The sequence below is a fragment of the Massilia rubra genome (genome assembly GCF_011682065.1).
GTDB classification, from domain to species: Bacteria; Pseudomonadota; Gammaproteobacteria; order Burkholderiales; family Burkholderiaceae_D; genus Telluria_A; species Telluria_A rubra.
On sequence record NZ_VUYU01000003.1, the window covers coordinates 229,655 to 341,986 of the forward strand.

Genomic DNA, 112,332 nt, shown 5'->3' on the forward strand with positions numbered 1-112,332 from the left:
ACGACAGGGCGCCCGATGCGCAATCGACGATCCAGGCAACATCGCCGCGCAACTCGGCGATGGCACGAAACTGTTCCACGAGCATGTTGTCACTGGACCGCACCAAGCCTTGGCTTGCCTCGCTGACATTACCGTTCATGGAATGCTTTCTTTAACTGTTCAACATCACACTCCGCTAGTATATCGCCAACATTGTAGTAAGTATATGAACACAAATGTGAGACCGCTATTCGTCCAGCGGGGCAAAAATGGCTTGCAGGTCTTCTTGCGTCAGGCTCATTTTGTGCGACTCGCCTTCGGCCAGGATCGACTGCGCCAGGTCGGATTTCTTTTGTTGCAGCAACTGGATTTTTTCCTCCAGGGTGCCCTTGGCGATCAGCTTGTACACGAAGACCGGCTTGTCCTGCCCGATGCGCCAGGCGCGGTCGGTGGCCTGGTTTTCGGCGGCCGGATTCCACCACGGATCGTAGTGGATCACGGTATCGGCCGCGGTCAGGTTCAGGCCGACGCCGCCCGCTTTCAGGCTGATCAAGAAGATCGGCACCGCCCCCTGCTGGAAGGCGGCGACCTGGGCCGCGCGGTCCTTGGTGTCGCCGGTCAGCAAGGCGTACGGGATGCGGCGCGCGTTGAGTTCTTCCTCGATCAGTGCCAGCATGCTGGTAAATTGCGAGAACACCAGGATCTTGCGGCCTTCTTCGAGCAAATCGTCGACCATCTGCATCAGGTCGATCAGCTTGGCGGAACCGCTGTCCTTCTTCTTGGCCGGCAATGCCTTCACCAGGCGCGGATCGCAACAGACCTGGCGCAGCTTGAGCAAGGCTTCCAGGATGACGATCTGGCTGCGCGCCACGCCTTTTTTGTCGATCTCGTCGCGCACTTTCTTGTCCATCGCCAGGCGCACGGTTTCGTACAGGTCGCGCTGGGCGCCCGACAATTCCACCTTGCGCACCATTTCTGTCTTCGGCGGCAATTCTTTGGCGACATTGTCCTTGGTACGGCGCAGCAGGAAAGGCCGGATGCGGCGGTTCAGCAGCGCGCGCCGCAGCGGGTCGTCCTGGCGCTCGATCGGGTGGCGGAACTGGCTGTTGAAGGTTTTTTCATCGCCCAGCAAGCCCGGCAGCAGGAAGTGGAATTGCGACCACAGCTCGCCCAGGTGGTTTTCGAGCGGCGTGCCGGTCAGGCACAGGCGGTGGCGCGACTTGAGCAGGCCGGCGCTCTGGGCCGCCTTGGAGCGGTTGTTCTTGATGTAGTGCGACTCGTCGAGGATGACGAGGTGGAACTCGTGCTCGCGCAGCTTTTCTTCATCGCGCGGCAACAGGGCGTAAGTGGTCAGGACCAGGTCGACTTCTTCGATCTTGTCGAACTGTTCCAGGCGTTCCTTGCCTTGCAGCAGCAGCACGCGCAGGTCGGGCGCGAAGCGGGCCGCCTCGTCCTGCCAGTTGGTCATCAGGCTGGTGGGCGCGATGACCAGCGCCGGATGGGTCAGGCGGCCGGCTTCTTTTTCGATCAGGATGTGGGCCAGGGTTTGCACCGTCTTGCCCAGGCCCATGTCATCAGCCAGGATGCCGGCCAGGTCGTACTCGCGCAAAAATTGCATCCACGCCAGGCCATCGGCCTGGTAGTCGCGCAAGGTGGCCTGCAACCCTGCCGGGGGCGCCACTTTTTGCACCGAACCGAACAAGCTCAGCTTGCGGCCGGTTTCGCGCAACTGCTCGCCGCCGAACCAGCGCAAAGCGGTTCCGCGCGCCAGTTCTTCGAGACGGCCCGCATCCAGGGTCGAGAGCCTGACCTTGGTTTTGATCTTGTCGCTGAAGTAAAGTTCACCGAGCGTGTTGAGAATCGGCTTCAAGCGCCCCCAGGGCAGCGCCACGCGCAGGCCGTCCGGCAAGGTGGCCAGCATCTGGTCGGCGTCGGCGTGGGCGGCCAGCACCTCGGGATCGAAGTCGCTCGGGGCGCTGCGGATCAGTTGCACCAGCACCGGCAAGAGCGGCACGCGTTTCTGGTTGACCACGATGCCCAGCTCCAGCTCGAACCAGGCATTGCCCGCTTCGACCGGCTCGTCGATCTCGGCGTACCAGTCTTCGACGGCGACGACATCGTAGCGGTATTTGTTGGATTTCTGCACATGCCAGCCGGCGTCGACCAGGCCGGCCAGGTCGCCTTCGGCAAAACGCAGCCAGTGGGCCTGGCTTTCCAGTTGCTGGGCGCCGGCCAGGGCGTTGAGCGGCGGCGTGCCGGGCTTGCGGAAACCGAGGGCGGTAAGTTCTTCCAGTGCGGCGGCCTCGGCCGCGCTATCGCGGGCGATGACTTCGGTCACGTCGCCCACCTGGCGCACCACGCGCTGGGCCGGATCGAAGGCCACGCGCTCGCCGTCGTAGTCGAACGAGAGCACGGCGTAATCGTGCCAGCGCTGGTGCGCGCCATCGGCCAGCGGCACGCTGTCGAGCAGCAAGTGCGGACGCGGCTTGACGTCGTCGCGCAGGCGCTGGGTCAGCGGCTGCGGCAGGGGCATGAGTTGCTGCAAGCCATGGGCCAGCAAGAGTTGCGATACCCGCTTCTTATCGTTGCCGCTCAGGGCCGGGGCTTGCGCCACCAGCGCCTGCAAGTCGGCCAGGGAAATGTCGACCCCGCCCCGGTTGAGCGCGAGCGCGCCGCAGGACAGGTTATCGATGTACCACGGCGGATCGGTCGGCAGCATGTAGTCGATCTGGTCGGCGGCGGTATGGGTCGCGCCGCTGGCGGGCTGGACTTGCCAGCCGAGGCGCGCGGTGCGGCCTTCCTCGCGCCAGACCAGGTTGGCTTCGCGCACGGGACCGGCCTGCAAGGGATAGATCAGGCCGTTGGCCATGTCGGCCCAGGAATTCGCCCACAGCAGCTTGTCTTGTTCCAGCAACATTTGCAGCAGGATAGCGCCGACCTTGCCTTTCGGCTCGGTCGCGCTGCCGCCCTGGGAGGCAGCGCCGCTGCGCATGGCGATGAAGAAACGCACCAGGTCTTCATCGTCGCCTTCCAGGTAGGCGGGCGGGGCCGAGAGCAGGGAAAACACTTCGCTGACCGGGCTGGCGGCGGCCACTTCGCCGTTCGGGCGCAGGCGTGCCTTGCACAGGCACAGGGCCACGTGGCGCCCGCCGCTGGTCGGCGCCAGGACATAGACGAACTTGTACTGGGCGACTTTGGGATCCTTGACCTCCAGGTCGAGCTTGGGCTGCGGGTGGGCGGCGGCCTCGACCCGTTGCAGCCAGCTGGCGATCGGCGCTGGCAGGGCCGACGCCGGGGTGGCGTGCGGCGCAGCGGTGGCAGGGCGTCCTTCGCGGGGTTCGTCGCGCGTTAAATCCATCGTGTGCATGTGTTCTGTAAGGGCAATATCGGAGACGATAACACCCGATATTATCCGACATAAAGACGCTTGTGTTCTGTTCTCTTTCACACGCAGGGATGGGGAACGCGCCGCGCGCTGGCCGGCATTGCGCCCGCATGCATGATGGGTATTTTCGCGCGGGCTGTCATGAGCGTCGCCGGCACGCCGCGTGCGGCGAGTCGATCATTGCGCCGTCAGCAAATGGCATCGCCCGATCGCATGTTGGCGCCATGCTGATGGCTCGCTCGATGTGGGACAGAGAAGGCGATAAAAATCAGGATGGCTCTGCTATCAATAGAAAAACATTGATAAAATTCAACTTTTCCAGTGCGGACCCTGGTCGCGGAAACGCTGGAATCGATCCGCCGCTTATGGAAGCTGGAAATGACAGGATTGTATGCGCACTAACTTACACTTCATGAAACGTCGCGCGACCTGCATCGCCATTTTGGTCATCGTTGTGCTCTGCGCAGCCAAATTGTATGGCCAGGTTATTTACGCAATGTACGGTGGAGATATTCCCGCGAGGTGGAATCCGACTCTGTACCTGCTGTCGCACAAAGATCTGGTGGGACAGCTGGGACGTCCCGATGTGGATTTGGCCGGAAAGGGTTATCAGTACTGGCAAAAAACAGCGTGGTGGGGATTTTATGAACTGCAAGCAGGGTACGCCGATTGCTGTACCGATCAATCACGTCCTTCCAGCCTGTACATTGCCGCATACGTGAAGGGAAAATACGATCCGGTTCTGTACAAAAAAATTTCCAAGGCTAGCGTAACGACGGAAAGCGGAATGGAAAAAGCATCTGCCAAAAGTCCCCCGCAGTGATGTTGCCATTGTTGCTATTTATACTCAGATGTATAAAATGGCAATCTTCGAGCCCTGTTATTCGCTGCGCCGCTCTTGTTCCTCCTGGAGAAATCATGAAACTGTCCGCCATCCTCGCCCTGCTGCTGTTTACCGCCACCGCCAATGCCCAGATCGGCGACCGTGCGGTCATGATCGCCAATGAAAACAAAGACATGGCGGCCGCGATCGTCAAGGCGCAAGGCTCGCTCGATTCCTTTCTCGCCATTTATGCCAAACCACCCGCCGGCGCGGATCTGTTTCGCCTCAAGGTAAAAGTCACCGATAAAAACGGCAGCGAGCATTTCTGGGTCATGCCATTCAAGCAGACCAAGACGGGCTTTACCGGCACCATCGCCAACGACCCGGATATCGTCGAGAGCGTCGAAAACGGCGATGAAATCACGTTCAAGCGCGCCGATATTTCGGATTGGGGCTACGTCCAGAACGGCAAGCAAAAAGGCAGCTTCACGGTCTGCGCCATGTTCAAGTCGATGCCGGCGAAGGAAGTGAAGCAGTATCGCGAACAGCATGGTTTCGAATGCTGATATGAAGCAGTATTACTTCGATTATGACGAAGGCATGAACCGGGACAATTGCCATCCGCGCTTTGCGAAATTGGCCTCCGAGGATTTTTACTACAACGAGTGCGACGATTTCAGCCCCTTCGGTAGCGACACCGGCCACGATACACTGACCATGCTGCAGGATTGGTATCAGGAGGGCGGGCGCGATCGCCATATCGCTTCCTTCGTGCGGCGCCTTTTTGCCGATTGGGATTGCCCTATTCCAAAAGGCATGTGGCGCGCGCAAGCCGCCGAGATGGAACGGTGGCTTGCGCTCGATGAGTTGAACGAACGCTTCCTCACCGACGAATGGCGGGTCAGGGTTGCCACCGCATTCGGCCAGTTGCGCATTAGCGGCGACATCGACGGCGGCATGCTCGAAGAGGCATTGATGAGCAATCGCTTCCAGCTGTGGTTCAACGAGCGCGCGCGTACTACCTATCCGAAATGGGAGTACGCCGACGTCGAAAAGGAGCGCCTGCTCGCCATGCGCGCGGTGCTGAAACAGTGCGAGCCGGTGACATCGCATGATTTCAAGGTCGGCGACCTGGTGCGGCTCATCGGCATCCCGGATTGGCTGATCGACGATTTGCAGGAATCGGAACAACTCGACGTACTCGGCTGTATCGGCAATACAGCGTTCATCGAAAAAATCGATGAGCACGGATGTTTCTGGGTTGAATTCGGCAAAACCGCCGGCGGCGACGAGTCCGCCCGCCACAGTTGCAGGGCGTTTGCTATCCCCGCCGACTGCCTGGAACACTGCTAAGCGGCAACCGCGTTCAACGCGTGCGCTGACGATAACGCAGCGTGCTCGCCAAGATATTCCCCCCTGCAAAGATACTGACGTCCGGCCCCCGGACGGTAATGTCGATTGAAGTGCGGGAAAATACCACGGCCGTATCCGCCTCGCTTTTTTATGCAAATATACAGGCCTGCGGCCATGTACACTGTCCCCTTTTAAACAGCCAGGACGGCAGTCCCCGTGCACACCGTCCAGGCACTGTCAAGACTGGCGCATTCGCCGCGATTGCGTATCATTCCGTGCTTGACTCATCAGGATGTTCCCCATGCTCCCAACTATCGAACAACGTCTCGCCATTGAACTTGCCGCCAAGCCTGTCCAGGTTGCCGCCGCCATTGCCCTGCTCGACGAGGGTGCCACCGTTCCCTTTATCGCGCGTTACCGCAAGGAAGCGACTGGCGGACTGGACGATATCCAGTTGCGCCTGCTGGAAGAGCGCCTGCGCTACCTGCGCGAGCTGGAAGACCGGCGCGCCGCGATCATCTCGTCGATCACCGAACAAAACAAGATGACGCCGGCCCTGCTCGACGCCGTCACCCACGCCGAAGACAAGACGCGCCTGGAAGACCTGTACCTGCCGTACAAGCAAAAACGCCGCACCAAGGCGCAGATCGCGATCGAAGCGGGCCTGGCGCCCCTGGCCGAAGGCTTGCTGGGCGACCCGACCATCGCCCCCGAAGAAGAGGCGGCCAAATACCTGCGCGAGGCCTTCACCAGCGACGACGGCAACAACCCCGGCGTGGCCGACACCAAGGCCGCGCTGGACGGCGCGCGCCAGATCCTGATGGAGCGCTTCGCCGAAGACGCGACCTTGTTGCAGTCGCTGCGCGAATACGTGCAGGAACACGGCATCGTCGAGTCCAAAGTGGTCGAGGGCAAGCAGGATGAAGGCGAAAAATTCGCCGATTACTTCGACTATTCCGAAACCATTTCGACGGTCCCGTCGCACCGCGCGCTGGCCCTGCTGCGCGGGCGCCGCGAAGGCATTCTCGACGTCGTCCTGCGGCTCGACACCGAAGCCGAAAAACCGAAGTGGGACGCGCCGCACAACCCGTGCGAAGGCCGCATCGCCGCGCGCTTCGGCATCAAGAACCAGGGCCGCCCGGCCGACAAATGGCTGGCCGACACGGCGCGCTGGACCTGGCGCGTGAAGAGCTTCATGCACCTTGAGACGGAGCTGATGGGCGCCCTGCGCGAACGCGCCGAACTCGATGCCATCAACGTGTTCGCATTGAACCTGAAAGCGCTGCTGCTGGCCGCGCCGGCCGGCCCGCGCGCCACCATGGGCCTGGACCCCGGCCTGCGCACCGGCGTCAAGGTGGCCGTGGTCGACGCCACCGGCAAGGTGGTCGACACCGCCGTCATCTATCCGCACCAGCCGCGTAACGACTGGGACGGCTCGCTGCACGTGCTCGGCGCGCTGGCCGCGAAACACAATGTGTCCTTGATCTCGATCGGCAACGGCACCGCCTCGCGCGAAACCGACAAGCTGGCGCAGGACCTGATCAAGCAGCGCGCGGAACTCAAGCTGACCAAGATCGTCGTGTCGGAAGCCGGCGCCTCGGTCTACTCGGCCTCCGAATTCGCCTCGCGCGAGCTGCCCGACATGGATGTGTCGCTGCGCGGCGCGGTGTCGATCGCGCGCCGCCTGCAAGATCCGCTGGCCGAACTGGTGAAGATCGATCCCAAGTCGATCGGCGTGGGCCAGTACCAGCACGACGTGAGCCAGACCCAGTTGGCGCGCTCGCTCGACGCGGTCGTCGAAGATTGCGTCAATGCGGTCGGGGTGGACGTCAACACCGCCTCGGCGCCGCTGCTGGCGCGCGTTTCCGGCTTGTCGTCGAGCGTGGCGCAGGCCATCGTCACCTACCGCGACCTGAAAGGCGCGTTCACCTCGCGCGCGGACCTGAAAGCGGTGCCGCGCCTGGGCGAGAAAACGTTTGAGCAGGCGGCCGGCTTCCTGCGCGTGATGGGCGGCGCCAATCCGCTCGACGCCTCGGCGGTGCACCCGGAATCGTATCCGCTGGTCGAAAAAATCCTGGCCGATATCAAGAAGGAGATGAAGTCCGTCATCGGCGACGCCTCGCTTCTGAAGACGCTCAATCCGGCCAAATATGCGGATGAAAAATTCGGCGTGCCGACCATTACCGACATCCTCAAGGAGCTGGAAAAGCCCGGCCGCGATCCGCGCCCCGAGTTCACCACCGCCACCTTCAAGGAAGGCGTGGAAGAAATCCGCGACCTGCGCCCGGACATGATTCTGGAGGGCGTGGTCACCAACGTGGCGGCCTTCGGCGCGTTTGTCGACATCGGCGTGCACCAGGATGGACTGGTGCATATTTCGGCGCTGTCGAACACCTTCGTGAAGGACCCGCACTCGGTGGTCAAGGCCGGCCAGGTGGTGCGCGTGAAGGTGCTGGAAGTGGACGAGAAGCGCAAGCGCATCGCCCTGACCATGCGCCTGACCGACAGCGCGCCGCAGGCCGGGTCCAAGCCCGAGCAGCGGGGCGACCGCACCGACGGCAAGCGCCTGGCGCAGCATCAGCAGAAGCAGGAGCGCGCAGCGGCGCCGGCCGGCGGCAGCATGGCGGCGGCGTTCGCCAAGCTGCGCGGATAACGCCGCCATGATCGCCATCAGCGCATGCGACCCGGACAGCCTTGACGCGCGGGTGCTGGTCGAGGAACTGTCGGCGACGCTGGCGGCGCTCACGGGCGACAGCGGCAAGGCCTCGTTTTCGGCCGACGATGCGCGCGTGGCGAGGTCGCTGTTCGTGGTGGCCAAGGGCGAGGCCGGGCAGTTGCTCGGCTGCGCGGCGCTAAGGCCGCTGGACGGGGATGTGGGCGAGGTCAAGCGCATGTTCGCGCGCCCCGGCACCAGGGGCGCGGGCGCGGCCTTGCTGGCGCACGTGGAGCAGGCGGCGCACGGATTCGGCTACCGGGAACTGTGGCTGGAAACGCGCAAGGTCAATACGCGCGCGGTGGCGTTCTATGAAAAACACGGCTACCGCACGATTCCCAACTACGGTAAGTATGTGGGGCGCGATGATGCGATTTGCCTGGGCAAATTGCTGGAGGCCGGTTAATCATCCCGACGCGGCCTCTCCCTCAAAGTAGCTATTCCCCCCTACTCCCAACGCCGCCGGCCCCCAATCGTCCATCCCCCGCCGTTTTCTTATAAAATGACGGTATCTAACCTATTTCCCACCGAGGCAAGCCATGAGCGACGTAAAAACCTGGATCAAAGACACCGTAACCGCCACCCCTGTGGTGCTGTTCATGAAGGGAACCGCCCAGTTCCCGCAATGCGGCTTTTCCGGCCGCGCCATCCAGATCCTGAAAGCCTGCGGCGTCGAGAATATCGCCACCGTCAATGTGCTGGAAGATCCGGAAGTGCGCCAGGGTATCAAGGACTATTCGAACTGGCCAACCATTCCCCAGCTCTACGTCAAGGGCGAATTCATCGGCGGCTCCGACATCATGAACGAAATGTTCGAGTCGGGCGAACTCAAAACCCTGCTCGATGCCTGATTCTCCCCCGCGGCGCCTGGTTGTCGCCATCACCGGCGCCACCGGCGCCGTGTATGGCGTGCGCCTGGTCCAGCAACTGGCTGCCACGCCGGGCATCGAGACGCATCTGATCGTCTCTGACGCCGCCGTCCTGACCCTGCACCAGGAACTGGGCATGCAGCGCCGCGAGGTCGAGGCGCTGGCCCATGTCGTCCACAAGAACCGCGATGTCGGCGCGTCGATCGCCAGCGGCTCGTTCCAGTCCGATGGCATGGTCATCGCCCCCTGCTCGATGAAAACCCTGGCCTCCGTGGCGCTGGGCCTGTCCGACAACCTGATCGCGCGCGCGGCCGACGTGGTGCTCAAGGAGCGCCGCCGGCTGGTGCTGATGGTGCGCGAAACGCCGTTCAACCTGGCGCACCTGCGCAATATGACGGCGGTGACGGAAATGGGGGGAGTGATCTTTCCACCGCTGCCAAGCTTTTATCACAAGCCGGAGAGCATCGACGCCATGGTCGATCATACGGTGGCGCGGGTGATGGACCTGTTTGGCGTGGTGCACACGCTGGCGCCGCGCTGGGCCGGCATGAAGCCGGGAACGGACACCCGGGACACCTGAGGCGCTGCGGCGCCCTGCTACGCCGCTGTGTGCGGCAATGATCTTCGTAACGAGCGCACAGGCAAGCGAGCGCGCCAGCTGTGCCGGCGCCGCCCTGGCGCGCTTGCCGCGATCAGCGCTTGTCGAACTGCCAGCTGTCGGCCTTTTTCAGTTCCTTTGCTTCCTCGACCATCCGCCGATGGGCGATGCGCTTGCGCATGACTTCTGCGTGCTGCGCGGCAGTCATCGGGGGAACAGTCATCAGGTCCTTGAGTTGCGCGGTGTTGCTGTAGTTACTTTTCATAAGACGGCTGGGTCCTCGACGTGTTGCATAACGGGATGACAAGACTGCAATGTCTGTTGTGATTATGATCCACTATGCCCTGTTTGTGCGGCACAATATCAATTCATTGCAACCGGGAAACTTCGTCACGGTCTGACCATTGTGCATGAATTTTATGGCTTCGCCATGACAAATCATAAAGCCCCGTCGAATTTGCAGAGGACAGGGCCGTGATTGGACGTTGATGTGACGCAGAAGGCGCACGCGAGCAGGCAACCGCCGATATTGGGGTGCTTGGCGTAAAAATAGTTCGGTTTATATCAACACAAAAAATGCCAATATTCGTGCCAAATAACTACTTTTGGTAATTAATGCGTACAAGCATGCGAATGAATTCGCGTGCAATTTGACGATGATGTTCGTCAAGTCTCTGTAAATCTGCAATTAATTTCACATCGGCGGACTCGAAACGCGACAAGCCGGCCGCGCTGTCGCTATTTGCCGAGGCGCTTTCGTCCCCGCCAAAGCGTAACCATTCCGCAGGCACGCCCAACCATTGTGCGATCATGCGCAGCTTCTCTTGGGTGGGAATCGCCTCTCCAACAAGCCATTTCCGGGCAGCATGCACAGTAATGGGCCGTCCATCGAAGCGAATGTTAAATTCCCGCGCCAGGCGGGTGGGGCTGTCGGGGGAGTAGTGGGCGTTCTTCAGTGCCTGCTGCAGGCGCTCACTAAAGCTTTCGCGTTCGTTGGATGAATTCATGGGTGGCACTATTTCATGCAACGGCATGAAAGTCAGTATCTTCACGGTTGAGACCAATTGTGACAAGCTACGTTTTCAATGTAACAATCAAGCGGGAATTGTACACCCTCGCAGCATTGCCGCAAACCACGATGGAATGTTAATTCTTCAGCAATTTTTAGCAGGCTGGCATACTCGATCGGCCGTCACTGGTCGAAAAAACCAGTGTAGGCGCAGCGTCCCCGCGCCACCCCCGCGCACGAACCGATGGTTTGGCTTAGATCAGATGGAAGCGCAGGATGCCGTCGTCATCATGGCTGCGGCGCAAGACACCGTCGTACCAGAGCTTGTGCAAATGGGCCAGCGCCTCGCCCAGCGCAAAGGTGAGCTGGTGGGCGTCGAGCGGACGGCGGAACATGAGCGGGACGATGTCGGCGGCCGAGGCCGGCGTGCGGCAAGCCTGCACCACCTCGGCCAGGCGCGCCGCATGATGCGCGCGCAACTGCGCAATACGCGTATGCAAGCCGGTGAACGGCCGTCCGTGCGAGGGCAGCACCAGTGTAGCGGCCGGCAAGCCGTCGAAGCGGGCGAGCGAATCGAGATACTGTTGCAGCGGATTGCCTTCCGGCTCGACCGCGAACACCGACACATTGGTCGAAATGCGCGGCAGCACCATGTCGCCCGAAATGAGCACGTTCAAGGCGTCGCAATACAGAGCCGCATGTTCGGGCGAATGGCCGAAGCCGGCGATCATGCGCCACTCGCGCCCGCCAATGGCGATGCGCTGCCCGTCCTGGATGCGCGTGTACGCGGCCGGCACGGCCGGCACCAGGGTCGGATAATAACTGCGGCGCTCGCCCAGTTGCGCGCGCAGGGCCGCGTCAACCAGGCCGTGCCGCTCGAAATGGGGAATCGCCGCCGTGCCATCGACGCCCGGCAGGGCCGCCGACATCATGCGCGCGAAGCCGTATTCGCCCGTGCTCATCCACAAAGGCGCGCCGAAGCGCGTGCACAGCCAGTCGGCCAGCCCCACATGGTCCGGATGGCAATGGGTGGCCAGCACGCGCAGCAGCGGGGCGCCCCGCATGCCGTCGACGAATATCTGCTCCCAGGCGGCGCGGGTGGCGTCCGTGGCCACGCCGCAATCGATGGCGGTAAATCCGCTGCGTGCGTCGCGCTCGTCTTCCAGCAGCCACAGGTTGATATGGTCGAGCGCGAACGGCAGCGGCATGCGCAGCCAGCGCACGCCGTCGGCCAGGCGCATCAGGCTGCCGGGCGCGGGCAGGGCGTCGCCGCAGGGGTAGGACAGCGCGGATTCGAGAGCATTCATGGCGCATTCTTTCGTGTTCAGGAGGACGGCAGGCACGCTACAATAGGTTGACGTTGACGTAAACGGCAAGCTGCGCCCCAATTCTAAGCGATTGCGCGCGGCCCCTTCCACCCGCCGCCTGAGAATAGCTCCGAGCCACTGATGTCCATACGTACTTACACCATCGCCGAACTGGCGCGCGAATTCGACATTACCGCGCGCGCCATCCGCTTCTACGAAGACCAGGGCCTGCTGCGCCCCAGCCGCGAAGGCGTGGGCGGGCGCAACCGGGTCTACACGGCGCGCGACCGCACCCATCTGAAACTGACCCTGCGCGGCAAGCGCCTCGGCCTGACCTTGTCGGAGATCAAGAGCATCGTCGACATGTACGAGTCGCCCAAGGATACCGCGGCGCAGATGAACCGCTTCCTCGGCGTGCTGGCCCACCAGCGCGAAACGCTCGAGCGCCAGCGCGAGGATATCGACATGGCTCTGGCCGAAATTGCCGCCCATGAAGAGGAATGCCGCCGCATGCTGGCCGAGCAAACGGCGAATGCGTAAACAGCCTCGCTGCTTGACGTTTACGTTAACGTCAAACATGCGTATGATGAACTCTTCCCATTCCGACCCCGCGAGGACGACAAATGCTGCATCTTCCAGGCTTGACCTTTGACCATGGCGAAGACATCGCCGCGCTGCGCGAAGCAGTTCAACAATTCGCCTCGGTAGAAATCGCTCCCCGCGCGGCGGAAATCGACCGCAGCGACCAGTTCCCGATGGACCTGTGGCGCAAGATGGGCGACCTGGGCGTGCTGGGCATCACTGTCGACGAGCAGTACGGCGGCGCCCAGATGGGTTACCTGGCGCACATCGTGGCGATGGAAGAAATCTCGCGCGCCTCGGCCTCGGTCGGCCTGTCGTACGGCGCCCACTCGAATCTGTGCGTCAACCAGATCAAGCGCAACGGCAGCGAAGAACAGAAGATGAAGTACCTGCCGAAGCTCATTTCCGGCGAATACATCGGCGCACTCGCCATGTCCGAGCCGAACGCCGGATCGGACGTGGTCAGCATGAAGCTGCGCGCCGATTTCAAAGGCGACCGCTGGGTGCTCAACGGCACCAAGATGTGGATTACCAACGGCCCGGACGCCGACGTGCTGGTGGTGTACGCCAAGAACGACCTGGAAGCCGGCCCCCGCGGCATGACCGCCTTTATCATCGAAAAAGGCTACAAGGGTTTTTCGATCGCGCAAAAGCTCGACAAGCTGGGCATGCGCGGCTCGCACACGGGCGAACTGGTGTTCCAGGATTGCGAAGTGCCGGTTGAAAACGTGCTCGGTGGCTTGGGCAAGGGCGTCAATGTGTTGATGTCGGGCCTCGATTTCGAGCGCACCGTGCTCTCGGGCGGGCCGCTCGGCATCATGGCGGCGTGCATGGACGCGGTGGTGCCGTACGTGCACGACCGCAAGCAGTTCGGCCAGCCGATCGGCGAATTCCAGCTCATGCAGGGCAAACTGGCCGACATGTATTCGACCATGATGGCGTGCAAGGCGTATGTGTACGCCGTGGGCCAGGCCTGCGACCGCGCCAAGACGCCGGAAGCGATCCGCAACCTGCGCAAGGATGCGGCGGGGGCGATTTTGTACAGCGCCGAAAAAGCGACCTGGATGGCGGGTGAAGCGATCCAGACCCTGGGTGGCAATGGTTATATCAACGAGTATCCGGTCGGACGTCTTTGGCGCGATGCGAAGCTCTACGAAATCGGCGCAGGCACCAGCGAAATCCGCCGCATGCTGATCGGGCGGGAATTGTTTGCCGAGACGAAGTAATTTCGGTCACCGCCGACCTCAAGACCGTCGTTCCCGCGCAGGCGGGGACCCAAGTTCGTCATTCAGCCATCGGCTGCGGCGCACACTTGGATTCCCGCCTGCGCGGGAACGACGAGCTTGCGGCGTATAGAATAGTCTTCCCACCAAGACTGATCGAGAAGCCAGATGACACAAGTTGCGTTCCCCAAGCTGCTGTCTTCGCAGATTGCTTTCGACATCGCCCGCACCATCCTCGACGGTTTCGACAAGCACTACCGCCTGTTCCGCCAAACCAGCCAGGTCGCCAAGCGCCATTTCGAAACCGGTTCCTGGGCCACCGCCCAGCAGGCGGCGCGCGAGCGCATCGGGTTCTACGACCAGCGCGTGCAGGAATGCGTGCAAATCCTCGAAGATGAATACGATAACGGCGAACTGACCGACGAAGTCTGGCGCGAACTCAAACTGCACTACATCGGCATGCTGTCCGGCCACAAGCAGCCCGAACTGGCCGAAACCTTCTTCAACTCGGTCTGCTGCAACATTCTGCACCGTACCTATTTCCACAACGATTTCATTTTCGTGCGCCCGGTGGTGTCCACCGAGTACATCGAAACCGACGAGCTGCTGCCGACCTACCGCGTGTACTACCCGGCCAAGGACGGCCTGCGCTTCGCGCTCAAGCGCATCGTCACCAATTTCCAGCTGAACTGCAAGTTCGCCAACCTCGACCGCGACATCGCGCTGGTCGAAGCACGCCTCAAGCTCATCTTCGGCGGCGAAGCGCTCGAGCCGAACCACCAGATCCAGGTACTGTCGAGCCTGTTCTTCCGCAACAAGGGCGCCTACATCGTCGGCAAGGGCATCAACGGCAACCGCGAATACCCGTTCATCGTGCCGATCCTGCACAACCGTCACGGCGAGCTGATCCTCGACACGGTGCTGTTCGACCATGAACAGATCACGATCCTGTTTTCGTTTACGCGCGCCTACTTCCTGGTGGACATGGAAGTGCCCTCGGCCTACGTGCAATTCCTGCGCAGCCTGCTGCCGCGTAAACCCCGGAGCGAGATCTACACCATCCTCGGCCTGCAAAAGCAGGGCAAGACGCTGTTCTACCGCGATTACCTGCAGCACCTGAAACACACCGCCGACCGCTTCGAAATCGCGCCCGGCATCAAGGGCCTGGTGATGCTGGTGTTCGCCCTGCCCTCGTTCCCGTACGTGTTCAAGGTGATCAAGGATTTCTTCCCTGCGCCGAAAGAAACCACGCGCGCCCAGATCAAGGAAAAATACCTGCTGGTCAAGAACCACGACCGCGTGGGCCGCATGGCCGACACGCTCGAATACTCGAACGTGGCCTTTCCGCTGGAACGCTTTTCGGAAGAACTGATCGCCGAGCTGATGCATCACGCGCCCTCGCTGGTCGAGTACGAAGGCGACCGCATCATCATCCGCCACCTGTACATCGAACGGCGCATGGTGCCGCTCAATATCTTCCTGAACCAGGCGGAAGTGGCCGGCAACGATGCGCTGATCGAACACGGCGTGCTCGAATACGGCAACGCCATCAAGGAACTGGTGGCGGCGAATATCTTCCCCGGCGATATGCTGTACAAAAACTTCGGCGTGACGCGCCACGGCAGGGTGGTGTTTTACGATTACGACGAAATCGAATATATCACCGACTGCAATTTCCGGAATATCCCGGAACCGCGCAACGAAGAAGATGAAATGTCGGCCGAGCCGTGGTATTCGATCGGCAAGCACGATGTGTTTCCCGAGCAGTTCGGCGCATTTTTATTGGGTAACGCGAAAATCCGCCTGTATTTCATGAAGCACCACGCGGATCTGTTGACCAGGGATTTCTGGCAGTCGCGCAAGCAGCGCATCATGGACGGCCATATCGAAGACGTGTTTCCGTATCCGCAGCAAATCCGCTTTTGTAACCAGAGTGCCGCCGATAATCCGGCGGTGTATACCCCGTCCTATTTGGAGAACTTACACAATGAATGATCCAGTCGTTATCGTCGGCGCGGCCCGCACACCCATGGGCGCGTTCCAGGGCGATTTTTCCTCCAAGTCCGCCAGCGACCTGGGCGCCGTGGCCATCGCCGCCGCCGTCGAGCGTTCCGGCGTTGACGCCAAGCTGGTCGAACACGTTTACTTCGGCAACTGCCTGATGGCCGGCCAGGGTCAGGCTCCGGCGCGCCAGGCGGCCATCAAGGGCGGCTTGCCCTTGTCCGCCGGCGCGGTGACCCTGTCGAAGATGTGCGGCTCGGCCATGCAAGCGGCGATTTTCGCGCATGACAGCCTGCTCGCGGGCAGCGCCGACATCATCGTCGCCGGCGGCATGGAATCGATGACCAATGCGCCCTACCTGATTCCGAAGGCGCGCGGCGGCTACCGCATCGGCCACGGCATGATGTTCGATCACATGATGTACGACGGCCTGGAAGACGCCTACTCGCGCAACGAGAAAACCGGCGAAGGCCGTTCCATGGGCACCTTTGCCGAAGAATGCGTGGCCAAGTATGCGTTCACGCGCGAAGCGCAGGACGCGTTTGCGATCGCCTCGGTCAAGCGCGCGCAGGAAGCCAACAACGAAGGCTACTTCAAGTGGGAAATCGCGCCTGTGACCGTGACCACGCGCGCGGGCGACTCGGTGATCGACAAGGATGAAGGCCCGGCCAAGGCCAAGCTCGATAAAATCCCGGCCTTGAAGCCGGCCTTCAACAAGGACGGCACCATCACCGCCGCTTCGTCGTCGTCGATCAACGATGGCGCGGCGGCCCTGGTGCTGATGCGCGAATCGAAAGCGCGCGAACTCGGATTGACCCCGATCGCCCGCATCGTCGCTCACTCCACCTTTGCGCAGGAACCGAACCTGTTCACCACCGCCCCGATCGGCGCGCTGCAAAAGCTGTTCGCCAAGACCGGCTGGACACCGGCGGAAGTGGACCTGTACGAGATCAACGAAGCGTTTGCAGCGGTGCCGATGGCGGCGATGCACGAGTTGAACATCCCGCACGACAAGGTCAACATCCACGGCGGCGCGTGTGCGCTGGGCCACCCGATCGGCGCCTCGGGCGCGCGCATCATCGTCACCCTGCTCGGCGCGCTGAAGAAAACCGGCGGCAAGCGCGGCGTGGCCTCGCTGTGCATCGGCGGCGGCGAAGCGACGGCGATGGCGTTTGAGATGATGTAATTGAGCGTTGAGCGGCTCCGTTTAATGCCAACAACCTAAGCTCCGTCGTCCCCGCGAAGGCGGGGACCCAAGTCTGCGCTGGAGCCACTGGCTAAGCGACTAACTTGGGTCCCCGCCTGCGCGGGGACGACGGATATGAGGTTAGCGGCAAAGCTGCATCTATCCGAACCCCGACCAAGAGAATCAATGCCAACAGCACTCATCATCGGCGCCTCGCGCGGCATCGGCCGCGAACTGGTGCGCCAGTACCTGGCCGACGGCTGGCGCGTGATCGCCACCGCCCGCAACAGCGACGACTGCGCTGCCCTCGGCGCAATGGGCGCGCATCCGTACCAGCTCGACGTCACCAGCGCCGACTCCATCGCCGCCCTGGGCTGGAACCTGGACGGCGAACTGCTCGACACCGCCATTCTTAACGCCGGCGTGTACGGCCCGCGCCACGACGGCTTTCCCACCCAGGACGACTTCGACGCCGTCATGCACACCAACGTGCTGGCCGCCCTGCGCCTGCTGCCCGTGATCGCCCCCATGGTGGCCGAGGCGCGCGGCAAGCTGGCCGTGATCTCCTCGCGCATGGCCTCGATGGGCGCGCGCGGCAGCGCCTCCGGCACCCTGTACCGCGCCAGCAAGGCGGCCTTGAATTCGGTGCTGGTCGATACCGGCATCCGCTTCGGCCCCAAGGGCGCGACCTGCGTCGCCTTCCATCCGGGCTGGGTCCAGACCGACATGGGCGGCCCCGGCGCCGACATCACGCCCGAACAAAGCGCGGCCGGCCTGCGCGCCACCCTGGCCGGACTTGACGCCGCCGCCAACGGCGCCTTCCTCAATTACGACGGCACGCCAATTCCCTGGTAAGCCCAACCTAGCGAAACCCATGATACTGACCGAAGAACACCAGATGATCCGCGACGCCCTGCGCACCTTTTCGCAGGAGCGCCTTGCCCCCAACGCCGCGCGCTGGGACAAGGAGCACTACTTTCCCAAGGAAGAACTGAAGGAACTGGCCGCACTGGGCGCCTTTGGCGTGGCGGTGCCCGAAGAACTGGGCGGCGCCGGCCTTGACTACGTGTCGCTGGCGCTGGTGCTCGAAGAAATCGCGGCCGGCGACGGCGGCACCTCGACCATCATCTCGGTCAACAACTGCCCGGTATGCAGCATCGCCATGATGTATGCCAACGACGCGCAAAAAGAACAATGGCTGCGGCCCCTGGCGCAAGGCGCGATGCTGGGCGCGTTCGCGCTGACCGAGCCGCACACCGGCAGCGATGCGTCGGCGCTGCGCACCACCGCCACGCGCGAAGGCGACGAATATGTGTTGAACGGCACCAAGCAGTTCATCACCAGCGGCAAATACGCCGACGTGGCGATCGTCATGGCGGTTACCGACAAGGCGGCCGGCAAGAAGGGCATCAGCGCGTTCTGGGCGCCGACGGCCACCCCCGGCTACATCGTGGCCGGCCTGGAACAGAAGATGGGCCAGCACTCGTCGGACACGGCGCAGATCCTGTTCGAGAACTGCCGCATCCCGGCCGCCAACCTGATTGGCGAAGAAGGCCAGGGCTACAAGATCGCCTTGTCGGGACTCGAGGGCGGACGGATCGGCATTGCCTCGCAGGCGGTCGGCATGGCGCGCGCCGCGTTCGAGGCGGCGCTGGTGTACGCGCGCGAGCGCGAAAGCTTCGGCAAGCCGATTTTCGAGCATCAGTCGGTGCAGTTCAAGCTGTCCGAGATGGCGACCCAGATCGAGGCCGCGCGCCAGTTGATCCGGCACGCGGCGTCGATGAAGGATGCCGGCCTGCCCTGCCTGAAAGAAGCTGCGATGGCCAAGCTGTTCGCGTCCGAAATGGCCGAGCGGGTTTGCTCCGACGCGATCCAGGTGCATGGCGGCTACGGCTACGTGAGCGACTTCCCGGTCGAACGCATCTACCGCGATGTGCGCGTGTGCCAGATCTACGAAGGCACCAGCGACATCCAGAAGATCCTGATCGCGCGGGCGCTGTAAGCATGGCGGGCGAAGCGATCATCCGGCCGGCCGCAAGCGAGGATCTCGATCGCTTCTTCGCCTACCTGAACGACCACTTGCGCGACAACGGCAGCGGCGCCACGGCGCTGTTCATGCCGATGCCGCGCGCCGCCTCGCGCTTTGGCCCCGAACGCGAAACCGCCTTTCGCCATGCGTTCGCCAGCGCCCTCGGGCAGCCCGGGTGGCGCCGCTTGTGGCTGGCGCACGACAGCGAGGGCGCCATCATGGGTCACATCGACCTGCGGGCGCGTCCTGAAGGCGCTTGCGCGCACCGTGCGCTGCTCGGCATGGGCGTGCACCGCGACGCCCGCCAGCAGGGCCTGGGGGCGCGCCTGGTCGCCGTGGCGGCGGCATGGGCGGCCAGCGAGGCGGCACTCGACTGGATCGACCTGGAAGTGCTGTCGGTGAACCTGCCTGCGCGCCAGCTGTACGCACGCTGCGGCTTCGTGCAGACCGGCGAAACGGCCGACATGTTCCGCATCGACGGCGAAGCGCTCGCGTATACCTTCATGTCGCTCGCCCTTCGCTGACATTGCCTGGCCTTACCCGCACAGGGTAAAAATGACAATGTTCCTTGAAAAAGCTGCCGGGAGCATGGCACTATGGGGAACCATTCATTCACCGGTCGATCAAACAGCTTCATCCCTGTTCTCGATTAAAGGAACCCGCCATGCCGATGCCATCCCGCGCGCTGTTGCGCCCCCTTTCCGCCCTGCTCATGTCCCTGTTGCCGCCGCTGGCGGCGCACGCCGAGGAAGCCTGCAAGCTGGCCCTGCCCGACGCGGCCAAGGGCGACGACATGCGCTGGCAAGGGCCATGCAAGGACGGCTATGCGCACGGCGTGGGCGTGATCGAAAAGCACACCAGCGACCTGCAAGCCTGGCGCTACGAAGGCATGGTCGAACAGGGCCGGCCGCACGGCAAAGGCTACCTGATGTACTTCCCCGGCGTTGAATACGATGGCCAGTTCCGCGATGGCCTGCGCGACGGCGCAGGCACCTCGGTCAACCAGTTCGGCGACCGCTACGACGGCCAATGGAAGGCCGGCCAGCGCGAAGGCAAGGGCAAGGTCGTCTTCACGCTCGGCGGACGCTACGAAGGCGATTGGAAGGACGACCACCCGGCCGGTGGCCAGGCGTTCTACGCGAACGGGCGCCAGGTCGGCGCCGCCGCCGTCAGCCAGAGCGCCGATGGCGAGCAGGGCAAAGTGAGCGCGCCGGCGCCGGCGACGCCGCCCAAGGAATACAGCCTCAAGTCGGAACGACCACGCCTGGGCTCGAACATTCCGCACAAGGTCGTCAGCAACGGCTCGGTGCCCTTCAACGCGTCGTACGAGCAAATGAGCGACGCCGAGCGGACCATCGTGCGCAAGTGGTATCCCTTGCTCGACCCGGCCGACGAGCCGCCGTATCCCCTGCTCGGCAATGGTCATGTGCTCGGCGCGATCCAGAAAATCAATGCGCGCGATCCGTCCTACGGCCTGCTGAGCATGATTGTCATGGTCGACAGCGAGGGCAATGCGCAGTCGGTCAATGTGTACGTGACACCGGACGCCAAGCTGTCGGAAATGGCGGGTTTCGTGGCCATGAAAGAGAAATACAAACCGGCCCGTTGCGCGGGCAAACCGTGCGCGATGCCGTTCCCGTACACCATGACCTTTACCCGCACCTGGTTCTGACGGTGGCGACGCAGATGCAGGTGCCGCCAATTCGCCTCAGCCCCGGCTTCATCGCCGATCCGGATGCCCTGTTCGCCGCGCTCAAGACCGGCGTGGCCTGGGACGAGCGCATGAAGGCGCGCAAGACGGCCAGTTTCGGCGTCAGCTATGACTATGCGCAGATCGCCTACGAGGAGGTGCCGATGCCGGCGCTGCTCGAGGCCCTGTGCGCGCGCCTCGAAGGCGAACTCGGTTTCCGGCCGAACAACTGCCTGTTGAACTACTACCCTGACGGCGCCTCGTCGATGGGATTTCATTCCGATCAAACCGCTGGCCTGGCCAATGGCACCGGCGTGGCCATCATTTCGCTCGGCAGCGTGCGCGCGATGGCGTACCGCAGCAAGCTGGACGCCGCGCTGCGGGTCGACTATCCGCTGCCGAACGGCTCGCTGCTGTACATGTCGGGGCAAGTGCAGCAAGACTGGCTGCACGCGATTCCAAAAGACCCGCGCGCCGGGGAACGCATCAGCCTGACATTCCGCGCGATGCGGCGCCAAGGTTCGCCTGGCTGAATCGAAGAGAAAACCGCACTCAATCCGCTACCGCTTTCTCAGGCCGCGAAAGAGCTGCCCGGGCAATCCGTGCGCCAAAGTTCATCTCAAAAAAACAACAGTTTCCTTGTGCCAATTTCATTTCGACATCACAATACTGTCTTTACATCAGTCCGTCCTCCCATCCCCGCAAGACCGGCGCCAAGAATGCCAGCTTGCAGCAACAATCGGAATTAATTACATGAAAATCGGCGCTCTCGTTATCCTCACCGCAACCCTGCTCGTTACCGGTTGCGCATCTGTGGACATGGCCACCAAAGAAGAATCAGCCAAGGCAAAAGAGTTCAATGCACCTAGCGCCAACAACGCCGGCATTTACGTTTACCGCAACAGCATCCTGGGTCAGGCACTGAAAAAAGACATCTGGATCGACGGCAAATGCATCGGCGAAAGCGCACCAAGTGTGTTCTTCTACGCCGAAGTCGAGGGCGGCAAATCGCACAAGATCGATACCGAATCCGAGTTTTCCCCAAATACGCTGGAATTGACGCTCGATACCGGTAAAAACTACTTTATCCGTCAATACATCAAGATGGGCGCCTTGGTCGCTGGAGCGGGCGTTGAGCAAATCGCTGAAGAGCAAGGCAAACTCGACGTTGCAAAACTCGAGTTGGCGAAACAAGGCAAGTGCAGCGCGAAGTAATCACGACAGCCGCGCCCTCTCTAAGAGCCTATCTCAGTAGAGTCAGCGCGGCGCACCCGGCCTGGGCAGCACGCCAATGCGCAGCTGCCCGCCGTTCTTGCCTTCCTCGCCCTCCTGCGGCGGGATGAACATATCGTGCGGATAGACGAACGTCCAGTCCGCATACCTTTCCTTGCTCTTGAATCCACTGTCGTGATCGTCGAAATTGTCGACCTTCATCGGCGCGCGCTGCGACAGCGAATGCACGCCCACGATGCGCCCCTCCACCCGGATCAAACCCCACTCGGCCTTGCCGGTGACCGGGTCCGCGTACACGCGCCGCAGGTGACGCTTGGCGTTGGGAAAGCGCGGGTCCTTGACCAGGTCCTGCAAGGTCAATGGATACATCTGCGGACCGGCGGCGGCGCTGCCGTGATAGCGCGCGATGGCGGCGCGAAATTCGTGGCCGATGAACAGCAGCTCGCGCTCCCGCTCGCGCCGGACCGAGGTTGAATACAGCTCGCTGGCGATGGTGCTGCCGATGCCCATGAAGGCGACCAGCAGCAGGGTCCAGATATAGGCAAAGCCGGCCTCGGTCCTCGACGCTTTCGATTGACGGTTTTTTGAGTCATCGGGAACCCCAAGACCGTCATTCCCGCGAAGGCGGGAACCCCATTTCGTACCGCAGCTACGGGCGGCTCCAGGAAATGGGATTCCCGCCTTCGCGGGAATGACGGCTCTTAAGTCAGCGGCCTTGCCCGCAATCGCGACATCACAGCTGTTCATACGGCACGCCCTCGCGCGTCTTGCCGCGCGCGCCGCTGCGGATGTCGGCCACGCCCGGCTTGTCCGGATCGCTGGAGGCCACCGGCTGCCACGTCACGCTCGATTCGGTGACCGGGTCGACCGGCACCGAGCGAAAATACTTGTGCGTCACCAGCTCGCCCAGCGAGGACGGATAGACGCCCTTGTCGCCATAAAATTTGTCGATCCCGAGGCGCAGCACGTGCAGGTTTTCCTTGAGCGCGACTTCCTTCGACTTGTCGACCGAACCGAAATAGCGCGGCACGGCGATGGTCAGGAGCGTCGCGATGATCGCCATCACCACCAGCAGTTCGACCAGCGTGAATCCACGGCCTTGTCTTCTCATTCTCATTTCCGGCACCTCACCATTGTTTGTGCGGCACGCCGTTCAATCCCACCGCCGCCGAGCGCGAGCTGACGTCGAACACATCCTCGCCCTCGCTCGGGTTATCGGGCGGAGAGGAATACGCGCGCTTGGCCCAGGTATCGGCGGCGCGCGCCTGGTCCGGGGCGGCAAACGGATCGCGCGGCAGGCGCCGCAGAAAATAGATGTTCTTCTTGGCGGGACTGAGCTGGTCGGGCACGCCCTCGACCAGTTCTTCCAGCTTTTTCGGATAACCCGAGTCGCCCGACGCGATCTTGATGCGGCCAAGGTCGGCCGCCTTCTTGTACGCTTCGAGTCCTTCGCGGATCTCGATCAGGGCGCTGCGCAGGCTGCGCTCCTTTTCGCGCTGCACCGCCACCTGCGCCATCGGCACCGCCACCACCGCCAGCGTTCCCATGATCGCCAGCGTGATCATCAGCTCGATGAAAGTGAAGCCGCGCGCCTTCACTGGATCACCTTGCGCGGCGCATCGGCGCCCGGGGGTTTTGCGTTGCCGTTGCCGGTGGCGCTGTCATTGGCGCTGTCGTTGTTTGCCGGCTGCGGCGGCGGGCCATCGTTGCCGGTCATGGCCGACGGCGGCGCTTCCACCGGCTGCGGCTGCGCCTGCGGCTGTCCCGCGGCGGCGCCGCCAGCGCCCCCGCCGCCCGGACCGGGCCCGTAGCCGCCCACATTCGATTCGGTACCGGAATCGAATTGCGCGGTCGTCAGGTCGGGCCGGCGCATCCCGCGCAGGATGCGCGGCGTGATCGACAGCACGATCTCGCTGCGCGAGGTATCGTCCTTGTGGCTGCCGAACAGGCGCTTGAGCACCGGCAGTTCGCCCAGGCCCGGCAGCTTGTCGGCGCTGCGCCGGTCCTCGTCGCTGATCAGGCCCGCCAGCACCTGGGTCTCGCCATCCCTCAGGCGCAGCACCGTGCCGGCGCTGCGCGTGCCGATCTGGTACGCCTGCGTGCCCGACTTGCTGATCACTTCCTTGACCACATTGCTCACTTCCAGATTGATCTTGATCGCCACTTCGTCGTCGAGGTGCACATTCGGCTCGACGTCGAGCTTGAGGCCGACGTCGACATAGTTCACGCTGTCGGAGCTCACGCCGTTGTTGGTGGTGACGGTGATGACCGGCACCCGGTCGCCGATCAGCACCTTGGCCTTTTCCTTGTTGCGCACGCGGATGCGCGGATTGGCCAGGATGTTGCTGTCGCTGTCGACCTGGTTGGCGCTGATGGTGGCGCTGCCGACGGCGAAGTTGATGCGCCCGCGATTGATGCCTCCCAGGTCGGCGAGCGTGAGCGGTTTCAGGGTCTCGCCCACGTTCGCCAGGCTCAGGGTGGCCTTGTCGGGCCAGCGCACGCCCAACTCCATCAGGCGCGTGCGTTTGACTTCCAGCACCTCGACTTCGAGCATCACTTCCGGGTCGGCCATGTCCTGCATGGCGATGATGCGTTCGGCCATGCGGATCATGTCGGGCGTGTCGCGCATCATGATGATGCCGAGGCGGTCGTCGGTAACGATATCCTTGGCCTTGAGCAGGGTCTTGATCGAAAACGAGACTGTCTTGGCGTCGGCATTGGTCAGGTAAAAACTGCGCACCACCAGTTGCTGGTAATCCTTCACCTTTTGCGCCGTGTTCGGATAGATGGTGATGGCGCGCTCGCCCGTCACCGTCTGTTCGAGCTGGTTGGCCGAGAGCAGCATGCGGATCGCTTCTTCCAGGCTGGTATTGCGCACCGAGATGGTGGTGCGGATGGCCGGGTCCACGTCGCGGTCGAACACGAAGTTCAGGCCCGACACCTTGCCCAGGAAGTCGAACACCGAGCGCACCGGCGCGTCGCGAAAGTCCAGGGTCACAGGTTTTTTGTAGGCGGCTGCCAGCTTGCCGCCGCCGGGATTCTTTTTGGCCTGTTCGTCGGCGATACGGCTTTTGAGCGCCAGCGCGTCGCGCTGGTTGGGGCGCTCCTGCAGCACCACGCGCAGCGCTTCGAGGGCCTGCGCCAGGTCGGCTTCGCCGGCGCGCCGCCACGACGCTTCGGCGCCGGCCACCATCTCCTTGTGGCGCTGTTCCTGCGCGCCCGCCTGTACGCCCTGCCGCGCGACCGCGTTGGCGGGGTCGATCGCCAGCACCCGGGCCGAGAGCTTGTCGGCCTCGGAAAAATTGCCCTGGCCGCGCAGCTGGTCGGCGCGCGCATTGAGGGCATTGACGATGCTGGCCTTGCGGTTCAACAGGCCAATCCGGTACTCCGCGTTGCCGGGGTCCTGGCGCACGGCTTCTTCGAGCTTGGCCAGGCCTTGCTCGACTTGTCCCTGCTCGATCAGGGCCTTGCCTTCCTTGAAGGTTTGCGGGCCGGCGCAGGCGGCGAGCGCGGCGGCCAAAGCCAGCATGCGCAAGGTGGTACCAGTCAGTGTGCGATTCAATTCATCTCCCCTACTGCGAGTGTTTGTTTCTTCTGGAGCGGCAGATACGTGAACGTCAGCGTGTCCGTTTCGGCGCTGTCGAAGGTGTAGCTGTCGTCGATCTTGTCGCCCACGTAGGCGACCACGTTGCGTTCCTCGACCTGTAAAAAGTAGGCCTGCTTGCCGTCGTCAAGAAAGCGCCCCAGCAGGCGGATCGGCAGTTCCGGCGCGCCGCCGGCGCTGGCCGCCGCCCTGGCCTGCACCGGCTTGGTGACGGCGCTGTCGGCCGGCCTGGCCGGCGCCGCCTCTGTCACTGGCACCTGCGCCTGCCAGCCCTGGCGCGCAAAGGCGTTGCCCAGTTCTTCGTCCTGCCCGCGCGGGCGAATGTCGAGCGCCGGCGCTTCGCTTTCCTGCGCTGCCGCCCGCACTACCACCAGCGGCGCCGGGGCGATGGTGCGCGCCTGCGCCGGGGCGATCAGGTCGGTATCGTCATCGGGGGCGAAATAGCAGGCCAGCAGCGTCACGCCCAACGCCACCGCCATCGTCATCTTTTTCATCGGCGTCCTCCTTTTGCTGCGGCCTTCCTGACCAGCAGGTTGAAATGCACGCGCGCTTCGACCTCGCCGGTGTCGATCTGCTCGCGCTTGAATGTGACGGAATCGAGGGTCAGGGCCGGCATGTCGCGCAAGGCGCCGACGATGAAGGCCTGCACCCTGGCGTAATCGGCCTTGATCGGCAGCGTGATCTGGTAGCGCATGAACGCGGCGCCGTCTTCGGCCTGCGCCTTGTAATCGGCCTTGGCCAGCACCACGCCATTCTTGGTGGCCACGTCGACCAGTTGCTTGAGCAGGTCGGGAATCGTTTCATGGGCCGGCAGCCAGGCGTAGAAGGCGGCCACGCGGCGCGCGCCGTCCGGCAGCGCCACCCGTTGCTGCGCGGGTTTGGCGGCGCGCGCGGCGGCGATTGACTGCGCCAGCTCGTGCTGGCGCGCTTCGAGGCGCTGCCCCTGCCACGCGCACAGGACGGCGGCGGCCAGCGCGCAGGCGCCGACGGCGGCGCCCCAACCCAGGCGCTCGCCATGGCGGCGCGCTTCCCAGGCGATGCGCGCGGCCAGCATCGAGGGCGCCCCCGCCTGCCGTGCGGCGCTGGCGATTTTCAGTCCTGCCATTGCGCCTCCAGTTGAAAGCGATACGGCCGGTTGGCAGCCGCGCCGTTCAATTCATGCTTGACCAGGTACACGGAGGTGAACAGGGCCTGCTCGTTGAGGTAGGAGACGTAGTTCATCATGTCGCCCGCGGTTTCGGCTTCGGCCGCGATCTTCAGCCCGCCGGCGGCGCTGCCGACCTTCGCGCCGTCTTCCGGCTTGCTGTTCAAGTCCATCCCCAGCAGCGCAACATGGATGTCGGCCGGCGCCTGCACGGTGTTGACCAGGCGCGTCACCGGCAAGTTCAATTGGCGCACGGCGTCGCCGATGATGGCCAGCTGGCGGTCCTGCGCGCGCTGGTCGGCTTCCGACAGGCGCACCTGCGGCGCTTCGCGCGGCGCCAACTGCGCCAGCTGCGCTTCCAGTGCGCCGGCCTGGCGCGCCTGCACCACCCAGTCGACGCCGGCCACGCCAAGGGCCAGCAGGCCGCCGGCCAGCAAGGCCAGGCGCCAGCCCCTCGGCGCTGGCGCCCCCTGCACAAAATTAAGTTGGGTCAGCGCCATGCTTAACACCTCATCATGGCCACGGCGGCGTAGCCGGGCGCCGGGGCCGGCGGCAGCTTGACCATGTCGAAGTGCTCGGGCAGCGCCTGGAGCGCCGGCCGCTCGTCGAGGGTCACCAGCGCCACCTGCGCGATTTCGCCCAGCTCGGGCGCACGCAGGGTCCAGCGCTGCCAGGCTTGCGGCAGTTCGCTTTCCCACGGGCCGCGCAGGGCTTGCGCCTGCACCGCGTGAATGCGGCCGTTGGCGGCGGCGGCCAGCACCAGGCGGCCCGGTTCGACCAGCGCGAAGGCGCGCGGGGCGCTTGAAGCGATGGCGCGCCAGGTGATCGACAGCACCGACTCGATCGCCATGCACGGGTGGCCGCACTCGCGCGCCACCTCTTGCAAGCCTTGCAGGAAGTCGCGTTCGATGGCGCAGGCCAGGCGTGGCTGGCCGTACGGCGCGTCGTCGCACACGATCTCCCAGGTGCGCGCGGCGTCGCCGTAGATGCCGATGAACTGGGCTTGCTGGAAGCGCTGCGCGGAGCCCTGGTGCAGCAGGGCGTCGCTCCACGGGATCATGGCCAGCTGGCACCAGCGCGTGGTGAGGGCGACCGACACCGGCACGCCTTTCAGGGTGACGCCGGCGGTGCGCAGGTAGGCGCCGAAGGCGGCCAGCGCGCCATCCCATTTGCCGTCGGCCTGGTCGAGGGGAATGCGTACTTCGCTGTGGGCGACGATGCGCTTGCCGCTGCGGACCACGGCGGTGAGCAGGTCGGGGGCGAGCGAGACGCACACGGTGCGGCTGGAGAAGAGTTCAGTAAGTGACACGGTTTAGCTCCATCAATGTAGTTTCTCCCTGGCGCACCAGGTCCAGCGCGGCCTCGCGTACCAGGCGGATGCCGGCGCGCGAAGCTTCTTCCTTCATGCGGCTGACCGGCGCGCGGGTGGTGATCATTTCGCGCATGGCGTCGTTGAGCATCAACACTTCGGCCACCGCCTTGCGGCCCTTGTAGCCGGTGCCGCGGCAGTGGCCGCAGCCGGCGCCGGCCTTGAAGCGCCAGCCATGCACCTGTTCAAGCGCCAGGCCGCTGTCGCGCAGTTCGTCCGGATCGGGCGGGACCGGCACCGCGCAGTGTTCGCAGTTCAGGCGCAGCAGGCGCTGCGCCACGATGCCGTTCAGGGCGGCGGCGAAGCTGTAGGCGTCCACGCCCATGTGCAGGAAACGCCCGACCACATCGAACACGTTGTTCGCGTGCAGGGTGGTAAACACCAGGTGCCCGGTCAGCGCGGCCTGCACCGCGATCTGCGCGGTTTCGTCGTCGCGGATTTCGCCGATCATGATCTTGTCGGGGTCGTGCCGCAGAATCGAGCGCAGGCCGCGGGCGAAGGTCAGTCCCTTCTTTTCGTTGACCGGGATTTGCAGCACGCGCGGCAGGCGGTATTCGACCGGGTCTTCGATGGTGACGATCTTGTCGCGCCCCGTGTTGATCTCGGTGATGGCCGCGTACAAGGTGGTGGTCTTGCCCGAGCCGGTCGGCCCGGTCACCAGCAGCATGCCGTGCGGCTTGGCCGCCAGGCGCCGGATCAGCACGATCGCGTCGGCGTTCAGGCCCAGGCTTTCCAGGCGCAGCGACTGGGCCGCCTCGGTCAGGGCGCGCCGGTCCAACAGGCGCAGCACCGCGTCTTCGCCGAAGATATTGGGCATGATCGAGACGCGGAAGTCGATCTCGGCGCCCTTGACGCGCACCTTGAAGCGGCCATCCTGCGGAATGCGGCGTTCGGCGATGTCCAGGTCGGCCATGACCTTGATGCGCGAGATGATCTGTTCGGCCATCTGCAAGCCTTGCACCTGGCCGGCCTGCACCAGCACCCCGTCGACCCGGTATTTGATAATGAGCTTGTCGCCGTCGCATTCGAGGTGGATATCGCTGGCCTGGAACTTGAGCGCATCGTAGATGGTGGAGTTGACCAGCTTGACCACCGGGCTGCTGTCTTCGCTGATACGCAGCAGCGAGATGTCTTCGATGCTCTGGTCCAGGCTCTCGACCTGGTCGGCGTCGCCGCCCATGCCGGCCATGGCTTGCTGCACGTTCTCCTGCTGCGCGAGGTAGGCGGTCAGTTCGTCCGGGTGGGTCAGCGCCACCGAGAAGCCGGCGGGCAGGGCGGCGTCGGCCCATTGCAGGGTATCGTCGGCGAAAGGGTCGCCCACCACCAGCACCGGCGTGCCGGCCGCGCCTTCCATCAGCACGCACTCGCGCTGGGCGCAGTCGGTGTAGGGCATCAGCCCGAAGGCCGGGGTGCCGGCCTGCAGCGCGCCGATGGTCCACAGCGGATAGCAAAACAGCGCGGCCAGTTCGGCCACGAACGCTTCCGGCTCCAGGCCGGTCATCTCTTCGAGCACGACCAGCATGGGCCGGCCCTGGCCTGGCGCGGCCAGGCGCGCCTGCTGCACCAGCGCGGCCGACAGCGGCACGCTCGCTACCTGATTGTGGGGGAAACCGGGCGCGTTCATGACAGGCTCCCGGCCAGTTCGAAGATCGGCATGTACATCAGCACCACCACGCCGCCGATGACCACGCCGATAAGGGTCATGAGCAGCGGTTCGAGCAGGCGCGAGGCCCAGTCGACCCAGCGCGCAAATTCTTCATCGTGAAAACGGGCCGAGCGTTCCAGCATGTCGCCCAGGCGGCCGGTGTTTTCGCCGACCTTGAGCAAGGATTGCGCGACCGGCGTGGCCAGCTGGTTCTGTTCCAGCGCGCAGGAAAACGGCATGCCTTCCTGCACTGCGCGGCGCGCCGCGTCGAGCTGCTGTTGCTGGCCGGGCAGGAGCATGGCCGAGACCATCGCCAGCCCTTTCGATAAGGGAATGCCGGCGTGCAGCAGCAAGCTCAAGGCGCGATACAAGCGCGCCAGGCGAAATTCGGCCGCGCGCGCGGACAGCACCGGCAGGCGCAGCAGCGCAAGGACCAGGCGCTGGCGGATCGCCGGGTGGCCGAGGGCGAACACGATGGCCCCGACCAGCGCGGCCAGCGCACCGAGGAACAGGAAGGGATGGGCCGACATGAGCTGGCCGAAGCCGAGCATCATTTTCGAGGCCCAGGGAATGTCGCGCCCCGAGGTTTCGTACACCACGCTGAATTTGGGCACCACGTAGCCGAGCAGGAACAGGGTGACCAGGCTGCCGACCACCAGCAGCATGACCGGATAGATGGCGGCCGAGACCAGCTTCTTGCGGATCGCTTCGAACTGCAACTGATAGGCGACAAAACGGCCGAGGGCTTCGGGCAGGTTGCCGGAGCGCTCGGCCGCGTGGACGGTGGCGACGTAGATTTCGGGGAAGATGGCGGGAAAATCGTTCAAGGTATCCGACAAGCTCTTGCCCTGTTGTAGGGTTTGCAAGATGGCGCCGATGGTGGCGCGGGTGCCGGGCTGGGTTTCCTTGTTGTGCAAGGTGGCGATGGCTTCGGTGAGGTTGAGCCCCGCTTCGAGCAGGGCCAGCAACTCCTGGCTGAACTGCATGAGGGGAAACGCTTGCTTGCGGCGCGGCTCGCTTGGCGCCTGCGGGCGCTCGATGGCGAGCACGCGCCAGCCCTTGCGCGCGGCGATGCGGATGGCATCGGCTTCGCTGGGGGCATCGATGGCGATATGCTGGCGGCTGCCTGCTGCGGCAGCGGCCTGGACCTGGAGTTGAAACTGCATGGTTAACCCTTTGTACTAATTGACTCCCTGCATCACACTTCGGCCTGGTTATCCAGGTGACATCACGCCTCCATAAATGAAAAATAGCCCCGGCCGAAGCCGGAGCTGAAAAAAGAGGACGGACAGCCAGCCATCCTCTTGTGGGGTCACCCGGTTATTGCGTTACCAGACTCACTTTGTCGACCACGAACGAGGTTTGCAGCGACGAATCTTCACGCGCGGCGAACGACAGGGTCACGGTCTGGCCCTTGTACGGCAGCAGGTTGAAGGTACGCACCTGGTAGCCCGACGCCTTGGTCAGATTGGTGTAGGTACCCAGGGTGGCGAGCACGCTGCCGGAGGCATTCTTGACCGTGACGGTCAGGCGGTCGTAGGCCACGTTTTCGGTTTCCGCGGTATCGATGTGCAGCGCGAAGCTGAGCGAGGCCGTGGTGGCGGTCGATGGAATGTCGACTTTCTGGGTCAGCGTTTCGCTGGTCGTGGTGCCGTTGCCACCCAGCCATGCGAAACGCGTGCCTTCGTAGGCCGACTGGCCGCTGAAGGAGCCGATAGCGCCGGTGCTGCCGGCCCAGCCGGTGGTGCCGCTCTCGAAACCGCCGTTGACGACGCGTTCGGTGCCGTTGCCGCCGCCGCCGCCCACCGTCAGGGTGGCGTTGGAGCTGGTGGCCGTGGTCGGGCTGTTGGCCGAATCGGTCACTTTCACGCTGAACACGGCGCCGCTGTCGGTGGTTTGCGCGGTCAGGCTGTAGGTGGCCGAGGTGGCGCCGGCAATGGCCGTGCCGTTACGCAGCCACTGATACTTGTACGGCGCGGTGCCGCCGGTGGCCACGACCGAGAAGGTTGCGGTGGAACCGGCTTGCACGGTCACGCTCGCTGGCTGCGAGCTGATCGACACGCCGCCGCCCGGGGTACCGCCTTCGTCGACGTCGGCGCCGACGTTAATTGCCGCGTAAGCACGGGTGACGGCGACCGCTTCCTTGCTGCCCACGCCATACAGTTCGTTGGCGGCGGCGATGACCTTGTTGCGCGCGTCGGCGTAGTTGGTCGAGGCGGTGAACTTGGTGGTGGCGGCCTTGAACCAGATGCGGAAGGCTTTGTCGCTACCGATGCCGGTCATTGCGGCCGGGCTCTTGACCAGGTACTGGCTGTAGTAATTGGACGAGGAGCTGGCGTTCGAACCTTGCGACAGGAAATAGAACATGCGGTTGTTCGGGCCGCTGCTGTAGTGGACGTCCAGGTTCTTGATGGTGCTGCTCCAGGCGTTCGGGCTGGAACCGTCCAGGCTAGGCTTGTACAGATAGCGCAGCGGATTGCCGGACTTGGCGATTTCCTTGCCCATCGACCAGTCATTGCCGGTGTTCGGAATCACCGTGCCGGTGCCGCCGGCGCGCGCATAGGCTTCCACCATTTCACCGGTGATGTCCGAGCTCGATTCGTTCAGGCCGCCCGATTCGCCGGCGTAGGTCAGGTCCGAGGTGGCGTTGGTGACGCCGTGGCCCATTTCGTGGCCGATCACGTCGATCGAACCGAGGCTGTAGAAGCCGCTGCCGCCGTCGCCGATGAACATGCACTTGCAGCCATCGCTGTAGTAGGCGTTGTCATAGTTGGTGTTGACGTGGGCGGCGATGTAGGTCGAGGTGTTGTTGCCGTCCAGGGATTGCCAGCCGAGCACGTTTTTCAAGGTGTCGTAGGTGTTCATCAGGCCCCACATGGCGTTCACCGCCGCGGTCTGGCCGTTGGCGTTGGTGGTGCTGCCGCCGTTGTATTGCAAGCCGTCACCCCAGCTATTGGTGCTGTTGGTGTAGACCTGGCCGGCGCTGGTGCCATGGTTGGCGTTGGTGATCGCCATCATGCCGTAGGTGCCGCCGGTGCCGCGCGACGGATCCTTGAGCGTGTAGGTGCCGCCGGACTCGCTGGTGTTGAGCGGCACGGTGCCGTTGTACTGGCTCTTGCCGGTGCCGGCCACGGTTTGCAGCGCGCGCCATTGTTTCAGCACGCTGCCGTCGGCGGCGCTGATGATGGTGTCGTAGAAGACCGGATTGATGCCTTCCATCATGCGCGTCTTGACCAGGTAGGCCAGCGCGTAGTCGCTCACTTCCTCGACCAGGTCGAGCGCGTTGAGCTGGGCTTCGGACTTGTTCAGGGCGCCGGGAGCGCGCTTGGTGGTCACCACCGGATAGATGATCAGCTCGGCGCTCGGCGGGGTCTGGTGCACCGCGTTCGGCGACACTTTTTTGACCACCAGGTCGATCGCGGCGGCGCTCTGGATTTGCGGCAGCACGTTAAAGCCGGCGGTGCGCGCGCGCAGGGCGGCATTGCCGCCGCTACCCTGGCCCAGGCCCGAGCGGCGGTCCGAAATCGACTCGCTGATGATATCGCCGTTATCGTTGGTCACCACCACCGATTCCGACTGAAACACCCGCACCCCTTTGTAGGTGTGGGCGGCGCGGCTGATGCGGGTGCCGATCACGCCGGGATGCTGGACCGTGATGGAGAAACCGTGGTCGGCGTCGAGGCCGTGGGTGGCGCGCGTGGCGGCCAGCTTGGCAACCAGGGCCTGGCCCTGTTGCGGCGAACTCAGGGCGGTCGGACCGGCCATGATCGGGGCGTTGGCAAGGGCTTGGCCAACCATCATCAGAGGCAGTGCAGCAATCGTAGCAGCGAGCAAAGTTTTGCGGAAGTTCATTATTTCTCCATTGGTAGTTCAGTGATTGAATGAGATGAAACTGCTGGCCACAATGCTGTGGCGGCCGCCCGAGCGCGCCGATGAGTTGGTCCGGTGAACGCGAGAGAATCCACACTATTCCTGTTCCTTAAGCCAAGTCAAAAAAATGGGTGATTTGGTCGTATGCACACCAAATGTTCAGTTTTAGACATTCTTTTCGAGAAACTGAACGGTATACAAGGCAAATTGCCTGAAGAATGTTTTGTTGACATAGATCAATGTGAGGCATTTTTCCCACATCGCAGGCAATTAGATGCCGTACTCTAAGACGTGCGGAAATGTAACAATTCACGTGGAAAACGAACTCAATTCGATTGCGTTAGAGCGGGGATGCGGTCTACACTCGTTCTCAGTTGCCGGGAAAAACTCTCAGGCGACATGGATTAAAGCGCACGGGGCACACTCCGGATAAAGCGCAATCAGTTAACGGGAAAATCATGACGTCACACTTCAGCTATGCATGGGCATGTTTGTCTCCTCCCCCGGTGCTATTGCCCAAGCCCGATCCCCAGAGAACCCAGCCGACCTGAACGACTTGCCAATGGTGCACGTGCAGCAGGAGATTGCGGCAATGAGCAGTGCCCAGTAGGACAGTCGAAAAGAACCAATTCACGGTAACAGAGCGACAATCATGCGCACGCAGCGACAGGGCCGGCCCCTTGCATGTCGCGCGCGCGGATGGGCGGCGGCTACCCAATGAGGACCGGAGAGAGATGCTTTCGATCGCGACCAAAGTTGAGCAAATAGTGTCGGAATCGGCGTTCCTGACGGAAGGGATATCGCTCGGGCTGATCAACCTGTCGGAGCTGGCGCGCCAGTTGCGGCCCCAGCTCGAATCGGATCTGTGGAAGCCGGTGGGGCAGGCGGCGGTGGTGATGGCGCTGCGGCGCCTGTCCGAGCGCCTGCCGCAGGCGGCCCCGTCGCCGCCGATCGTCATCTCGCCGCGCACCAGCGAACTGACCACGCGCACCGACCTGACCCTGGTGACTTACCGGCTGTCGGACAACAGCAACGAATGCCAGCGCGAACTGCTGGCCCTGGCCGAGCGCCATCCGGGCAGTTTCGTCTCGGTCACGCGCGGGGTGCACGAAATTCTGGTGGTATGCAGCCGGCCGCTGATCCATATGGTCGAATCGGCCTTTGCCAGCGAGCGCCATATTGCGCGGATAGAAAACCTGACCGCGCTGACCCTGCGCCTCAATCCCGACGCGCTGAAAACGCCGGGCATTTACCACGGCGTGCTGAAAAAATTGGCGTGGAACAAGATCAACGTCGTCACCATGATGTGCACGTTTTCCGAGCTGACCGTCCTGCTCGAGCAACCGCAGACCGGGCCGGCGTTTTCGGTGCTGTCGCAGATCGTGTCGCACTGAGCAACAGCTGGTGTCAGACCTGACACCGGGGTGGGGTTGTCAGGAAACGGCGGGCTCGAGCAGGGTGACGGTCTGGCGCGCGGTGTCGAGGCGGGCCATCACGCCCAGCGGCAGGGTGAACTGGTGACGGATGTGGCCGAAGGAGTAGCCGCTCACGGCCGGGATCACCAGCGGTTTCAAGTGCTGGTCGAGGGTTTCATCCAGGCTTAACGAGGGTTCTTCATCTTCCGGCCCGCAGCGGTCGCAAATGCCGATCATCACCGCCGCCGCGTTGCGCAAGCCGAGCGTCAGGTCGAGCTGGGTCAGCCAGCGGTCGATCCGGTAGGGCGCTTCATTCACTTCTTCCAGGAACAAAATTGCTTTGCGGAAGTCCGCAGCATATGGCGTGCCCATCAGCGCGCTGACCAGGCTCAGGTTGCCGCCGATGAGCGGACCGGTGGCCTGGCCGGCAGTCACCGTGCGCAGGGCGAAATGCGGCTCGAGCAGCGCGCGCCGGCTGTTCTCGAGCGCCATCGGAATCGTGTAGCTGTCCTGCGGATGCATCAGCACGGCCAGCATGTGCTCCACCGCGTAGTCGGACGCGCCGGAGAGGGCCACCGGCCCGTGGAAGGTCACCAGCCGCGATTGCTTGAGGATGGCCAGTTGCAGCGCGCTGATGTCGGAATACCCGAGCAGGACCTTGGGATGGGCGCGGATCAGCGCGTAATCGATGTGCGCGAGCAAGGAAATGCAGCCGGAACCGCCGCGCACGCACCAGAGCGCCTTAACCTCGCGGTCGCTGAACATGGCGTGCAGGTCGTCGACGCGCTGTTGCACCGCGCCGGCGTAGCCGCCGTGCACGGCGCGCAGGTTCTTGGCCAGCCTGGCGCGGAAACCCAGCGCTTCGATGCGCGCCACCGCGTAGGCGATGGCTTCGTCATTGATGCGCCCGCCAGGAGCCACCAGGCCGATCAGGTCGCCGGCGCGCAGGCGGGGAGGTTTGAGCAAGGTTCGCGGCATCGGTCGTGGCGCACTGTGGGATGTGGATGGCAGCAACACTGCGCCGGCCGCCAGGCCCGCAAACGCGCGCCGGCTGATCTTGTCGCTAGGGGGCATGCATGCTTTCAACTTTCAATGTTCAACTCTCAACTTTCAAGCATGCGACCGGCGCGCAGCCCCCCGCCCGGACCATCACAGGAATTTGTAATTGGCCATCAGGGTCAGCGAACGCCCGCGCGGGTCGGCTACGCGTGGTTCCCACGAGCTGCCGGCTCCGGTATTGCCGTCGTAGGTGATGGCGAATGGCGGATCCTCGTCGAACAGGTTTTTGATCCCGACCGTCAAGCTCAGGTTTTTCACACCAGTGTAGCTCAGGCTGGCATGAAAGATCGAGTACGCGTCCACTTTCGGCTGGTAATTGGACGGCACGATGCGTCCGCTGGCCACGCCCGGCAGCACCTGGTCGGTGTAGCCGCTGCGATACACGTTCTGCAACATGGCACTCCACGGCCCTTGGGCGAAGGTGACGTAGGCGGTGTGCTTCCACTTCAGGCCGAGGTCGCCCGTGAAGCTGAACACGCCGACTTCATCCTTGCTGTAGGGCGCTGTTTCCAAAGGCTTACTCTTTTTCTTGAGCAAGTAAGAACCATCCACGCCGGCCGCCCAGTTGCCGGCCCACAGCTTGCCATTGCTGCGGGCGCCGACTTCGATGCCGCGCGTAATCGCCGCGCCCGTGTTGAGCCAGCGCCGGTCGATCGCGACCAGGTTGCCAGCGGCGTCGCGCGCGAACTGGTCCTTGAACAGATCGTAGTTGGCCAGCATGACCGGCAGGTCGACTTCCTTGATGGTCTCGAAGCGCCGCACTTCCCAGATGTCCATGTTCGCCGAGAAGCGCGCGGACGGCTCGAACACCACGCCAACGGTGCCCTGCTTGGAGGTTTCCGGCCCCAGGTTGGCCTTGCCGCCAGTGAAGATGACCGGGCCGATCGATTCGCAGCCGGGCCGGGTGGTGTCGACCCTGCCGCTGGCGCACTTGCCCGGATCGACCAGGTCCTTGCCGGTGTAGGTCGATTCGGTGATGCCGTTGAATAACTGGTTGAACGAGGGCGCGCGGAAACCCTCGTTGTAGGAACCACGGAACAGCCATTGCGTGGTCGGCTGGTAACGGAACGACACTTTGGGATTAAGCGTGTTGCCGAAGCCCGAATAATGATCCTGGCGGGCCGCCACGGTGATGTCGAGTTCCTTGGTGACCGGCACCAGCACCTCGGCGTAGAAGGCGCGGATGTCGCGGCTCACTTGCGGCAAGACATTGACGTCGTCGAAAGGCGCGTTGAGGATGGCGCGCCGCTCGGCGATGTTGCGCAGGTCGCCGTTGAATTTGTATTCTTCCTTGCGGATATCGGTCCCCACGGCGGCCATGATCGGGCCGGCCGGCAGGGTGAACACCTCGCCCGAGAGCGAAGCGTCGAAGGCGGTCAGGGTGGTCTTGCCGCCGTACAGCACGACGCCGGCGGCCGACGCGTTGCGGATCAGGTCGAGCGCCTGTTGCGACTGCTTCTCGCCGGCTTTCAGGAAGGGGTTGATCAGCCCGCTGCCGAGCGCGGCCGCCAGCGGGGCGGTGTAGCTGTAGCCATTGCCCAGGGTCGATTCGGACTCGCTGGTGGCGCGCGCGGCGCCGACCTTGTAGTCAAACTTGCCGATCTGGCCGTCCGCGCCCAGTTGCAGGCGGCCGGCTTTGCTTTCGGTGGCGATTTCGCGGTCGCCGCATTCCATGCAGCGCCAGCGGTAGGCGATCGGCAAGCCGCGGTTCGCTTCGATCGAGGGGAACTCGGCCACCAGCGCGTTGAACACTTCGTTATAGGCCGCGCCGGTGCTCGGATAAAACGAGCTGGCCGGGAAGGTGGGCGCGTTCGGCGAGACCTGGTTCGGCGAAAAACGCTTGGCGACTTCGGTTTTGGCGCCGACCAGTTCGGCAAAAAACTCGTGCCCGCCACGGCGCATGGTGGCGCGCGTGACGAAGTTGCTGTTCTTGACGGGCTGCTGCAACACGGCCGCGCGGCCGGTATCCCAGGCGCAGCCGAGGCCGCCAGACGGCGTGTCCCACAGCTTGTCGGCGTAGGCGCCCATGCCGTCGATCGATTCGCAGCCGGCGCCGCCCGGCAACGCCAGCAGGCTCACGCCGTTATAGGCTTGATTGGTGCCGCGCCGCACCGGTCCGGTGTTGCTGCCGCGGCTGAAGATGGTGTTGCCGAGGCTGGTGGCGAAGACGTTGGCGAAGGGCGTGCCGCGCGTATCGACCGAGACGCCACGGTCGGGCTGGAAGGTGTTCACAAAACCGCGCTGGTTGCCGCGCAAGGCCTTGTTTTCGCCGGTGGACAAGGCGAACAGCAGATTGAAGCCCTGTTCCTGCAAGTCGCCGAAGCCGCCCGTGACCTGGTAGCGGGCAATGTTGCCGCCGCCCGCTTCGGTCACGTCGGTGAACGCCTGCGCTTCCAGGCCCTTGTAGTTTTTCTTGAGGATGAAGTTGATCACGCCGCCGATGGCGTCGGTGCCGTAGATGGCCGAGGCCCCGTCTTTCAGCACTTCGACCCGGTCGACCGCCGCGAAGGGAATCGAATTGAGGTCGACCGCCGAGCCTTTCATGCCGTGCGTGGCGACCCTGCGCCCGTTGAGCAGCACCAGGGTGCTGTCGGCGCCTTGGCCGCGCAGGTTGGCCGAGGACGCGCCGTTGTTGCCGCGCTGCGAGCCGGAGGTGACGTCGGCGTTGCTGGCGAGGTTGTCGGAACCGTTGCCGTTGATGTTCAGGGTGGCGATCAGTTGCTCGGCGTTGACGATGCCCTGGGCTTCGATTTGCTTGCGCGAAATCACCTCGACCGGCAGGGCGCCTTCGCGGGCGATGCGCTTGATGCTGCTGCCGGTGATTTCGACGCGCGCCATGGGCTGGTCGGCCGCCTGCGCGGCGGCGCCGCCGGCGACGCACATCAGGGCAATCGCTTGCGCTAGCTTGCTTGACTTCACGGTTTCTCCTTGGGTTTTCTTGGTCGCTACGGGCACGAATACCGTTAACCTAAGCTCCGTCATTCCCGCGAAGGCGGGAATGACGGAGCTGGCGTGCACACATTATTATTCTTGGCAAGACGTCATGAATCGAACGAGCCTACGCGCTGCGCCGTGGACCAGCCAATGAAATTTCCTGAAGCAACCATAACTTCATGGAATGGCTGGTGCCGGTATTCACCTTGCATTACCGGGCCATTTTACTGGCGCGCCGGCGCTGTTCCGGATCAATGTCGAGGTAGCGCCACGTGGTGAATTCGACAGGGTGGCGCTTGTAGTTTTTTAACCACGGATGTTGCAGGTCGGCAGAGAGCGGGTGGCTCAGCGGCACCCACGGGTTGTAGGCGTGGATTAATTGATTCATCTCGCCATAGAGTTTCTGGCGCGCCGGCGAGTCGCCCAGCAGGCGCGCCTGTTCGTAGCGCTCGTTATAGGCCGGCAAGTTGAAGCGCGCATAGTTGGCGCGGCCACGGTTGGCGCCGTAAAGCAGTTGATAAAAATTGTCGCCATCGGGGAAATCGGCGATCCAGTTGCTCTCGAACATTTGCACCTTGCCGAGGCGCGAGGCTTTGATGATTTCTGTCTTCTTGTCGGTCCGGAACACCACGCGCAGGCCGATGGCGTTCAGGTTCTTGCGCCACAGCTCGTCGCGCAGGCGCCCGCCGACAGTCGCTTCGCTGTGCATGGTCAGTGTGAAAGACCGCCCGTCGGGGCCGCGCCGGAAGCCGTCCGGATCGCGCTGGCGGTAGCCGAAGCGCTCCAGCAGCGCCTGCGCCAGCGCCTTGTTGTACGGCACCGGCGTGCGGTAGGCCGGATCGTAGCCGAGCACGTTCGGCGGCAAGGGCGACTCGGCGCGCAGGGCGAAGCCTTTCTTGAGCAGGCCGATGTCTTCCGCGCTGTCGTAGCTGAGCGCAATCGCGCGGCGCAGGGCGACCTTGTCCTTGCCGTAGCCGCCCAGCAGCGGGTCTTCCATGTTCATCCACATATAATAAGTCTGCAACACCGGAAAGCGGCTGAGGACGATGCCGCGCGCGGCCAGTTCCGGTTTCAGGCGGCCGTCGCGGATCACCATGTCGGTCAGCGATTCGGGCACCTGCTCCAGGTAATCGTATTCGCCGCTCAGGAATCCCAGCATCCGTCCCTGGAATTCCTCGGCGATGCGCACCTCGACCTTGTCGAGCAAGGGCAGGCGCTGCCCGTGCCGGGTAAGGCCCCAGTCGCGGTTGGCCAGCAGCACGATCTTGTCGCTGCGCTTCCACTCGCCCAGGCGAAACGGGCCGCTGCCGACCGGATGGTTGCCGGCCTGGCCCGGATAGGCCTCGATCACCTCGCGCGCCACCGCGCCGGATGCCGGCATCGCCAGGTAAAACAGGAAATTCTTGTCGGGGGCGGACAGGGTGATGCGCAGGGTGTGGCGGTCCACGGCCTGCAAGCCGGCAATCCCGGTGGCGTCGCTGAACGCGCCCTTGAGCGCGGCGTCGCCCTTGAGCTTGCCTTCGAACAGGAACAGCCAGGGCGACTTGAGGGCGGGGTCGTACAGGCGCTTGAGGCTGTAAACATAGTCGGCGGCCGTGACTTCGCGGCGCTGGCCCTTGAAGGCCGGGTCGGCGCCGAACAGCATGCCGGGACGCAGGCGGAAGGTGTACACCAGGCCGTCCGCGCTCACCTCGGGCAGCGCAAGCGCGGCATTGCCGCCCAGGGCCACCGGCCGGGCCGCGTAGTCGTAGCGCAGCAGCGGGTCGAACAGGTTTTCAAGCAGGCTCAGGGTGGCGATGTCGGACGCCACCGCCGGGTCGAGCCCGGTTTCGCTGGTGGTCAGCAGGGTATGCAGGACTTTCTCGGCCGCATGCGCGGGCGTGCCGAGCAGCAGCAGGGCTGCAACGCTGGAAGCTATCAGGCGGCGAATCGTCATGGCAAGTCCTCGTGGTCGGTGCGTATGATAGGCCAAGGCGATGCCTGCCGGCTTTTTACATAGCCAAGCTGCATGGTTTGCTTAATTCGCGGTAACCTGCGCCTATACTCTCGCTGCAACACCGGCTCCCTAACGCGAAACGATGACGACATGGCATTAAATTACATCTGGTCCGGCTTTTTCCTGGTCGGCTTCCTGGCGGCGCTGGCGCAGTGGATTTTCCTCGGCGATACCGAAATTTTCAAGAAGATCGTCGACGGTACCTTCGAATCGGCCAAGATGGCGGTGATGGATATTGCCCTGCCCTTGGCCGGGGTGATGACCTTGTGGCTCGGCATCATGAACATCGGCGAAAAAGCTGGCGCCATCGGCTGGCTGGCCAAAGTCATCTCGCCCTTCTTCTCGCGCATCTTTCCCGATGTGCCGAAAGACCACCCGGCCACCGGCCACATGGTGATGAATTTTTCCGCCAACCTGCTCGGGCTCGACAACGCCGCCACGCCGTTCGGCCTGAAGGCCATGGAAAGTTTGCAAACGCTAAATCCCGACAAGGATACGGCCAGCAACGCCCAGATCATGTTCCTGGTGCTGCACACCTCCGGGCTGACGCTCATTCCGCTGGCCATCATGGCCCAGCGCGCGATTCTCGGCGCCAAGGACCCATCCGATATCTTTATTCCCTGCATGATCGCGACCTATGTGGCGACCTTGACCGGCATCATCGTGGTGTCGATCAAGCAGCGCATCAACCTGCTCAACCGCGTCGTGATCGGCTGGCTGGGCGGGATGACGGCCGCCATCTGCGCGCTGATCTTCTTTTTCACCAACTACCTGACCAAGCCGGAAATCGAACTGGTCTCGCGCGTGTCGAGCAACCTGATTTTGTTCTCGATCATCATCATCTTCATCCTCGGCGCCATGCGCAAGCAGGTCAATGTGTACGACGCCTTTATCGAAGGCGCCAAGGGCGGCATCCAGACCTCGCTGACCATCATTCCCTACCTGGTGGGGATGCTGGTGGCGATCAGCGTGATCCGCAATTCGGGCGTGCTCGGCTTTGTGGTGCGCGGGCTGGAATGGATTTTCATCAACCTCGGCATGCCGACCGAATTCACCCCGGCGCTGCCGACCGCGCTGATGAAGCCGCTCTCGGGCAGCGGATCGAAAGCGATGATGATCGACGCCATGACCACCTACGGCGTCGATTCCTTCGTCGGGCGCCTGGCCTGCATCTTCCAGGGTTCGGCCGACACCACCTTCTACATCGTGGCGCTGTATTTCGGCTCGGTGGGCATCCGCAAGACGCGCTATGCGATTTCGTGTGGCCTGATTGCCGACTTTGCCGGCATCGTCACGGCCATCTTTGTCGCTTACCTGTTCTTCGGCTAGTTATCAGACTTATGAGAATCAAGATGCTCCGTCCACTCGCCTTTGCCGTCCTGCTGGCGTTCACCCAAGCGGCCAGCGCCCAATTGCCGGCGCCGGTCAGCCAGTTGCTGTTTGATGCCAACATTCCGGAAGACGCCATGAGCGCGCTGGTGCTGCGCGGCGACACGACGCTGCTGTCGCACCTGGCCGAGCGTCCGCTCAATCCGGCCTCGACCATGAAGCTGGTGACCACCATGGTCGCGCTCGACCAGCTGGGGCCGGCGTTTCGCGGCCGTACCGAACTGCGCAGCGGCGCCAGCCTCAGCGGCGACGTGCTGCGCGGCGACCTGGTGCTGCGCGGCGGCGCCGACGCCGATTTTAGCGGCGACGTGCTCGAACGCATGCTGCAAGCGCTGCGCAACCAGGGCATCCGCAAGATCGACGGCCGCCTGGTGCTCGACCGCCAGCTGTTCAATCCGGCCAGGGCCGACATCGGTGCGCCGCAGTTCGACGAATCGCCCGAGGCCTACACCAACGTGATTCCCGACGCCTTGATGGTCAACAAGAACATGCTCGAACTCGACCTGCGCTCGAGCGCAGGCGCGGTGGCGGTGGCGGCGACTCCGGCGCTCGAGGGTGTGACGGTGAGCTCGGCCATGACCCTGGTCGACGCCGACTGCGGCAGCTGGGCCAACGGCTGGAAGCAGCCTGACGTGCAGCGCGACCGGCTTGGCAAGATCACGGTCGTTCTCAAGGGAAGTTTTCCGAAACACTGCGCCAAGTCCTACCGGGTCAACGTGCTCGACCGCCAGGATTACCTCGACCGCCTGCTGCGCGCCACCTGGCATCGCCTCGGCGGGGTGCTGGTGGGCGACACGGTCGAAGCGGCCAGCCCGCCGGCCACGCGCCTGCTGGCCGAGCACGTCTCGCGCACCCTGCCCGAGATCGTGCGCGACTACAACAAGAGCTCCGACAACACCCTGGCGCGCACCGTGTTCCTGACCCTGGGCAGCCTGGAAGCCGATCCGGTGGTGGGCAGCCGCGCGCTGGCCACCATTCCCGGCGAAAGCACGGTGGCGCGCGCCGACCGTACCGTACGCGACTGGATGCGCGCGCGCGGCATCGACGATGCCGGGCTGGTGCTGGAAAACGGCTCGGGCCTGTCGCGCATCGAACGCATCAGCGCGGTGCAGATGGGCGGCGTGCTGCAGGCGGGACTGCGCAGTAACTGGTCGCCGGAATTTGTCAGCAGCCTGCCGATCGCGGCGGTGGACGGCACCCTGCGCCGGCGCCTGGCCGACAGCCCGGCGGCCCAGCGCGCGCGCCTGAAAACCGGCACCTTGCGCAATGTGGTGGCGGTGGCCGGGTATGTGCCCGATGCCGGCGGACAGCAATGCGTGGTGGTGGCCATGATCAACAGCGAGTTGATCGGAAACGGCAAGGGCCGCGCCGTGCTCGACGCGCTGGTCGACTGGGTGGCGCGCTCGGGAGCGGCCAATTAAACCGCAAGACGCCCTGTTCAGGCTCTCGCCCACGCCGCTGGTGCCGCTCGAACTGATGCGCGCCGCGCTGCGCCTGTTCTACACCAGTTTCACGCGCGCGCTGCCGTATGCCCTGGCGCCGGTGGTGCTGCTGTTCGCGCTGGCCGGGTCCGGCTTCCTTCTGGGCCAGACCGAGTATCTCGGCCAGGCCTGGGCCTTGTACCTGATCGGCGCTTTCCTGGTGCTGTGCCCGGCGCTGATGGCACCGCTGGTGGTGCAGGTACATGCCAGCGCGCATGCGCGATCGGTGAGCGCGGGCGAGGCGCTGCGGCGCGGCCTGCGCTGCTTCCTGCCGTGCCTGGCGGGGGCGGCGCTGTTCATGCTGGCGGTCGGGATCGGCTCGCTCATGTTCATCGTGCCCGGCACGTATTTGTTTATCGCGCTGGCATTCTGGTGGATCGCGCTGGTCGTCGACGGGCTGCCGGTACTCAAGGCCCTGATGAGCAGCCTGCGCCTGGTGCGCGGCCACTGGTGGCATGTGGCGTTCGGATTCAGCTATGTCTATCCGGTGGTGTTTTGCGTCAATGCCTTCGACGTCAACATGGTGTCGCTGTCGAACCAGGTTGTGGAAGCGGTGGTGGCCACGGTGATCGCCGTCGTGCTGTGCGCGCTGGTGCCGATGTTTGTGTCGGCCAATATGGTGGTGATTTACCATGACCTGACTTTGCGCCGCCAGCGCGCCAAGGCGGGCTGAAGATTGAGCCGAGATTCTGAACTCTGGACTGATACTGTGAAATTTGAGCCGATATCTCGAGCATTTGGGCCGATATCGAAATTTTGAGCCGATACTGGGATTTTGAGCCAATATTCCTGATATTTGAGCCGATTTAGCCAAATTTGAGCCGATACAAAGTAAATGTGAGCCGATTTTGGCGGATCTGGCCTGAATTTAGGTAGAATCGGCCCATAGATCGGCCCATGATCGGCCCAAAATGTTAAGTAAAGACCACCTGACACCCGAAGCTCTACTGCAAGCCTTTGGCGACATTGCCACGGCTGGGAACGAGTTCGTCTCGTCTTCCCAGCTAGTCAACGCGACTGGCTCAAGCAGGTCTACGGTGAAGAGAATGCTGTCGCGGTTGGCATCAGCCGGCAAGGTCGAGGTAACGAGCAGGGGCCGCGCAACGCGATATCGCTTGCTGACAAGCGATGCTACTGTTGTCCCTCAACCGACAGCAACAGCCACGCCCACCAGCGCCATCTCCACCGACGAGGGACCCCGCTGGAGCGCCGCCAGCCTGCAGCTCCGGCAACAACTGACACGGCCTGTGGCGGCCCGCACCCCCGTCACGTATCACCGGGAATTTGTCGACAACTACAAGCCCAACGACACTTTCTTGCTGTCTCCTGAACTCGCGGACGAACTGGTTGCGCTCGGCCACCTCCCCGGCCGGCTTCCGGCGGGAACGTATGCCCGTAAAGTGCTGGAGCAATTGCTGATCGACCTGTCATGGTCATCCTCTCGTCTCGAAGGTAATCGCTACACCCTTATGGATACGGAAAGGCTGTTCAAAAGCGGCGCTGCCGCGACCGACAGCGATGCCATCATGCTGCTCAATCACAAAGCTGCCATCGAGTTCATTGTGGAGGCGGTTCCCCTGCAAGGGCTCAATACCCGTCTGGTTCGCAATGTGCACGCCATACTCATGCACGATCTCTTGGTTGATGCTGCGTCACTCGGCACGATGCGCACGCAAGTCGTCAACGTCAGCGGCAGCACCTACATTCCGTGCCAGGTCCCGGCGGTGCTGGAAGAGATGTTCGAGCGCATCATCCTGAAGGCGCAGCAAATCAAGAATCCTTTGGAGGCATCCTTTTTCCTCTGGGTAAACCTGGCGTACCTCCAGGCTTTCGAAGACGGCAACAAGCGCGTGAGCCGGATCGCCGCCAATATTCCGCTGATGCTGTATAACCAGGCGCCACTGTCGTTTCTGGATGTGGATCGTGAAGATTATGCGCTGGCGATGATGGGTGTGTATGAAGCGTGCGATGTGTCGATGGCGGTTGACCTCTTCGAATGGACCTATCGGCGCTCCCAGACCAAGTACCAGGCCGCGGCGGGCGCGTTGGATGCGCCGGATCCCTTCCGCGTGAAGTATCGCGAAGCACTCAGCGAAGCGGTGGGAACGGTGGTCCGGCGGCGACAACCGATGGCGGAGGCAATAGTTTCACTGGAATTGCCCGCCGAGGACATGCCACGATTCCAGGAATTGCTCGCACAGGAACTGAACATCCTTGCCGATTTTAACTGTGCGCGCTACCGGCTCGGCATGAAAGAAACCCAAGCCTGGATTGACGAAGGCCGCCCTGTCCGCTAGTTCAGTGCTCGGTACCGGCGTAAATCCACATCGGCGCGGTGCGGCCGGCGCGTGTGAAGCCCAGCGATTCGTAGAAGGCGATGGCGTCGCCGTCGGCCGTGAGCATCTGCTGGTGAAAGCCGGCATAGCGCGCGCACAGCTCTTGCATCATCAGGCGTCCGATGCCCTTGCGCTGGTGCGCCGGGTCCACCAGGAAATGCGGATAGTAGACCACCAGGTGGCCATCCGAAATGGCGTTGCCGATGCCGACCAAAACGCCATCCTCGCGCGCGGTGACCAGGCTGTGCGAGTTGCGCAGAGCGGCCATCAGCTGCTCGGGTTTGTCGGCCGAGGACCATTCGTTGGCGCGGTACAGGGCGATGACTTCGGCGTCGCCGATCTGGTCGTTCAGGCTGATGATCATACGTAGGGGCCGCAGGCGTCGTTGAGAGTTCTTTATGGTAACAGTCAGCGAGGCAACGCGCTGGCGCCGCCCTACAGCACGCGCTGGAAGGTTTGCCGCACCCAGTCGCGCTCGCCGTAATCGAAATGCCACCATTCGCTGGCGATGCCGACAAACCCGGCCTGCGCCATTGCGGCGCGCAACAGTTGGCGGTTTTGCACCTGCAGCGGCGTCAGTTCTCCGCGCGCCAGCAGCACGTCTTCACGCGCCGGATGCGAACGTTCGCTCATGTCGTCAAACCCCGTTCCCATGTCGAGTTCGCACCCGGTCTCGTCGAGAATGGTGATGTCGAGCGCCATGCCGAACGAGTGGATCGAACCGCGCTCGGGCGGCGCCAGGTACATGCGCAGGCCGGTGCCGTCGAGCGCGTCCCACAGCGCTTCCTGCACCCGCTGCGGGCGCAGCGCGTCGAGGATCAGCGCGGTGCAGCCGGGCCGCTCGCGGGCCAGCCAGGCCACCACCTGTTCCAGCGCGCTAGCGGCGTCAACGTGCAACCAGGCGCAGTCGAACGGCGAATACAAGTCGCGCCCGGTGAAGTTGTCCGGTCCCGCGTAGCGCAAGTCGACCGCGATGCCGCCAATGCTCGACAAATGGCGGAAGTCGGCGCATTGGCCGACCTGTTCGATCGGCAAGACGTCGATCATGGCGCCACTCCCCGCGTCAGGCATTCGCGCGCCGCCGCACCGATGCAAGCGACCAGGGCACGGGCGCCGTGCGACAGCGGCGCGTTGCTGGCGGTGAGCAAAAACAGCTGCACGGGAATCGGCGGCGCCCAGGCGCGCCGCTGCACCCTGGCGTCCTGCGCCGACGCCGCCGTGAACGGATCGACCACCGCCATGCCGGCGCCAGCCTCGACCAGAGAGCGGGCGATCTGGTAAGTCTGCACCACCGTGTGGAACACCGGATGGACGCCTTGCGCCTCGCAGGCGGCCACCAGCTGTTCGCCGAGCGGGTCGTTATCGGCATGGCCGATCAGTTCGCCACTCAATCCCTCGGCGCCGACCGGCTGGCCGCACGCGTCCTCGTCCCAGCTCCCTAGCGGGGCAATGACCGTCATCACGCCCTCGGCCAGCGCTTCGGCCACGATGCCGGGGTGGCGCGGGTCTTGCAGCGACAGGGCCAGGTCGGCTTCGCCCAGGCGCAGGGTCTGGACGATTTCGCTGGTGTGGTGCGTGCCGAGCTCGCAGCGGGTGTGCGGGAACGCCTTGCGCCACACCGTCATGGCCTGCGGCAGCACGCTGATGGCGATCGTCGGCGTGGCGACCAGGCGGATGGTGTCGACCGCGCCACCCTTGAGGCTGGCGGCGAGGCGACGGATGCCTTGCAGGTCGCGGTGCAGTTTTTCGGTTTCGGCGAACAGGCGGTGCGCCTCGGGCTTGGGATAGAGCTTGCCGCGCACGCGCTCGAACAGCGGCATGCCCAGTTGCAGCTCGCAATGCTGCAAAACCTTGGTCACGGCCGGCTGCGAAATGTGCAGCACCTGGGCCGCGCCGCTGATCGTGCCCACCTGCATGATGGCGTGGAAGACTTCGATGTGGCGCAGGCGCATGGCGGGCTTATGCCGCTGGCTTGATGGCGGGCGCCGTCAGGGCGTCGAGCAGGGCCGCCGTTTCGGCGTCGGGCGCGCCATCGATGGTGACCGGGCGGTATTTCATCTGGAAGGCGGCGATGACGTTGCGGGTCGCTTCGTCGAGCAGGCCGGTCTGCGGCACCGCGTAGCCGACCGTGGCCAGGCGCGCCTGGAACCAGGCGACGTCGGGCAGCATCAGGTCGTACACGGGGCGCGCGGCGGCCACTTTGGCGGCGTCGGGCCAGGCCACCAGGCCGTGCCGGGCCAGCTGGTCCCATGGGAACATCGGGCCGGGGTCTTGCTTGCGCTGGGGGGCGATGTCGCTGTGGCCGAGGATGTTTTCGGGCGGGATGTTGTGGCGCTTGACGATGTCTTGCAGCAGCACGATCAGGCGGTCGACCTGGGCTTGCGGGAAGGGGTACCAGATGCGGCCGGTGGGCGATTCGGTGAAGCCGGGGTTAACGATTTCGATGCCGATCGAGCTGCCGTTGAGCAGGGTGTAGTTTTTCCAGTTCGATACGCCGGCGTGGTTGGACTGGCGCGTTTCGTCGACCAGGCCGTAGACGATGGGGGCGGCTTCATCGGTCAGCAGGTAGTGGCTGCTCACCGTTTGCTGGGTTAGTACCTTGATCGATTGCGGCAGGTTGATGGCCGTGTAGTGCAGGACCACGAACTTGACGCGGCTGCTCTGGCCCTTGGCCGAGTAGGTGTGGTCGATGGCGGGGCCGGTGGCACAGCCGGTGAGCAGGGCGATCAGGAGCGTGGCGAGAAGGGTTTTCATCGGTCAGTAAAGGAGGTAGAAGTTCAAGTTCCCCCCGTCATTCCCGCGCAGGCGGGAATCCAAGTTTCACGCTTAGTTGCTGGCTGCGCTACGAACTTGGGTTCCCGCCTGCACGGGAACGACGGCGGTGGCGGCTAAACGCGCCGCCGCATGATGAGCGCAGGCTGTCGTTTGCGTCAAGCTTAGCGCATCCGGCAACTCGCTGCGCATCGTGTTCACAATCAGCGGATGCAGCGTGGCTGCGCGACCGGCCAGCGCCACCGGGCGCGCACCGAAACGCGCCGTCAGCGCCCGCGCCAGGCGCGCCAGTTCGCGTCCCGCTTCCATCAAAATCGCCGCCGCCACGGGATCGGCGTCCGCACTGGCGGCCACCGCCAGCGCCAGCCGCCCGACCGCGCCGCGTTCCTGTCCATACATGAACTGGCGCGACAGCGCCCAATCGTCGCCGCCAATCTGCGCAAACACGGCCTGCGCCATCGGCGACGCGCGCCAGCGGCCCGGTTCTTCATCCTCGTTGCGCCAGATGTGGCGCAGCGCCTCGCGCGCGATCCAGAAGCCGCCACCGCCGTCGTCCAGGATCACGCCGCGTCCGCCGGCACGCTGAAACACGCCATCGGCATCGATAAAGGCGCCGATCGAGCCGGTCCCGGCGTACACCAGGTAACCTTCGCCCGGCGCAAAACTGGCCAGGTAAGCGATTTCGATATCGCTGCTCAGCACCACCGCTTCGGGCGGCAAGCCGAGCGGCGCGGCAAGCCACTGCCGCAACTGCGCGCCATCGCCGCCGAAACCGGTCAAGCCGGCGCGCACCGTGTGCGGCTGGCCGTGCACCAGCACACTGGCCGCCAGCGCGGCAAAACTGGCTTGCACACTGGCGCGACCGTCGCTACTACCCATCTGCAAGGCCGACAAGCCGGCCAGCTCGCCCTCGGCCAGGATTGTGCCGTCGGCCGCCGCCAGCGCCCAGCGCGTGCTGGTGCCGCCGGCATCGATGCCCAGGCCCGGTCCACTCATGGCGTGAGGACCGGAACGCGTTCGCTTTCGTTACCGAGGCGGTCGACGGCGCTGACGAACACGGCGCTGGCAGGGCCGTGCTTGACGTCGTCCTGCACAATCCAGTCGGCACGCGATGCGGGCACCACGGCAAAGCGCCATTCGCCGCCGTGGCGCGACCAGATCGCGTACTGCGCGTTCGACTTGCCGGCCGTGAGCTTGAGCGCCACGCCATTGCCCTCGCGCCGCGCAGTCACCGTCGGCACGCCTGGCGCCTCGGTTCCCAGCCATGGCGAGGCCGGCACCAGCGCCGGGGCAATGTAGTGGCCGGCCTTGAGCTGGTCGGTCAGGCCCTGGCGGTTTTCCATCAGCGCCACCATGCTGAAATGCACGTGCCCGCCGGCGCCCGCGCGACTGCGCGTGACGCCGATCTGCTGCACGATTTCCCTGGCCGGGACGCCTTTGCTGGCGGCGCCGACACGGCTGGTGAGCAGCCCCGGCCAGATATGGCGCCGCTTGCCGTTCTGCGCCACCCAGTAGTCGAGCAGCACGTCGTAGGCTTGCGGCGCCTGGGCGATCGGCCAGTACAGCTGCGGCGACAGATAATCGAGCCAGCCATTGGCGAGCCATAGTTCGGCGTCGGCGTAGAGCTTGTCGTACTGGCTGAAGCCGACGATGCCTTTCGGACGGCGGTCCGGACGGCCGACGCCGAACGGGCTGATGCCGACCCGCACCCAGCTTTTTTCGCGGTGGATGCCGGTGTACATCGCTTCGATCAGCTTGTTGACGTTCTGGCGGCGCCAGTTGGCACGGTCAAGCTTGCCGCCGGAGAGCAGATAGCGCTGCCAGGCCGGCTGGTCGGGAAACTCCAGCTCGGCCTTGGGCGCCCAGGCGCCGTCCAGCGCGGCTGTCTCGGCACCGCTGGCGCCGGGCGCTTCGATCGGGTAGGGATAAAAATAGTCGTCCAGGTGCACGCCGTCGATGTCGTAGCGGCGCACCACGTCGAGGATCACGTCGAGCGTATGTTTCGACGCCGATTCTTCGCCCGGGTCCATCCACAGAAAGCGCCCATAGGTTTTCACGGCGGCCGGATTGGATTTGGAAATATGGTCGTGCGCGGGCGCCGACTTGGCGGTGGCGTGGCGCGCGCGGTAGGGGTTGAACCAGGCGTGCAGTTCCAGCCCGCGCGCGTGGGCTTGCGTCACCCAGAACTTGAGCGGGTCGTACCAGGGCTGGGGGGCCTGGCCCTGGGTGCCGCTCAGGTACTCGGTCCACGGCTCCAGCTTGGATGGATAGATGGCGTCGGCGCTCGGACGCACCTGCAGCACGATGGCGTTCAGGTTCATCGCCTTGGCGCGGTCGAGGATGGCGATGGCTTCGGCCTGCTGTTTCTCGGCCGACAGATTGGCGCGCGAGGGCCAGTCGATATTGGCCACCGTCGAGACCCAGGCGGCGCGAAACTCGCGCGGGGCCAGCGGCGGCACGGTCTCGCTGCCGCCCTGGATGGTGGCCGGGCTGGGCGTCACGCCATATGCCGCGCCCGGCGCCACCGGCTTGTCCGTGGTGCACGCTGTCATCAACCCGCTCAGCGCGATGGCGCCGGCTACTCCTGCTCGCGCAAATGCGCGTCTTGTCCTGTTCGGCTGCAAACCATTCCCCAATTTAAACTTTTACAAACCACTTCTTGCGCCACATGGTCCATGCGATCAAGAACATTGCCGCATTAAACAGCAGAGCATAAAGCAAAGAGCTGTTGACAGGCGACACGCCAAGCGCCGTCACCTGTGCATACAGGCGCGCCGCCAGGGGCACGCCGCCGGGTGCGATAAAACCCAGCATTTTAGACACCAGTCCGGAAAAGGCGAAGATGAACAGCGCATTCATGCCGTAAATGATGAGCGGGGTGCTCCAGCGCGCCGCCGCGTTGCGGATTGCCGCATGGGGATTGGCGTCGAGCAACCAGTAAAAACTGGAAAACACGATCAGCGCCCAGCCGGTCATGAACAGGCAGAACGAGGGTGTCCACAGGCTTTTGTTGATCGGCATCAGGATCACGTCGAGCATGGAACCGATCCACAGCAGCGCCAGGCCGGCCAGCAACATCCAGACGGTCTGTTCGGTGCGCGAGTGGCCGGATAACAGCCAGCGCCCCGCCAGCACGCCCAGAAGCTGGCTGCACAGGGCGGGAATGGTCGAGAGCAAGCCTTCGGGGTCCCAGGTTTTGGATTGTGGCCACAGGTGGCCGTCCAGCAGCAGGCGGTCGAGGTAAGCGCCAAAGTCCTGGCCCGGTTCGAGCACGCCGGCGCCGATGCCAGGCACGGGTACGAGCAGCATCAGCACGCTGTAGAGCGCCAGCAAGCCGATAATCCACAGCACTTGCTGGCGCCAGCTGAAATACAGCACGATGGGCGCGGCCAGCAGGGTGCAGATGGCGATGCGTTGCAGCACGCCGGGGATGCGCACGGTGGACAAGTCGAACCCCGGAATCAGGTTCAGCGCCAGGCCGATCAGGAAGATGATGCCGGCGCGTAGCGCCAGTTTGCGCAGCAGGGCCGGTTTGTCGGCGCCGGCGGCGGCCAGGCGGCCCAGCGAGAACGCCATCGAGACGCCGCCGATGAACAGAAAAAATGGAAAAATCCAGTCGGTGAAGGTCCAGCCGTGCCAGTGCGCATGCGCCAGCTGGGAATACAGATGGCTCCAGTCGCCCGGATTGTTCACCAGGGTCATGGCCGCGATGGTGAAACCGCGGAAGGCGTCCAGCGAGGCGAGGCGGGCCGGCGCCGTCATTGATCGGTCTTCTTGCCGAACTCCGGATCGATCTTCACCAGCGCGGCCATGATGAAGGCGGGAATCGTCATCAGGCAGACGTAGATGAAGAAGTTCTGGTAACCCAGGAATTCCTGGACTTTGCCGCTGAACATGCCCGGCACCATCATCCCGAGCGCCATCAGCCCGGTGCAGATGGCGTAATGGGCCGTCTTGTGCTCGCCGTCCGAGACCATGATCATGTACAGCATCATGGCGGTGAAACCGAAGCCGTAGCCGAACTGTTCCAGTGCGATGCTCGCGGCGATCAAGACAAAATCCTGCGGCAGCGCGGTGGCCAGGTAGACGAACACGACGTCGGGCAGGTGTACCGCGAACACCATCAGCCACAGGCAGCGCTTCAGGCCCAGGCGCGAGATCAGCAAGCCGCCCAGCAGCCCGCCCAGGGTCAGCGCGATGATACCGATGGTGCTGTAGGCCAGCCCGACCTGCGCGGTCGTCAAGCCGAGACCGCCCTTGATGACCGGGTCCTTCATGAAGGGAATCGCCAGTTTCAGCAATTGCGATTCGCCCAGGCGGAAGGTGAGGATGAAACCGAGGATCAACCAGATGTCGCGCTTGCCGAAAAAAGAGGCAAACGTCGCGAAGAACTCGGCCAGCTTGTTCTCGCCCCCAAGCACGGTCTTGTCTTGCGCCGGATGCCCCAGCACCACGCTGTGATAGGCGAACAGGCCACTGAACAGCGCCGCGAGCACGAAAAACACGACCGACCAGGCAAAGCCGACGTCGCCCGTGCTGGTGGTCAGCTTGCCCGCCAGCATGGCCATGGCGCCGCCGCCGGCAATCGTGGCCAGCCGGTAAAAGGTACTGCGCACACCGACGAAGGCGGCTTGCTGGTATTGCTTCAGGCCCAGCATGTAGAAGCCGTCGGCGGCGATGTCGTGGGTGGCTGAAAAGAAGGCCATCACCCACAGGACGGCCAGGCTGGCCTGGAACCAGCCCGGCAGATGCATCGTGAAGCCGACCGCGGCCAGCGCGGCGCCGATGGCCAGCTGCAGCGAGACAATCCACCAGCGCTTGGTGCGCACCATGTCCACCAGCGGCGACCAGAGCGGCTTGACGACCCAGGGCAGGTACAGCCAGCTTGTATAGAAGGCGATATCGTCGTTGCCGATGCCGCGGTCCTTGTACATCAGGACCGACAGGGTCATCACCACCACGTAAGGAATGGCCTGGCCGAAATACAGGGAAGGGACCCACAGCCAGGGGCTTCTATCTTGCTTGGTTTGCATCGCAGTTTGCATCGCAGTTCGTATTGTTCTTTCGTGATCATGCAGGCAGGACAGGCCGCTGACGCCGGCCCGCGCACGTCACGGGATGGCTCAAGCGGCCAGTGCGTCGCGCACGCTGCCGCGCGCGCTGTCAAGCAGGGCCCTGGCCTGGCCGATACTGGTTTTTTTGGTCAGGGCCACGATGGCGACCTTGACATGGAAATCGCATTGTTCCAGCACCGCGCGGGCGGCGGCCTCGTCGGCGCCAGTGGCAAACATCGTCAGGCGGACCGCGCGCAGCACCAGCTTGGCATTGCTTGGTTTCAAGTCTACCATCAGGTTGCCGTAGACCTTGTGTAAACGCACCATCAAGGCGCTCGAAAAGGTGTTCAGGGCAATTTTCTGCGAGGTGCCCGCCTTTAAACGGGTGCTGCCGGAAATGACTTCGGGGCCGGTGTCGAGCGTGATGCCGATCTGCGCGCCGCGCACCACGGGCGCATCCGGATTGTTGGCGAAGCCGACCGTGAGCGCGCCGGCTTCGGTGGCCGCTTGCAGCGCGCCCAGCACGTAGGGAGTGGCGCCGGAGGCGGCCAGCAGCAGCACCACGTCGTCGCGTCCGGGATTCAAGGCGCACAGGTCGGCCGCGCCCTGGGCGCTGTCGTCCTCGGCCCCTTCGACGGCGACGAACATGGCGTCGATGCCGCCGGCCAGCAGCGCCAGCGCGCGTTCGTGCGGCCAGGAAAAGGTGGGATACAGTTCGACGCTGTCGAGCACGCCCAGGCGGCCGGAGGTGCCGGCGCCCACATACATCAGGCGTCCGCCGGCCTCGATGCGCGGCAGGGCGGCCGTGACGGCGGCGGCGATCTGGCCTGACGCCGCCCGCACCGCGCGCACGGCATTGAACTGGTCGTCGACCAGTGCGTTGACCAGGTCGGCGGTCGGATACTGGTCGAGGGCCGCATGCTGGCCATCGGGCGTTTCGGTATTCAACATGGCCGCTCCGAAAATGCTGGGATGCGGCTAGTGTAATGCCAAACGAATGGGGTTCAGTATGAATCAGGCAAAAGTAAAAACAGGCAAAAGTAAAAACAGCCTCAGGCGACGCGCCGCATCTCCGCCACGAAATCGTAATGGTCGCTGCGGCAATACGAATGGGTCAGCTCGACCGCCTGGCCCGATTCCAGGTAGCCCACGCGCGTGATGTACAGCACGGCCTGGCCTTCCGGCACGCCGAGCTGGCCGGCCAGGACGGCGCCGGCGTTCATGGCGCGGATGTGCTGCAGCGCGCGCACCGGGGTGTGGCCGGTGGTGGCCAGGTGTTCGTACAGGGAATTGCCGACCGCCTCGGGCTTGGGCAGCACGCTGGAGGGAATCACGCTCACCTCGTACGCCATGACCACGTCGTCGGCCAGGCGCAAGCGTTCGAGGCGGGCCACGCGGGCGTTCGGCGACAGGCCCAGGCTCAATTGTTCGTCGGCGGACGCCACCACCACCGAGCGGCTGAGCCACTGGGAACCGGGACGGTAGCCGCGCTGCTGCAACTGTTCGGAAAAACTCGACAGGTTCGACAGCGGCTGCTCGATGCGCGGCGCCACGTAGTTGCCGGAGCCGCGGCGGCGCACCACCAGGCCCTGCTCGACCAACTGGTCGATGGCCTTGCGGGCGGTCACGCGCGAGACATCGAGCTGCTCGGACAGCAGCCGTTCGGACGGCAGCGCCTGGTCGACCTGGTAGCGCCCGTCGCGCACATCCTGGATCAGCTTGCGCGCCACTTGCATGTACAGCGGAGAGTTGTCGTTCGAATCGACCTTGAAATCGGTGTGGGTAGTGCTCATTACGGTTCCGCTCATGGTCATGGTCCTGTGCTGCTGCCGTCATGCCGGCGCGCGCAACAGTGTAGTTGTAGTGCCGCTGCCAGTCAGTATGCGCCAGTATGAAATTATTCACCGCGCGCATATCAGCACGTTATAGCGGGGAACATCGTGTGGCGCTGGTCGTACATTCTAGCCTGATTGGATGGCCGGCTCCCGCGCCGCGCCGGAAATTTTATGCCGTGCTGCCACAGGCGCCAGACTTATTATTTCATCGACAAGACTCATGAGCGGCGGTTATGGGCGCGGCCGCAAGATTCATTGGCGCACGCGGCGCTCTGTCCGTAAGCTGGCGCTATCGGCGTCAGGAGAGGTGAAACGGCATGCGCGAGGTGATCGTGATCGGCGGCGGGGTGGTGGGACTGGCGTCGGCCTGGTGGCTGCTCGAGGCCGGGTTCGGCGTGACCCTGCTCGAAGCCGAAGCCACGCTCGGCGCGGGGGCGAGTTTCCGCAACGGCGGCCAGCTCAGCTATCGCTATGTGGCGCCGTTTGCCGACGCCGGGGTGCCGCTCAAGGCGCTGCGCTGGCTGTTGCAGAAAGATGGCCCGCTGCGCTTCCGGCTTGAAGCCGACCGCCGCCAGTGGCGCTGGCTGGCGCAGTTCCTGGCGCATTGCAATGCCGACACGCACCGCCGGACCACGGCGCGCCTGCTCCAGCTAGGCGAGCTGAGCCGAACAGCGATGGGGCGGCTGGACGGCATCCTCCCTAAAGACGAGTTTGCCTGGCGCGAGGCGGGCAAGCTGGTGGTATACCGCTCGCCGAAGGCCTTCGCCGCGGCGGCGCGGGCGGCGGCGGGCGGCGAGGTGCTGTCGGCGGCAGAGTGCGTGGCGCGCGAACCGGCGCTGGCGGCGGCCCGGCCGGTGCTGGCCGGCGGCGTGTTCAACCACGGCGAAGCGGTGGCGGACTGCCATGCGTTTTGCGTCGGGCTGGGACAGCGCCTGCGCGCGCATCCGCGTTTTCGCGGGGTGGTGCGCGGCGAAGCGCGTCGCTTGCTGGCCGAGGACGGCAAGCTGCGCTGGCTCGACACCAGCGCCGGCATGCTGGCGGCCGATGACTTTGTGCTGGCGGCGGGCATCCGCAGCCGCACCCTGGCGGCCACGGCGGGCATTTACCTGCCGCTGTATCCGCTCAAGGGCTACAGCCTGTCCGCGCCGGTCCGGCCCGGGGACGTGGCGCCGGACATCAGCGTGACCGACTTCGAGCGCAAGGTGCTGTATGCGCGCATCGGCGAGCAGTTGCGGGTGGCGGCCATGGTCGACATGGTGGGCGAGGATGCCTCGCTCGACCCGGGCCGGATCGCGGGCCTGCTGCGCCAGGCGCGCGCGGTGATGCCGCAGGCGGCCGATTACGGGCAGGTGAGCGCGTGGGCGGGGCTGCGTCCGGCAACGCCGAGCAGTGCGCCGATCATCGGGGCCACGCCTTTGAGCAACCTGTGGCTGAACGTGGGGCACGGGCCGCTCGGGTTCACGTTTGCGTGCGGGTCGGCCAGCATCTTGGCCGCTGTGATGCGGGGAGAGGCGCCGCCGATCAGCCTGGAAGGGCTGGGGTTGCCCGCTTAAGCGGCCTCGCCGACCACCGGCTTGAGCGGGTCGCCAATAGACGCCCTTCCTTCCAATACTGCATCAACGTGGTCGTAGAAAGCCTGAGCTTCCGGCGAAATTGGCCGGCTCAGGGTGGCGGCCATGCGCTCGGCGATGTCGGCGTCACCCCATTGGTCCATCATTTCCGCCATCAGGATGGTGGTCTTTTTCCTGTCGATGGCACGGGAATGCTGCAATTTTCTGCTGAGCTTGAACTTGAGCGGGTTGCGCGGCAATCGCGTTGCTTGAGCGGCAAAGCGATTCTTGCGAAGTGAGGTCTTTTTCATGGTGTTCGCTCCCATAGTGCAGCCGGGTTGGCATTCGAGCTATAGCTGTGAACGCTTGGCGGATGGTTTGCCATTGCCAGTGCGCCTAACGATGTCCACTGCGAATCCCTGCCGGTATCAGCGTCCATCCACGCTTTATAGTAGTTCAAAACGGGATCGTTCGCATACCGATCGACGATCATCCCAAGCGAAATGTAGCGCCCTGTTTGAAGGAAACGATCAAGCGCCCGCCGGGTTGCATGCACCCGATCCAGCAACATCGCCGTCAGATGAACCTGGTAGCCGTTTTCGACCAACAAATGACGCATCGATTTCACACGGCGCTCATCATTGCCAACAAGTGGAATGACGACGTTCAGCCTTCTGGACATACAATAGGTGAGCAGGGATGCATCTGCTGAAAGCTCCATGCCAAAAATGAGCAATCTCGACTCTTCATGCACCAACGCAGCCCCAGCCAGCGCATGCGCGAATTCAGGCAGCTTGCGCTTGGCAAAATCGGAGTCGAGGACCATGGCGCCCAAGCGATCCGAAATGACACTGACCAGCGTCGATTTGCCTGACGCCGGCAGTCCGGTAATCACATAGGCGCATGCGCCGGCGTAGGCTTGTCGCCCGCACGGCTTCGCGCCGCCTTTGCCCAGATAAATCTCTTCGTCGGAATCAAGACGATCATAAACGATCAGCTCTTCAATCACCCGCCGGCGCAGGATATCGCGCGCAAGATCGCTGCGGTATTGCGGCACGCGATTGCGCCGGCTCACATTGGTTTGCTCTGCATGGGCCGCCATGTCCGCGCTCTCGGCATCGCGAATACGTTTGCACAGCTCAGGCAAGTCGACGCTGCCCCCACCGCGCAACGGCAGCTCATGCCTGATCCCAAGACAATTGCCCAGAAACGCCTCGATGCTTTCGTGGTCCAGCAGTGGCCTGGCATAATTCTTGGTCATGGATCGCCTGTCAACGCAAGATGTCAATCGAAGACATCAAACTTAACAGCGCCGCGTGACCAGGATCTGCGCGCACGCAAATGTCCACGCGGCGGCTATGGCAAGACTTCGATGCCGATAAGGCGTCCGTCAAGGAAGTCCATGAACACATCCGCGCCTTCATACTCGATGAGGTCGGACAGGCGCACCGTTGTCGTGACAGGCGTGCCTTTCCCAGGGTGATCGGGAAGCCTCAGGTAGGCGGGCGGGCGGTCGCCTTCAGGATCGTCATCCGGATCCTCTGCAGGATCGGAATCGCAAACCGTCAGCTCGAATTTTCCATTTGGCATAACAATCTTTCAGTCACAAAGAAGGGGAGCCAAGCGCCTCAAATGCGGGCCGACTGAGTGCCAGCATACAATATCCTTTGAAGCACGCCGGGTTCGTCACCCGCGAACGCTTTTTCCGTACCAGGGCGATGCGCGTGTGCGCACGCAAAGGCGCACGTCATCCCATCGCCACCGGCAATATGGCGGATAATTGCAAGATTCTGTTTCTGCAAACAATCATGCCCTCTCCCTCCACCTGCCCTTGCGGCGGCGCCACCTTCGCCACTTGCTGCTCTCCTTTCCTGAGCGGTGAAGCCGTGCCCCAGACGGCCGAAACCCTGATGCGCTCGCGCTACAGCGCCTACACCCTGGGCAATGAAGCCTACCTGCGCGCCACCTGGCACCCAAGCACCGTCCCGGCCGATCGTATCGTCGGCGAAAACGAGCATACCCGCTGGCTTGGACTGGAGATTAAATCTGCTTTACGTTTACGTAAACGTCAAGCAAACCTGCTAGAATCGCCGGACGCCGATACCGTAGAATTCGTCGCCCGCTACAAGATTGGCGGGCGCGCGCACCGCCTGCACGAAGTGAGCCGTTTCGTTCGCGAGACCCACGATGGCGTGGCGCGCTGGTACTACCTGGACGGCAGTTTCCCGGACTAAAAAAGGATCGCAATGCCCCACATCGACAGCAAACTCAATCCGCGCAGCGACGACTTCAAGGCCAACGCCGCAGCCATGCAACGCATCGTCGACGACCTGCGCGCCAAGGTCACCGCGGCCGCCGCCGGCGGTGGCGAGGCCGCCAGCGCCAAACACGTCGCGCGCGGCAAGCTGCTGCCGCGCGACCGCGTGCAGATGCTGCTCGATCCCGGCACGCCCTTCCTCGAATTTTCGCAGCTGGCCGCGTACGAGATGTACGACGGCGCCGCGCCCGCCGCCGGCATCATCACCGGCATCGGCCGCGTGTCCGGCCAGGAGTGCGTGATCGTCTGTAACGATGCCACCGTCAAGGGCGGCACCTACTACCCGATGACAGTCAAGAAGCACCTGCGCGCACAGGAAATCGCCGACCAGAACAACCTGCCCTGCATCTACCTGGTCGACTCGGGCGGCGCCAACCTGCCGAACCAGGACGACGTCTTCCCCGACCGCGACCATTTCGGCCGCATCTTCTTCAACCAAGCCAATCTGTCGGCCAAGGGCATCCCGCAGATCGCCGTCGTCATGGGTTCGTGCACCGCCGGCGGCGCCTACGTGCCGGCCATGAGCGACGAGTCGATCATCGTCAAGGAACAGGGCACCATTTTCCTGGGCGGCCCGCCGCTGGTGAAAGCGGCCACCGGCGAAGTGGTCACGGCCGAAGACCTGGGCGGCGGCGACGTGCACACGCGCCTGTCGGGCGTGGTCGACCACCTGGCGCAGAACGACCTGCACGCGCTGTCGCTGGCGCGCACCATCGTCTCGAACCTGAACCGCACCAAGCCGGCCCAAATGGCGCTGCGCGCTTCAAGCGAGCCAAAGTACGCGCCCGAAGAACTGTACGGCGTGATCCCGGTCGATACCCGCAAACCGTTCGACGTGCGCGAAGTCATCGCCCGCATCGTCGACGGCAGCGACTTCGACGAATTCAAGGCGCGCTACGGCACCACGCTCATTTGCGGCTTCGCCCATATCTACGGCGTCAAGGTCGGCATCATCGCCAACAACGGCATTTTGTTCTCCGAGTCGGCGTTGAAAGGCACGCACTTCATCGAGCTGTGCTGCCAGCGCAAGATCCCGCTGGTGTTCCTGCAAAATATCACCGGCTTCATGGTCGGGCGCAAATACGAAAACGAAGGCATCGCCCGCAACGGCGCCAAGATGGTCACGGCGGTCGCCACGGCGGCGGTGCCGAAGTTCACGGTCATCATCGGCGGCAGCTTCGGCGCCGGCAATTACGGCATGTGCGGCCGCGCTTTCTCGCCGCGCTTCCTGTGGATGTGGCCAAACGCGCGCATTTCGGTGATGGGCGGCGACCAGGCCGCGTCGGTGCTGGCCACGGTCAAGCGCGACGGCATCGAGGGCAAGGGCGGCCAGTGGTCGCTTGACGAAGAAGCCGCCTTCAAGCAGCCGATCAAGGACCAGTACGAACACCAGGGCCACCCTTACTACGCCACCGCGCGCCTGTGGGACGATGGCGTGATCGATCCGGCCGACACCCGCATGGTGCTCGGCCTGGGCCTGTCGGCCGCCCTCAACGCGGAGATCCCGGACACGAAGTTCGGCGTCTTCCGCATGTAAAGGAACAGTATGGAATATCAAACACTCGCCGTTGCAATCGCCGACAAGGTCGCCACCGTCACCCTGAACCGCCCGGACGTGCGCAACGCCTTCAACGAAATCACCATCGCCGAACTGTCGCTCGCTTTCGATGAACTGGGACGCAGCGACGACATCCGCGCCATCGTGCTCGATGCGAACGGCCCGGCCTTTTGCGCCGGCGCGGACCTGAACTGGATGAAGAAAATGGCCGGTTACTCGCACGCCGAAAACAGCGAGGACGCGTCCAAGCTGGCCGAAATGCTGCGCGCGATCTACCTGTGCCCGAAACCGGTGGTCGCCAAGATCCAGGGCGACTGCTACGCCGGCGGCATGGGCCTGGTGGCCGCGTGCGACATCGCGGTATCGGTCAACAGCGCCAGCTTCTGCCTGTCCGAAGTCAAACTGGGCCTGATCCCGGCGACCATTTCGCCGTACGTGATCCGCGCCATGGGCGAGAACGCGGCGCGCCGCTACTTCCTCACGGCCGAAAAATTCAGCGCCCAGGAAGCGCACCGCATCGGCTTCGTGCACGATATCGTGCCCGCCGACGCGCTCGACGCGCATGTGGCGGCAATCGTCAACGCGCTCGTCACCAGCAGCCCGAACGCCGTGCGCGAAGCCAAGGTGCTGGTCCGCGAGATTACCGGCAAGGCGGTCGACGCGGCCATGGTGGTCGATACCGCCGAACGCATCGCCAAGGTGCGCGCGTCCGATGAAGGCCGCGAAGGCGTGGCCTCGTTCCTCGAAAAACGCAAGCCTTCGTGGCTGGTGTAACAGGATGGCGGACATGTCCCAGGATTGGGTAGCGCGCAGCCTGCGCAGCGTGTGGCACCCATGCACGCAGATGCAGCATCACGAAACCGTGCCTTTGATCCCGGTCAGCCACGGGCGCGGCGCCTGGCTGTACGACCATGAGGGCAAGCGCTACATGGATGCCATCAGTTCGTGGTGGGTCAACCTGTTCGGCCACGCCAACCCGGTCATCAACGCGGCCCTGAAGGACCAGCTGGACCGGCTCGAGCACGCCATGCTGGCCGGCTTCACGCACGAACCGGTGGTGCGCCTGTCGGAGCAGTTGTCCGAGATGACCGGCAAGGTGCTCGGCCACGCCTTCTACGCGTCGGACGGCGCATCGGCGGTCGAAATCGCGCTGAAAATGAGTTTTCATGCGTGGCGTAACGCGGGCCTGTCGGACAAGCAGGAATTCGTCTGCCTGCAGGGCAGCTACCATGGCGAGACTATCGGCGCGCTGGCGGTGACGGACGTGGCCCTGTTCAAGGATGCATACGGCCCGCTGCTGCGCGCCGCGCGCGTGGTCACGTCGCCGGACGCACGCAACGCCCAGGAAGGCGAAAGCGCGCAGGACGTTGCGCGCCGCGCGGCCGCCGATGTGGAAAAGCTGTTCGAAGAACGCGCCGGCCACATCGCCGCCATCATCATCGAACCGCTGGTCCAGTGCGCAACCGGCATGGCGATGCACGACCCGCTTTATCTGACGCTGGTGCGCGAGCTGTGCGACCGCTTCCAGGTGCACATGATCCTCGATGAAATCGCGGTCGGCTGCGGACGCACCGGCACCTTTTTCGCCTGCGAGCAGGCCGCCATCTGGCCCGACTTCCTGTGCCTCTCTAAAGGCATCAGCGGCGGCTACCTGCCACTGTCCCTGGTGCTCACGCGCGACGAGGTGTACCAGGCCTTCTACAGCGAAGATGTCACGCGCGGCTTTTTGCATTCGCACTCGTACACCGGCAATCCGCTGGCCTGCCGCGCGGCGCTGGCGACCCTGCAGATCTTCCAGGATGACGATGTATTGAACCGCAACCGCGCACGCGCCACGCGCCTGACGATGGCGCTCGCGCCCCTGGCGGAACATGACCGTGTGCGCAATTTCCGCCAGCGCGGCATGATCTGGGCGTTCGATGCGGTGGAACCCGACGCCGTCCGCGCCGCCACCTTCTCGCGCCGCTTCTTTGCCAGCGCGCTGGAAAACGAACTGCTGCTGCGCCCCATCGGCCGCACCGTGTACCTGATGCCGCCGTATATTCTCAGCGACGAGGAAAGCGACGGCCTGGCCGAGCGCACCCGCGCCGTGTTCGACACCGTGATCGCGAGCTGACCGATGAAGTTAATTGACGCAATCGAGAGCCAACTACGCCAGCTGGACGAGCAAAGCCTGACGCGCGAACGGCGCGTGGTGGAAACGCCCTGCAAGCCGCGCCTGATGGTCGGCGGGCGCGCGTTGCTGGCCTTTGCCAGCAACGACTACCTGGGCCTGGCGGCGCACCCGCGCGTGGTCGACGCCCTGCGCGAAGGCGCGGGCCTGTATGGCGCCGGCAGCGGCGCTTCGCATCTGATATCGGGCCACAGCGTGGCGCACCAGCGGCTGGAAGAGCGGCTGGCCGACTTCGTCGGCCCGCACCTGGAATCGGCGCGCACGCTGAGCTTTTGCACTGGCTACATGGCCAACCTGGCGATCCTGACCGCGCTCGGCGCCGATGGCGACGCCCAGATTTTTTCGGAGTCGCTGAACCACGCCTCGCTGATCGACGGCGCCCGTCTTGCGCGCGCTTCGGTCAAGGTGTATCCGCACGCGGACCTGGCGACCCTGGGCGCCATGCTCGCCGCCAGCAACGCCACCGCCAAGCTGGTGGTCACCGACAGCGTCTTCAGCATGGATGGCGACATCGCACCCTTGCCCGAACTGCTGGCGCTGTGCGAGCAGCACGGCGCCTGGCTGGTGATCGACGACGCGCATGGCTTCGGCGTGCTGGGCGCACACGGGCGCGGCGCGCTTGAACATTTCAACTTGCGCTCGCCGAACATCGTCTACATGGGCACCTTGGGCAAGGCGGCCGGCGTCGGCGGCGCCTTCGTGGCGGCGCATGCCAGCGTGATCGAACTGATGATCCAGCGCGGCCGGCCCTACATCTACACCACCGCCGCGCCGCCGGCGCTGGCGCACGCGCTCTTGACCAGCATCGACATCATCGGCGGCGACGAAGGCGCTTCGCGCCGCGCGCACCTGGCGTCCCTGATTGCCGCCTTCGACGAACAGATCGCCCTGAAACGCTGGCAGCGCGTGCCGTCACACACCGCGATCCAGGCGATCGTGATCGGCACCAACGAAGAAGTCCTGCGCATCGGCGCCGGCCTGCATGGCCACGGCCTGTGGGTGCCGGCGATCCGGCCTCCGACCGTGCCCGAAGGGACTGCGCGCCTGCGCGTGACCCTGTCGGCCGCGCACACGCATGAAGAAGTCGCGCAGCTCGCCGCTGTGCTCAACGACCTGGAAAGGACGTGAGATGAGCCTCAATGATCCCATCGTACCCGTGGTGACCGAACCGGCGCCGGGCGCCGAAGCTGTGCTGGTGGCAGAGCCGCAGCCGTCGCTGGCGGCCGAAGGCCTGCCGTTCCGCTTTTGCTGCTTCGTGACCGGCACCGACACCGAGATCGGCAAGACGCTGGTCTCGGCCGCGATCCTGCACATGCTGGTGGCCGGCGGCGTGCGGGCCTGCGGCATGAAGCCGGTGGCCGCCGGCGCCACCGAGCGCCACGGCGAACTGCATAACGACGACGCCGACATGCTGGTCGCCGAAAGCAGCGTGCACCTGCCGGTCAACATCACTACCCCCTACATGCTGCGCGCAGCCTGCGCGCCGCACATCGCCGCCAAACTCGATGGCGTGACCATCGAACCGGTGCCGATCATCGCCGCCTATGCCGAAATCGCGGCCGCCTCGGATGCCGTGGTGGTCGAGGGCGTGGGTGGCTTCCGGGTGCCGTTCTCGGACCTTTTCGACAGCGCCCAACTGGCCGAACAACTCAACCTGCCGGTGATCCTGGTGGTGGGTCTGCGCCTTGGCTGCATCAGCCACGCGCTGCTGACGGTCGAAGCGATTATCGCACGCGGCCTGGTGCTGGCCGGCTGGGTGGTCAACGAGATCGACCCGGACATGCAGTTCGCCGACGAGAATGTCGAGGCGCTGGCCGAACGCATCCCGGCGCGCCTCCTGGGGCGTATCCCGTACCTCGAGCAGCCAACGGCTGCCGAAGCGGCCAAATTTATTGATCTCGCGGGGCTGCCTGGCTGGCCGTCCGCGCGCGACTGAACCTGAAGGAACCATGATGTCCCAAACCCAAGCTGTCTCTTTCCACCCGCCCGCGGCCGCGATCACCCTGCCGGAAGCGGCCACCTGGCCGCTGGCGGACGTGCTGGCGCTGTTCGAGCTGCCGTTCAATGACCTGATGTTCCAGGCCCAGACGGTGCATCGCAAGCAGTTCCCGGCGGGCGATGTCGAACTGGCCACGCTGTTGTCCATCAAGACCGGCGGCTGCGAGGAAGACTGCAGCTACTGCCCGCAGGCGGCGCGTTACGATACCGGCGTTGAGGCGAAGAAGATCCTCGGCATCGAGACGGTGCTGGACGCCGCGCGCCAGGCCAAGGCCAACGGAGCCACGCGCTTTTGCATGGGCGCCGCCTGGCGCAGCCCGAAAGAGCGCGACATGGAAAAGGTCGAAGAGATGGTGCGCGAAGTCAAGGCACTGGGCTTGGAAACCTGCGCCACCCTCGGCATGCTCGAAGAAGGCCAGGCCGACCGCCTGAAACAAGCGGGCCTGGACTACTACAACCACAATCTGGATACGGCGCCCGAGTTCTACAGCAACGTGATCTCGACCCGCGAATACCAGGACCGCCTGGATACCTTGGGCCGCGTGCGCAGCGCCGGCCTGAAGGTCTGCTGCGGCGGCATCGTCGGCATGGGCGAATCGCGCCTGCAGCGCGCCGGCCTGATCGCGCAACTGGCGAACCTGAACCCGTATCCGGAATCGGTGCCGGTCAATCACCTGGTGCAGGTCGAAGGCACGCCGCTGCACGGCATGGACCCGCTCGACCCGTTCGAATTCGTGCGCACCATCGCGGTGGCCCGCATCACCATGCCGGAAGCGCGCGTGCGCTTGTCGGCGGGCCGTCGCCAGATGGGCGAAGCGGTGCAGGCGATGTGCTTCCTGGCTGGCGCGAATTCGATTTTCTACGGCGACAAGCTGCTCACGACCGACAACCCGGAAGCCGAAGACGACCGCGTGCTGCTGGCCAAACTGGGCCTGGTAACGCGCGCATCGACCCTGGAATCGGCGCCCAAGGCCAGCTGCGGCGGCTGATCCCAACAACCTAGAATAACAATCGATCGAGACCCACGCATGTTCACAAAAATCCTCATCGCCAACCGTGGCGAAATCGCTTGCCGTGTAGCCGCTACCGCGCGCCGCATGGGCATCAGGACTGTCGCCGTGTACTCCGAGGCCGACGCGAACGCCAAGCATGTCGCGGTATGCGATGAAGCTGTGCTGATCGGCCCCGCCGCCGCCAAAGAGAGCTATCTTTGCGGCGACACGATCATCGCCGTGGCGCTGGCCACCGGCGCCGAAGCGATCCACCCCGGCTACGGCTTTTTGTCGGAGAACGCGGAATTTGCCGATGCCTGCGCCGAAGTCGGCCTGGTGTTCATTGGCCCGCCGGGTTCGGCCATGCGTGCGATGGGTTCCAAGTCGGCCGCCAAGTCGCTGATGGAAAAGGCCAACGTGCCGCTGGTGCCGGGTTATCACGGCGACGAGCAGGACCCGGACTTCTTGCAGAAGCAGGGCGACCGCATCGGCTACCCGGTGCTGTTGAAAGCCAGTGCCGGCGGTGGCGGCAAGGGCATGCGCGTGATCGAAAAATCGGAAGACTTCAAGGCGGCGCTGGCTTCGTGCAAGCGCGAGGCGATCAGCTCTTTTGGGGATGACAAGGTCCTCGCCGAAAAATATCTGCTGCGTCCACGCCACATCGAAATCCAGGTGTTCGCCGACACCCACGGCAATTGCGTCTACCTGCACGAGCGCGATTGCTCGGTGCAGCGGCGCCACCAGAAGGTGCTGGAAGAAGCGCCGGCGCCGGGCATGTCGCTTGAGCGCCGCGCCGCCATGGGCGAGGCTGCGGTCGCTGCCGCGCGCGCGGTCGGCTATGTGGGTGCGGGCACGGTCGAATTCATCGCCAACCAGGATGGTTCGTTCTACTTCATGGAGATGAACACGCGCCTGCAGGTCGAGCACCCTGTGACCGAAATGATCACCGGGACCGACCTGGTGGAGTGGCAGCTGCGCGTGGCCAACGGCCAGGCGCTGCCGAAAACGCAGATGGAGCTGGGCATCCACGGCCATGCAATCGAAGCGCGCATCTACGCCGAGAATCCTGAAAAAGGCTTCCTGCCGTCGATCGGCACCTTGCGCCATATGGATACCCCAAGCGCGGTCAGCTTCGAGCTCGGTGGCACGCCGGGCGGCTCGCCGGCGGCGGTGCGCATCGATTCGGGCGTGCGCGAGGGCGACGCCATCTCGCCGTATTACGATCCGATGATCGCCAAGCTGATTGTCTGGGGTGCGGACCGCACGCAGGCGCTGGCGCGCATGTCGCAGGCGCTGGCCGAGTTCCGGATCGTCGGCCTGGCCACGAATATCGCCTTCCTCAAGCGCCTGGTCGAAGGCACAGCGTTTGCGACGGCCGACCTGGACACGGGCCTGATCGAACGCAATGCCGATACCCTGTTCCCGGCACCAAAAGCGGCGCCCGTCGGCGCGCTGGCGTTGGCCGCGGTGGCCTTGATCGGGGCCGAGAAGCAGGCGTCGATCGGCCAGTCGCACAACGCGGCCGACCCGTGGGGCAATGCGCTCGGCTGGCGCCTGAACAGCGCCTACCAGCGCCAGCTCTCGTTCACCGACGAGTATTCGGCGGCGAAAGAGAGCAAGGCCTACCAGGTCGGCCTGACCTACCGCCAGCACGGGTGGGACCTGTCGGTGGGCGGCATCGACGCCGAGCTGGCCGTCACCGCGCAAGCTGGCGCGGAACTGTCGATCAAGCTCGGGGCGACGTCGATCCACGGCGCCGTGCGGCGCGACGGCGACACCTTTCACGTGTTCACCGGCGGACGGCACTTTGTGCTGGCCTATAACGACCCGATGGCGCACGCCGGCGAGGCCGAAGCCGCAGGCGGGCGCCTGACCGCGCCAATGCCGGGCAAAGTGGTGGCGGTACTGGCCACCAAAGGACAGCAAGTCAAGAAGGGCGATCCGCTCGTCATCATGGAAGCGATGAAGATGGAACATACCATCGGCGCACCAAGCGACGGGCTGGTTGAAGAAATCCTGTATCAGGTAGGAGACCAGGTCGCCGACGGCGCCCCGCTGTTGGCATTCAAGGCTGCATAAAAACAAAACAGAAAAGCATAGTGGAGACAAGCATGCGCATTCTTCTACATCGGGCCGACGGCGTTACCGAGCCGTGGGTTCGCGATTTCGCCAGCGTGCTGCCGCAAGCCGAGGTGGTGGTCTGGCAGGAAGGCGTGCCGTGCGCGCCTTGCGATTACGCGGTTCTGTGGTCGCCGCCGGCGGCGCTGCTCGACCAGTTGGCCAAGGTCAAGGCGATTTTCCTGACCGGCGCCGGCGTGGACGCCATTCTCAAGTTCGGCGACGCGCTGCCGCCGGTGCCGATCATCCGCCTGGGCGACGCCGGCATGGCGCTCCAGATGGCCGAATACGTGGCGCACGCGGTGCTGCGCTACTACCGCCGGTTCGACGAATACGAACGCCAGGCGCGACGTGGCCTCTGGGCGCCGCTGCCGCAGTTCGACAAGGCGCAGTTCACGGTCGGCGTGATGGGCATGGGGATGCTGGGGCGGCGCGTGCTCGACTCGCTGGCGCAGTTCGGTTTTCCGCTGCGCGGATGGAGCCGCGGCCACAAGGAGATCGATGGCGTCACCTGCTTTGCCGGCGAAGACGGCCTTGATGACTTCTTGCGCGGCACGCGGGTGCTGGTGTGCATGCTGCCGCTCACGCCCGACACCACCAACCTGCTGGGGCGCGCCAACCTGTCCAAGCTGCCCGAAGGGGCGTTTGTGGTCAATGTGGCGAGGGGCGCGCATCTGGCCGAGCCGGATTTACTGACCTTGATCAAGTTGGGCCATATCGCCGGCGCCACGCTCGATGTGTTCCGCAACGAGCCGCTGCCGGGGCCGCATCCGTTCTGGGATGAGCCGCGCATTACGATCACTCCGCATATCTCGGCCCTGACCTTGCGCAGCGAAAGCGTGGCGCAGATCGCCGGCAAGATCAGCGCGCTCGAACGCGGCGAAGCCGTGGCCGACGTGGTCGACCGCGCACGCGGGTATTAACAGTTTCACGAACAAGGAACCGCCATGAGCACCCTGCCACAACAAGTCAAGATCGTCGAAGTGGGGCCGCGCGACGGCCTGCAAAACGAAAAAGAGTCGGTGCCCGCCGCCGTCAAGATCGAGCTGGTCGACCGCCTCTCGCGCGCCGGCTTTGCGAATATCGAAGCGGCGTCGTTCGTGTCGCCCAAGTGGGTGCCGCAGATGGCGACCAGCACCGAGGTGATGGCCGGGATCACGCGCCGCGCGGGCGCGATTTATTCGGCGCTCACGCCCAACATGCAGGGTTTTGACGCGGCGCTGGCGTCCAGGGCCGACGAAGTGGTGATTTTCGGATCGGCCTCGGAGGCGTTCTCGCAAAAGAACATCAACTGCTCGATCGCCGAGTCGATTGCGCGCTTCGAGAGCGTGGCCAGGGCGGCCAAGGAACACGGCCTGCGCCTGCGTGGCAGCATCAGCTGCGCGTTCGGCTGTCCGTACCAGGGCGAGGTCTCGCTCGACGCCGTGGCCGACGTGGTGGGCCGCATGCGCGAGCTGGGGTGCGACGAGATCGACATCGCCGACACGATTGGGGTCTCGACCGCGCGCAAGACGCAGGCGGTGATGCTGCGCGCGGCCCAGGAGTTTCACCTGGACCGGATTTCCGGGCACTTCCATGATACGTACGGGCAGGCGCTGGCCAATATCTACGCCAGCCTGGAAATGGGCGTGTCGATCTTTCATTCGTCGGTGTCGGGGCTGGGCGGCTGCCCGTATGCCAAGGGCGCGACCGGGAATGTGGCGACCGAGGATGTGCTGTATCTGATGCAGGGGCTGGGGATTGAAACCGGGATCGATCTCGATATGGTGGTCGATGCGGGGCAGTTCATTGCGCAGCACCTGGGACGCAAGGGGTCGAGCCGTGCGGGCAATGCGATCGCGGCCAAGCGAGCCGGGTAACCGTTCAGAACCTCTAACTGTGAATCCGTCGTCCCCGCCTGCGCGGGGACGACGGCTCATTGGGTAATGGTTTCTATAAGATTTCACGACCGATGAAATTGCGCAAAAAGGCAATGAACATCCCCACCTTGGCCGGCAGATGGCGCGTGTTCGGATAGACCGCGTACACGCCCTGTTCCGGCAACGCATACGCGGGCAGTAGCCGCACAAGGCGTCCCGCCGCTACATCATCTTGCACCAGCCACTCCGGCAAAATCGCCACGCCCGCACCGGCCAGCGCAAAGCTGCGCATGCCGGCCGCGTTATCGGTGACGATGCGCTGCCGTGGATGCGTGGTGGCGACGATCTCGCCGCTGGCCGTGTGCGTCCAGCTCAAGGGCCCTTCAAAACGCGCGTGGAAGATGCCGTCGAGCGCCGGCAGCTGCCGCGGCGTCTCGGGCGCCCCGTGGCGCGCCACATACGCCACACTGGCGACCGGCAGGGTGGCAAAGCGCTCCATCAGCGCCGCGCGATAGGTCGAGTCGCGCAGGCTGCCCAAACGCAGCGCCAGGTCGAACCGGTCCGACACCAGATCGGCCAATCCCGGCGACGCCGAAAAATCCACCTTCAAACCCGCGTGCTCGCGCGCGAACACGGCCAGCGCCGGCACCACCATGTGCGCGCCGTATTCGGCGGTCGAGGTCACGCGCAAAGTCCCCGTCAGCGCCGCGTGGCTGCTGCGCGCTTCGTCGATGGCCGCTTCGGCTTGCGAGAGCACCTGCACGCAACTGTCGAAGAAGCGCTGGCCCGCATCGGTGAGCGCGATGCGGCGCGTGGTGCGCGTCAACAGCGACACGCCGAGCTCGCCTTCGAGCTGCTTCAGGTTGAAGCTCAGCATGGCCTTGGTGACGTCCAGCCTGGCTGCGGCCTTGGTGAACGAGCCGGTCTCGACGATGGCAACGAACATTTGCAGCCGGTTCAGGTTCAGCATAAATGGGGGATCGATTGTCAATGCAATTTGACAGTGTATTACGGTTGCCGCTGTTTTTCTTCGCAGGCAGCACTCCTATAATGACTGATCAATCATGCAAAGGAGACCGCCATGCCCCATCCCGTCATCAATCTTGACCAGTTGACGCCGCAAGACATGCCGCCGCAGTACGCGCCCACTGGCGCAGCCGCGGAACGGTTCGCGCCGCGTATCGCGATGATTGGCGAACTGATCGGCATGCGCGCGCTGGGCTGCAACCTGACGGTGCTGGCGCCCGGCAAGCGCGCCTTCCCTTTTCATAACCACCGGGTGAACGAAGAGGTGTTCATCGTTGTCCAAGGGTGTGGAACGATCAGGATCGGCGCCGCCAGCTATCCGCTGCGGCAGGGCGATATTGTTGCCTGTCCGGCTGGCGGGCAGGAAACGGCACATCAGATTATCAATACAGGGGAGGGGGAGTTGCGCTATCTCGCGCTGAGCACGAACCAGTCACCGGAAGTGGTGGAATTTCCCGATTCCGGGAAGTATGCGACACTGCTGCTCGATGCGGGCGGCGGTGCAAACACCTTGCCACAACGGACAGTAGGCCACATTGGCCAATCGGTCGACTACTGGGAAGGAGAATGATGTTGCTGGAAGAGATGCTGCCGGGGGAGTATGACAGGCTGATGAGGTGTTCTTCATCAGCCTGCATATCAATTCATGGTCGGAGTACAAGGATTCGAACCTTGGACCCCCTGGTCCCAAACCAGGTGCGCTACCGGGCTGCGCCACACTCCGAGGACAAGAATCATAGCGGAGGGAATACACTTGGTCAAGGGTCAGTATGATTTTTTCGCATTTTTCTTCGAAATAGATGAATTTTTACGCATCTGCCCCTAGTCCAACCATCAACGACCGCGTTTTGCTGCGGATTGGCGCCGGCATCGCGGTGTCGGTCGCCTTGCATGGGCTGATGCTGTTCGCGTACCGGCAGGAGCTGGCGCCGCCGTGGCGGGAAGATGCCGGCCAGCCCCGCGAGGCGCTGATAGTGACCTTGCGCGCGCGGCCCGCACCGGCGCCCGAGGTGCCGCCTGAGCCGGCGCCGCAGGCTCAGCCAGAGGTCAAACCGACGCCGGCATTCAAACCGAAGCACGCAGTAAAAACGGAAAGGAAGAAAACCGCGAAAGCGGAACCGGCAACAGCGTCGCCAGCGGCAAGTGCCCGGCCAGCGCCAGCGGAGAGTATCGCCGCGCCCGATGTGATTGCCTTGCCGGAGACGCAAGCGCATGCACCGGAAGCGTTCACGGTGGCGCCGCCGTCGGGCACGCCGCAGTTCGATCCCGATGCGGCCCGCAAGTTTGCGCGCGAGATCGCCACCAAGCCGGACCCGGCCCGCGCCGGCATGGCGGTGGCGCAGATTCCGCCCAAGCCGTATGCCACCGACACCAAGGCGGCCCGCGTGATCGCCCAGGCCAAGCGGTCTGACTGCAAAGATGGGATTCCGGGCGGATTGCTCGCTCCGCTCATCCTCCTGCTCGACAAGAAGGATAGCGGGTGCAAGTGGTAGCTGATCGACCGGGCCTGCGTGGCGCTGGACCGGCCATGCCTGCCTATTTCAGGCGCAGCTTGAGTTCCTGCGACGCCTGCTCGAGTGCGCTGCGGGTGGCCGGCAAGGTGGCCAGGGCGTTGAGCAGGCCGAAGTCGTGGATCATGCCGTTGTAGCGTACGCTTTTCACGTCCACGCCCGCCGCGTCGAGCTTGCGGGCATAGGCTTCGCCTTCGTCGCGCAGCACGTCGAATTCGGCGGTCTGAATCAAGGTCGGCGGCAAGCCTTGCAGTTGCGCGTTGCTCGCTTGCAGGGGCGAAGCATGGATTTCCTTACGGGCGCCGGCATCCCTTGTGTAGCTGTCCCAGAACCAGACCATCAGGTCGCGCGTCAAGAAGTGGCCGTTGGCGAACTGCTTGTACGACGGCGTATCGAAGTTGGCGTCGGTCACCGGCCACATCAGCACCTGGGCACGCAGCTTGGGTGCGCCCTGGTCCTTGGCCATCAGGCTGACCACCGCCGCCATGTTGCCGCCCACGCTGTTGCCGGCCACCGCCAGGCGCTTGCCGTCGACGTTAATGGCGTCGCCATGCTCGGCCACCCAGCGGGTTGCCGCATACGCCTGCTTGACCGCCACCCCGTAGCCCGCTTCCGGCGACGGCGTGTAGTTGACGAACACCGCCGCCGCGCCGGAACCGGCCACCAGGTCGCGCACCAGGCGTTCGTGGGTCGGATAGTCGCCCAGCACCCAGCCGCCGCCGTGGAAGAACATGAAGGCCGGGATCTTGCCCTTGGCCCCAGCCGGGCGCACGATGGTCAGCTTGACCGGCTTGCCGCCCAAGGTGACGGTTTTTTCGCTCACATCGGCCGGCGCCAGCGCCACCTTGCTGCCCGCCTGCGCACCGACCAGCACGGCCCGTGCTTCTTGCGGCGTCATCTGCTCGAGCGGCTTGCCGCCTTCGATCGCTTTCAAAAATTGCGCGGTGTTGCGTTCGACGCCGGGCAGGCTGGCTGCGTGAACGGTCGAGAGGGAAGCGGCGAGCAGGGTCAGGGCGAGAGCGGATTTCATGATGTTCCTTTTAGTTGATATCTATTAAGTAGTGAGCTATATATCGGATTGGCTTACTTGGCCTGTGCTGCTTCTTCGATCAGGCGGGCAACCGCAGCCGGGTTGGAGGTCATCACGACGTGCGAAGCGCCTTTGATTTCGACGGTTTTGCGCGACTTGGCGCGTTCGGCCATGAAGCCGAGGGCGGCGGCCGGGATGTTCTTGTCGGCGGTGCCGTAGATGAAGTAGGACGGCAGGTTCTTCCAGGCGGGCGCGCCGGACGCTTCGGTCAGCGCCGCTTCAGCGATCGGGCGCTGGGCGATTGCCATCAGCTGGGCGTCGGCTTTCGGCACGTCGGCGGCGAACTGCTGGTGGAACTTGTCTTGCTGGATGTAGAAATCCTTGCCGCCGCCGGCGATGGACACAGGCTCGGCCAAGGCCTGGCCCAGGGTGCCGCCGGGGAAACGACCGGACAGTTCTAACGCCGTCTCACCCTGGTCGGGAGCGAACGCGGCCACGTAGACCAGGCTTTTCACGTTCGGGTTGCCGTTGGCGGCGGTCGAGATCACCGCGCCGCCGTAGGAGTGACCGACCAGCACCACCGGGCCCTTGACGGACTTGACGATGTCCGACACCACGCTGGCGTCGCCCTTGACGCTGCGCAGCGGGTTGGCCGCGCCGATCACGCTGTAGCCATCGGCGCGCAGTTTCGAGGCAACGCCGTTCCAGCTGCCGGCGTCGGCAAAGGCGCCATGCACCAGGATCACGGTTGGCTTGACGGCGGCGACCGTGCTTGGGGCGGCCATGGCGGGAGCTGCGGCGGCGGCGGTGATCGACAGGGCGAGGGCGATGGTGTTGATGGCTTTCATGGTGGTTCCTTTAAAAGATTAAGTTAGCTTACTATTATATAGCGCACTACATTTTGATTCGACCGGGGCAGGCGGTACTTGTCCACCCCGTGCATTACGTATTCTTGTTCAGGTTACTGCGCAGTTCATCGAGCTGCTGCTTCAAGCTGACGACCTGGTCCAACCCGCAACCAAAGGTGCACAACATTTGCGAAGGAAACTTCTTCGCTTCTTCCCGCAACAGGCTGCCTGCTTCGGTCAGCGAGATGATGACCTGGCGTTCATCGCTGGCGGCGCGGATGCGGGTCAGCAGTTCAGCCTGTTCCATCCGCTTGAGCAGGGGAGTCAGGGTTGCCGAGTCCAGGGACAGGCGCTCGCCAATTTCCGACACCGTCAACTCGTTCTGTTCCCACAGCACCATCAACACCAGATACTGCGAGTACGTCAGCCCGAGCTTGCGCAGCAACTTGCGGTACAGCTTGCTCATCGCCAGCGAAGTCGAGTACAGCGAGAAGCACAACTGGCCATCGAGCCGGGGAACGTCGTTATTCGGTGTTTGTTTGTCGTCCATGTGAAGCAGTATATGTAGCGCACTATCGAATAGCAAGCTATTTCTTAAAATCTTTTGAATCCCGAATTTTCGCCCGCCGCCGGTACGCGGCGCCGCTCCGCGCCAGCCGCCGGGCATAGTCCCCCGATACGACTTGCACGGCCGGTGGTGCGAAGCAGCCCGCGTCCCGCTTGGACAATGGCGATGGCGCGAAAGTGCGATTGATGCAGATCAGTCCTGCTGACCCTTGATTTCCAGCGCGCGGTCGTACAGGGCATTCTTCTTGCGCCCGGTAATTTGCGCGGTCAGGTTGGCGGCCTGCTTGACCGAACATTCAGCCAGCAGGATATGCAGGATGCGCTCGGCCTCGGCCTCTTCGGCATCGCCCTCGGCCCGGGCGCCTTCGAGCAGCACCACGTACTCGCCCTTTTCGCGGTGCGGATCGGCCTTGACCCAGGCCAGCGCCTCGGACAAAGGGCAACGGTGGATTTCTTCGAACAGCTTGGTCAACTCGCGCGCGAACACCACCTGGCGCGCCGGCTCGAACACGCCGGCCAGCGCTTCCACGCAATCCAGGATGCGGTGCGGCGCTTCGTAGAACACCATGGTCGCGCCGACCGTCAGCAGTTTTTGCAGGGCGGTTTCGCGCTGCTTTGCCTTGGCCGGCAAAAAACCCACAAAATAGAATTGATCGTTGACCAGCCCGCTGGCCGAAAGCGCCGTCACCGCCGCCGAGGCGCCCGGCAGCGGCACCACGCGCAGGCCGGCGGCGCGCACCGCGTCGACAATGCGCGCGCCCGGGTCGGACACGCCCGGCGTGCCCGCGTCCGACACCAGCGCGATGCGCTCGCCGGCCTGCAGGCGCGCGATCAGCTTGTCGGCCACTTCGCGTTCGTTGTGCTGGTGCGCGGCGATCATCGGGCGCGACAGGCCGAAGCGGGTCAGCAGATTACCGGTGTTACGGGTGTCTTCGCAAGCGACCGCGTCGACCAGCGAGAGCACGTGCAAGGCGCGCACGGTAATGTCGGTGACGTTGCCAATGGGAGTAGCCACGATATACAGGGTTGCTGTAGGATAGGACTGATGCACGGCCTCGCCAATGACGGGAAGCTGGGCGATCGAACTGGTCTGGAATTCTGTCATTTGGGAGTGGTAATGCTGATTAAAAGTCTGAAGGGCCTGTTCGCCGTTAGCGCGCTCACGATGTTGAGTGCCTGCAGCACGCCCTGCGACAGGCCGGGGGGATTGTGCGCGCCTATCGAGCCAAACACAAGCGTCGCACCGGCCCAGCCGCGCGCGCCCGAGGTGATCGCGCCGGTCATCCCTGAAGCCGAGGTCGAGACCATGCCGGTCGATGCGCCGCCAGGGGCCGTGGCCGACCATCCGCGCGCGGCCGCCGTGCCCGCCGCCGCGCCCGACAACAAAGCGGCCACCCGCATCGGCCTGCTGCTGCCGACCCGCTCCGACGCGCTCGGCCCGCCGGCTGGCGCGCTGCGCGCCGGTTTCATGGCCGCTTACGAGCGCGACCGCACCGGCTTCGAAGTGAACCTGATCGAAACCGGCGACAGCCCGCAAGACGTGCTGGCCGCCTACACCACGGCGCTGGCGCAGAACGATATCGTGGTCGGCCCGTTGGCGCGCTCGGCGGTGAGCGCGATCGCCGGCGCCGGCGTGGCCGTCAGCAAGCCGACCATCGCCCTGAATCATCCGGACGGACGCGGCACGGGCGGCGCGCTGCCGCACAATCTGCTGGTGATCGGCCTGTCAATCGAAGACGAGGCGCGCCAGGTGGCGCAGTGGGCCGCGAGCGAGCATCCGGGCGCGCGCGCGCTGGTCGTGTCCGGCGCGAACGCCTGGCAGCGCCGTATCGCCAGCGCGTTTGCCGCCCAGTGGAAGCAGCTGGGCAACCAGTCGCAGACCCTGGAACTGTCCGCCTCGAACGGCTACCTGAGCGAATCGGGCATCTCGCAGCTGAGAAACCGGGTCGATGCCGAACAGCCGACCCTGCTCTTTACCGCGCTCGACGCCGACCAGCTGCGCCAGGTGCGCGCCTCGATCGGCACCAACGTGCCGGCCTACGGCACCTCGTCGGTCAATCCGGGCACCGAACCGGGCATGGCGCTGGCCGAGCTCGACGGCGTGCGCCTGCTCGACCTGCCGTGGGAAGTGCAACCCGACCATCCGGCCGTGATGGTGTATCCGCGCTGGAACGCCAGCCGCCGCACGCTCGACCTCGACCGCCTGTACGCACTCGGCATCGATGCCTTCCGCGTGGCGCGCGAGATCACCCTGCATCCGGGCGCGCCGTTCACCATGGATGGCGTGACGGGACGGCTGTCGGTCAGCTTCGGCGACGGCCCGGCACGCTTCGAGCGGGTGCAGCCGACCGCGGTCTACCAGGGCGGCAGCTTCAAGCCGTCCGGCGGCGCGCAGTAATATGTGGCCGGCCCGGCTGAGCGGCAAGCAGCGCCAGGGCCAGTTGTGGGAACAGAAAGCACTCGACTATCTGCAAGGCCAGGGCTTGCGCCTGGTCGAGGCCAACTACCGCTGCCGGGGCGGCGAAATCGACCTGATTTTGCGCCACGGCGAGGAACTGGTGTTCGTCGAAGTGCGCCAGCGTGCCAGCGCCAGCCACGGCGGCGCGGCCGCCAGCATCACCCCCGCCAAGATCGGCCGCATGGTGCGCGCGGCCCAGACCTACCTGCTGCGCTTTCCACAGGTGCCGCCGTGCCGCTTCGACGTGCTCGCCATCGACGGCGAACGCATGGAGTGGCTGCGCAACGCCATTCAGTTATAAGCGAGCGCCAGGGCGATTTTCATCGTACTTCTCCGGGTTGGCTATCTGCTGCACTATAATCCTCCACTATGAATACTCAACGCATCCTCGCCCACTTCCACGAAAGCGCCGAACTCAAGATTCAGGCGGCTTCTGCCCTGGCTCAACCCATCTCGCAAGCGATCGAACTGATGTTCTTCGCCTTGTCGAACGGAAACAAGATTCTTGCTTGCGGTAATGGCGGCTCGGCCGCCGACTGCCAACACTTTGCGGCCGAGCTGGTGGGCCGTTTCGAGCGCGAGCGCTTTCCGCTGCCGGCGATGTCGCTGACCACCGATACCTCGATCATGACGGCGGTGGGCAACGATTACAGCTACCGCGAGATTTTCTCGAAGCAGGTGCAAGCCTTCGGCCAGGCCGGCGACGTGCTGCTGGCCATTTCCACGTCGGGCAACTCGGCCAACGTGATTGCCGCGGTCGAAGCGGCGCTCGAGCGTGAAATGCGCGTCGTGGCGCTGACCGGCAAGGATGGCGGCGCGCTCGGCAAGTTGCTGACCGACGCCGACGTGCATATCTGCGTGCCGCACACGCGCACCGCGCGCATCCAGGAAGTGCACCTGGTGACCATACACTGCATTTGCGACGGTATCGACGTCGCCTTGTTCGGAGGAGATGTCAATGAATGATCCATTACGTGCGGTGCGCCCGCTGGCCAAGGCCATCGTCGCAGTTGCCCTGCTGGGCAGCCTGCAGGGCTGCATCGGGCTGTTCGTGGGCGGCGCCGTGGCCGGCGCGGTGGCCACGGCCGACCGTCGCACGCTCGGTGCGCAAGCCGACGACAAGGCCATTGCGCTCAAGGCCGACATGCGCTTGCCGAAAATTACCGGTGAAGACGTGCATATCAATGTCAACAGCTTCAACCGCAAGGTGCTGCTGACCGGCGAAGTGCGCGACGACGCCATGAAGGCGGCGGTCGAGCGCGAAGTGGCCAACATCGATGGCGTGGCGATCGTGATCAACGAACTCGACATCGCTTCGCCCGCCACCTATACCTCGCGTTCGAGCGATTCGCTGATCACCACCAAGGTCAAGGCCAGCCTGGTGGACATGCAGACCATTTCGGCGACCTCGTTCAAGGTCATCACCGAGCGCGGCACCGTGTTCCTGATGGGCCGCGTGACCCAGCGCGAAGGCCAGGTCGCCGCCGATGTGGCGCGCGGCGTGTCGGGCGTGAAAAAAGTCGTCAAAGTGCTGGAATACATCAGCGACGACGAGCTCAAGGCGATCTCGCCACGGTCCTCGTCGGTCCAGTTGTAGTCGTCCTGACTGGTCGCTTGTAAATACTTGCGTCCGGAGGGCCGCGCGGGCAGCGTTTTTGCAGCGCGGCTATAATGATTTTCTGTTCCATTCCCGCTTCCACAGTCATGTCCACCCAGACTCCACCCCGTACTTCCTGGCTCAAACCGGCGCTTATCGGCGCGGCGGTGGTGGCCATTGCCGCCATCGGCTATTCCTCGCTGGCGCGCAGCACGCCCGCGCCGGACGTGACCTTCATCGATATCAAGGGCCAGAAAATCAGCTCGCAAAGCTTGCGCGGCAAGGTGGTCATGGTCAATTTCTGGGCAACCTCGTGCGCAACCTGCGTCAAGGAAATGCCGCAGATGGTCGATACGTACAACAAGTTCAAGGGCCAGGGCATGGAGTTCGTGGCGGTGGCCATGAAGTACGACGCGCCCAATTACGTGCTCAATTATGCCGAGACCAACCGCCTGCCGTTTACCGTGGCGCTCGATAGCGCCGGTGATATTGCCAAGGCCTTCGGGGATGTGACGTTAACGCCGACCACGTTCTTGATCGACAAGGATGGCAAGATCATCAAGCGCTATGTGGGGGAGCCGGATTTTCCGGCCTTGCATAAGTTGCTGGAAAAAACCATCGCGGGCTGAATGCTCAAAATTAGTTACTGTACGAAACGGCGTTAAGCTCGAAACCGTCGTTCCCGCGTAGGAGGCTGTCTCAAAACGCTAAAATCACCGCTAGGCGGTAGACTCTTATCCGTCATTCCCGCGCAGGCGGGAATCCCATTCCGTGGCATAGCAGCGAACTTGGATTCCCGCCTGCGCGGGAATGACGGTGCTGGAGGCGGTGGTAGTCGTTGAACGCTTCCCTTTCGAGACAGCCTCGTAGGCGGGAACCTCATTTTGTAGAGCCGCCAGCGGCTTTGAAACAAACTTGGATTCCCGCCTACGCGGGAACGACGGTTTGGAGCTTAGCGTTCAAAACCCCGTCTGCACCGACAAATACGCGCCGCGCTGGCGCTGGGGGTTGAACACCGTAATATCCCCCAGCACCGCGTAGGCCGCCGTCACCGACACATGCTTGCTGGGAAACCAGGCCACGAACACGTCGTAATACGCCTTTTCATTGTCCACCCCCAGATTGTGCGGCTTGCGGCGGTATTCCACGCCGGCCACCAGTTGGCGGTCCACCAGGTACGCGGCCGACACTTCCAGCATCGCCTTGCAGGAATCGCCCTTGTCGCCGCCAAACCCCAGTAAACCCATCTGATTGGCCCTGGTCGCGCGCACGGTGGCGTTCAAGAGCAAACTCTGCTGCAATAGCAGCTTGGTCGCGGCCACGTAGAGATCGGTGCCGCTGTCATCCTTCGCACCCAGTTGCGTGACCCTGGTCACGCCCAGCGCCCCCAGCCCGCCCACGCCCTTGTTGCGCTTGTACATCGCACCGACGGCGATCTGCGGCATCAAGCTATCCTGCCCGTACACGGCGTCGCCCGCCACTTTCACTTTTACGCCAAGAATATCCTGCTTGATGCTCAGCTGGTTCAGCGGCGCCAGGCTGCCCTTGAAATGCTGCTGCGCCAGCGACAGTTCAACCCGGTCGGCCAGCCCCAGCGCCACCCCGGCCGTGTCGAGCGTGTAATCCTGGGTGCGCACGCCGGTGTAGTGCGCGTTCGCGCCCCAGCTGTCGCGGCTGCCATAGCCGGTAATCAGCGCCCACGGGGTCAGGCCGCCGCCGCCGGCGCCTTCGAGCTGGCTGACCCCGCCCGTCGCAGTGAGCTTGCCCAGGTCGGGCCGGCCCTGCCCGTACGCCGCACCGGCCGTCAAACTTGCCGCCAAGAACAAGCTACCCACGCGCGTGATCTGCATATTGTCTCCCGATGAAGGTGTTGCACGAACCAACTCAGCCGTCTCTACAATACTGCGTACGCAAACGGCGCGCGATTGGATTCAACTATTTTGCTATATTTCGCAAATATGTTTGTTGTAATCCGATATGCCTTTGCGATAACCTCACCGGGCACTCCGCGCCACGCCGCGGCCACCCGAACCCACTGTCAAGGCGCTCAGTGTCCATCGACGTCAACCCGCTCGACCCGCAGCAACTACGCACCTGGCTCCTGGCAGCCGGCAAACGCGATGGCGGCGCCTTCCGTTCCCTCTACGATGCAACTTCGCCGAAACTGTTTGGCTTCGCGCTGCGTATATTGCACAAGCGCGAGCTCGCTGAAGAGGTTTTGCAAGAGAGCTATGTCGCCATCTGGAACAATGCCGCCAACTACCAGAGTCATCTCGCAGCGCCGATGACCTGGATGGCGACCATTGTCCGCAACAAGGCGTTCGACCACCTCCGGCGCAGCGACGTCTCGGTTGAAATCGATGCGGAACAGTTTGATAGTGAAGTCATGAATGCTCTACAGGATCCGCAGGCGACGCCGATCGAGGCGTTGCAGATGAGTGGCGATGCGAAAGCGCTGGCGTGGTGCATGTCCGCGCTCGACGGCATGCATCGCCAGGTTGTCGCGCTGGCCTATTACCACGACCTGTCGCACAGCGAAGTGGCCGAGCAGATGAAACTACCAGTCGGAACCGTCAAAACCTGGATCAGGCGCAGTCTTGAAAAGCTGCGCACCTGCCTCGCGAAACGGGAGCAAACATGAACATCCGACATAACATTGTCCTGCGCCAGAAACTGGCGGCGGAATACGTGCTGGGCACGCTCAGGGGCGGCGCGCGGCGCCGTTTCGAAGGCTGGCTGCACCAGGACGCCGACTTGCGCAATATCACCGCGCAGTGGCAGCAGCGCCTGGCACCCATGGCCGAGTTTGCCGGCGATGTGGCGCCGCCGAAAAGCGTGTGGCGCGGCATCGAACGGCGTCTGGACCTCAAGCCGAAAAAGACCGGCGGCTGGCGCTTCTGGCAGAGCGACAACCTGGCGTTCTGGCGCAACCTGGGGATGGTGTCGACCGCCATGGCGGCCCTGCTGCTGGTGGTGGTAGTAAGCTACCGTCCGGTCGATGCGCCGGTCATTTCGTACGTGGCGACCTTGAGCGACGACAAGGCCCAGCCCGCCATGGTGCTGACCGCCGACCGCAAGCACCACGCTCTCGATGCGCGGGTGGTGGGCGGCGCGCCGGTTGCGGCCGACAAGAGCCTGCATCTGTGGGCGGTGCCGAAGTCGGGCAAGCCGCGTTCGCTGGGGGTATTGGCTGACAACCAGGGCCGCTTCACCTTGACCGACAATGCCATCAGCGACGATGTGGCGGTGCTGGCGGTGACCCTGGAGCCGAAGGGAGGCTCGCCCGATCCGAATGGACCGACCGGGCCGATTGTGTACAAGGGCAATTGGGTGAGCTTGTAGTATCGGCACTGTCGGTTCCGCCCTTGGCGGAACCGACTCCCCGCCTCGGTGCGGGGACGACGCGTGCCTGGCCGATCCTACTTCGTCACGATATCCTTCTGCATCGGCGCCAGCCTGGCCACCAGCTTGTTCTGCACCGCCGGCGCCACGCCGTTCTTGTCCATGGCCGCCTGCAAGTCCTCGGCCAGCGCGTTGAACTGGGCGTTGGTGATGTTTAAGCCATCGTGGATATCCTTCATGTCCTTGCCCTTGTACTTGCACGGGCCGCCGGAGAGCGCGCAAAACTGCTCTTCCAGCCGCATCGACAAGTTCTTCAGGTCGGTATCCTTGAACGATTCCTTGATGCGCGCGTCGGCCATGATCATCGGCACGAAGGTGTCCACGATCTTCTTGATCCCGCCCTGCCCGCCCAGCCCCTGGTAGGTGCTGTCGTCGGTGGCGGGCCCGTGGACGCAGCCGCCGGCCAGCGCCAGCGTGCCGATGCAAAAAAGCCGGGTCACCGTTTTCATTCTTTTTCCAATCATGGTTAACAGCCAATCAAACTTGGCACCGAATCGCGCCCGCCGCAACAGCTGTGACTAGTCGGGCGCGGCAGCAGCCGCCAGCGCCCGGTCCACCGCCGCCGTGAAGGTGCCGATATTGATCGGCTTGGTCAGGTAGGCAAAAAAGCCGGCGGCCATGCTGCGCTTGACGTCGCGCTCCATCGCATTCGCACTCAGTGCAATGACCGGAATATGCGCCGTGCGCGGGTCGTCGCGCAGCAGGCGCTGCGCTTCGTGACCATCCATGCCGGGCAGGTTGATATCCATCAGGATCACGTTCGGCAGATAACTCTGCGCCAGTGCAATGCCAAGCTCGGCGCTGGGCGCGGAAACCAGGGCCAGGTCGCAGCGGAAGCCGACGATTTCTTCGACCAGCCTCAGGTTGGCCGGATTGTCTTCCACGTACAGCAAGGTCGCCACCGACGGATCGCCCGCGGGCACGGCCGGCATGGCGCGCGGCGCGGGCGTGGGCGCGGCGGCCGCGCCCTGGGCCAGAGGGCCACTGCCGCTCAGGTCGAGCTCGATCCAGAACACGCTGCCGATGCCGGCCGTGCTCGACACGCCCATGGCGCCGCCCATCAGTTCGACCAGGCGCTTGGTCACCACCAGCCCGATGCCGGTGCCTTCTTCGCTGCCGCCTTCCTGGCCGAGCCGGTTGAACGGCTGGAACAGCGAACTGAGTTGGTCGGGACGCAAACCCTTGCCGGTATCCTGCACCGAAATGCGCACCCGCGCCGGGCCGATCAGGTTGGTGTTGACCACCGCCACGCCCTGCTCGCGGTTGTACTTGATGGCGTTCGACAACAGGTTCAGCATGATCTGCTTGAGGCGCGTGTGGTCGGCCACCACCATCAGCGGCTCCGGCTTCGGAAACACCATGCGGATGCCGCGCCGGGCCGCGCTGTCGCCGACCATCGATTGCACTTCGTCGAGCACGCCGGAGAGCAGCACCGGTTCAAGCGACACGCTCAGGGTGCCCGATTCGATCTTGGCCAGGTCGAGGATTTCGTTAATCAAGGTCAGCAAGTGTTCGCCGGCCGTCAGGATATTGCGCACGAAGCTGCGCTTTTGCACCGTGGTCGAGGGCAAGGACTCGTTGGCCAGCAACTGGGTGAAGCCGAGAATGGCGTTGAGCGGCGTGCGCAGCTCGTGCGACATGCTGGTCAGAAAAAGATCCTTGGCCTGGTTGGCGCGTTCGAGCTCGACCTTCTTGTCGTTGAGGGCGCGCTCGATGCGCTTGCGGTCGGTAATGTCGCGAATCGCCGACGACACCAGCATGCCATCTTCGGTTTCCAGCGGCGAGAGGCTGATTTCGACCGGAAACTCGGTGCCGTCGCGCCGCAAACCATACAGTTCGAGCCCGGCGCCCATCGATCGCGGGCGCGGCCCGGCCGAAAAGCTGCTGCGGAAATGCGGATGCTGCTCGGCGAAGCGCTGCGGGATCAGGATCTCGACTTTTCTTCCAAGCAGTTCGCTGCGCGGATAGCCGAACAATTTTTCGGTCTGCGAATTGACCAGCACGATTTCGCCATCGCGGTTGACGATCACCATCGCGTCCGGCGCCGATTCGAGCAAGCCGCGGAATTTCTGCTCGGCCTTTTTGCGTTCGCTGACATCGCGGATCGCGCTGATCACAAAAGCGCCGGCGTCGGTGCTGATCGGCGAGAGGCTGATTTCGACCGGAAATTCGACCTCGTCCTTGCGCACGCCGTACAGCTCCAGCCCGGCACCCATGGTGCGCGTGCGCGACTGTTCGAAGTAGCGCGAGCGGTGCCCCACATGGCCGTGGTGGAAGCGGGCCGGCAGCAGTACTTCGATCAGCTTGCCGTTCAGTTCGCCGTGTTCATAGCCGAACAGGCGCTCGGCCTGGGCGTTGGCCAGCACGATGGTGCCGGTCGGGTTGGCCATGATGATGCTGTCCGGCGTCGATTCGAGCAGGTCGCGGAATTTCGCTTCGATCAGCAGGGTGTCGCGCGCGGCCTTGGCGCGCGTCATGTCGCGCATGGTCGAGACGATGTAATCGATCTTGCCGTGCTCGTCGCAGATGGCCTTGGCGGAGGCGTCGACATAGATCAGCGCGCCATCCTTGCGGCGGCGCAAGGTTTCATAGTCGAAGGCGCCGTACGCCACGATCTGGCGCTCCGCTTCCAGGTCCAACTCACGCTCCTGCTTGCCAGGCAGGGCGATCAGCTCGCGCAGGTCGCGCCCCACTGCTTCGTCGCTGCTGTAGCCGAAGATGCGCTCGGCGCCGTTAGTCCAGCGCAACACGGTGTAGCCCGGCGTGGTGACAATCACCCCGCCAGGGGCTTCCGTAAGTATGAGCTGATCGAAGTCGTTGGGCATCCGGCGCTCTCTGGCTGGTGGAGTGGCGCCGCGACGAGTCGGAGCAGCGCCAGGCGTCCGGCCATGATGCGCCTTTCCATACAATTGTCAAACGGAAGTTACCCGATGTATAACGTTGACTCGACGATCGGGGGCCAGCGCGCCAGCGCTTATTTGGGATACAGAATCATCTGGGTGCAGCGGAACAGGGCGATGGTCTTGCCATTCGCTTCATTGGTGACCACCACGTCCCACACCTGGGTGGTTTTGCCGAGGTGGGCGGCCTTGGCCACGCAGGCGATCGCGCCGTCGCGCGCGGTGCCCAGGTGGTTCGACTTGAGCTCGATGGTGGTGAAGCTGTTCGCCCCTTCCGGCAGGTTGGCCACGCAGGCGTAGCCGGCGGCGGTGTCGGCCAGGGTGATGACGGTGCCGGCGTGCAGGAAGCCGTTGGGCGCGAGCAAGTGCGGCTTGATCTCGAGGCGCGCGGCGACTTCGCCGCCGCCGACACGGGTAATTTCCACGCCCATGTAACCGGGAAGCGTGCCGGCGCCGAAACTGTTCATCGATTCAGGGGTAAACTGGTGCGTGCTCATGGCGTTTCCGTTCGTGTTTAAAATAAGCACGATTGTACGTTTTTATTCCCAGCCCGGTTAACAGAGGTCCGATCTTGAAAAAATTTGCTTTGAGAATGCTGTACTTGCCCGTGCTGCTGTCCGCGTGGGCGTGCGCCCCCGGCGCCCTGGCCCAGGACGCCGGGCCGGCCCGCCTGGTGGAGGCGGCGCGCTCCCAGATCGGCGTGACCACCAAGTACGACCCGCGCTACGAGCGCCTGGCCTTCCCCGGCGGCGATGTGCCGGCCGAGCGCGGCGTGTGCACCGACGTGGTGGTGCGCGCTTATCGCAAGGTGGGGGTGGACTTGCAGGAACTGGTCCATCGCGACATGAAGACGGCCTGGAATGCGTATCCGAAATTGTGGCAACTCAAGCGCCCCGATCCGAATATCGACCATCGCCGCGTGCCCAACCTGGCCACCTTTTTCACGCGCCACGGCAAGTCGATGACACCCGCGCGCGAGGGCGCCGCCTACCAGGCGGGCGACGTCGTCACCTGGATGCTGCCGGGTAACCTGCCGCACATCGGCATCGTCTCCGGCCAGCGCAGCGCGGCCGGGGTGCCGCTGGTGATCCACAACATCGGGCGCGGCACCCAGATCGAAGACAGCCTGTTCACCTATCCGCTGACCGGGCACTACCGCTTCAATCCGCCCGCCAAAGCCACCGTCAGCGCAAGCCGCTGACCGAGCCTTCCTTCGGATAGTCGATCTTGTACTCGACCTGGAATTTGGCGCTCGCCCCGGCCGCCAGGGTCTTTTTCCAGGCCACGACGCCACGGCGCTGTTCCCAGGTGTCGGTGAACGGTTTCGGATCGAACACCGCCTCGACCTTGACCTCCTCGGACGTGCTGACCGGGGAGGAATCGAACACCAGCATCTCGACCGGCGTGCTGTGGCGGTTGACCAGGGTGAACACGTCGGCGCGCACGCTGGTAGCGCGCCCGCCGAAGATGCCCTTGCTGCCGGTCTTGCCGGCCACCGGATCGAGCGACACCTTGACCAGGTCGTCGCGCCCGAACGAGAACAGCGCCTTCTCGCCATCTTGCAGATTCCACTGGGTGGCGCCGATGTAGCCGCCGTCGCGGAACAACTGCATGTTGCCTGTCGGCCACACACCTTCCGGACGGGCCGCTTCGGCCATGACGATGGCAAACTTTTCCAGGCGCGGCGTCACGCGCAGGTGCTGGGTGACCGGCAGCGCCAGGGTCGACAGCGTGACCGAGGTGGCGCGCCCGTCCGAGGCCAGGTTGACCCGGCCCGGCACCTCGAACTCGGTGGCGAAGACGCCCTGCAGTTCGGCGATATCATATTCGTTCGCGCGCTTGATCGAGCTGCCGGTGATCTCCACTTTTTGCTTGCGTTCCATCGACATGACCGGGGCCGGGGCCGGGGCGTAGGCTTGCATCTGCTGGGGTGGCTGCGGCGGATAGTAGCCCAGCAGCCACGGCTGCGGTTCGCGTCCGGTAGGCGACAGGCGCGGCTGGCTGGTCGAGAGGGTCAGCTTGACGTTGCTCCAGTCTTCCCCGGTGCTCTGCGAAATCGTGGCCAGGCGCTCCAGGTCGACCCTGGACGCGGCCGAGTCGAGACTGGCGCGGTAGCCCGGTTTCCAGCCGGCATTGTCGCGCTGGTAGCTGATGGTCAGGGTCCCGGCTTTGGCCGCCGCCAGGCGCACCACCATGCTGCGCACCTGCTTGCCGTCCGGATCGAGGCCCGCCAGGTCGCTTTCGAGCGCCGCGATTTTCTTGTCGAGCTCGCGCTGCTGCACGGCCAGCTTCTGGATCTTGATCAGGGCCTCGCTGGCGCCGCGCCCCAGGGTGTCGAGCACGCCGGCCAGCGCCTTGCCGTTGTCCGGCCCTTGCGCCCTGGCGCCGTCGGCGGCGCCGCCGTTGTAGCGTTCCAGATAGCCCTTGACGATGGCGGCCGACTTGGCCTCCGCGTCGAGCACGGCCTTCTGGTCCTTGAGGCGCTCGATCTCGCCGGCCAGCTTCGCTTCAAGCGGGTTGACCGCTTCGCTGCCGGCCTTGTCGCGCGAGACCACGTCGGCCACGCGGATGCCGGGCGCCGCTTGCACCCGTACCGATTCGAGGTTGAAGTTGGCCGGCAAGCCGTCGATGACGACCTCGGTGGCGCCAGCGGCGACCTGGGCCGTGCGCACCACGGTGGCGCTGCCGGGATACAAGGTGACGGCCGTGACCGGGGCATTGGTGCTGGCCAGGCACAGGGGACTCGACAGGGCCAGGACGGTAAACAAGGTTGGGCGCATGGTGTGCTTTCGGGTTCGGACGAGGATGGACATAGGATTGAAACGCGCGCTGGCGCAAAACGGGGTTAAACCGGGGCTAAACGGACACGAAAAAGGTCCTGCCCATGGTCACACGCCTGCCAGCGCGCTTTCCCAGTAGGGCGGCTGGCCCACATGGTCGCGCAGGTAAGCGATGAACAGCTGCGCCTTGACCGGGTGCGAACGCCCTGGCAAGCGCACCGCGTGGATGCCGTCGGTGACGACCGACGCACCCTGGCTGGCCGGTCCGAACAAGGGCACCAGTTGCCCGGCGACCAGCGCGTCGCTCGCCAGCCAGCTCGGCAGGTGCGCCACGCCGGCTCCGCCGACGGCCGCGTCCAGCATGAAATCGACATCGTCGCTGCGCAGGGTGCCGCTGACCGGCAAGGGCTTGTTGCGGTTGACGCCCTCGAAAGTCCACCAGCAAGCCAGGGCGCTGCGGCTGACGTAACTCATGCAGTTGTGCCCGAGCAGGTCGAGCGGGGTGGCCGGGGTGCCGCGCCGCGCCAGGTAAGCCGGGCTGGCGCAGGCGATGCGCCGGCGCGGCGCCAGCCAGGTGGCCAGCAGGTCGCTGTCGGGCAGCGGGCCGAGGCGGATCGCCACATCGACGCGCTGGGCCGACAGGTCGACCACGTCGTCGTTGAGCTGCAACTCCAGTTCCATCAGCGGATAGCGGTGCAGGAACTCACCCAGGATCGGGGCGATGTGGCGCCGCCCGAACGCGCGCGGAGCGGTCACCGTGAGCACGCCGCGCGGCTCCGGATCGACCGCCGTGACGGCCGCCTTGGCTTCGGCCAGCTCGGCTATCAGGTGGCGCGCACGCGGCACGAAACGCTCGCCGGCGTCGGTCAGCAGCACCACGCGCGAACCGCGCACGAACAACCTGGCGCCGACTTCGGCTTCGAGCCAGTCGATCCGGCGCGACACCGACGACACCGCCAACTGCAAGGTTTTGGCGGCGCGCGACAGGTTGCCGCTGTCGACGACGGCGAGAAAACAATGCAGGGCATCGAACATGGGAACGGCTCCGGTGAGGTTTGCGCACAACGCAAAGATAGTTTGCACATTGCCATATTGTTCCGCGCGGCGCAACGTTGCATACTGCTGTTGCTGTGTTGCTGCGACTTAGCTTTTTCCCATCACTCTGAACGAAAGACGCCATGACTGAATTCTTCCGCACCCCGCGCACCCTGATCCTGGCGGCCGCCCTTGGCGTCGCCGCCTTCACCGCCAGCACCGTCCACGCCGCCGCGCCGATGGCCAAGGTGTCGGCCCCCGGCTACTTCCGCATGATGCTGGGCGAGTTCGAAGTGACCGCGCTGTCCGACGGCACCACCGAACTGCCGGTCAACAAATTGCTCAAGACCACCCCGGCGAAAATCGACAAGGCGCTGGCCAAGTCCTTCCTGGCCAGCCCGCTCGAAACCTCGTTCAACGCGTACCTGATCAATACCGGCAGCAAGCTGGTGCTGGTCGACAGCGGCGCGGGCGGCCTGTTCGGCCCCAACCTGGGCAAGCTGGTGGCGAACCTGAAGGCTTCCGGCTACCAGCCGGAGCAGGTCGATGAAATCTACATCACCCACTTGCATCCGGACCACGTGGGCGGCATCGCGAAAGACGGCGCGGCAACCTTCGCCAATGCCGTGGTGCGGGCCGACAAGCGCGATGCGGACTTCTGGCTGAGCCAGGCCAACATGGAAAAAGCCCCGGCCGACGCCAAGGGTTTCTTCCAGGGCGCGATGGCCTCGCTCAAGCCCTACATCGACGCCAAGCGCTTCCAGCCGTTCGAAGGCGATACGCAACTGGTGCCGGGCGTGAAATCGACGGCGACCTATGGTCATACGGCCGGGCACACCAGCTACGTGGTTGAAAGCGGCGGCCAGAAGCTCCTGTTGGTGGGCGACCTGATCCACGTGGGCGCGGTGCAGTTCGACGAGCCGACGGTGACGATTGCGTTCGATTCGGATGAAAAAGCCGCGCTGGCACAGCGCCTGAAAGCGTTCAGCGCCGCCGCAAAGGACGGCACCTGGGTGGGCGCATCGCACTTGCAGTTTCCCGGCATCGGGCACGTGCGCAGCGCCGGAAAATCGTATCAGTGGGTGCCGGTCAATTACACGCAGGTGCGATAAGAACGCCACAGCGCCCCGGGTGGATCACGGGGCGCATCCGCTGTTGCACAATCAGCCGGTGCGTCCGGCTTTTTTCACGAGCTCGAATTCGTGCGCAAGCAGGTACAGGCCGCTGCACGCCGATTGCCCCGGCCCCTCTTCCCACCAGGTGGTGACGCTGATTTTGCCTTCCTCGGGAAATTCCTCAATAGGATATTCGTTGTTGAGCATCGCCAGCGTATGCGACAACTCGTCGGCGGGAAGCCAATCGAGCAGCCCCTGGTCGATTTCCAGTACGCGCACCATATCGCCAATCGCAACCTCGTTGCCGTGCCGGTCTTTCATTATGTTCTTTCCGCAGCCAGTCCGGCCGCAAATGTAGTGATCGCGCTTGCCGCTTGCTCCGGTACGCTCTGCAGCAGCAGGTGCGGCCCCGTCAGCGCCACCAGGCGCCAGTCCGCGCACAGCGAAGCGAGCAGGCGCGCGGCCGAGGCCGGCACGATCCAGTCGCGCGTCGCTTGCAGGTACAGCACGGGCACGCTGATGGCCTGTGCGCGCCCGGTGTAATCAACCGCCATTACTTCTTTCAAGCGCAGGCGCAGGCGCGCGGGCGGCACCTTGTCGAGCGCGCCGCGCAGGGCTTTGCGCAAGACCACCGGCGCATCGAAGCCGAGCAGGAAAGGGGCGATCAGTGGAGTAAGGGAAGACCACATGGGCAGCATGCCGACCAGTGGTTTAAGCGGCGCCAGCAGCGAACGCGGATTGCGCGCAAAGGTGCAGCACAGCACCAGAGCGATCAGCCCGGGCGGCTTTGACGCGGCCAGCGCGATAGCGACCGGCCCGGAGAAGGACTCGCCGATCAGCACGAACGGACGATCACGCGGCAACTTCGTCCGCGCATACTCGGTCAGGCCGACGTAACCGAGCGCCGGCGCGCAAGGGTAGGAGACAACGATGGTGTCGACCTCGGCCCCAAGCGCGGCAATGAAACCGGCGAACAGGTCGCCGCTTCCGTCCATTCCCGGAAGCAGCACCACGGTCACCACCGGCAAAACTTACGCGCTGATCGCCACGCCCGCGTTATGCGCCTGCTCGTCCGCATGGTACGAGCTGCGCACCATGGCGCCGACGGCGGCATGCACGAAGCCCATCTTGTAGGCTTCTTCCTCGAACATCTTGAACACGTCGGGATGCACATAGCGGCGCACCGGCAAGTGGTCGCCCGACGGCGACAGGTACTGGCCGATGGTCAGCATGTCGACGTTGTGGCTGCGCAAATCGCGCATCACTTGCAGGATTTCATCGTCGGTCTCGCCCAGGCCGACCATGATGCCGGACTTGGTCACCGCGTTCGGATACAGCGCCTTGAAGTCGCGCAGCAATTCCAGCGAGTGGGTGTAGTCGGAACCGGGACGGGCTTCCTTGTACAGGCGCGGCACGGTCTCCAGATTGTGGTTCATCACGTCCGGCAAGCCGTCGGCGAAGATCGCCAGCGCCTTGGCCAGGCGACCGCGGAAGTCGGGCACCAGCACTTCGATGCGGGTCTTCGGCGACAGCGCGCGCGTCTGCTTGATGCACTCGACAAAGTGGCCGGCGCCGCCGTCGCGCAGGTCGTCACGGTCGACCGAGGTGATCACCACGTACGACAGGCGCAGCTCGGCGATGGTCTTGGACAGGTTGTGCGGCTCGTTGACATCGAGCGGATCGGGACGGCCGTGGCCGACGTCGCAGAACGGGCAGCGGCGGGTGCACTTGTCGCCCATGATCATGAAGGTGGCCGTGCCCTTGCCGAAGCATTCGCCGATGTTCGGGCAGCTCGCTTCTTCGCACACGGTCACCAGGTTGTTGGCGCGCAGGATATCCTTGATTTCGTAGAAACGCGACGACGCCGAAGCGGCCTTGACGCGGATCCAGTCCGGCTTTTTCAGGCGCTCGATTTGTCCGATCGGCACGATCTTGATCGGAATGCGCGAGGTCTTGCTGGCGCCTTTTTGCTTGTCGCTGGCGTTATAGACTGGGGCGATGCTGGTGTCGGTGTCAGAAGTCATTTGGCTGCTTGCCCGTGGGGCTCTGTGATGTTGTTCGATGCGGTATGCGGCGTATTCTGCGATGCGTCTTGCGATTCGTCCTGCGCTGCGCGGGTACTTAGCTGGCGCACCAGTTCGCGCGCCAGGGCTTGCTGCACGTCGGCCAGCGCGGCTTCGGCGCCCATGCTGCGCATGTCGACCGTTTCCAGGCCCGCGTAACCGCACGGATTAATCCAGGAAAACGGCGCCAGGTCCATCGCCACATTGAGCGACACGCCATGGTAAGTGCAGCCATTGCCGCGCACCTTGAGGCCGAGCGCGGCGATCTTGGCGCCTTTGCGCGGCCCGCCGGCGATATAAATGCCAGGCGCGCCAGCGATGCGCTCACCGGCAAGATTATACGCCTCCAGCACATTGATGATCGCCTGCTCGATTTTTTCGACGAATTGGCGGGCGTACAGCTTGCCGCCCGGCTTGTTGCGGCGCAGATCGATCAACAGGTAAATCACCACCTGGCCGGGGCCGTGGTAGGTCACTTCGCCGCCACGGTCGGTCTGGACCACCGGCACCGCGTGCGCGCCGGCCAGCAGGTGGCCACGGTCGGCGCCCAGGCCCAGGGTGAACACGGGCGGATGCTCGACGATCCACAGTTCGTCGGTGGTGTCGGGCTCGCGCGCGTCGGTAAACGCGCGCATGGCGGCAAACACCGGCTCGTAGTCGGCACGGCCGAGGTCGCGGATGATCGCCTGCGCAGGGCGGATGGAGGGCATGGGTCGTCGATCGGGGATAAGAGGGGCACGTCATTATATGCCAGTGCGCCGCCGGCAGCCGCCGAGGGACGATCAATTCAGGCAGAGCTCGTCGCGTACCTTCTGTTCGTCCGGCGGGCGCTGGCCGGTGCGGGCGGAAACCCGTGCCTGGATGGCCGACAAGGCTGGAAAACTGTAGCGTTCGCAGCGCATGAAGTCCCACACCTCGGCGGTCAACATATTGACCGAGAAATGTCCCAGGGTGTACATCATCGCCGCCTTGGGCGGGTTGTGGTACAGCTGCAGGGAATAGTAGCCGTGGGCATCCGGCGCATCCTTGTCGGGTCCCTCGACAAACAGATGAGCGTCCTTTCGCTTCATCTGGAATTTCTGGTGTTCCAGCACCACGGACAGCACCTTGCGGGCCTGCTGCAAGGTCAGGCCGGACGGCCGGATCTGCTGCGCGTCGAGCGATGCCGCGCGCGCCGGCACGCCGGCCAACAGAGCGCCAGCGAGCAGCAGGGCGCAAGGCCGGCGCAAGGACTGCATTTCAATACCCATCTGATTCCCGTAGCGTGGTTTTTTCAACAATGCCATTGTACGCCGCCATCAAGGCGCGATGGGCAGCCGCGCGCCGCATTAGCATAGTTGAAATGCTTCGTTGCCCCGTTCAAGGCGCGCCGATAAGCTGGGTGCTCGCTCATCACTCGTTTACCGCCATGGCCGCCGTCCTCGATACCCGTTTCGACATCGTCCTCTTCGACGCCCCGCTGGGCGCGGCCATCAACGGGCTCGACCTGTCGATCCCGCTCAGCCGGGACGACTTCGCCCTGATCCACCGCGCCCACCTCGAGCACCATGTGCTGGTGTTTCGCGACCAACACATCACGCCGGCGCAGCAGGTGGCCTTCAGCCGACGCTTCGGCCCGCTGCAAATCCATGTGCTGCGCCAGTTCCAGCTGCCGGCCGCGCCGGAAGTGCTGCGCATTTCCAACATCAAGGAAAACGGCCAGCCGCTCGGCCTGGGCGACGCCGGCCATTTCTGGCATTCGGACCTGTCGTACAAACCCATTCCCAGCCTGGGCTCGATGCTGCACGCGCAGGAGTTGCCACAAGACGGGGGCGATACCCTGTTCGCCAACCAGCACCTGGCCTGGGACAAGCTGCCCGGCTACCTGCGGCGCGCCATCGACGGGCGCAGCGCCGAACACAGCTACCTGGCCAAGTATGCCGAACTGCAAAAACGCAGCCCGTGGCGTCCCAACCTGACCCGCGCCCAGATCGACGAAGTCAAACCGGTCGTGCATCCGATCGTGCGCACCCATCCGGAAACCGGACGGCGCGCGCTGTTCGTCAGCGAGCATTTCACCACCCGCGTGATCGGCCTGCCGGACAGCGACAGCCGCGCCCTGCTCGATGAACTGTTCGCCTTCAGCACCCGGCCCGAATTCGTTTACCGCCACCAGTGGCAGGCGCGCGACATGGTGTTCTGGGATAACCGCTCGGTCATGCACCAGGCCGCCGGTTGCCCGGAAGACCAGCGCCGCTTGCTGTACCGCACCACCATCGAAGGCAGTGTGCCGTTCTGAACGGCGCCAACCAGGGAAACCACCATGACACTGTTGAACAAGGCCGCCATCGCCCTCGCTTGCGCCGGCGCGCTGGTATCGACCCCGGCGCAGGCCGAGGGGCGCATCCGCATCGCCGAGCAGTTCGGCATCGTGTACCTGCTGCTGAACGTGGCGCAGGACCAGAAACTAATCGAAAAGCATGGCCGCAAGCAGGGCGTGGAGATCGATGTGGACTGGGTCAAGCTGTCGGGCGGAGCCGCCATCAACGATGCGCTTCTGTCGGGCTCGATCGACATCGCCAGCGCCGGCATCGGCCCCCTGCTGACCGTGTGGGACCGTACCTCCGGCAAGCAGAACGTCAAGGGCGTGGCGTCGCTCGGCAACTTTCCGTATTACCTGATCAGCACCAATCCGAACGTCAAGACCATCGCCGACTTGAGCGACAAGGACCGCATCGCGCTGCCGGCGGTGACGGTGTCGGTGCAGGCGCGGATTTTGCAGATGGCGGCGGCGAAACAGTGGGGTACAGCCGAGTTCAAGAAGCTCGACCGCCTGACGCAAGCGCTGCCGCATCCGGACGCGGCCGCCGCAATCATTGCCGGCCAGACCGAGATCAACGCCCATTTCGCCACGCCGCCCTACCAGGAGCAGGAACTGGCGGCCAATCCCAAGGCGCACATCGTGCTCGATTCCTATGAAGTGCAGGGCGGCCCCGGTTCCTCGACGGTCTTGTACGCCACCGAAAAATATCTGAAGGATAATCCGAAGACCTACCGCGCTTTTGTCGATGCGCTGGCCGAGGCCGCGCAATTCATCGGGGCCAGCCCGGAAGCGGCGGCCGATGCCTATCTGCGCGTGAACAAAAGCAACATCGAGCGCGCCCTGCTGCTGAAAGTCATCAAGAACCCGAAAGTGCAGTTCCAGGTGGCGCCGCAAAACACGTTCGGCCTCGCGCAATTCCTGTTCCAGGCTGGCGCGCTGAAAAGGCAGCCGGCCAGCTGGCGCGATTACTTTTTCCAGAGCCCGGCCGTGGCCTCGGGGAGCTGAGATGGACGCGCACCGCTTCTCCCCGGCGCCCGGCGACGCGCTGCTGCGCGCCGAGGGCGTCACGCTCGAGTACCGCAGCGGCGCGGCCACCGTGCGCGCGACCGAGAATGTGAGCTTCGAGGTGCACCGGGGCGACCGCCTGGTGCTGCTGGGGCCGTCCGGCTGCGGCAAGTCGACTTTGCTCAAGGCCATTGCCGGCTTCATCACGCCGCGCGCCGGCAGCCTGACCCTGGACGGCCGGCCGATCGTGCGCCCCGGGCCGGACCGGATCGTGGTGTTCCAGGAATTCGACCAGTTGCCGCCGTGGAAGACGGTCAAGGGCAATGTCATGTTCCCCTTGCTGGCGGGCGGCATGGCCAAAGCCGAGGCGCAGGCGCGCGCGCTGCACTGGATTGGCAAGGTCGGCCTGTCGCCGTTCGCCGATGCCTTTCCGCACACCTTATCGGGCGGCATGAAGGCGCGCGTGGCGATTGCGCGGGCGCTGGCGATGCAGCCGGCCATCCTGCTGATGGACGAGCCGTTCGCCGCGCTCGACGCGCTCACGCGCCGCAGCATGCAGGAGGAACTGCACACCTTGTGGGAAGAAATCCGCTTCACGATGCTGTTCGTCACCCATTCGATCGAGGAAGCATTGGTGGTGGGCAACCGCATCGTGCTGCTGTCGCCCCATCCGGGCCGCGTGCGCGCCGAACTGAACAGTCATCAGTTCGACTTGGGCAGCGCCGGCGGCGAGGCGTTCCAGGCGGCCGCCCAGCGCATTCACCGCCTGCTGTTCGGCGAAGATACCTTGGCGGCGCCCGCGCACGCAGCGTCGTCCACACACTTGTACACAGGCTTACCCACACCCTTATCCATGCAGTTATCCCCCCGCTTGCCCACAGCCTTGCCCACAGAGTTATCCACCCGGTTATCCACCGGGCTACACGCATGAGCGCGCGGCCGCTGCCGCCGATCCGGCCGGAATACGTGGCGCCCCTGAGCGCGCCCGCCGCGCTGGTTCCGGCCGCTGCGCCGGCGCTGGCGCGGCGCGCGCTCGGGCATGCCTGGCTGCGCAAGTCGCTCCTGCTGCTGGTCCTGGCGGCGCTATGGGAAGCGCTGGCGCGCTGGCAGGATAACGACTTGCTGCTGCCGGGCGCGCTGCAGACGGCGCGTGCGTTTGCGGCCGGCATGGTGTCGGGCGAATTGCCCGGCTACGTGGCGGCCTCGCTGGCGGTGCTGGTGCAGGGCTATGCGCTGGGCGTGGCCGGAGCGCTGCTGTTGACCTCGCTGGCGATCGGCACCCGCTTCGGGCGCGACCTGCTGGAAACCTTGACCGCGATGTTCAATCCGCTGCCGGCGATTGCCTTGTTGCCGCTGGCGCTGCTGTGGTTCGGGCTGGGCCGCGCCAGCCTGGTGTTCGTGCTGGTCCATTCGGTGATGTGGCCGCTGGCGCTCAATGCGTATGCGGGTTTTGGCAGCGTGCCGGAAACCCTGCGCATGGCCGGGCGCAATTACGGCCTGAACGGGACGCGGCTGGTGTTTCAGGTAATGATTCCGGCGGCCTTGCCGGCCATTTTGTCGGGACTGAAAATCGGCTGGGCATTTGCCTGGCGCACCCTGATCGCGGCCGAACTGGTGTTTGGAACCACCTCGGGCAAGGGCGGGCTGGGCTGGTATATCTTCCAGAGCCGCAATGAGCTATTCACCGACAAGGTATTTGCCGGGCTGGCGGCGGTGATCGTGATCGGCTTGCTGGTCGAGGGGCTGGTGTTCCAGACCCTGGAACGCCTGACGGTGCGGCGCTGGGGCATGCAGCGCCAGGCGCTGGGGACGGCCGCATAGCTTGCGATGCGGCCGCCGAAGACGGACAAGTCAGTCCAGGCCGGACAAGTCGCTCTTCGCGTTCTTGTCGACGTAGTAATAGGGCGTATCGCCTTTGTTGATAATGCCCACGCCGCCAACTCCCACCAGAAATTCCTTGCCCTGTTCGGTCGCTTTGAAGTAGCAGGCACCAAAAGAATAGCCGTGAAATTCAGAGTCGAGTATCGGCCTGACGTTTTTCCAATACGTGCGGAATTGCTCCGGAGTCATGGTAAACGCGGCACAGTAAGCGACCTCCTCCTCCAGATCCTTGATCTCACTGGACGTTACTTTGACAATATTCTTGGCCTCAACCGACACTGGCCAATACCACCACAGCCGCAACATGCCGAAAGCGACGACCAACAAGGCGACAATCACAGCAGCGATTTTGAGGATTCTTTTCAGCGCACCCGAGGAATTAGTAGGCAATCATGCCACCTTCGGTCGGATACTTGCGTGGATCCATATGGCCATGCGCGAAGATGCGCTTGCGGTCGAGTTTCAATGTCATGAGCAACTCGCTCACCAGCCAGCGCGAGGAGGCGTTTTGCGCATTCGACGGACTGACATACGCGCCATTTTTCGGGGCGCCGACCACTTCGATGCCGATCGAGTCGTCATTCGTGGGATAGCGCAACCCGGCCGGTTTCTTCCGCTCCCATGCGTCAATCTGTTTGAATCGTTCGTCTTTATCGCTGGCGTACGCCTTCTCTATCCCGGCCAGGACTTCCTCGTCCCTCTGCGTACACATGTGCACCTGCTTGCAATAGGCTTTGATCCGCCCCACGTGGTAGCAAACCTGGGTGATCCTGGCGGTCTGGAAAATCTGGCCTGCCGGATCAATCAGGAAGTGTGCGCCATTTCCCGCCGGCTTGAACGTATAGCCGGCCATGGTCGTGATGATCGAGTCACTGCTGGTCTGGTGCAGGATGATACCGCTGACGTCGCTCATCGGCCCGTGCTCCAGCCTGGGATATATAGCAACATCAATACGGGCGTTTGAGATGATGCCGTTATTTACGATCAACATGATATTTCTTCCCAGGAAAGAACGCCAGTTTTAAGAAAAATAATATTAAAACTATATCATGAATTTTTTTGGCAACGATGAACCAGGATATCCATCCGGCCAATGCCGGTCGGTGCGGCGCGCGGGATGGGATCAATCGATGCCGTTCAGGCCGGATTTCGCGTCTTTGTCGACGTAGTAATAGGTGGTATCGCCGTTGGTCACGCTGCCGAGTCCGCCGCTCCCGAGCACGTATTCCTTGCCGTTTTCCATTGTTTTGAATTGGCAGGGGCTGTAAGTGTACTCATGCACTTCGATGTCGAAGATCGGCCTGGCGTTTTTCCAGTAGGTGCGGAATTGTTCGGCAGTCATGCTGGCCGATTTGCAATTCCAGCCATTATCCGCACCCGCGTCGGCCGCGCTCACCCTGACGATATTGTTGCCGTCCACCCGCACCGGCGCATACCACCACAAGGCGCCAGCGCCGATCAAGGCGGCCAAGGTCAACACAATCACCGCGATTGCTTGCGCTACTTTTTTCAGAACATTCACAAAAGCGCGCACCGGGACAATCACATCACGATCTTGACCATGTGGTGAGCGTGCAGCGCGCGGTACAAGTCGTCGAGCTGCTCGCGGCTGATGGCGCGCACGGTGACGGTCAGGCCGGTGTAGTTGCCTTGCGGCGAAGGGCGCACTTCCATGCGGCCGATGTGAAAGGTGGGGTCGAATTCGAGCACCACGTCGACGATGGTCGCCGCGAAATCGTCATGCGTGGCGCCCATCACCTTGATCGGGAAGTCGCTCGGGTATTCGATGAGGGATTCAGTCGGTTCCATACACAATCCAGTTCTAAAAAATGACAACACAGCCGCGCTCCCCGTATGGGAACGCGCTTTATGACATTGTAGCCAAAAAAAGGCCAGCGCTAGGCTGGCCTTGAACTATTCCCTTGGGAGGAACAGGTGAGACTGGTAGGGCAAGCCCGCCAGGCGAGCCCGCGCATGCGCGGCTCAGCGAATCTGTTGCTGTACGTTGTCGCGGCGGTCCTGGCGTTGCTCGCGCGCGCGTTCGCGCTTGTCGGCCTCTTCGGCCTGCTTTTGCTGTTGCTGCTGCGATTGCTGGGCTTGCGATTGCTGGGCTTGCGCTTGTTGAGCCTGCTGAGCCTGCTGCGCTTGCTGAGCCTGGCGTGCCTGGGCCTGGGCCGCCTCGCGCTGCTGGGCGTCGCGTTGCTGGGCATCACGCTGCTGGCGCTCGGCCTGCTGGCGACGTTCGTTCTCGGCATCGCGCGACTGGCGTTCGGCCTGTTGGCGACGCGCATTCTCGGCATCGTGCTGCTGACGCTCGGCCTGCTGGCGGCGCGCGTTCTCGCCGTCGCGCTGCTGGCGTTCGGCTTGCTGCTGGCGATCGGCCTGCTGTTGCCGTTCCAGCTGGCGCAGGCGTTCCTGGTCGGCGTCGCGCTGCAGCCGGTCGGCGAGCTGGCGGTTGTTGGCCTCGCGCTGCTGGCGTTCGGCTTGCTGGCGATTGCTGGCGTCGCGTTGCCCTTGCAGTTGCGCTTCGGCTTCGCGCTGCTGGCGCGCGCTCTCGATCGTGCGCAGGCGCTCGCCTTCGACGCCGCGCTGGCGGTCGGCCTCGGCCTCGCGACGGCGCTCGGCCAGATCGGCTTCGCGCTGGCGTTGCTGGCCATCCGCGGCGCGGCGGTTGTCGGTTTCCAGCTCGCGCAGGCGGCGTTCGTTGGCCTGGTCGCGCTCGCGCCGTTCGATCTCGGCTTCGCGCTGGCGCCTGTCCTTCTCGGCAAGGCTGCGCTGCGGTTCATTGGTGGTGAGCACTTGCGGCGGGGTGCGCACGAAGCGTTCGTTGTCGCCTGGGCGGCCCTCGCGGCGGCTGAACGGCTGGGCGCCGTTGGACGGCGTCGTGATCACGCGGCCAATTGCGTTGCGGTCGGGCCGGCCATCGCCGTCGCGGTCGAAGCGATTGGGCCAGTTGCCCTGCGGGCGCGGTGGCGCGCCGAACGGAATGTTCTGGGTGGCCAGCGGCGTGAGCACCGGGCGCGGCGCGCGCGGCACCACGATCTGGCCGCGCCCGACGAACTGGTTCAGGCCGACCACGGTCAGGCCGTCGTGCCGGCCCGGGCGATAGTCGGGCCGCGCATGGCGGTTGTGGTGGCGCAGGTGCTCGGGCGGCAGGTGGTAGCCGGGCACGTACGATTCGCCCGGATTGAGCGGATACCAGCCCTGCGCGGGCGCGTTGCGGCGCGCGCCGTTGTCGTTGAATGCGAGGTTCCAGTTATTGCCGCCGACCCAGCCGACCAGCGCCGGCGCCCACACCGGACGGCCGATATTGCGCCCCGGCGCCCACGACCAGCGCTGCCTGACCATCACCCAGCGCCCGTAGTGCGAAGGCGCGTAGCCCCACGGGGCGTTGTCGACCCAGGTCCAGCCCCACGGCGCCAGATAGGTCCAGCGGCCGTCGCGGTAAGGCACCCAGCCGGCGGCCACGGTACGCGGGGTCCACAGGGGACCGTAATCGCTGTCGTCGCGCCAGACGCCGTGCTGGTCGAGTTCTTCGTAGCCGGTCATCTCGGTGGTGACGTAGCGGTCGGAGGTGGTGCGCTCGTCGCGCGCGTCGCGCTGCAGCGACCAGTCGTCGAAACTGTCGCGTACCGCGAGCGCCGTGCGCACGTCGTCCTCGTGCACATCGACGCGCTTGCCGGCCCGCACCGACAAGCTCGAACCGCCGCCGTCGACCTGCGCCGTGCCCTCGAACACCGAGATGTTGGTAGTGTCGCGCACGCGTTCGGCGTCGATGCGCAGGCGGCCCACGTCGCGCATGCGCACCAGGCCCTGCGGGGTGGACAGTTCGAGTCCGCGCAGCACCTCGGCGTTGCGCACCCGCAAACTCAGGCTGCCGTAATGCAGGTGCAGGCGCAATTTGTCGTCGTCGAGTTCGATGACGTCGAGGGACGAATCGCCATCGAGCCGCACCGAGGTCGAGCCGATCCGGATTTCGGTGCGGCCGTTGCGTTGCGTGACGATCTGGTTGCTGGTCGTCACCGGCCAGTTGACCAGCGCCGCCGTGGCTTCCTCGCCGACCTCGGAGCTGATGTTCACCGGTCCCTGGGTCAGGGCGATGCGGCCCACGCGCGCGGGCGTATCGGCCAGCGCCAGCGTCGACAAGGCGGAGAACGCCAACAACATCACGGTTTTACGGAAAGGAATAGTCATACAGGCTCCAGGGCGTACAAGGGACGTCGTCCACGTGTAACGCGCAAGCGCGCCAGCGGAAGACAGGGGTTACAAACAGTTGCACATTCTGCGCTCGTGTTACTTTCGGAGCAACTCAGGCTGGGTTGCCGCCGCGCTTGACAAAGAAAAGCGCGCCGCCGATGCACGCCAGCACGGCGCCGAAGAACCGGTTCTGCTTGCGCAGCGCGCCGGCGTCGCGGAAATACTGCTGCATGGACGAAGCCAGCAAGGCGTAGCCATGCATGACGATGGTATCGATGGTCACCATGGTGGCGCCCAGGATCGCCAGCTGCGGCAGCAATGGCAGGGAATTGGAAATGAAGGTCGGCAGCACCGCGACCATGAAAATGATCCCTTTCGGGTTGGTCGCGTTGGTCAGGAAACCGGTCAGGACGCGCTTTTGCCAGCTTGGGTGGGCCAGCACGGGGGCGTCGGCGCGCACGGCGCTCACCGGGGCGCGCCACTGCTGCACGCCGAGGTAAATCAGGTACAGGGCGCCGAGCGTCTTGACGATATTGAATGCCAGTTCCGAGGCCAGCAGCAGCGAGCCGACCCCGGCGCCGGCGATGGCGAACACCAGCAGCAGCCCGCATTGCAGGCCGGCCACGGTGGCGCTGGCTTTCCGGAAGCCGTAGGCCAGGCCGTGCGACATCGACAGCACCGCGCCGGAACCGGGCGAAATGGCGATCAGCGAGCCGGCGATGACGAAGGCGATCCAGTTGGCAAGCGGCATGGGGAAGTCAGGGAAGAGGGTAATCGGGATGGAGACAGGGCTCGGTGCTGCAAGATTCAAGGTACGACAGTGACGCGGGGCGCCAGGGCGAGGCGCCAAGGCGGGGCCAAAAAACACGCGGCAACTGAAGCGGCGAAGCCGGTCTGGACCGACGTCGCCGCTTCAGGCCGCGCGCAAAGCCTTACTGCTTCGCTTACTTCTTCTTCGGGTTGACCGCAGCCTTCAGGGTCGCGCCAGCCGAAAATTTTGGCGACTTCGACGCAGCGATCTTGATCGCTTCGCCAGTCGATGGATTGCGGCCCTTGCGCGCAGCGCGCTTGGCAACGGAGAACGTACCGAAACCGGTGATCCCAACCGTGTCGCCTTTTTTCAGGCGCTCGGTGATGATCTCGATGATCGTGTTTACCGCGCTGTTGGCAGCTGCGCCGGACATTTCTGTACGCTTCGCAAATTCCGCAATCAGTTCGCCTTTTTTCATAAAAATCCTCCCGTGTTAAAAGAGCGGGAAGATTAGCATAATTATTGCCTAGTGTAATAAATTCTAAAGTGTACGCACAAAAGTAACCCCCGCTGTGACTGGATCACGACGATATCGGACACCTTCGTGCGCGCCCGAAAAAGGGGCGCGCGGCGCTGTTGGCGATTACTCGGCCAGGGCGGTCTCGGGGCGCGCCTGCGGCAGGCGCATGCGCAGGGCCGCGTTGATCAGGGTCTGGTAGCCCTTGCCGCTCTGCTCGGAGAGCGAACGGAACTGCTGCAACACCTCGTCGTCGAGGTAAATGGTGATGCGCGTCTTGCGCTTGACCGGGCGCCCGGCGGCAGGGGATGCGGTGGAAAAATCGTACTCGGATTTCATGGTGGCCTCGCTTTACATCAACTGGTTGGCTTGCGTCGCTTGGTATCGATCAGGACAGGCCCGGGCTGGCGTGTTAATGACCGGGCTTGGCACTGATGTCACTATACGTACATGCCATCACGGCAAGGCCCGGAAAGCGACGAATTGCAGATTTTGGGGGGTGAAACGCAAAATGCCGGGCTGGACGGACTCGGGTTAAGATGCATCTTTTCGACCCTATTGGAGCAGGACAGATGGCTGCAAGCAGTTTACTGGCATTAATCGACGACATCGCGACCATCCTCGACGATGTCGCCGTGATGAGCAAAGTGGCGGCCAAGAAGACCGCCGGCGTGCTCGGCGACGACCTGGCGCTCAACGCCCAGCAGGTAACGGGCGTGAAAGCGGACCGCGAACTGCCGGTGGTGTGGGCGGTGGCCAAGGGCTCGTTCATGAACAAGGCGATCCTGGTGCCGGCCGCGCTGGCCATCAGCGCCTTTTTGCCGCAGGCGATCACGCCGCTGCTGATGATTGGCGGCGCTTACCTGTGCTTCGAGGGCTTCGAGAAGATCGCCCACAAATACCTGCACAGCGCGGACGAAGACGCCGCCCACCACGAAGAGCTGGTCAAGGCGCTGTCGGACGAATCGGTGGACCTGGTCGCGCTCGAGAAAGAAAAGATCAAGGGCGCGGTGCGCACCGACTTCATCCTGTCGGCGGAAATCATCGTCATTTCGCTGGGCACGGTGGAAGGGGTGCCGTTCGGGCAGCAGGTGGCGGTGCTGACCACCATTGCAATCATCATGACGGTGGGCGTGTACGGGCTGGTGGGCGCGATCGTCAAGCTCGATGATGCCGGGCTGTACCTGAGCGAACGGCCCAACGGCGCCGCGCGCGCGTTCGGACGCCTGCTGCTGGCGGCGGCGCCCAAGCTGATGAAGACCCTGTCGGTGGTCGGCACGGCGGCCATGTTCATGGTCGGCGGCGGCATTCTGGAGCACGGCTTCCCGCTGCTGCATCATTTTGTGGCGGATGCCGCTGCGGCGGCGGGTGCGGTGGGCGGGATCGGGCCGGTGCTCAAGGCCATCGTGCCGACCCTGATCGACGCCGTCATCGGCGTGATCGCCGGCGCCCTGGTGCTGGGCGTGGTGATGATCGGCAAGCGCTTATTCAAAGGCAAAGACGGCGCCAAGCCCGCCTGATCTTATTCCCCCGCCGGTGCCAGGTCTGACATTCAGACACGGCCCCGGCTGTTCCCCTCGGTGTCCCCCCCTGTCCCCCCGGTGTCTGTCCCCCCGGTGTCAGGTCCGACACCGGGGGGCATCGCCGCGTTCCTTACGCGGAACTGACGAATAGATCCAAACTGTTGTTATCAGATCTGCATACTCCGTTCCGGAATTGACATTGCTTTGTCTTCGTTCCAGTATGGATCGGCAAGTTTTCCACTATTTGTATTTAAGAGTTGATAGGTTTAGTTAAAACAAAATTATAGATAACCGAGGGAGCAGGTATGCAGAAACGATTCGCACCACAGAAGCACGTATTGGCATTATCGATTGCAACGTTGTTTTCCACCGGCGCCGCCTTCGCGCAGGACGCAGCACCGAATGACACGTCGGCGACCGTGGTCGTTACCGGTACCCGCGTCGCCAACCGCACCGCCCTCGACACCGCCTCCCCGGTCGATATCATCTCGGCCGAATCGCTCAAAAATTCCGGCACCACCGAAATCAACCAGGCCCTGGCCGTGGCCCTGCCGTCGCTGAACTTCCCGCGCCCCGGCCTGGCCGACGGCACCGACACCATCCGTCCCGCCACCCTGCGCGGCATGGCGCCCGACCAGACCCTGGTGCTGGTGAACTCGAAACGCCGCCACGCCTCCTCGCTGGTGAACGTGAACGGCACCATCGGACGCGGCTCGGCCGCCGTCGACCTGAACACGATCCCGACCGCGATCGTCAAGAATATCGAAGTGCTGCGCGATGGCGCGGCCGCCCAGTACGGCTCGGATGCGATTTCCGGCGTGGTCAACCTGCGCCTGCGCAGCAACCGCGACGGCGGCGAAGCGACAATCAACTACGGCGCGCGCCTGACCGAATACGACTTCCTCACCGGCGGCGCGCCCGCCAACGCCACCTGGCAGGCCCAGAACTCGCGCAAGCGCACCGACGGCCAGACCGCCACCGTCAGCCTGTGGAAGGGCCTGGCGCTGGGCGAAACCGGCTACCTGACCATCGCCGGCGAATTCAAGGACCAGAAACACACCGAACGCAGCGGCTACGACATGCGCCAGCAGTACGCACTGGTCAACGGCGCGTTCGACCCGCGCGAAAACACCATCAACCGCTTCAACACCTGGTATGGCGAACCGGAAATGAAACAGTCGACCGTGTTCGCCAACGCCGGCGATACGCTGGGCAACGGGGTCAAGGTGTACGGCTGGGCCAGCTACCAGAAGCGCGAGGCCAGCTCGGCCGGCTTCTTCCGCTGGTCCAACGATCCGCGCAACATCCCTTCGATCTATCCGGACGGTTTCATGCCGATCATCTCGCCGGTGGTCGACGACTTCGCCGTCACCGGCGGCGCCAGCTGGTCCATGGGCGACTGGGAAATGGATAGCTCGCTCGGCTACGGCAAGAACAAGATGGGCTTCACCATCGAAAACACCCTGAACCGCTCGATCGGCCCGAGCAGCAAGACCGCGTTCGACGCCGGCGGCTTCGAATACGACCAACTGGTGTTCAACCTGACCGGGGTGCGCTCGCTGGCGCTGGCCGCTTTGTCCTCGCCGCTGAACGTGGCGGTCGGGGCCGAAGCGCGGCGCGAAGGCTACAGCCTGTTCGCCGGCGAGCCCGACTCCTACCGCTTCGGCGGCCAGATGCTGCCGAACGGCCAGCCGACCGCCCCGGGCGCGCAAGTGTTCTCGGGTTTCCGCCCGCAAAATGAATCGGACACGCACCGCACCGCGATCGGCGCCTTTGTCGACCTGGAAGCGAACATCACCCCGCAACTGCTGACCTCGATCGCGATCCGCGGCGAGCATTATTCGGACTTCGGCGACAGCCTGGCCGGCAAACTGGCGGCCCGCTACGATTTCAGCAAGGCCTTCGCGCTGCGCGCGTCGGTGCAGAACGGCTTTCGCGCGCCCTCGCCGCAGCAGCAGAACTTTACTTCGACGGCAACGAACTTCATCACCGGCGTGCCGTTCGAAATCACCACCTTCCGCCCGACCGATCCGGTCGCCGTGGCGCTCGGCGCCAAGCCGCTCGACGCCGAGAAATCGGTCAACGCCTCGCTCGGCGCGGTGCTGCGCCTGGGCGGCGCCAACGTGACCATCGACGCCTACCGCATCAAGGTGCGCGACCGCATCGTGCTGTCGGAAAACCTGACTTCCGCCGATGTGCGTAACTTTTTGACCAAGCAAGGCTTCATCGGCGTCGGCGGCGGGCGCTTCTTCATCAACGGCGTCGACACCACCACCGACGGCGTGGACGTGGTGGTCAACTGGGCGGCCAATGGCGGCGATATCGGCAAGTTCGACTTCACGGTGGCGGGCAACTTCACCAGCACCGACGTAACCAAGGTGCCGGCCACGGCGCAGCTGACCGCGCTGCCGAGCCCGACCCCGCTGTTCGACCGCCTCAATGTGCTGTCGCTGGAACAGGGCCAGCCGAAGAACAAGTTCAACGCCAGCACCAACTGGAAACTCGGCCAGATGGGCGCCACCCTGCGCGCCACCCGTTACGGCAAGGTGCTCTCGCCGAACGCCTCGCCGGCGCTGGACGTGACCCTGGCCGCGAAAACCGTGATCGACCTGGAAGGGCGCTATGCGCTCACGTCCAAGCTGAACCTGGCGCTCGGTGCGGAGAATCTGTTCGACAAGTATCCCGAGTCGGTCGGCAATGCGCTTAATCCGAGCGGCAACGCGCCGTTCCCGAACTACGCCCCGTTCGGGCGTGGCGGGCGCTACGTGTACGCGCGGGCGACCTACGCGTTCTGACGTTGCGGGCCATGCAGGACGGCCGTCGCGCGCACGCAAACCGTGTGTGCGACGGCCTGCCCGGACGGCATCGTGCTGGTCCGATGGTGACCGGCACGATATTCGTATCGAACAGCATCAATCCCATTCAGCACGCATCTCAAGCTGGTACTGAAGTCCATCCTGCGGCAGGTCCGGCCTGCCCTTCCACATGCCGAACGTGCCCTTGAGCACTTCCAGCCTCCTGGCGCGATCATCGTCGGGCTGTTGCCCGGCAGGCGCAACCATCTTTTCCTGAATTCGCATTGACTGCCGGTCAGTCGAGCAGCGATTTGTGTTTTTCATCGTCCTCTCCCGGACATGTTCCGCAGATATTGTCAGGGCTCGTCGCATGAAAATCAACCGCCTTGTCGTGCCGTGCGCACGCCAGCACGGCATTGAATGCGCCAATGACGCCATGAGCGATGAGCGCACGCGCAAAACCCGCTATCATCCCGACTCGCGCAACTCAGTCGCGCCGGTTCAGTAACGCCCCCAGCGCCAGGCCCAGCCCGAAAGCGCCGTACACCAGCGCCAGCGACGGGCGCGACAGGCGTTGTTCGAAGCCGGGCTTGAGCCGGTCGGGCGTGATCCGGTAATCGACGAAGCAGGCCAGCGCCGAGGCGGCCGCCGCCGCCGGCAAGGTGACGGCCGGATCTTGCTTGTCGAGCTGGCGTTTCAACAGGCGCTCGAACAGCACCGCCCAGAAGGTGGCGCTGGCGTGGTGGATCAGGTAGCCGCTAACGGTGTAGCGCAGCGACGGGCCGTCGCGGCGGGCCGCCTTGTCGCCCCACAGCCAGTGGCTGACGGCGTTGGTCGGGCCATAGGCGCTGTCGTCGGTGGCCTTGCCCAGCGCCGCCAGGGCGGCGCTCGAGAGCAGGCTGGCGCTGGCCCCTGAAACAAGGCCGCGTCGGGTTGCAGATTTCCAGGTATCCATGGTGTCCTCGTGGAATGTAGTGAACGTGTTGCTTGATACAGGCTCTATGGGTATGAATGGTAAGGAGGTCGGATGCGCATTTTGCTGACAGGAGCGAGCGGGTTTATCGGCAGGCATGTGCTCAACGTGTTGCTGGCCGAGGGGTACTACGTGGTGGCGGCCGTGCGCAAGCCGCCCGCCGCCAGCACGCGCGCGCGCCTGAGCTACATCGAGGCCGACTTCGCCAAGGATACCGATAAATCGACCTGGCTGGCGCGCCTGGAGGGCATCGACGTGGTGATCAACACGGTCGGGATTTTCCGCGAGCATGGCGCCCAGACCTTCGCCACCATTCACAGCGACACGCCACGCGTGCTGTTCGCCGCCTGCGTCGAGTCGGACGATGTGCGCATGGTGATCCAGCTGTCCGCGCTGGGCGCCGACCAGCAGGCCGACACCGCCTATCACCTGAGCAAGAAAGCCGCCGACGATTACCTGGCGCTGCTGCCGCTGCGCTCGGCCATCGTTCAGCCGTCTTTGGTGTACGGCAAGGATGGCGTGAGCGCGCGCGTGTTCCGCACCCTGGCCAGCATGCCCTTGTGCGCCCGTTTCGGCAGCGCGCCGCAGCTGGTGCAGCCGATCCACGTGGACGACGTGGCCTGCGCCATCGCCAGCCTGGTGCGCCGTCCGCTGCCGGTCGGCCCGGCCGGCGCCACGGCCCAGCGGATCGCCCTGGTCGGCCAGGCCGCCTTGCCGTTCACCGATTACCTGGCGGCTTTGCGCAGCGGCATGGGCCTGGGCAAGCTGCGCGTGCTGCGTTTGCCGGCCTGGTGCGGCAAAGTGCTGGCCAGGCTGGGAAAACTGGTGCCGGGCAGCCTGCTCAACCGCGATTCGCTGCGCATGCTCGACCGCGGCAGCAGCGCCGATCCGGGCATGACGGTGCGCCTGATCGGACGCCAGCCGCGCCCGGTCGCCAGCTTCATCGACGACCCCGCTTGCGAGCGCATGCAGGCCAAGCTGCACTGGCTGATGCCGGTGCTGCGCGTGGCCATCGCGGCGGTGTGGATTGCCACGGCGGCGGTGTCGGCCGGACTGTATCCGGTCGAACAGAGTCTCCGGTTGCTGGAACGAAGCGGCGTGCCGCCCGCGCTCGCGCCGTCGATGCTGTACGGCGCCTGCGCGCTCGACTTGCTGATCGGGATCGGCATCCTCACGCTCAAGCGGCGGCGCTGGCTGTGGGGCGCGCAATTGCTGCTGATCGGCTTTTACACGCTGGTGATCGCCGTCATGCTGCCGGAATTCTTGCTGCACCCTTACGGTCCGCTGAGCAAGAACCTGCCGATGCTGGCGGCCATCTGGCTGCTGTTCGAACTCGAGGAGAAGTAATGGACTACCTGATCGTCAAGTGGCTGCATATCCTGTCGTCGACGTTTTTGTTCGGCACCGGCATCGGCTCGGCCTTCTACATGCTGTTCACCAGCCTGAGCCGCGACGTGCGCGCGATCGCCGTGGTCAGCCGCCATGTAGTGCGGGCCGACTGGATTTTTACCACCACCACCATCATCGTCCAGCCGCTCACCGGGCTGTACATGATTCACCTGGCCGGTTATCCCTGGACCAGCGCCTGGATCGTCTGGTCGGTCGGCCTGTATTTCTTTGCCGGCGCCTGCTGGCTGCCGGTGGTGTGGATGCAGCTGCGCATGCGCGACATGGCCCAGCTGGCCGCGCGCGAGAACACCGAGCTGCCGGCGCTGTACTGGCGCTACCTGCGCTGGTGGGTGGTGCTGGGCATTCCGGCGTTTTTTGCGCTGGTGATCGTGTTCTGGCTGATGGTGGCCAAGCCCGCCTGAGCGCTATAACGACGCGGGACGCCCGCCAGCGGCCTTACACGCCCGGCAAGCTCACGCGGAAGCAGCAGCCGCCCGGTTCGCCCGGCAGGCAGCGCACGTCGCCGCCGTGATGGCGCGCGATCTGGCGCACCAGCGACAGGCCCAGGCCGACGCCGCCGGCCGACTCGCTCGCGCCCGGCACCCGATAAAACGGCTCGAAGATGCGCTCGCGCTGGGCCTCGGGCACGCCGGGGCCGCTGTCGCAAATATCGAGCACGAGCGACGCGCGCTCCTGGCGCAGGCTGGCGTGCACCTGCGTGCCGGCGCCATAGCGGGCCGCGTTTTCCAGCAGGTTGCGTACCAGCCGCCGCAGCAGCCTGGCGTCGCCCGGCACGCTGAGCGCCTGCGCGTCGAAGGTGGCGTCGACGCGCGTGCATTCCTCGGCCACGATGGCGGCCAGGTCCACCTGCTCGTCGCTGCGGGCCCGCTCGGCGCTGGCGTCGAGCCGGCTGGCCAGCAGGACTTCGTCGATCAGCTGGTCGAGTTCGCCGATGTTGCGATTGAGCTCGTCGCGGATCGCCGGCGCCGCCTGTTCCTGCATCAGTTCGACCGCCATGCGGATGCGCGCCAGCGGCGAGCGCAGTTCGTGCGAGGCGTTGGCCAGCAGGCTTTTTTGCGAGCCGACCAGCGCTTCGATGCGCGCCGCCGCCTGGTTGAAGCTTTTGGCCAGGCGCGCCACTTCATCCTTGCCTTCGACCGCCACGCGGGTGCCGAGCTGGCCGCCGCCCCAGGTTTCCACGCTCGCCTGCAAGCGCTCCAGGCGGCGCGTGAGGCGCCGCACCACCGGGTAGGCGGCGGCCGCGACCATCAGCGCGATCAGCAGCAGGATCGCCAGCAGGCCGAGCGAGGCGCTCTTGCCGTAGGCGCGCTGGCCGACCAGCCAGCGGCCGTCCGGCAACTGCAGGGTGAACACGGCCATCGGTCCCAGCAGCCTGCTGTTGCGCTGCGCTTGCGGCAGCGGTGGCAAGGGCTCGCCGGCGGCCGCGATCGGCACGCCCGCCGCCGTGTGCAGCGCCAGGTCGGTTTGCAGGCGCTTGCTCCAGCGGGTCAGCACGGCCTGTTGATCGGCGCGCGACGCGTCCGCTGGCGGAATGATGCTGGCCGCCAGCTCGCCGAAGGCTTCGTTGCCCGAGTTCATGTGCTCCGGATCGTAGGCCCAGTGCACCAGTCCGAACAGGCAGACCGCCAATCCCAGGCTGACCAGCAGCGCCAGGTAGATGCGCAGGTACAGGTGGTGCGCCACCGAAAAGCGCCGCTTGCGTCCGCGGTCCCCGCGTTCCCACGGCGGCGCGCAGTCGCGTTCTTCCCTGTGCTTCCAGGCGCGCCCATGCCAGCCGTGTGCGCCGCGCTTGCGCTCCTCCCCGCGTTCACGCTTATGCATCCTGCACCTTGGCGAACACGTAACCGGCGCCGCGCACGGTGATGATGCGCTTGGGCTGCTTGGGATCGTCCTCGATGGCCTGGCGCAGGCGCCCGATATGCACGTCGATCGAGCGGTCGAACGGTTCCAGCGACTCGCCCTTGACGGCGTCGATCAGGTGTTCGCGCGAGAGCACGCGCCCGGCGCTGCCCGACAGCGCCAGCAGCAGGTCGAACTGGTACGACGTGAGGGTGCGCGCCTGGCCGTCAATGCTGACCCGGCGCGCGCCGCTGTCGATCAGCAGGCGGCCGAACTGGCGCAGGTCGGTGTCGGGCGCGGCCAGTTGCGGCCGGCGCAGCACGGCGCGCAGGCGCGCCAGCAGTTCGCGCGGCTCGAAC

General features: G+C 64.3%; 113 protein-coding genes and 1 tRNA gene (2 of these 114 only partly in view). 53 read left to right on the plus strand and 61 right to left on the minus strand.

Features of this window, described 5'->3' with window-relative positions; translation table 11 throughout:
- Both F0185_RS06090 and F0185_RS06095 read right to left on the minus strand, forming a co-directional pair.
- Positions 1-85, minus strand: partial view of a PAS domain-containing sensor histidine kinase gene (locus tag F0185_RS06090; RefSeq protein WP_167222861.1) — the start only. It extends 1,049 nt beyond the left edge of the window; 85 of the gene's 1,134 nt are visible here — the first part of the coding sequence; the start codon lies at positions 83-85; the stop codon falls past the left edge of the window.
- Positions 86-226: 141 nt separating this feature from the next.
- The gene (locus F0185_RS06095; RefSeq protein ID WP_167222863.1) at positions 227-3,337 is read right to left on the minus strand and encodes a DEAD/DEAH box helicase; all 3,111 of its coding nucleotides are present in this window, start codon (positions 3,335-3,337) and stop codon (positions 227-229) included.
- A gap of 418 nt (positions 3,338-3,755) precedes the next feature.
- On the opposite strand from F0185_RS06095, the gene F0185_RS06100 reads away from it, so the two are divergent.
- From F0185_RS06100 to F0185_RS06130, 7 genes are all read left to right on the plus strand, one after another.
- The gene (locus F0185_RS06100) at positions 3,756-4,187 is read left to right on the plus strand and encodes a hypothetical protein (protein WP_167222537.1); all 432 of its coding nucleotides are present in this window, start codon (positions 3,756-3,758) and stop codon (positions 4,185-4,187) included.
- Positions 4,188-4,282: 95 nt separating this feature from the next.
- Positions 4,283-4,753, plus strand: a complete 471-nt coding sequence (locus F0185_RS06105) for a YegJ family protein (RefSeq protein ID WP_167222539.1) — start codon at positions 4,283-4,285, stop codon at positions 4,751-4,753.
- Position 4,754: 1 nt separating this feature from the next.
- The gene (locus tag F0185_RS06110; protein ID WP_167222541.1) at positions 4,755-5,540 is read left to right on the plus strand and encodes a hypothetical protein; all 786 of its coding nucleotides are present in this window, start codon (positions 4,755-4,757) and stop codon (positions 5,538-5,540) included.
- Between the two features lie 301 nt (positions 5,541-5,841).
- The gene (locus F0185_RS06115) at positions 5,842-8,193 is read left to right on the plus strand and encodes a Tex family protein (RefSeq protein ID WP_167222543.1); all 2,352 of its coding nucleotides are present in this window, start codon (positions 5,842-5,844) and stop codon (positions 8,191-8,193) included.
- A 7-nt stretch (positions 8,194-8,200) separates the two neighbouring features.
- A complete protein-coding gene (locus F0185_RS06120) occupies positions 8,201-8,659 on the plus strand; it encodes a GNAT family N-acetyltransferase (RefSeq protein WP_167222545.1) in 459 nt (152 codons plus the stop codon).
- Between the two features lie 133 nt (positions 8,660-8,792).
- Positions 8,793-9,104 (plus strand): Grx4 family monothiol glutaredoxin, encoded by a 312-nt coding sequence (grxD, locus tag F0185_RS06125; RefSeq protein ID WP_166885690.1) that lies wholly within the window; start codon positions 8,793-8,795, stop codon positions 9,102-9,104.
- Entirely contained in the window at positions 9,097-9,702 is a 606-nt protein-coding gene (locus tag F0185_RS06130) for a UbiX family flavin prenyltransferase (RefSeq protein WP_167222547.1), read from the plus strand. Before grxD ends, F0185_RS06130 begins: the two co-directional genes overlap by 8 nt.
- A gap of 112 nt (positions 9,703-9,814) precedes the next feature.
- On the opposite strand, the gene F0185_RS06135 is transcribed toward F0185_RS06130, so the two are convergent.
- The 3 genes from F0185_RS06135 to F0185_RS06145 form a co-directional block, all read right to left on the minus strand.
- Complete coding sequence (locus F0185_RS06135; RefSeq protein ID WP_166874768.1) at positions 9,815-9,985, minus strand: hypothetical protein; 171 nt, start codon at positions 9,983-9,985, stop codon at positions 9,815-9,817.
- Positions 9,986-10,319: 334 nt separating this feature from the next.
- Positions 10,320-10,727: a hypothetical protein gene (locus F0185_RS06140; RefSeq protein ID WP_166885694.1), complete on the minus strand. Its 408-nt coding sequence runs from the start codon at positions 10,725-10,727 to the stop codon at positions 10,320-10,322.
- A 256-nt stretch (positions 10,728-10,983) separates the two neighbouring features.
- The gene (locus tag F0185_RS06145; protein WP_167222549.1) at positions 10,984-12,036 is read right to left on the minus strand and encodes an MBL fold metallo-hydrolase; all 1,053 of its coding nucleotides are present in this window, start codon (positions 12,034-12,036) and stop codon (positions 10,984-10,986) included.
- A gap of 147 nt (positions 12,037-12,183) precedes the next feature.
- On the opposite strand from F0185_RS06145, the gene F0185_RS06150 reads away from it, so the two are divergent.
- The 10 genes from F0185_RS06150 to F0185_RS06195 all read left to right on the plus strand — a co-directional run bounded on the left by F0185_RS06150 (position 12,184) and on the right by F0185_RS06195 (position 21,962).
- On the plus strand, positions 12,184-12,576 hold the full coding sequence (locus F0185_RS06150) for a MerR family transcriptional regulator (protein WP_166885847.1): 393 nt from the start codon (positions 12,184-12,186) through the stop codon (positions 12,574-12,576).
- 83 nt (positions 12,577-12,659) lie between these two features.
- On the plus strand, positions 12,660-13,844 hold the full coding sequence (locus F0185_RS06155) for an isovaleryl-CoA dehydrogenase (RefSeq protein ID WP_167222551.1): 1,185 nt from the start codon (positions 12,660-12,662) through the stop codon (positions 13,842-13,844).
- A 165-nt stretch (positions 13,845-14,009) separates the two neighbouring features.
- Positions 14,010-15,836, plus strand: a complete 1,827-nt coding sequence (gene aceK, locus F0185_RS06160) for a bifunctional isocitrate dehydrogenase kinase/phosphatase (protein ID WP_167222553.1) — start codon at positions 14,010-14,012, stop codon at positions 15,834-15,836.
- Positions 15,829-17,028, plus strand: coding sequence for an acetyl-CoA C-acyltransferase (locus F0185_RS06165; protein ID WP_167222555.1), 1,200 nt, complete (start codon positions 15,829-15,831; stop codon positions 17,026-17,028). The genes aceK and F0185_RS06165 overlap by 8 nt, the downstream gene beginning before the upstream one ends.
- Positions 17,029-17,214: 186 nt before the next feature.
- The gene (locus F0185_RS06170) at positions 17,215-17,883 is read left to right on the plus strand and encodes an SDR family oxidoreductase (protein ID WP_167222557.1); all 669 of its coding nucleotides are present in this window, start codon (positions 17,215-17,217) and stop codon (positions 17,881-17,883) included.
- A 19-nt stretch (positions 17,884-17,902) separates the two neighbouring features.
- Positions 17,903-19,030 carry an acyl-CoA dehydrogenase family protein gene (locus tag F0185_RS06175; RefSeq protein WP_167222559.1) on the plus strand — a complete coding sequence of 376 codons (1,128 nt, stop codon included), beginning with the start codon at positions 17,903-17,905 and terminating at the stop codon, positions 19,028-19,030.
- Positions 19,031-19,032: 2 nt separating this feature from the next.
- Positions 19,033-19,581, plus strand: a complete 549-nt coding sequence (locus F0185_RS06180; protein ID WP_167222561.1) for a GNAT family N-acetyltransferase — start codon at positions 19,033-19,035, stop codon at positions 19,579-19,581.
- Positions 19,582-19,721: 140 nt separating this feature from the next.
- Entirely contained in the window at positions 19,722-20,729 is a 1,008-nt protein-coding gene (locus F0185_RS06185) for an MORN repeat-containing protein (protein WP_167222563.1), read from the plus strand.
- Positions 20,730-20,749: 20 nt separating this feature from the next.
- Positions 20,750-21,280, plus strand: coding sequence for an alpha-ketoglutarate-dependent dioxygenase AlkB (locus F0185_RS06190; protein ID WP_370663982.1), 531 nt, complete (start codon positions 20,750-20,752; stop codon positions 21,278-21,280).
- A 220-nt stretch (positions 21,281-21,500) separates the two neighbouring features.
- The gene (locus tag F0185_RS06195; protein WP_167222567.1) at positions 21,501-21,962 is read left to right on the plus strand and encodes a DUF2846 domain-containing protein; all 462 of its coding nucleotides are present in this window, start codon (positions 21,501-21,503) and stop codon (positions 21,960-21,962) included.
- A 42-nt stretch (positions 21,963-22,004) separates the two neighbouring features.
- On the opposite strand, the gene F0185_RS06200 is transcribed toward F0185_RS06195, so the two are convergent.
- The 11 genes from F0185_RS06200 to F0185_RS06250 all read right to left on the minus strand — a co-directional run bounded on the left by F0185_RS06200 (position 22,005) and on the right by F0185_RS06250 (position 33,543).
- Positions 22,005-22,490 (minus strand): type II secretion system protein, encoded by a 486-nt coding sequence (locus tag F0185_RS06200; RefSeq protein WP_187362453.1) that lies wholly within the window; start codon positions 22,488-22,490, stop codon positions 22,005-22,007.
- A gap of 223 nt (positions 22,491-22,713) precedes the next feature.
- Entirely contained in the window at positions 22,714-23,097 is a 384-nt protein-coding gene (locus F0185_RS06205) for a type II secretion system protein (RefSeq protein WP_167222569.1), read from the minus strand.
- Positions 23,098-23,107: 10 nt separating this feature from the next.
- On the minus strand, positions 23,108-23,578 hold the full coding sequence (locus F0185_RS06210) for a prepilin-type N-terminal cleavage/methylation domain-containing protein (RefSeq protein WP_370663983.1): 471 nt from the start codon (positions 23,576-23,578) through the stop codon (positions 23,108-23,110).
- Positions 23,575-25,542 carry a secretin GspD/PilQ domain-containing protein gene (locus tag F0185_RS06215; protein ID WP_229476777.1) on the minus strand — a complete coding sequence of 656 codons (1,968 nt, stop codon included), beginning with the start codon at positions 25,540-25,542 and terminating at the stop codon, positions 23,575-23,577. Before F0185_RS06215 ends, F0185_RS06210 begins: the two co-directional genes overlap by 4 nt.
- On the minus strand, positions 25,539-26,078 hold the full coding sequence (locus tag F0185_RS06220) for a hypothetical protein (protein WP_167222571.1): 540 nt from the start codon (positions 26,076-26,078) through the stop codon (positions 25,539-25,541). The genes F0185_RS06215 and F0185_RS06220 overlap by 4 nt, the downstream gene beginning before the upstream one ends.
- The gene (locus F0185_RS06225; RefSeq protein ID WP_167222572.1) at positions 26,075-26,689 is read right to left on the minus strand and encodes a type 4a pilus biogenesis protein PilO; all 615 of its coding nucleotides are present in this window, start codon (positions 26,687-26,689) and stop codon (positions 26,075-26,077) included. Before F0185_RS06225 ends, F0185_RS06220 begins: the two co-directional genes overlap by 4 nt.
- A complete protein-coding gene (locus tag F0185_RS06230) occupies positions 26,677-27,228 on the minus strand; it encodes a hypothetical protein (RefSeq protein ID WP_167222574.1) in 552 nt (183 codons plus the stop codon). The genes F0185_RS06225 and F0185_RS06230 overlap by 13 nt, the downstream gene beginning before the upstream one ends.
- A gap of 2 nt (positions 27,229-27,230) precedes the next feature.
- Positions 27,231-28,037 (minus strand): hypothetical protein, encoded by an 807-nt coding sequence (locus tag F0185_RS06235; protein WP_167222576.1) that lies wholly within the window; start codon positions 28,035-28,037, stop codon positions 27,231-27,233.
- Positions 28,024-29,721, minus strand: a complete 1,698-nt coding sequence (locus tag F0185_RS06240; protein ID WP_167222578.1) for a GspE/PulE family protein — start codon at positions 29,719-29,721, stop codon at positions 28,024-28,026. Before F0185_RS06240 ends, F0185_RS06235 begins: the two co-directional genes overlap by 14 nt.
- On the minus strand, positions 29,718-30,908 hold the full coding sequence (locus F0185_RS06245) for a type II secretion system F family protein (RefSeq protein ID WP_167222580.1): 1,191 nt from the start codon (positions 30,906-30,908) through the stop codon (positions 29,718-29,720). Before F0185_RS06245 ends, F0185_RS06240 begins: the two co-directional genes overlap by 4 nt.
- A 154-nt stretch (positions 30,909-31,062) precedes the next feature.
- Positions 31,063-33,543 (minus strand): M4 family metallopeptidase, encoded by a 2,481-nt coding sequence (locus tag F0185_RS06250; protein ID WP_229476779.1) that lies wholly within the window; start codon positions 33,541-33,543, stop codon positions 31,063-31,065.
- 803 nt (positions 33,544-34,346) lie between these two features.
- Here F0185_RS06250 and F0185_RS06255 point away from each other — a divergent pair.
- Positions 34,347-35,006: a hypothetical protein gene (locus F0185_RS06255; RefSeq protein WP_167222584.1), complete on the plus strand. Its 660-nt coding sequence runs from the start codon at positions 34,347-34,349 to the stop codon at positions 35,004-35,006.
- 39 nt (positions 35,007-35,045) lie between these two features.
- Here F0185_RS06255 and F0185_RS06260 read toward each other — a convergent pair whose 3' ends face one another.
- The 3 genes from F0185_RS06260 to F0185_RS06270 all read right to left on the minus strand — a co-directional run bounded on the left by F0185_RS06260 (position 35,046) and on the right by F0185_RS06270 (position 40,956).
- On the minus strand, positions 35,046-35,993 hold the full coding sequence (locus F0185_RS06260) for a S66 peptidase family protein (RefSeq protein WP_229476781.1): 948 nt from the start codon (positions 35,991-35,993) through the stop codon (positions 35,046-35,048).
- Between the two features lie 183 nt (positions 35,994-36,176).
- Complete coding sequence (locus tag F0185_RS06265; protein WP_167222588.1) at positions 36,177-39,005, minus strand: TonB-dependent receptor domain-containing protein; 2,829 nt, start codon at positions 39,003-39,005, stop codon at positions 36,177-36,179.
- Between the two features lie 226 nt (positions 39,006-39,231).
- Entirely contained in the window at positions 39,232-40,956 is a 1,725-nt protein-coding gene (locus F0185_RS06270; RefSeq protein WP_167222590.1) for an ABC transporter substrate-binding protein, read from the minus strand.
- 150 nt (positions 40,957-41,106) lie between these two features.
- Between F0185_RS06270 and F0185_RS06275 the strand changes: the two genes are divergently transcribed.
- From F0185_RS06275 to F0185_RS06290, 4 genes are all read left to right on the plus strand, one after another.
- On the plus strand, positions 41,107-42,345 hold the full coding sequence (locus F0185_RS06275) for a spore maturation protein (protein ID WP_167222591.1): 1,239 nt from the start codon (positions 41,107-41,109) through the stop codon (positions 42,343-42,345).
- A gap of 23 nt (positions 42,346-42,368) precedes the next feature.
- A complete protein-coding gene (gene dacB, locus F0185_RS06280) occupies positions 42,369-43,826 on the plus strand; it encodes a D-alanyl-D-alanine carboxypeptidase/D-alanyl-D-alanine endopeptidase (RefSeq protein ID WP_167222593.1) in 1,458 nt (485 codons plus the stop codon).
- A gap of 40 nt (positions 43,827-43,866) precedes the next feature.
- On the plus strand, positions 43,867-44,559 hold the full coding sequence (locus F0185_RS06285) for a hypothetical protein (RefSeq protein WP_167222595.1): 693 nt from the start codon (positions 43,867-43,869) through the stop codon (positions 44,557-44,559).
- Positions 44,560-44,797: 238 nt separating this feature from the next.
- Positions 44,798-46,183 carry a Fic family protein gene (locus tag F0185_RS06290; RefSeq protein ID WP_167222597.1) on the plus strand — a complete coding sequence of 462 codons (1,386 nt, stop codon included), beginning with the start codon at positions 44,798-44,800 and terminating at the stop codon, positions 46,181-46,183.
- A 1-nt stretch (position 46,184) separates the two neighbouring features.
- Here the strand turns inward: F0185_RS06290 and F0185_RS06295 are convergent, their stop codons facing one another.
- From F0185_RS06295 to F0185_RS06340, 10 genes are all read right to left on the minus strand, one after another.
- Positions 46,185-46,586: a GNAT family N-acetyltransferase gene (locus F0185_RS06295; RefSeq protein WP_167222599.1), complete on the minus strand. Its 402-nt coding sequence runs from the start codon at positions 46,584-46,586 to the stop codon at positions 46,185-46,187.
- 71 nt (positions 46,587-46,657) lie between these two features.
- Positions 46,658-47,269, minus strand: a complete 612-nt coding sequence (locus tag F0185_RS06300) for a M15 family metallopeptidase (protein ID WP_167222601.1) — start codon at positions 47,267-47,269, stop codon at positions 46,658-46,660.
- Positions 47,266-48,174 carry a LysR family transcriptional regulator gene (locus tag F0185_RS06305; protein ID WP_167222603.1) on the minus strand — a complete coding sequence of 303 codons (909 nt, stop codon included), beginning with the start codon at positions 48,172-48,174 and terminating at the stop codon, positions 47,266-47,268. The genes F0185_RS06300 and F0185_RS06305 overlap by 4 nt, the downstream gene beginning before the upstream one ends.
- A 7-nt stretch (positions 48,175-48,181) precedes the next feature.
- Positions 48,182-48,976: an N-acetylmuramoyl-L-alanine amidase gene (locus F0185_RS06310; protein ID WP_167222605.1), complete on the minus strand. Its 795-nt coding sequence runs from the start codon at positions 48,974-48,976 to the stop codon at positions 48,182-48,184.
- 72 nt (positions 48,977-49,048) lie between these two features.
- Positions 49,049-49,990, minus strand: coding sequence for an N-acetylglucosamine kinase (locus F0185_RS06315; RefSeq protein ID WP_167222607.1), 942 nt, complete (start codon positions 49,988-49,990; stop codon positions 49,049-49,051).
- Positions 49,987-51,546 (minus strand): glycoside hydrolase family 10-like protein, encoded by a 1,560-nt coding sequence (locus tag F0185_RS06320; RefSeq protein WP_167222609.1) that lies wholly within the window; start codon positions 51,544-51,546, stop codon positions 49,987-49,989. The genes F0185_RS06315 and F0185_RS06320 overlap by 4 nt, the downstream gene beginning before the upstream one ends.
- 85 nt (positions 51,547-51,631) lie before the next feature.
- On the minus strand, positions 51,632-52,756 hold the full coding sequence (locus F0185_RS06325) for an acyltransferase family protein (protein ID WP_167222611.1): 1,125 nt from the start codon (positions 52,754-52,756) through the stop codon (positions 51,632-51,634).
- The gene (locus F0185_RS06330) at positions 52,753-54,027 is read right to left on the minus strand and encodes an MFS transporter (RefSeq protein WP_167222613.1); all 1,275 of its coding nucleotides are present in this window, start codon (positions 54,025-54,027) and stop codon (positions 52,753-52,755) included. The genes F0185_RS06325 and F0185_RS06330 overlap by 4 nt, the downstream gene beginning before the upstream one ends.
- Before the next feature lie 90 nt (positions 54,028-54,117).
- Positions 54,118-54,999: an N-acetylmuramic acid 6-phosphate etherase gene (locus F0185_RS06335; RefSeq protein WP_167222615.1), complete on the minus strand. Its 882-nt coding sequence runs from the start codon at positions 54,997-54,999 to the stop codon at positions 54,118-54,120.
- 101 nt (positions 55,000-55,100) lie between these two features.
- Positions 55,101-55,841: a GntR family transcriptional regulator gene (locus F0185_RS06340; protein WP_167222617.1), complete on the minus strand. Its 741-nt coding sequence runs from the start codon at positions 55,839-55,841 to the stop codon at positions 55,101-55,103.
- Positions 55,842-56,200: 359 nt separating this feature from the next.
- On the opposite strand from F0185_RS06340, the gene F0185_RS06345 reads away from it, so the two are divergent.
- Positions 56,201-57,436 carry a D-amino acid dehydrogenase gene (locus F0185_RS06345; protein ID WP_167222619.1) on the plus strand — a complete coding sequence of 412 codons (1,236 nt, stop codon included), beginning with the start codon at positions 56,201-56,203 and terminating at the stop codon, positions 57,434-57,436.
- Here F0185_RS06345 and F0185_RS06350 read toward each other — a convergent pair.
- From F0185_RS06350 to F0185_RS06360, 3 genes are all read right to left on the minus strand, one after another.
- On the minus strand, positions 57,433-57,744 hold the full coding sequence (locus F0185_RS06350; RefSeq protein WP_167222622.1) for a hypothetical protein: 312 nt from the start codon (positions 57,742-57,744) through the stop codon (positions 57,433-57,435). The genes F0185_RS06345 and F0185_RS06350 overlap by 4 nt on opposite strands.
- Positions 57,741-58,694, minus strand: coding sequence for a zeta toxin family protein (locus tag F0185_RS06355; protein WP_167222624.1), 954 nt, complete (start codon positions 58,692-58,694; stop codon positions 57,741-57,743). Before F0185_RS06355 ends, F0185_RS06350 begins: the two co-directional genes overlap by 4 nt.
- A 95-nt stretch (positions 58,695-58,789) precedes the next feature.
- Entirely contained in the window at positions 58,790-59,023 is a 234-nt protein-coding gene (locus tag F0185_RS06360) for a hypothetical protein (RefSeq protein WP_167222626.1), read from the minus strand.
- Between the two features lie 77 nt (positions 59,024-59,100).
- Here F0185_RS06360 and F0185_RS06365 point away from each other — a divergent pair, with 77 nt between their 5' ends.
- Genes F0185_RS06365 through F0185_RS06410 form a run of 10 tightly spaced genes read left to right on the plus strand, consistent with a single transcriptional unit; the run spans position 59,101 to position 70,448 of the window.
- Positions 59,101-59,667, plus strand: a complete 567-nt coding sequence (locus F0185_RS06365; protein WP_308623110.1) for a YchJ family protein — start codon at positions 59,101-59,103, stop codon at positions 59,665-59,667.
- A gap of 12 nt (positions 59,668-59,679) precedes the next feature.
- Entirely contained in the window at positions 59,680-61,287 is a 1,608-nt protein-coding gene (locus F0185_RS06370; protein WP_167222628.1) for a carboxyl transferase domain-containing protein, read from the plus strand.
- 9 nt (positions 61,288-61,296) lie between these two features.
- Entirely contained in the window at positions 61,297-62,082 is a 786-nt protein-coding gene (locus F0185_RS06375) for an enoyl-CoA hydratase/isomerase family protein (protein WP_167222630.1), read from the plus strand.
- A gap of 13 nt (positions 62,083-62,095) precedes the next feature.
- Positions 62,096-63,424, plus strand: coding sequence for an adenosylmethionine--8-amino-7-oxononanoate transaminase (gene bioA / locus F0185_RS06380; RefSeq protein ID WP_229476783.1), 1,329 nt, complete (start codon positions 62,096-62,098; stop codon positions 63,422-63,424).
- Between the two features lie 3 nt (positions 63,425-63,427).
- Positions 63,428-64,609 (plus strand): 8-amino-7-oxononanoate synthase, encoded by a 1,182-nt coding sequence (gene bioF, locus F0185_RS06385; protein WP_167222634.1) that lies wholly within the window; start codon positions 63,428-63,430, stop codon positions 64,607-64,609.
- Between the two features lies 1 nt (position 64,610).
- Entirely contained in the window at positions 64,611-65,417 is an 807-nt protein-coding gene (bioD, locus tag F0185_RS06390; RefSeq protein ID WP_167222636.1) for a dethiobiotin synthase, read from the plus strand.
- Between the two features lie 16 nt (positions 65,418-65,433).
- Entirely contained in the window at positions 65,434-66,468 is a 1,035-nt protein-coding gene (bioB, locus tag F0185_RS06395) for a biotin synthase BioB (RefSeq protein WP_167222638.1), read from the plus strand.
- Positions 66,469-66,507: 39 nt separating this feature from the next.
- Positions 66,508-68,550, plus strand: coding sequence for an acetyl/propionyl/methylcrotonyl-CoA carboxylase subunit alpha (locus F0185_RS06400; RefSeq protein WP_167222640.1), 2,043 nt, complete (start codon positions 66,508-66,510; stop codon positions 68,548-68,550).
- Positions 68,551-68,582: 32 nt separating this feature from the next.
- The gene (locus F0185_RS06405) at positions 68,583-69,512 is read left to right on the plus strand and encodes a 2-hydroxyacid dehydrogenase (protein WP_167222642.1); all 930 of its coding nucleotides are present in this window, start codon (positions 68,583-68,585) and stop codon (positions 69,510-69,512) included.
- A 24-nt stretch (positions 69,513-69,536) separates the two neighbouring features.
- Positions 69,537-70,448 carry a hydroxymethylglutaryl-CoA lyase gene (locus tag F0185_RS06410; protein WP_167222644.1) on the plus strand — a complete coding sequence of 304 codons (912 nt, stop codon included), beginning with the start codon at positions 69,537-69,539 and terminating at the stop codon, positions 70,446-70,448.
- A gap of 73 nt (positions 70,449-70,521) precedes the next feature.
- Here the strand turns inward: F0185_RS06410 and F0185_RS06415 are convergent, their stop codons facing one another.
- Entirely contained in the window at positions 70,522-71,418 is an 897-nt protein-coding gene (locus F0185_RS06415) for a LysR family transcriptional regulator (RefSeq protein WP_167222646.1), read from the minus strand.
- Positions 71,419-71,529: 111 nt separating this feature from the next.
- Between F0185_RS06415 and F0185_RS06420 the strand changes: the two genes are divergently transcribed.
- Positions 71,530-72,045 (plus strand): cupin domain-containing protein, encoded by a 516-nt coding sequence (locus F0185_RS06420; RefSeq protein WP_167222648.1) that lies wholly within the window; start codon positions 71,530-71,532, stop codon positions 72,043-72,045.
- Between the two features lie 76 nt (positions 72,046-72,121).
- On the opposite strand, the gene F0185_RS06425 is transcribed toward F0185_RS06420, so the two are convergent.
- Positions 72,122-72,198: transfer RNA gene (locus F0185_RS06425), tRNA-Pro, on the minus strand.
- Between the two features lie 124 nt (positions 72,199-72,322).
- Between F0185_RS06425 and F0185_RS06430 the strand changes: the two genes are divergently transcribed.
- Positions 72,323-72,967: a hypothetical protein gene (locus F0185_RS06430; RefSeq protein ID WP_167222650.1), complete on the plus strand. Its 645-nt coding sequence runs from the start codon at positions 72,323-72,325 to the stop codon at positions 72,965-72,967.
- A gap of 43 nt (positions 72,968-73,010) precedes the next feature.
- On the opposite strand, the gene F0185_RS06435 is transcribed toward F0185_RS06430, so the two are convergent.
- From F0185_RS06435 to rsmI, 4 genes are all read right to left on the minus strand, one after another.
- The gene (locus tag F0185_RS06435) at positions 73,011-74,015 is read right to left on the minus strand and encodes an alpha/beta hydrolase (protein WP_167222652.1); all 1,005 of its coding nucleotides are present in this window, start codon (positions 74,013-74,015) and stop codon (positions 73,011-73,013) included.
- Between the two features lie 53 nt (positions 74,016-74,068).
- Entirely contained in the window at positions 74,069-74,863 is a 795-nt protein-coding gene (locus F0185_RS06440; protein WP_167222654.1) for an alpha/beta fold hydrolase, read from the minus strand.
- Between the two features lie 94 nt (positions 74,864-74,957).
- The gene (locus F0185_RS06445; protein ID WP_167222656.1) at positions 74,958-75,413 is read right to left on the minus strand and encodes a MarR family winged helix-turn-helix transcriptional regulator; all 456 of its coding nucleotides are present in this window, start codon (positions 75,411-75,413) and stop codon (positions 74,958-74,960) included.
- Positions 75,414-75,623: 210 nt separating this feature from the next.
- Positions 75,624-76,535, minus strand: coding sequence for a 16S rRNA (cytidine(1402)-2'-O)-methyltransferase (gene rsmI, locus F0185_RS06450; RefSeq protein WP_167222658.1), 912 nt, complete (start codon positions 76,533-76,535; stop codon positions 75,624-75,626).
- A 12-nt stretch (positions 76,536-76,547) separates the two neighbouring features.
- On the opposite strand from rsmI, the gene F0185_RS06455 reads away from it, so the two are divergent.
- The 5 genes from F0185_RS06455 (at position 76,548) to F0185_RS06475 (ending at position 80,114) form a co-directional block, all read left to right on the plus strand.
- Positions 76,548-77,828 carry a penicillin-binding protein activator gene (locus F0185_RS06455; protein WP_167222660.1) on the plus strand — a complete coding sequence of 427 codons (1,281 nt, stop codon included), beginning with the start codon at positions 76,548-76,550 and terminating at the stop codon, positions 77,826-77,828.
- 1 nt (position 77,829) lies between these two features.
- On the plus strand, positions 77,830-78,189 hold the full coding sequence (locus F0185_RS06460) for a YraN family protein (protein WP_167222662.1): 360 nt from the start codon (positions 77,830-77,832) through the stop codon (positions 78,187-78,189).
- 68 nt (positions 78,190-78,257) lie between these two features.
- Positions 78,258-78,854: a phosphoheptose isomerase gene (locus F0185_RS06465; RefSeq protein WP_166885808.1), complete on the plus strand. Its 597-nt coding sequence runs from the start codon at positions 78,258-78,260 to the stop codon at positions 78,852-78,854.
- The gene (locus tag F0185_RS06470) at positions 78,847-79,485 is read left to right on the plus strand and encodes a BON domain-containing protein (RefSeq protein WP_167222664.1); all 639 of its coding nucleotides are present in this window, start codon (positions 78,847-78,849) and stop codon (positions 79,483-79,485) included. The genes F0185_RS06465 and F0185_RS06470 overlap by 8 nt, the downstream gene beginning before the upstream one ends.
- Before the next feature lie 107 nt (positions 79,486-79,592).
- Complete coding sequence (locus tag F0185_RS06475; protein WP_166885812.1) at positions 79,593-80,114, plus strand: peroxiredoxin family protein; 522 nt, start codon at positions 79,593-79,595, stop codon at positions 80,112-80,114.
- A gap of 330 nt (positions 80,115-80,444) precedes the next feature.
- Here F0185_RS06475 and F0185_RS06480 read toward each other — a convergent pair whose 3' ends face one another.
- Positions 80,445-81,335, minus strand: coding sequence for a DUF3034 family protein (locus tag F0185_RS06480; RefSeq protein ID WP_167222666.1), 891 nt, complete (start codon positions 81,333-81,335; stop codon positions 80,445-80,447).
- Positions 81,336-81,541: 206 nt separating this feature from the next.
- Between F0185_RS06480 and F0185_RS06485 the strand changes: the two genes are divergently transcribed.
- Both F0185_RS06485 and F0185_RS06490 read left to right on the plus strand, forming a co-directional pair.
- The gene (locus F0185_RS06485; protein WP_167222871.1) at positions 81,542-82,126 is read left to right on the plus strand and encodes a sigma-70 family RNA polymerase sigma factor; all 585 of its coding nucleotides are present in this window, start codon (positions 81,542-81,544) and stop codon (positions 82,124-82,126) included.
- Complete coding sequence (locus F0185_RS06490) at positions 82,123-82,827, plus strand: anti-sigma factor (RefSeq protein ID WP_167222668.1); 705 nt, start codon at positions 82,123-82,125, stop codon at positions 82,825-82,827. Before F0185_RS06485 ends, F0185_RS06490 begins: the two co-directional genes overlap by 4 nt.
- Before the next feature lie 77 nt (positions 82,828-82,904).
- Here F0185_RS06490 and F0185_RS06495 read toward each other — a convergent pair whose 3' ends face one another.
- The 3 genes from F0185_RS06495 to F0185_RS06505 form a co-directional block, all read right to left on the minus strand.
- Positions 82,905-83,336 carry a group I truncated hemoglobin gene (locus F0185_RS06495; protein WP_167222670.1) on the minus strand — a complete coding sequence of 144 codons (432 nt, stop codon included), beginning with the start codon at positions 83,334-83,336 and terminating at the stop codon, positions 82,905-82,907.
- Positions 83,337-83,405: 69 nt separating this feature from the next.
- Positions 83,406-85,712: a PAS domain S-box protein gene (locus F0185_RS06500; RefSeq protein WP_167222672.1), complete on the minus strand. Its 2,307-nt coding sequence runs from the start codon at positions 85,710-85,712 to the stop codon at positions 83,406-83,408.
- Between the two features lie 149 nt (positions 85,713-85,861).
- Entirely contained in the window at positions 85,862-86,284 is a 423-nt protein-coding gene (locus F0185_RS06505) for a PaaI family thioesterase (protein WP_167222674.1), read from the minus strand.
- A 95-nt stretch (positions 86,285-86,379) separates the two neighbouring features.
- Here F0185_RS06505 and F0185_RS06510 point away from each other — a divergent pair, with 95 nt between their 5' ends.
- Complete coding sequence (locus tag F0185_RS06510; RefSeq protein WP_167222676.1) at positions 86,380-86,988, plus strand: DUF1287 domain-containing protein; 609 nt, start codon at positions 86,380-86,382, stop codon at positions 86,986-86,988.
- On the opposite strand, the gene F0185_RS06515 is transcribed toward F0185_RS06510, so the two are convergent.
- Entirely contained in the window at positions 86,972-88,567 is a 1,596-nt protein-coding gene (locus F0185_RS06515; RefSeq protein ID WP_167222678.1) for a mucoidy inhibitor MuiA family protein, read from the minus strand. The genes F0185_RS06510 and F0185_RS06515 overlap by 17 nt on opposite strands.
- A 108-nt stretch (positions 88,568-88,675) precedes the next feature.
- Positions 88,676-89,602 carry a LysR family transcriptional regulator gene (locus F0185_RS06520; protein WP_167222680.1) on the minus strand — a complete coding sequence of 309 codons (927 nt, stop codon included), beginning with the start codon at positions 89,600-89,602 and terminating at the stop codon, positions 88,676-88,678.
- Between the two features lie 143 nt (positions 89,603-89,745).
- Here F0185_RS06520 and F0185_RS06525 point away from each other — a divergent pair, with 143 nt between their 5' ends.
- Positions 89,746-90,714: an MBL fold metallo-hydrolase gene (locus F0185_RS06525; RefSeq protein ID WP_167222682.1), complete on the plus strand. Its 969-nt coding sequence runs from the start codon at positions 89,746-89,748 to the stop codon at positions 90,712-90,714.
- A 51-nt stretch (positions 90,715-90,765) separates the two neighbouring features.
- Here F0185_RS06525 and F0185_RS06530 read toward each other — a convergent pair whose 3' ends face one another.
- The 5 genes from F0185_RS06530 to F0185_RS06550 form a co-directional block, all read right to left on the minus strand.
- Positions 90,766-91,038, minus strand: coding sequence for a hypothetical protein (locus F0185_RS06530; RefSeq protein WP_167222684.1), 273 nt, complete (start codon positions 91,036-91,038; stop codon positions 90,766-90,768).
- A complete protein-coding gene (locus tag F0185_RS06535; RefSeq protein WP_167222686.1) occupies positions 91,038-91,727 on the minus strand; it encodes an alpha/beta fold hydrolase in 690 nt (229 codons plus the stop codon). Before F0185_RS06535 ends, F0185_RS06530 begins: the two co-directional genes overlap by 1 nt.
- Before the next feature lie 21 nt (positions 91,728-91,748).
- A complete protein-coding gene (gene lipA, locus F0185_RS06540; protein ID WP_167222688.1) occupies positions 91,749-92,741 on the minus strand; it encodes a lipoyl synthase in 993 nt (330 codons plus the stop codon).
- On the minus strand, positions 92,738-93,490 hold the full coding sequence (gene lipB / locus F0185_RS06545) for a lipoyl(octanoyl) transferase LipB (RefSeq protein WP_167222690.1): 753 nt from the start codon (positions 93,488-93,490) through the stop codon (positions 92,738-92,740). Before lipB ends, lipA begins: the two co-directional genes overlap by 4 nt.
- A 72-nt stretch (positions 93,491-93,562) precedes the next feature.
- A complete protein-coding gene (locus F0185_RS06550) occupies positions 93,563-94,030 on the minus strand; it encodes a Tgi2PP family T6SS immunity protein (RefSeq protein WP_167222692.1) in 468 nt (155 codons plus the stop codon).
- Positions 94,031-94,188: 158 nt separating this feature from the next.
- On the opposite strand from F0185_RS06550, the gene F0185_RS06555 reads away from it, so the two are divergent.
- The 4 genes from F0185_RS06555 to F0185_RS06570 are packed head-to-tail and all read left to right on the plus strand — an operon-like array spanning position 94,189 to position 97,908.
- Entirely contained in the window at positions 94,189-95,058 is an 870-nt protein-coding gene (locus F0185_RS06555) for a TauD/TfdA dioxygenase family protein (protein WP_167222873.1), read from the plus strand.
- A 24-nt stretch (positions 95,059-95,082) separates the two neighbouring features.
- Entirely contained in the window at positions 95,083-96,087 is a 1,005-nt protein-coding gene (locus F0185_RS06560; protein ID WP_167222694.1) for an ABC transporter substrate-binding protein, read from the plus strand.
- 1 nt (position 96,088) lies between these two features.
- Positions 96,089-97,018: an ABC transporter ATP-binding protein gene (locus tag F0185_RS06565; protein ID WP_167222696.1), complete on the plus strand. Its 930-nt coding sequence runs from the start codon at positions 96,089-96,091 to the stop codon at positions 97,016-97,018.
- A complete protein-coding gene (locus F0185_RS06570) occupies positions 97,015-97,908 on the plus strand; it encodes an ABC transporter permease (RefSeq protein ID WP_167222698.1) in 894 nt (297 codons plus the stop codon). Before F0185_RS06565 ends, F0185_RS06570 begins: the two co-directional genes overlap by 4 nt.
- Before the next feature lie 30 nt (positions 97,909-97,938).
- On the opposite strand, the gene F0185_RS06575 is transcribed toward F0185_RS06570, so the two are convergent.
- The 8 genes from F0185_RS06575 to F0185_RS06610 form a co-directional block, all read right to left on the minus strand.
- Positions 97,939-98,358: a hypothetical protein gene (locus F0185_RS06575; RefSeq protein ID WP_167222700.1), complete on the minus strand. Its 420-nt coding sequence runs from the start codon at positions 98,356-98,358 to the stop codon at positions 97,939-97,941.
- A complete protein-coding gene (locus F0185_RS06580) occupies positions 98,348-98,959 on the minus strand; it encodes a peptidoglycan recognition protein family protein (RefSeq protein ID WP_167222702.1) in 612 nt (203 codons plus the stop codon). Before F0185_RS06580 ends, F0185_RS06575 begins: the two co-directional genes overlap by 11 nt.
- Positions 98,960-99,091: 132 nt before the next feature.
- Complete coding sequence (locus F0185_RS06585; protein WP_167222704.1) at positions 99,092-99,454, minus strand: hypothetical protein; 363 nt, start codon at positions 99,452-99,454, stop codon at positions 99,092-99,094.
- A gap of 56 nt (positions 99,455-99,510) precedes the next feature.
- The gene (locus tag F0185_RS06590) at positions 99,511-99,777 is read right to left on the minus strand and encodes a DUF493 family protein (protein WP_166889378.1); all 267 of its coding nucleotides are present in this window, start codon (positions 99,775-99,777) and stop codon (positions 99,511-99,513) included.
- Between the two features lie 174 nt (positions 99,778-99,951).
- Positions 99,952-102,162, minus strand: a complete 2,211-nt coding sequence (locus tag F0185_RS06595; RefSeq protein WP_167222706.1) for a DUF6600 domain-containing protein — start codon at positions 102,160-102,162, stop codon at positions 99,952-99,954.
- Between the two features lie 115 nt (positions 102,163-102,277).
- The gene (locus F0185_RS06600; RefSeq protein WP_167222708.1) at positions 102,278-102,916 is read right to left on the minus strand and encodes a LysE family transporter; all 639 of its coding nucleotides are present in this window, start codon (positions 102,914-102,916) and stop codon (positions 102,278-102,280) included.
- Between the two features lie 193 nt (positions 102,917-103,109).
- Positions 103,110-103,394: an HU family DNA-binding protein gene (locus tag F0185_RS06605; RefSeq protein ID WP_126074928.1), complete on the minus strand. Its 285-nt coding sequence runs from the start codon at positions 103,392-103,394 to the stop codon at positions 103,110-103,112.
- 165 nt (positions 103,395-103,559) lie between these two features.
- Complete coding sequence (locus F0185_RS06610) at positions 103,560-103,772, minus strand: BrnA antitoxin family protein (protein WP_167222710.1); 213 nt, start codon at positions 103,770-103,772, stop codon at positions 103,560-103,562.
- A 233-nt stretch (positions 103,773-104,005) separates the two neighbouring features.
- Between F0185_RS06610 and F0185_RS06615 the strand changes: the two genes are divergently transcribed.
- Together F0185_RS06615 and F0185_RS06620 are read left to right on the plus strand one after the other, a co-directional pair.
- On the plus strand, positions 104,006-104,953 hold the full coding sequence (locus F0185_RS06615; RefSeq protein ID WP_167222712.1) for a DUF808 domain-containing protein: 948 nt from the start codon (positions 104,006-104,008) through the stop codon (positions 104,951-104,953).
- A gap of 341 nt (positions 104,954-105,294) precedes the next feature.
- Complete coding sequence (locus F0185_RS06620) at positions 105,295-107,751, plus strand: TonB-dependent receptor plug domain-containing protein (protein ID WP_229476784.1); 2,457 nt, start codon at positions 105,295-105,297, stop codon at positions 107,749-107,751.
- A gap of 117 nt (positions 107,752-107,868) precedes the next feature.
- Here the strand turns inward: F0185_RS06620 and F0185_RS06625 are convergent, their stop codons facing one another.
- Complete coding sequence (locus tag F0185_RS06625; RefSeq protein WP_167222716.1) at positions 107,869-108,075, minus strand: hypothetical protein; 207 nt, start codon at positions 108,073-108,075, stop codon at positions 107,869-107,871.
- A 46-nt stretch (positions 108,076-108,121) separates the two neighbouring features.
- On the opposite strand from F0185_RS06625, the gene F0185_RS06630 reads away from it, so the two are divergent.
- Positions 108,122-108,259, plus strand: coding sequence for a hypothetical protein (locus F0185_RS06630; RefSeq protein ID WP_167222718.1), 138 nt, complete (start codon positions 108,122-108,124; stop codon positions 108,257-108,259).
- Here the strand turns inward: F0185_RS06630 and F0185_RS06635 are convergent.
- Positions 108,239-108,706, minus strand: coding sequence for a hypothetical protein (locus F0185_RS06635; RefSeq protein ID WP_167222720.1), 468 nt, complete (start codon positions 108,704-108,706; stop codon positions 108,239-108,241). The two genes, F0185_RS06630 and F0185_RS06635, sit on opposite strands and share 21 nt — an antisense overlap.
- A 72-nt stretch (positions 108,707-108,778) precedes the next feature.
- Here F0185_RS06635 and F0185_RS06640 point away from each other — a divergent pair, with 72 nt between their 5' ends.
- Positions 108,779-110,071 carry an SDR family oxidoreductase gene (locus F0185_RS06640; protein WP_167222722.1) on the plus strand — a complete coding sequence of 431 codons (1,293 nt, stop codon included), beginning with the start codon at positions 108,779-108,781 and terminating at the stop codon, positions 110,069-110,071.
- The gene (locus F0185_RS06645; RefSeq protein WP_167222724.1) at positions 110,071-110,535 is read left to right on the plus strand and encodes a DUF2269 family protein; all 465 of its coding nucleotides are present in this window, start codon (positions 110,071-110,073) and stop codon (positions 110,533-110,535) included. The genes F0185_RS06640 and F0185_RS06645 overlap by 1 nt, the downstream gene beginning before the upstream one ends.
- Positions 110,536-110,569: 34 nt before the next feature.
- On the opposite strand, the gene F0185_RS06650 is transcribed toward F0185_RS06645, so the two are convergent.
- A complete protein-coding gene (locus F0185_RS06650; RefSeq protein WP_167222726.1) occupies positions 110,570-111,955 on the minus strand; it encodes a HAMP domain-containing sensor histidine kinase in 1,386 nt (461 codons plus the stop codon).
- On the minus strand, positions 111,948-112,332 hold the 3' portion of the coding sequence (locus F0185_RS06655; RefSeq protein ID WP_187362454.1) for a response regulator. 320 nt of this gene lie beyond the right edge of the window; only the last 385 of its 705 coding nucleotides appear in the window; the start codon falls outside the window, past its right edge; the stop codon is at positions 111,948-111,950. The genes F0185_RS06650 and F0185_RS06655 overlap by 8 nt, the downstream gene beginning before the upstream one ends.

Coding starts and splice junctions, on each gene's coding strand:
- grxD (WP_166885690.1), top strand. CDS start 8,793: ATGAGCGACGTAAAAACCTGGATCAAAGACACCGTAACCGCCACCCCT.
- F0185_RS06605 (WP_126074928.1), bottom strand. CDS start 103,394: ATGAAAAAAGGCGAACTGATTGCGGAATTTGCGAAGCGTACAGAAATG.
- F0185_RS06630 (WP_167222718.1), top strand. CDS start 108,122: ATGAAAATCAACCGCCTTGTCGTGCCGTGCGCACGCCAGCACGGCATT.
- F0185_RS06250 (WP_229476779.1), bottom strand. CDS start 33,543: ATGATGGTTGGCCAAGCCCTTGCCAACGCCCCGATCATGGCCGGTCCG.
- bioB (WP_167222638.1), top strand. CDS start 65,434: ATGTCCCAAACCCAAGCTGTCTCTTTCCACCCGCCCGCGGCCGCGATC.
- F0185_RS06345 (WP_167222619.1), top strand. CDS start 56,201: ATGCGCGAGGTGATCGTGATCGGCGGCGGGGTGGTGGGACTGGCGTCG.
- F0185_RS06590 (WP_166889378.1), bottom strand. CDS start 99,777: ATGGAACCGACTGAATCCCTCATCGAATACCCGAGCGACTTCCCGATC.
- bioD (WP_167222636.1), top strand. CDS start 64,611: ATGAGCCTCAATGATCCCATCGTACCCGTGGTGACCGAACCGGCGCCG.
- F0185_RS06255 (WP_167222584.1), top strand. CDS start 34,347: ATGCTTTCGATCGCGACCAAAGTTGAGCAAATAGTGTCGGAATCGGCG.
- F0185_RS06600 (WP_167222708.1), bottom strand. CDS start 102,916: ATGCCGCTTGCCAACTGGATCGCCTTCGTCATCGCCGGCTCGCTGATC.
- F0185_RS06570 (WP_167222698.1), top strand. CDS start 97,015: ATGAGCGCGCGGCCGCTGCCGCCGATCCGGCCGGAATACGTGGCGCCC.
- F0185_RS06435 (WP_167222652.1), bottom strand. CDS start 74,015: ATGAAATCCGCTCTCGCCCTGACCCTGCTCGCCGCTTCCCTCTCGACC.
- F0185_RS06195 (WP_167222567.1), top strand. CDS start 21,501: ATGAAAATCGGCGCTCTCGTTATCCTCACCGCAACCCTGCTCGTTACC.
- F0185_RS06200 (WP_187362453.1), bottom strand. CDS start 22,490: ATGGGCATCGGCAGCACCATCGCCAGCGAGCTGTATTCAACCTCGGTC.
- F0185_RS06330 (WP_167222613.1), bottom strand. CDS start 54,027: ATGCAAACCAAGCAAGATAGAAGCCCCTGGCTGTGGGTCCCTTCCCTG.
- F0185_RS06220 (WP_167222571.1), bottom strand. CDS start 26,078: ATGAAAAAGATGACGATGGCGGTGGCGTTGGGCGTGACGCTGCTGGCC.
- F0185_RS06315 (WP_167222607.1), bottom strand. CDS start 49,990: ATGAGTGGACCGGGCCTGGGCATCGATGCCGGCGGCACCAGCACGCGC.
- F0185_RS06335 (WP_167222615.1), bottom strand. CDS start 54,999: ATGTTGAATACCGAAACGCCCGATGGCCAGCATGCGGCCCTCGACCAG.
- lipA (WP_167222688.1), bottom strand. CDS start 92,741: ATGACTTCTGACACCGACACCAGCATCGCCCCAGTCTATAACGCCAGC.
- F0185_RS06400 (WP_167222640.1), top strand. CDS start 66,508: ATGTTCACAAAAATCCTCATCGCCAACCGTGGCGAAATCGCTTGCCGT.
- F0185_RS06225 (WP_167222572.1), bottom strand. CDS start 26,689: ATGGCAGGACTGAAAATCGCCAGCGCCGCACGGCAGGCGGGGGCGCCC.
- F0185_RS06110 (WP_167222541.1), top strand. CDS start 4,755: ATGAAGCAGTATTACTTCGATTATGACGAAGGCATGAACCGGGACAAT.
- F0185_RS06500 (WP_167222672.1), bottom strand. CDS start 85,712: ATGCCCAACGACTTCGATCAGCTCATACTTACGGAAGCCCCTGGCGGG.
- F0185_RS06295 (WP_167222599.1), bottom strand. CDS start 46,586: ATGATCATCAGCCTGAACGACCAGATCGGCGACGCCGAAGTCATCGCC.
- F0185_RS06270 (WP_167222590.1), bottom strand. CDS start 40,956: ATGACGATTCGCCGCCTGATAGCTTCCAGCGTTGCAGCCCTGCTGCTG.
- F0185_RS06565 (WP_167222696.1), top strand. CDS start 96,089: ATGGACGCGCACCGCTTCTCCCCGGCGCCCGGCGACGCGCTGCTGCGC.
- F0185_RS06615 (WP_167222712.1), top strand. CDS start 104,006: ATGGCTGCAAGCAGTTTACTGGCATTAATCGACGACATCGCGACCATC.
- F0185_RS06230 (WP_167222574.1), bottom strand. CDS start 27,228: ATGGCGCTGACCCAACTTAATTTTGTGCAGGGGGCGCCAGCGCCGAGG.
- F0185_RS06140 (WP_166885694.1), bottom strand. CDS start 10,727: ATGAATTCATCCAACGAACGCGAAAGCTTTAGTGAGCGCCTGCAGCAG.
- F0185_RS06310 (WP_167222605.1), bottom strand. CDS start 48,976: ATGAAAACCCTTCTCGCCACGCTCCTGATCGCCCTGCTCACCGGCTGT.
- F0185_RS06510 (WP_167222676.1), top strand. CDS start 86,380: ATGCTGTACTTGCCCGTGCTGCTGTCCGCGTGGGCGTGCGCCCCCGGC.
- F0185_RS06610 (WP_167222710.1), bottom strand. CDS start 103,772: ATGAAATCCGAGTACGATTTTTCCACCGCATCCCCTGCCGCCGGGCGC.
- F0185_RS06175 (WP_167222559.1), top strand. CDS start 17,903: ATGATACTGACCGAAGAACACCAGATGATCCGCGACGCCCTGCGCACC.
- F0185_RS06415 (WP_167222646.1), bottom strand. CDS start 71,418: ATGCTGAACCTGAACCGGCTGCAAATGTTCGTTGCCATCGTCGAGACC.
- F0185_RS06525 (WP_167222682.1), top strand. CDS start 89,746: ATGACTGAATTCTTCCGCACCCCGCGCACCCTGATCCTGGCGGCCGCC.
- F0185_RS06370 (WP_167222628.1), top strand. CDS start 59,680: ATGCCCCACATCGACAGCAAACTCAATCCGCGCAGCGACGACTTCAAG.
- F0185_RS06475 (WP_166885812.1), top strand. CDS start 79,593: ATGTCCACCCAGACTCCACCCCGTACTTCCTGGCTCAAACCGGCGCTT.
- F0185_RS06320 (WP_167222609.1), bottom strand. CDS start 51,546: ATGACAGCGTGCACCACGGACAAGCCGGTGGCGCCGGGCGCGGCATAT.
- F0185_RS06360 (WP_167222626.1), bottom strand. CDS start 59,023: ATGCCAAATGGAAAATTCGAGCTGACGGTTTGCGATTCCGATCCTGCA.
- F0185_RS06635 (WP_167222720.1), bottom strand. CDS start 108,706: ATGGATACCTGGAAATCTGCAACCCGACGCGGCCTTGTTTCAGGGGCC.
- F0185_RS06105 (WP_167222539.1), top strand. CDS start 4,283: ATGAAACTGTCCGCCATCCTCGCCCTGCTGCTGTTTACCGCCACCGCC.
- F0185_RS06595 (WP_167222706.1), bottom strand. CDS start 102,162: ATGACTATTCCTTTCCGTAAAACCGTGATGTTGTTGGCGTTCTCCGCC.
- F0185_RS06155 (WP_167222551.1), top strand. CDS start 12,660: ATGCTGCATCTTCCAGGCTTGACCTTTGACCATGGCGAAGACATCGCC.
- aceK (WP_167222553.1), top strand. CDS start 14,010: ATGACACAAGTTGCGTTCCCCAAGCTGCTGTCTTCGCAGATTGCTTTC.
- F0185_RS06325 (WP_167222611.1), bottom strand. CDS start 52,756: ATGACGGCGCCGGCCCGCCTCGCCTCGCTGGACGCCTTCCGCGGTTTC.
- F0185_RS06505 (WP_167222674.1), bottom strand. CDS start 86,284: ATGAGCACGCACCAGTTTACCCCTGAATCGATGAACAGTTTCGGCGCC.
- F0185_RS06275 (WP_167222591.1), top strand. CDS start 41,107: ATGGCATTAAATTACATCTGGTCCGGCTTTTTCCTGGTCGGCTTCCTG.
- F0185_RS06470 (WP_167222664.1), top strand. CDS start 78,847: ATGAATGATCCATTACGTGCGGTGCGCCCGCTGGCCAAGGCCATCGTC.
- F0185_RS06115 (WP_167222543.1), top strand. CDS start 5,842: ATGCTCCCAACTATCGAACAACGTCTCGCCATTGAACTTGCCGCCAAG.
- F0185_RS06420 (WP_167222648.1), top strand. CDS start 71,530: ATGCCCCATCCCGTCATCAATCTTGACCAGTTGACGCCGCAAGACATG.
- F0185_RS06495 (WP_167222670.1), bottom strand. CDS start 83,336: ATGAAAACGGTGACCCGGCTTTTTTGCATCGGCACGCTGGCGCTGGCC.
- F0185_RS06460 (WP_167222662.1), top strand. CDS start 77,830: ATGTGGCCGGCCCGGCTGAGCGGCAAGCAGCGCCAGGGCCAGTTGTGG.
- F0185_RS06530 (WP_167222684.1), bottom strand. CDS start 91,038: ATGAAAGACCGGCACGGCAACGAGGTTGCGATTGGCGATATGGTGCGC.
- F0185_RS06095 (WP_167222863.1), bottom strand. CDS start 3,337: ATGGATTTAACGCGCGACGAACCCCGCGAAGGACGCCCTGCCACCGCT.
- F0185_RS06440 (WP_167222654.1), bottom strand. CDS start 74,863: ATGAAAGCCATCAACACCATCGCCCTCGCCCTGTCGATCACCGCCGCC.
- F0185_RS06180 (WP_167222561.1), top strand. CDS start 19,033: ATGGCGGGCGAAGCGATCATCCGGCCGGCCGCAAGCGAGGATCTCGAT.
- F0185_RS06445 (WP_167222656.1), bottom strand. CDS start 75,413: ATGGACGACAAACAAACACCGAATAACGACGTTCCCCGGCTCGATGGC.
- F0185_RS06100 (WP_167222537.1), top strand. CDS start 3,756: ATGCGCACTAACTTACACTTCATGAAACGTCGCGCGACCTGCATCGCC.
- F0185_RS06300 (WP_167222601.1), bottom strand. CDS start 47,269: ATGATCGACGTCTTGCCGATCGAACAGGTCGGCCAATGCGCCGACTTC.
- F0185_RS06375 (WP_167222630.1), top strand. CDS start 61,297: ATGGAATATCAAACACTCGCCGTTGCAATCGCCGACAAGGTCGCCACC.
- F0185_RS06480 (WP_167222666.1), bottom strand. CDS start 81,335: ATGCAGATCACGCGCGTGGGTAGCTTGTTCTTGGCGGCAAGTTTGACG.
- F0185_RS06560 (WP_167222694.1), top strand. CDS start 95,083: ATGACACTGTTGAACAAGGCCGCCATCGCCCTCGCTTGCGCCGGCGCG.
- F0185_RS06350 (WP_167222622.1), bottom strand. CDS start 57,744: ATGAAAAAGACCTCACTTCGCAAGAATCGCTTTGCCGCTCAAGCAACG.
- F0185_RS06120 (WP_167222545.1), top strand. CDS start 8,201: ATGATCGCCATCAGCGCATGCGACCCGGACAGCCTTGACGCGCGGGTG.
- F0185_RS06645 (WP_167222724.1), top strand. CDS start 110,071: ATGGACTACCTGATCGTCAAGTGGCTGCATATCCTGTCGTCGACGTTT.
- F0185_RS06185 (WP_167222563.1), top strand. CDS start 19,722: ATGCCGATGCCATCCCGCGCGCTGTTGCGCCCCCTTTCCGCCCTGCTC.
- F0185_RS06410 (WP_167222644.1), top strand. CDS start 69,537: ATGAGCACCCTGCCACAACAAGTCAAGATCGTCGAAGTGGGGCCGCGC.
- F0185_RS06135 (WP_166874768.1), bottom strand. CDS start 9,985: ATGAAAAGTAACTACAGCAACACCGCGCAACTCAAGGACCTGATGACT.
- bioA (WP_229476783.1), top strand. CDS start 62,096: ATGTCCCAGGATTGGGTAGCGCGCAGCCTGCGCAGCGTGTGGCACCCA.
- F0185_RS06145 (WP_167222549.1), bottom strand. CDS start 12,036: ATGAATGCTCTCGAATCCGCGCTGTCCTACCCCTGCGGCGACGCCCTG.
- F0185_RS06465 (WP_166885808.1), top strand. CDS start 78,258: ATGAATACTCAACGCATCCTCGCCCACTTCCACGAAAGCGCCGAACTC.
- F0185_RS06130 (WP_167222547.1), top strand. CDS start 9,097: ATGCCTGATTCTCCCCCGCGGCGCCTGGTTGTCGCCATCACCGGCGCC.
- F0185_RS06490 (WP_167222668.1), top strand. CDS start 82,123: ATGAACATCCGACATAACATTGTCCTGCGCCAGAAACTGGCGGCGGAA.
- F0185_RS06515 (WP_167222678.1), bottom strand. CDS start 88,567: ATGCGCCCAACCTTGTTTACCGTCCTGGCCCTGTCGAGTCCCCTGTGC.
- F0185_RS06520 (WP_167222680.1), bottom strand. CDS start 89,602: ATGTTCGATGCCCTGCATTGTTTTCTCGCCGTCGTCGACAGCGGCAAC.
- F0185_RS06625 (WP_167222716.1), bottom strand. CDS start 108,075: ATGAAAAACACAAATCGCTGCTCGACTGACCGGCAGTCAATGCGAATT.
- F0185_RS06650 (WP_167222726.1), bottom strand. CDS start 111,955: ATGCATAAGCGTGAACGCGGGGAGGAGCGCAAGCGCGGCGCACACGGC.
- rsmI (WP_167222658.1), bottom strand. CDS start 76,535: ATGACAGAATTCCAGACCAGTTCGATCGCCCAGCTTCCCGTCATTGGC.
- F0185_RS06405 (WP_167222642.1), top strand. CDS start 68,583: ATGCGCATTCTTCTACATCGGGCCGACGGCGTTACCGAGCCGTGGGTT.
- F0185_RS06290 (WP_167222597.1), top strand. CDS start 44,798: ATGTTAAGTAAAGACCACCTGACACCCGAAGCTCTACTGCAAGCCTTT.
- F0185_RS06245 (WP_167222580.1), bottom strand. CDS start 30,908: ATGCAGTTTCAACTCCAGGTCCAGGCCGCTGCCGCAGCAGGCAGCCGC.
- F0185_RS06305 (WP_167222603.1), bottom strand. CDS start 48,174: ATGCGCCTGCGCCACATCGAAGTCTTCCACGCCATCATGCAGGTGGGC.
- bioF (WP_167222634.1), top strand. CDS start 63,428: ATGAAGTTAATTGACGCAATCGAGAGCCAACTACGCCAGCTGGACGAG.
- F0185_RS06355 (WP_167222624.1), bottom strand. CDS start 58,694: ATGACCAAGAATTATGCCAGGCCACTGCTGGACCACGAAAGCATCGAG.
- F0185_RS06205 (WP_167222569.1), bottom strand. CDS start 23,097: ATGAGAATGAGAAGACAAGGCCGTGGATTCACGCTGGTCGAACTGCTG.
- lipB (WP_167222690.1), bottom strand. CDS start 93,490: ATGCCCTCCATCCGCCCTGCGCAGGCGATCATCCGCGACCTCGGCCGT.
- F0185_RS06340 (WP_167222617.1), bottom strand. CDS start 55,841: ATGAGCACTACCCACACCGATTTCAAGGTCGATTCGAACGACAACTCT.
- F0185_RS06550 (WP_167222692.1), bottom strand. CDS start 94,030: ATGGGTATTGAAATGCAGTCCTTGCGCCGGCCTTGCGCCCTGCTGCTC.
- F0185_RS06170 (WP_167222557.1), top strand. CDS start 17,215: ATGCCAACAGCACTCATCATCGGCGCCTCGCGCGGCATCGGCCGCGAA.
- F0185_RS06240 (WP_167222578.1), bottom strand. CDS start 29,721: ATGAACGCGCCCGGTTTCCCCCACAATCAGGTAGCGAGCGTGCCGCTG.
- F0185_RS06555 (WP_167222873.1), top strand. CDS start 94,189: ATGGCCGCCGTCCTCGATACCCGTTTCGACATCGTCCTCTTCGACGCC.
- F0185_RS06580 (WP_167222702.1), bottom strand. CDS start 98,959: ATGTTGATCGTAAATAACGGCATCATCTCAAACGCCCGTATTGATGTT.
- F0185_RS06165 (WP_167222555.1), top strand. CDS start 15,829: ATGAATGATCCAGTCGTTATCGTCGGCGCGGCCCGCACACCCATGGGC.
- F0185_RS06640 (WP_167222722.1), top strand. CDS start 108,779: ATGCGCATTTTGCTGACAGGAGCGAGCGGGTTTATCGGCAGGCATGTG.
- F0185_RS06455 (WP_167222660.1), top strand. CDS start 76,548: ATGCTGATTAAAAGTCTGAAGGGCCTGTTCGCCGTTAGCGCGCTCACG.
- dacB (WP_167222593.1), top strand. CDS start 42,369: ATGCTCCGTCCACTCGCCTTTGCCGTCCTGCTGGCGTTCACCCAAGCG.